Source organism: Alkalisalibacterium limincola (assembly GCF_008017755.1).
GTDB classification, from domain to species: domain Bacteria; phylum Pseudomonadota; class Gammaproteobacteria; order Xanthomonadales; family Xanthomonadaceae; genus Alkalisalibacterium; species Alkalisalibacterium limincola.
This window is the reverse complement of record NZ_VRTS01000006.1, coordinates 1-115343: the sequence shown is the minus strand read 5'-3', so window position 1 is coordinate 115343 and position 115343 is coordinate 1. Positions and strand designations below refer to the sequence as shown.

The 115343-nt window shown below is 69.4% G+C and carries 95 protein-coding genes, 1 tRNA gene and 11 pseudogenes; 49 read left to right on the top strand and 58 right to left on the bottom strand.

Going from position 1 to position 115343, the window contains the following annotated elements:
* Positions 1–86: 86 nt before the first annotated feature.
* From FU658_RS09710 to FU658_RS09650, 12 genes and pseudogenes are all read right to left on the bottom strand, one after another.
* Positions 87–1367, bottom strand: coding sequence for an alanine racemase (locus tag FU658_RS09710; protein WP_147891904.1), 1281 nt, complete (start codon positions 1365–1367; stop codon positions 87–89).
* Between the two features lie 94 nt (positions 1368–1461).
* Positions 1462–1695, bottom strand: coding sequence for a hypothetical protein (locus FU658_RS09705; protein WP_147891903.1), 234 nt, complete (start codon positions 1693–1695; stop codon positions 1462–1464).
* Positions 1696–1745: 50 nt separating this feature from the next.
* On the bottom strand, positions 1746–2204 hold the full coding sequence (locus FU658_RS09700) for a hypothetical protein (RefSeq protein ID WP_147891902.1): 459 nt from the start codon (positions 2202–2204) through the stop codon (positions 1746–1748).
* Positions 2129–3220 (bottom strand): hypothetical protein, encoded by a 1092-nt coding sequence (locus FU658_RS09695; RefSeq protein ID WP_147891901.1) that lies wholly within the window; start codon positions 3218–3220, stop codon positions 2129–2131. Before FU658_RS09695 ends, FU658_RS09700 begins: the two co-directional genes overlap by 76 nt.
* The gene (locus FU658_RS09690) at positions 3217–5520 is read right to left on the bottom strand and encodes a DUF4175 family protein (protein WP_147891900.1); all 2304 of its coding nucleotides are present in this window, start codon (positions 5518–5520) and stop codon (positions 3217–3219) included. The genes FU658_RS09695 and FU658_RS09690 overlap by 4 nt, the downstream gene beginning before the upstream one ends.
* A pseudogene (locus FU658_RS09685) lies at positions 5517–6697 on the bottom strand (BatA domain-containing protein). The gene FU658_RS09690 and the pseudogene FU658_RS09685 overlap by 4 nt, the downstream one beginning before the upstream one ends.
* Positions 6694–7596 (bottom strand): DUF58 domain-containing protein, encoded by a 903-nt coding sequence (locus tag FU658_RS09675; protein ID WP_147891897.1) that lies wholly within the window; start codon positions 7594–7596, stop codon positions 6694–6696. The pseudogene FU658_RS09685 and the gene FU658_RS09675 overlap by 4 nt, the downstream one beginning before the upstream one ends.
* A 16-nt stretch (positions 7597–7612) precedes the next feature.
* A complete protein-coding gene (locus FU658_RS09670) occupies positions 7613–8629 on the bottom strand; it encodes an AAA family ATPase (protein WP_147891896.1) in 1017 nt (338 codons plus the stop codon).
* A 16-nt stretch (positions 8630–8645) separates the two neighbouring features.
* The gene (locus FU658_RS09665) at positions 8646–9371 is read right to left on the bottom strand and encodes a DUF4159 domain-containing protein (protein ID WP_147891895.1); all 726 of its coding nucleotides are present in this window, start codon (positions 9369–9371) and stop codon (positions 8646–8648) included.
* 50 nt (positions 9372–9421) lie between these two features.
* Complete coding sequence (locus tag FU658_RS09660) at positions 9422–10765, bottom strand: TldD/PmbA family protein (RefSeq protein ID WP_147891894.1); 1344 nt, start codon at positions 10763–10765, stop codon at positions 9422–9424.
* A gap of 14 nt (positions 10766–10779) precedes the next feature.
* Complete coding sequence (locus tag FU658_RS09655) at positions 10780–12414, bottom strand: TldD/PmbA family protein (protein WP_147891893.1); 1635 nt, start codon at positions 12412–12414, stop codon at positions 10780–10782.
* Between the two features lie 176 nt (positions 12415–12590).
* Positions 12591–13061 (bottom strand): YehS family protein, encoded by a 471-nt coding sequence (locus FU658_RS09650; RefSeq protein WP_147891892.1) that lies wholly within the window; start codon positions 13059–13061, stop codon positions 12591–12593.
* Between the two features lie 84 nt (positions 13062–13145).
* On the opposite strand from FU658_RS09650, the gene FU658_RS09645 reads away from it, so the two are divergent.
* Complete coding sequence (locus FU658_RS09645; protein WP_147891891.1) at positions 13146–13709, top strand: NADPH-dependent FMN reductase; 564 nt, start codon at positions 13146–13148, stop codon at positions 13707–13709.
* 52 nt (positions 13710–13761) lie between these two features.
* Here FU658_RS09645 and FU658_RS09640 read toward each other — a convergent pair whose 3' ends face one another.
* The 8 genes and pseudogenes from FU658_RS09640 to FU658_RS09605 form a co-directional block, all read right to left on the bottom strand.
* Positions 13762–14127 (bottom strand): hypothetical protein, encoded by a 366-nt coding sequence (locus FU658_RS09640; RefSeq protein WP_147891890.1) that lies wholly within the window; start codon positions 14125–14127, stop codon positions 13762–13764.
* A 238-nt stretch (positions 14128–14365) separates the two neighbouring features.
* A complete protein-coding gene (locus FU658_RS09635; protein ID WP_425477604.1) occupies positions 14366–15277 on the bottom strand; it encodes a putative bifunctional diguanylate cyclase/phosphodiesterase in 912 nt (303 codons plus the stop codon).
* A gap of 107 nt (positions 15278–15384) precedes the next feature.
* A pseudogene (locus FU658_RS16065) lies at positions 15385–16731 on the bottom strand (diguanylate cyclase domain-containing protein); the annotation flags it as partial.
* A gap of 688 nt (positions 16732–17419) precedes the next feature.
* Positions 17420–20902: a transcription-repair coupling factor gene (mfd, locus tag FU658_RS09625; RefSeq protein ID WP_147891887.1), complete on the bottom strand. Its 3483-nt coding sequence runs from the start codon at positions 20900–20902 to the stop codon at positions 17420–17422.
* Positions 20903–21013: 111 nt separating this feature from the next.
* Positions 21014–21871 (bottom strand): alpha/beta hydrolase, encoded by an 858-nt coding sequence (locus tag FU658_RS09620; RefSeq protein WP_187266039.1) that lies wholly within the window; start codon positions 21869–21871, stop codon positions 21014–21016.
* Positions 21872–22052: 181 nt separating this feature from the next.
* Positions 22053–24802, bottom strand: a pseudogene (locus tag FU658_RS09615) (bifunctional acetate--CoA ligase family protein/GNAT family N-acetyltransferase).
* Complete coding sequence (locus FU658_RS09610) at positions 24799–25380, bottom strand: GNAT family N-acetyltransferase (RefSeq protein WP_255505524.1); 582 nt, start codon at positions 25378–25380, stop codon at positions 24799–24801. Before FU658_RS09610 ends, FU658_RS09615 begins: the two are co-directional and overlap by 4 nt.
* 66 nt (positions 25381–25446) lie before the next feature.
* On the bottom strand, positions 25447–26664 hold the full coding sequence (locus FU658_RS09605; protein ID WP_147891884.1) for a DUF418 domain-containing protein: 1218 nt from the start codon (positions 26662–26664) through the stop codon (positions 25447–25449).
* A gap of 148 nt (positions 26665–26812) precedes the next feature.
* Here FU658_RS09605 and FU658_RS15305 point away from each other — a divergent pair, with 148 nt between their 5' ends.
* From FU658_RS15305 to chrA, 3 genes are read left to right on the top strand one after another with little or no spacing between them, the layout of a single operon-like run.
* The gene (locus FU658_RS15305; protein ID WP_255505522.1) at positions 26813–27130 is read left to right on the top strand and encodes a copper chaperone PCu(A)C; all 318 of its coding nucleotides are present in this window, start codon (positions 26813–26815) and stop codon (positions 27128–27130) included.
* A complete protein-coding gene (locus FU658_RS09600; RefSeq protein WP_255505521.1) occupies positions 27109–27429 on the top strand; it encodes a copper chaperone PCu(A)C in 321 nt (106 codons plus the stop codon). Before FU658_RS15305 ends, FU658_RS09600 begins: the two co-directional genes overlap by 22 nt.
* 3 nt (positions 27430–27432) lie before the next feature.
* Positions 27433–28773: a chromate efflux transporter gene (chrA, locus tag FU658_RS09595; protein ID WP_147891882.1), complete on the top strand. Its 1341-nt coding sequence runs from the start codon at positions 27433–27435 to the stop codon at positions 28771–28773.
* 14 nt (positions 28774–28787) lie between these two features.
* On the opposite strand, the gene FU658_RS09590 is transcribed toward chrA, so the two are convergent.
* Positions 28788–29645: a 23S rRNA (adenine(2030)-N(6))-methyltransferase RlmJ gene (locus FU658_RS09590; RefSeq protein ID WP_147891881.1), complete on the bottom strand. Its 858-nt coding sequence runs from the start codon at positions 29643–29645 to the stop codon at positions 28788–28790.
* A 111-nt stretch (positions 29646–29756) separates the two neighbouring features.
* Here FU658_RS09590 and FU658_RS09585 point away from each other — a divergent pair, with 111 nt between their 5' ends.
* Positions 29757–31604 carry a DUF885 domain-containing protein gene (locus tag FU658_RS09585; RefSeq protein WP_222708403.1) on the top strand — a complete coding sequence of 616 codons (1848 nt, stop codon included), beginning with the start codon at positions 29757–29759 and terminating at the stop codon, positions 31602–31604.
* Between the two features lie 76 nt (positions 31605–31680).
* Here FU658_RS09585 and FU658_RS09580 read toward each other — a convergent pair whose 3' ends face one another.
* Both FU658_RS09580 and FU658_RS09575 read right to left on the bottom strand, forming a co-directional pair.
* Positions 31681–32211: a phosphatase PAP2 family protein gene (locus tag FU658_RS09580; RefSeq protein WP_147891879.1), complete on the bottom strand. Its 531-nt coding sequence runs from the start codon at positions 32209–32211 to the stop codon at positions 31681–31683.
* A complete protein-coding gene (locus tag FU658_RS09575) occupies positions 32208–33347 on the bottom strand; it encodes a glycosyltransferase family 4 protein (RefSeq protein WP_147891878.1) in 1140 nt (379 codons plus the stop codon). The genes FU658_RS09580 and FU658_RS09575 overlap by 4 nt, the downstream gene beginning before the upstream one ends.
* A gap of 147 nt (positions 33348–33494) precedes the next feature.
* Between FU658_RS09575 and sugE the strand changes: the two genes are divergently transcribed.
* The gene (gene sugE, locus FU658_RS09570; RefSeq protein WP_147891877.1) at positions 33495–33812 is read left to right on the top strand and encodes a quaternary ammonium compound efflux SMR transporter SugE; all 318 of its coding nucleotides are present in this window, start codon (positions 33495–33497) and stop codon (positions 33810–33812) included.
* On the opposite strand, the gene FU658_RS09565 is transcribed toward sugE, so the two are convergent.
* The 5 genes and pseudogenes from FU658_RS09565 to FU658_RS09545 form a co-directional block, all read right to left on the bottom strand.
* Positions 33809–35332 carry a Ppx/GppA phosphatase family protein gene (locus tag FU658_RS09565; protein ID WP_147891876.1) on the bottom strand — a complete coding sequence of 508 codons (1524 nt, stop codon included), beginning with the start codon at positions 35330–35332 and terminating at the stop codon, positions 33809–33811. The two genes, sugE and FU658_RS09565, sit on opposite strands and share 4 nt — an antisense overlap.
* Positions 35333–35341: 9 nt before the next feature.
* Positions 35342–37465 (bottom strand): polyphosphate kinase 1, encoded by a 2124-nt coding sequence (ppk1, locus tag FU658_RS09560; RefSeq protein ID WP_147891875.1) that lies wholly within the window; start codon positions 37463–37465, stop codon positions 35342–35344.
* An 85-nt stretch (positions 37466–37550) separates the two neighbouring features.
* Positions 37551–38876, bottom strand: coding sequence for a phosphate regulon sensor histidine kinase PhoR (gene phoR / locus FU658_RS09555; RefSeq protein ID WP_147891874.1), 1326 nt, complete (start codon positions 38874–38876; stop codon positions 37551–37553).
* Positions 38867–39558: pseudogene (phoB, locus tag FU658_RS09550) on the bottom strand (phosphate regulon transcriptional regulator PhoB). Before phoB ends, phoR begins: the two are co-directional and overlap by 10 nt.
* A gap of 74 nt (positions 39559–39632) precedes the next feature.
* Complete coding sequence (locus FU658_RS09545) at positions 39633–41138, bottom strand: M48 family metalloprotease (protein WP_147891873.1); 1506 nt, start codon at positions 41136–41138, stop codon at positions 39633–39635.
* Between the two features lie 261 nt (positions 41139–41399).
* On the opposite strand from FU658_RS09545, the gene grxC reads away from it, so the two are divergent.
* From grxC to FU658_RS09530, 3 genes are all read left to right on the top strand, one after another.
* Complete coding sequence (gene grxC / locus FU658_RS09540) at positions 41400–41690, top strand: glutaredoxin 3 (protein ID WP_147891872.1); 291 nt, start codon at positions 41400–41402, stop codon at positions 41688–41690.
* Positions 41687–42082 carry a carboxymuconolactone decarboxylase family protein gene (locus tag FU658_RS09535; RefSeq protein WP_147891871.1) on the top strand — a complete coding sequence of 132 codons (396 nt, stop codon included), beginning with the start codon at positions 41687–41689 and terminating at the stop codon, positions 42080–42082. The genes grxC and FU658_RS09535 overlap by 4 nt, the downstream gene beginning before the upstream one ends.
* Positions 42083–42233: 151 nt before the next feature.
* A complete protein-coding gene (locus FU658_RS09530) occupies positions 42234–43238 on the top strand; it encodes an isocitrate dehydrogenase (protein ID WP_147891870.1) in 1005 nt (334 codons plus the stop codon).
* Between the two features lie 55 nt (positions 43239–43293).
* Here FU658_RS09530 and thiD read toward each other — a convergent pair whose 3' ends face one another.
* The 4 genes from thiD to FU658_RS09510 form a co-directional block, all read right to left on the bottom strand.
* Complete coding sequence (gene thiD, locus FU658_RS09525) at positions 43294–44079, bottom strand: bifunctional hydroxymethylpyrimidine kinase/phosphomethylpyrimidine kinase (protein ID WP_147891869.1); 786 nt, start codon at positions 44077–44079, stop codon at positions 43294–43296.
* Between the two features lie 18 nt (positions 44080–44097).
* Entirely contained in the window at positions 44098–45489 is a 1392-nt protein-coding gene (locus FU658_RS09520; protein ID WP_147891868.1) for a PhoH family protein, read from the bottom strand.
* A 121-nt stretch (positions 45490–45610) separates the two neighbouring features.
* Positions 45611–46084, bottom strand: a complete 474-nt coding sequence (locus FU658_RS09515) for a peroxiredoxin (protein ID WP_147891867.1) — start codon at positions 46082–46084, stop codon at positions 45611–45613.
* A gap of 23 nt (positions 46085–46107) precedes the next feature.
* Positions 46108–46668 (bottom strand): glycine cleavage system transcriptional repressor, encoded by a 561-nt coding sequence (locus tag FU658_RS09510; protein ID WP_147891866.1) that lies wholly within the window; start codon positions 46666–46668, stop codon positions 46108–46110.
* A gap of 152 nt (positions 46669–46820) precedes the next feature.
* Between FU658_RS09510 and dapA the strand changes: the two genes are divergently transcribed.
* Entirely contained in the window at positions 46821–47732 is a 912-nt protein-coding gene (gene dapA / locus FU658_RS09505) for a 4-hydroxy-tetrahydrodipicolinate synthase (RefSeq protein ID WP_147891865.1), read from the top strand.
* Positions 47733–47758: 26 nt separating this feature from the next.
* The gene (locus FU658_RS09500) at positions 47759–48280 is read left to right on the top strand and encodes a hypothetical protein (RefSeq protein WP_147891864.1); all 522 of its coding nucleotides are present in this window, start codon (positions 47759–47761) and stop codon (positions 48278–48280) included.
* Positions 48281–48376: 96 nt separating this feature from the next.
* Here FU658_RS09500 and fdxA read toward each other — a convergent pair whose 3' ends face one another.
* Positions 48377–48700 carry a ferredoxin FdxA gene (gene fdxA, locus FU658_RS09495; RefSeq protein WP_147891863.1) on the bottom strand — a complete coding sequence of 108 codons (324 nt, stop codon included), beginning with the start codon at positions 48698–48700 and terminating at the stop codon, positions 48377–48379.
* A gap of 97 nt (positions 48701–48797) precedes the next feature.
* Positions 48798–48873 (bottom strand) — tRNA-Glu (locus FU658_RS09490).
* Between the two features lie 165 nt (positions 48874–49038).
* Between FU658_RS09490 and pcnB the strand changes: the two genes are divergently transcribed.
* From pcnB to pgi, 6 genes and pseudogenes are all read left to right on the top strand, one after another.
* Entirely contained in the window at positions 49039–50382 is a 1344-nt protein-coding gene (pcnB, locus tag FU658_RS09485) for a polynucleotide adenylyltransferase PcnB (protein ID WP_147891862.1), read from the top strand.
* Positions 50379–50882, top strand: coding sequence for a 2-amino-4-hydroxy-6-hydroxymethyldihydropteridine diphosphokinase (folK, locus tag FU658_RS09480; protein ID WP_147891861.1), 504 nt, complete (start codon positions 50379–50381; stop codon positions 50880–50882). Before pcnB ends, folK begins: the two co-directional genes overlap by 4 nt.
* A gap of 25 nt (positions 50883–50907) precedes the next feature.
* Positions 50908–51729: a 3-methyl-2-oxobutanoate hydroxymethyltransferase gene (gene panB / locus FU658_RS09475; protein ID WP_147891860.1), complete on the top strand. Its 822-nt coding sequence runs from the start codon at positions 50908–50910 to the stop codon at positions 51727–51729.
* 10 nt (positions 51730–51739) lie between these two features.
* Entirely contained in the window at positions 51740–52588 is an 849-nt protein-coding gene (gene panC, locus FU658_RS09470; protein ID WP_147891859.1) for a pantoate--beta-alanine ligase, read from the top strand.
* 140 nt (positions 52589–52728) lie between these two features.
* Positions 52729–53124, top strand: a complete 396-nt coding sequence (gene panD, locus FU658_RS09465; protein ID WP_147891858.1) for an aspartate 1-decarboxylase — start codon at positions 52729–52731, stop codon at positions 53122–53124.
* A 12-nt stretch (positions 53125–53136) separates the two neighbouring features.
* Positions 53137–54656 (top strand): annotated as a pseudogene (gene pgi, locus FU658_RS09460) (glucose-6-phosphate isomerase).
* Here pgi and queG read toward each other — a convergent pair.
* Positions 54657–55739, bottom strand: a complete 1083-nt coding sequence (gene queG / locus FU658_RS09455) for a tRNA epoxyqueuosine(34) reductase QueG (RefSeq protein WP_147891857.1) — start codon at positions 55737–55739, stop codon at positions 54657–54659.
* Between queG and FU658_RS09450 the strand changes: the two genes are divergently transcribed.
* The 7 genes and pseudogenes from FU658_RS09450 to FU658_RS09415 all read left to right on the top strand — a co-directional run bounded on the left by FU658_RS09450 (position 55738) and on the right by FU658_RS09415 (position 63769).
* On the top strand, positions 55738–57234 hold the full coding sequence (locus FU658_RS09450; RefSeq protein ID WP_147891856.1) for an NAD(P)H-hydrate dehydratase: 1497 nt from the start codon (positions 55738–55740) through the stop codon (positions 57232–57234). The genes queG and FU658_RS09450 overlap by 2 nt on opposite strands.
* Positions 57231–57707, top strand: a complete 477-nt coding sequence (gene tsaE / locus FU658_RS09445) for a tRNA (adenosine(37)-N6)-threonylcarbamoyltransferase complex ATPase subunit type 1 TsaE (RefSeq protein ID WP_147891855.1) — start codon at positions 57231–57233, stop codon at positions 57705–57707. Before FU658_RS09450 ends, tsaE begins: the two co-directional genes overlap by 4 nt.
* Before the next feature lie 99 nt (positions 57708–57806).
* Positions 57807–59194, top strand: a pseudogene (locus FU658_RS16060) (N-acetylmuramoyl-L-alanine amidase).
* 91 nt (positions 59195–59285) lie between these two features.
* Entirely contained in the window at positions 59286–61139 is a 1854-nt protein-coding gene (gene mutL / locus FU658_RS09435) for a DNA mismatch repair endonuclease MutL (protein ID WP_147891854.1), read from the top strand.
* Positions 61140–61158: 19 nt separating this feature from the next.
* Complete coding sequence (locus FU658_RS09430) at positions 61159–62127, top strand: DUF1684 domain-containing protein (RefSeq protein ID WP_187266037.1); 969 nt, start codon at positions 61159–61161, stop codon at positions 62125–62127.
* A pseudogene (locus tag FU658_RS16055) lies at positions 62069–63036 on the top strand (TraB/GumN family protein). The gene FU658_RS09430 and the pseudogene FU658_RS16055 overlap by 59 nt, the downstream one beginning before the upstream one ends.
* A gap of 70 nt (positions 63037–63106) precedes the next feature.
* Positions 63107–63769 (top strand): peroxiredoxin, encoded by a 663-nt coding sequence (locus tag FU658_RS09415; protein ID WP_147891850.1) that lies wholly within the window; start codon positions 63107–63109, stop codon positions 63767–63769.
* A 57-nt stretch (positions 63770–63826) separates the two neighbouring features.
* Here the strand turns inward: FU658_RS09415 and rsxB are convergent.
* The 6 genes and pseudogenes from rsxB to FU658_RS09385 all read right to left on the bottom strand — a co-directional run bounded on the left by rsxB (position 63827) and on the right by FU658_RS09385 (position 73123).
* A pseudogene (gene rsxB / locus FU658_RS09410) lies at positions 63827–64317 on the bottom strand (electron transport complex subunit RsxB).
* Positions 64318–64386: 69 nt separating this feature from the next.
* On the bottom strand, positions 64387–64971 hold the full coding sequence (gene rsxA / locus FU658_RS09405) for an electron transport complex subunit RsxA (protein WP_147891849.1): 585 nt from the start codon (positions 64969–64971) through the stop codon (positions 64387–64389).
* Between the two features lie 125 nt (positions 64972–65096).
* Positions 65097–67466, bottom strand: a complete 2370-nt coding sequence (gene pbpC / locus FU658_RS09400) for a penicillin-binding protein 1C (protein WP_255505519.1) — start codon at positions 67464–67466, stop codon at positions 65097–65099.
* 4 nt (positions 67467–67470) lie between these two features.
* Positions 67471–67899: an alpha-2-macroglobulin family protein gene (locus tag FU658_RS09395; RefSeq protein ID WP_255505538.1), complete on the bottom strand. Its 429-nt coding sequence runs from the start codon at positions 67897–67899 to the stop codon at positions 67471–67473.
* Positions 67827–70850 (bottom strand): alpha-2-macroglobulin family protein, encoded by a 3024-nt coding sequence (locus FU658_RS09390; protein WP_147891847.1) that lies wholly within the window; start codon positions 70848–70850, stop codon positions 67827–67829. Before FU658_RS09390 ends, FU658_RS09395 begins: the two co-directional genes overlap by 73 nt.
* Positions 70851–70852: 2 nt before the next feature.
* Positions 70853–73123, bottom strand: coding sequence for an MG2 domain-containing protein (locus tag FU658_RS09385; protein ID WP_187266035.1), 2271 nt, complete (start codon positions 73121–73123; stop codon positions 70853–70855).
* Between the two features lie 440 nt (positions 73124–73563).
* Here FU658_RS09385 and FU658_RS09380 point away from each other — a divergent pair, with 440 nt between their 5' ends.
* Entirely contained in the window at positions 73564–73749 is a 186-nt protein-coding gene (locus FU658_RS09380) for a CsbD family protein (protein ID WP_147891845.1), read from the top strand.
* 82 nt (positions 73750–73831) lie between these two features.
* On the opposite strand, the gene FU658_RS09375 is transcribed toward FU658_RS09380, so the two are convergent.
* Positions 73832–75037, bottom strand: coding sequence for a PQQ-dependent sugar dehydrogenase (locus tag FU658_RS09375; RefSeq protein ID WP_147891844.1), 1206 nt, complete (start codon positions 75035–75037; stop codon positions 73832–73834).
* 152 nt (positions 75038–75189) lie between these two features.
* Here FU658_RS09375 and FU658_RS09370 point away from each other — a divergent pair, with 152 nt between their 5' ends.
* Positions 75190–76971 (top strand): sensor domain-containing diguanylate cyclase, encoded by a 1782-nt coding sequence (locus tag FU658_RS09370; RefSeq protein WP_187266034.1) that lies wholly within the window; start codon positions 75190–75192, stop codon positions 76969–76971.
* A 2-nt stretch (positions 76972–76973) separates the two neighbouring features.
* On the opposite strand, the gene metG is transcribed toward FU658_RS09370, so the two are convergent.
* A complete protein-coding gene (gene metG, locus FU658_RS09365) occupies positions 76974–79028 on the bottom strand; it encodes a methionine--tRNA ligase (protein WP_147891842.1) in 2055 nt (684 codons plus the stop codon).
* Between the two features lie 131 nt (positions 79029–79159).
* On the opposite strand from metG, the gene apbC reads away from it, so the two are divergent.
* Complete coding sequence (gene apbC, locus FU658_RS09360; RefSeq protein WP_147891841.1) at positions 79160–80251, top strand: iron-sulfur cluster carrier protein ApbC; 1092 nt, start codon at positions 79160–79162, stop codon at positions 80249–80251.
* 13 nt (positions 80252–80264) lie between these two features.
* The gene (gene dcd / locus FU658_RS09355; RefSeq protein ID WP_147891840.1) at positions 80265–80834 is read left to right on the top strand and encodes a dCTP deaminase; all 570 of its coding nucleotides are present in this window, start codon (positions 80265–80267) and stop codon (positions 80832–80834) included.
* A gap of 28 nt (positions 80835–80862) precedes the next feature.
* Here the strand turns inward: dcd and FU658_RS09350 are convergent, their stop codons facing one another.
* The 5 genes from FU658_RS09350 to FU658_RS09330 all read right to left on the bottom strand — a co-directional run bounded on the left by FU658_RS09350 (position 80863) and on the right by FU658_RS09330 (position 84464).
* The gene (locus tag FU658_RS09350) at positions 80863–81609 is read right to left on the bottom strand and encodes a 5-oxoprolinase subunit PxpA (protein WP_222708402.1); all 747 of its coding nucleotides are present in this window, start codon (positions 81607–81609) and stop codon (positions 80863–80865) included.
* Between the two features lie 7 nt (positions 81610–81616).
* Complete coding sequence (locus tag FU658_RS09345) at positions 81617–82582, bottom strand: 5-oxoprolinase subunit C family protein (RefSeq protein ID WP_187266033.1); 966 nt, start codon at positions 82580–82582, stop codon at positions 81617–81619.
* Complete coding sequence (pxpB, locus tag FU658_RS09340; protein ID WP_147891838.1) at positions 82572–83279, bottom strand: 5-oxoprolinase subunit PxpB; 708 nt, start codon at positions 83277–83279, stop codon at positions 82572–82574. Before pxpB ends, FU658_RS09345 begins: the two co-directional genes overlap by 11 nt.
* A complete protein-coding gene (locus FU658_RS09335; RefSeq protein WP_147891837.1) occupies positions 83276–83692 on the bottom strand; it encodes an HIT domain-containing protein in 417 nt (138 codons plus the stop codon). Before FU658_RS09335 ends, pxpB begins: the two co-directional genes overlap by 4 nt.
* A gap of 106 nt (positions 83693–83798) precedes the next feature.
* Complete coding sequence (locus tag FU658_RS09330) at positions 83799–84464, bottom strand: dienelactone hydrolase family protein (protein WP_147891836.1); 666 nt, start codon at positions 84462–84464, stop codon at positions 83799–83801.
* Between the two features lie 169 nt (positions 84465–84633).
* Here FU658_RS09330 and FU658_RS09325 point away from each other — a divergent pair, with 169 nt between their 5' ends.
* The 4 genes and pseudogenes from FU658_RS09325 (at position 84634) to FU658_RS09305 (ending at position 90357) form a co-directional block, all read left to right on the top strand.
* Positions 84634–86001 carry a sensor domain-containing diguanylate cyclase gene (locus FU658_RS09325; RefSeq protein WP_187266032.1) on the top strand — a complete coding sequence of 456 codons (1368 nt, stop codon included), beginning with the start codon at positions 84634–84636 and terminating at the stop codon, positions 85999–86001.
* Positions 86002–86073: 72 nt separating this feature from the next.
* Positions 86074–87396: pseudogene (gene rimO, locus FU658_RS09320) on the top strand (30S ribosomal protein S12 methylthiotransferase RimO); the annotation flags it as partial.
* 253 nt (positions 87397–87649) lie between these two features.
* Positions 87650–88006, top strand: a complete 357-nt coding sequence (locus FU658_RS09310; protein WP_187266031.1) for a hypothetical protein — start codon at positions 87650–87652, stop codon at positions 88004–88006.
* 101 nt (positions 88007–88107) lie between these two features.
* Positions 88108–90357 (top strand): DUF5916 domain-containing protein, encoded by a 2250-nt coding sequence (locus FU658_RS09305; RefSeq protein WP_147891832.1) that lies wholly within the window; start codon positions 88108–88110, stop codon positions 90355–90357.
* A gap of 49 nt (positions 90358–90406) precedes the next feature.
* Here FU658_RS09305 and FU658_RS09300 read toward each other — a convergent pair whose 3' ends face one another.
* The gene (locus FU658_RS09300; RefSeq protein WP_147891831.1) at positions 90407–90973 is read right to left on the bottom strand and encodes a DUF4136 domain-containing protein; all 567 of its coding nucleotides are present in this window, start codon (positions 90971–90973) and stop codon (positions 90407–90409) included.
* A gap of 66 nt (positions 90974–91039) precedes the next feature.
* Complete coding sequence (greB, locus tag FU658_RS09295; protein WP_147891830.1) at positions 91040–91540, bottom strand: transcription elongation factor GreB; 501 nt, start codon at positions 91538–91540, stop codon at positions 91040–91042.
* Between the two features lie 139 nt (positions 91541–91679).
* Here greB and FU658_RS09290 point away from each other — a divergent pair, with 139 nt between their 5' ends.
* On the top strand, positions 91680–93155 hold the full coding sequence (locus FU658_RS09290; protein ID WP_147891829.1) for a rhomboid family intramembrane serine protease: 1476 nt from the start codon (positions 91680–91682) through the stop codon (positions 93153–93155).
* Here the strand turns inward: FU658_RS09290 and FU658_RS09285 are convergent.
* Positions 93068–94414 carry a hypothetical protein gene (locus FU658_RS09285; RefSeq protein ID WP_147891828.1) on the bottom strand — a complete coding sequence of 449 codons (1347 nt, stop codon included), beginning with the start codon at positions 94412–94414 and terminating at the stop codon, positions 93068–93070. The genes FU658_RS09290 and FU658_RS09285 overlap by 88 nt on opposite strands.
* 261 nt (positions 94415–94675) lie before the next feature.
* On the opposite strand from FU658_RS09285, the gene FU658_RS09280 reads away from it, so the two are divergent.
* Positions 94676–95167, top strand: coding sequence for a hypothetical protein (locus tag FU658_RS09280; protein ID WP_147891827.1), 492 nt, complete (start codon positions 94676–94678; stop codon positions 95165–95167).
* Positions 95168–95233: 66 nt separating this feature from the next.
* Here the strand turns inward: FU658_RS09280 and FU658_RS15285 are convergent, their stop codons facing one another.
* Together FU658_RS15285 and FU658_RS09275 are read right to left on the bottom strand one after the other, a co-directional pair.
* Entirely contained in the window at positions 95234–95725 is a 492-nt protein-coding gene (locus FU658_RS15285; protein ID WP_255505518.1) for an AbgT family transporter, read from the bottom strand.
* An 8-nt stretch (positions 95726–95733) separates the two neighbouring features.
* Positions 95734–96885, bottom strand: coding sequence for an AbgT family transporter (locus tag FU658_RS09275; protein ID WP_255505517.1), 1152 nt, complete (start codon positions 96883–96885; stop codon positions 95734–95736).
* A gap of 147 nt (positions 96886–97032) precedes the next feature.
* Here FU658_RS09275 and FU658_RS09270 point away from each other — a divergent pair, with 147 nt between their 5' ends.
* On the top strand, positions 97033–97584 hold the full coding sequence (locus FU658_RS09270) for a LemA family protein (RefSeq protein ID WP_147891826.1): 552 nt from the start codon (positions 97033–97035) through the stop codon (positions 97582–97584).
* Positions 97581–99302, top strand: coding sequence for a DUF2207 domain-containing protein (locus tag FU658_RS09265; protein ID WP_187266030.1), 1722 nt, complete (start codon positions 97581–97583; stop codon positions 99300–99302). Before FU658_RS09270 ends, FU658_RS09265 begins: the two co-directional genes overlap by 4 nt.
* A gap of 17 nt (positions 99303–99319) precedes the next feature.
* On the opposite strand, the pseudogene FU658_RS09255 reads toward FU658_RS09265, so the two are convergent.
* A pseudogene (locus FU658_RS09255) lies at positions 99320–100823 on the bottom strand (helicase HerA-like domain-containing protein).
* Between the two features lie 128 nt (positions 100824–100951).
* On the bottom strand, positions 100952–101464 hold the full coding sequence (locus FU658_RS09250) for a hypothetical protein (RefSeq protein ID WP_147891825.1): 513 nt from the start codon (positions 101462–101464) through the stop codon (positions 100952–100954).
* A 101-nt stretch (positions 101465–101565) separates the two neighbouring features.
* On the opposite strand from FU658_RS09250, the gene FU658_RS09245 reads away from it, so the two are divergent.
* Positions 101566–102390 carry a transglycosylase SLT domain-containing protein gene (locus tag FU658_RS09245; RefSeq protein WP_147891824.1) on the top strand — a complete coding sequence of 275 codons (825 nt, stop codon included), beginning with the start codon at positions 101566–101568 and terminating at the stop codon, positions 102388–102390.
* An 82-nt stretch (positions 102391–102472) separates the two neighbouring features.
* The gene (locus FU658_RS09240) at positions 102473–103057 is read left to right on the top strand and encodes a DUF2845 domain-containing protein (RefSeq protein WP_147891823.1); all 585 of its coding nucleotides are present in this window, start codon (positions 102473–102475) and stop codon (positions 103055–103057) included.
* Positions 103058–103064: 7 nt separating this feature from the next.
* Here FU658_RS09240 and asd read toward each other — a convergent pair whose 3' ends face one another.
* Genes asd through FU658_RS15280 form a run of 3 tightly spaced genes read right to left on the bottom strand, consistent with a single transcriptional unit; the run spans position 103065 to position 104556 of the window.
* Positions 103065–103910 (bottom strand): archaetidylserine decarboxylase, encoded by an 846-nt coding sequence (gene asd, locus FU658_RS09235; RefSeq protein ID WP_147891822.1) that lies wholly within the window; start codon positions 103908–103910, stop codon positions 103065–103067.
* Complete coding sequence (locus FU658_RS09230; RefSeq protein ID WP_255505516.1) at positions 103907–104344, bottom strand: SCO family protein; 438 nt, start codon at positions 104342–104344, stop codon at positions 103907–103909. Before FU658_RS09230 ends, asd begins: the two co-directional genes overlap by 4 nt.
* A gap of 17 nt (positions 104345–104361) precedes the next feature.
* Positions 104362–104556, bottom strand: a complete 195-nt coding sequence (locus FU658_RS15280) for a hypothetical protein (RefSeq protein WP_255505515.1) — start codon at positions 104554–104556, stop codon at positions 104362–104364.
* Positions 104557–104640: 84 nt separating this feature from the next.
* On the opposite strand from FU658_RS15280, the gene prmB reads away from it, so the two are divergent.
* The 11 genes and pseudogenes from prmB to FU658_RS09175 form a co-directional block, all read left to right on the top strand.
* A complete protein-coding gene (gene prmB, locus FU658_RS09225) occupies positions 104641–105558 on the top strand; it encodes a 50S ribosomal protein L3 N(5)-glutamine methyltransferase (RefSeq protein ID WP_147891821.1) in 918 nt (305 codons plus the stop codon).
* A gap of 18 nt (positions 105559–105576) precedes the next feature.
* Positions 105577–106671 (top strand): chorismate synthase, encoded by a 1095-nt coding sequence (aroC, locus tag FU658_RS09220; protein ID WP_147891820.1) that lies wholly within the window; start codon positions 105577–105579, stop codon positions 106669–106671.
* 58 nt (positions 106672–106729) lie between these two features.
* Positions 106730–107752, top strand: coding sequence for an aspartate-semialdehyde dehydrogenase (locus FU658_RS09215; RefSeq protein ID WP_147891819.1), 1023 nt, complete (start codon positions 106730–106732; stop codon positions 107750–107752).
* Positions 107753–107817: 65 nt separating this feature from the next.
* Positions 107818–109713 carry a type IV pilus assembly protein FimV gene (locus tag FU658_RS09210; RefSeq protein WP_147891818.1) on the top strand — a complete coding sequence of 632 codons (1896 nt, stop codon included), beginning with the start codon at positions 107818–107820 and terminating at the stop codon, positions 109711–109713.
* Positions 109698–109841 carry a FimV C-terminal domain-containing protein gene (locus FU658_RS15275; RefSeq protein WP_277612828.1) on the top strand — a complete coding sequence of 48 codons (144 nt, stop codon included), beginning with the start codon at positions 109698–109700 and terminating at the stop codon, positions 109839–109841. The genes FU658_RS09210 and FU658_RS15275 overlap by 16 nt, the downstream gene beginning before the upstream one ends.
* A 92-nt stretch (positions 109842–109933) precedes the next feature.
* Positions 109934–110716, top strand: coding sequence for a tRNA pseudouridine(38-40) synthase TruA (gene truA, locus FU658_RS09200; RefSeq protein WP_147891966.1), 783 nt, complete (start codon positions 109934–109936; stop codon positions 110714–110716).
* Positions 110713–111383 (top strand): annotated as a pseudogene (locus FU658_RS09195) (phosphoribosylanthranilate isomerase). Before truA ends, FU658_RS09195 begins: the two are co-directional and overlap by 4 nt.
* Entirely contained in the window at positions 111364–112596 is a 1233-nt protein-coding gene (trpB, locus tag FU658_RS09190) for a tryptophan synthase subunit beta (protein ID WP_147891965.1), read from the top strand. Before FU658_RS09195 ends, trpB begins: the two are co-directional and overlap by 20 nt.
* Positions 112593–113405 (top strand): tryptophan synthase subunit alpha, encoded by an 813-nt coding sequence (trpA, locus tag FU658_RS09185; RefSeq protein ID WP_147891816.1) that lies wholly within the window; start codon positions 112593–112595, stop codon positions 113403–113405. The genes trpB and trpA overlap by 4 nt, the downstream gene beginning before the upstream one ends.
* Positions 113406–113505: 100 nt before the next feature.
* Positions 113506–114393: an acetyl-CoA carboxylase, carboxyltransferase subunit beta gene (gene accD, locus FU658_RS09180; RefSeq protein ID WP_147891815.1), complete on the top strand. Its 888-nt coding sequence runs from the start codon at positions 113506–113508 to the stop codon at positions 114391–114393.
* 23 nt (positions 114394–114416) lie between these two features.
* The coding region (locus tag FU658_RS09175; RefSeq protein WP_147891814.1) for a phosphohexomutase domain-containing protein at positions 114417–115343 on the top strand (927 nt) is incomplete at its 3' end.

Sequence of the window (115343 nt, the reverse complement as noted above, 5' to 3'; positions counted from 1 at the left end):
CGTGTTGCTCGACAACGGCGATGCGGATGCGGCCGAGACGGTCTATCGCGAGGAACTGCGGCGCAACCCGGGCAATGGATGGTCGCTCAAGGGGCTGGTACTGAGCCTCCGGGCGCAGGGAAGGGAAGACGAGGCGCGCACGGCCGAGCGCGAGTTCCAGGCTGCCTGGCGGCATGCCGACGTGCAGCTGGCGGCCTCGCACTTCTAGGGCGGACCTCAACCGCGGCCGGTCCGATGGCATTGCGCTGCATGGCCATGCTCGGACCCGGCCAAACCAGGCGCGGCTTCATCTCCACGAGCTCGCCGGTGCCCAGGCGGTAGGCCCCCATCGCGTCGGCGGTGAGGCAGGAGTGCACCGGGAGGAACAGCAGGGGGTCGCCGGGCCGCACGGCCTCGATGAGTTCAGCCGGTGCCTGCACGATGCCATGCTCCTGCGACAACGCCACCAGTCGTACATCAGGCAGCAGCTCGCCCCAGCCACGGTCCTCGGCGGCGACCCCCAGGCCGAAGATGCGTTCGCCCTCGAATTCCATCGCGTCCCTGGAGAAGTGGACGGCGCCACCGTGCACGACCAGCTGGCCACGGGCCGGGTGCCGTGAGACGACCGGGCAGGCCATGGCCACGGCGATGTCCTCCAGGCTGCAGGCGCCGATCTGCCACTGGGTGAGGTCGTAGAAGATGAAGTTCCCCGGCCTGATTTCCGCCGCTCCAGGAAATTCCGACTGGGTCGAGCAGGTCGGGGTGTCTCCGATGGAGATCTCCAGCGTTCGTTCCCCGGTCTGCAGCGAGTCCCTCAGCCGCCGCAGCAGGGCCAGGCTGCTCTCGTGCACCTGCGCGACCTGTGTCCGGCCGCGGGCACCGTAGCTGTGGCCGGCGTGCGCCAGCAGGCCACGCAGGCGCAGGTCGCCACGACCCGACAGCGCATCGACCAGTGCCTGCAGCTCGTCCACCGCATCGGCGGGAAAGCCGGTGCGGGCGCTGCCGACATCGACCTTCACCCAGGCATCGACCGGGCGGGTGAAGCGGACCCCGTCCAGTGCGGCGCTGTCCGCCAGCGTGATGCCCACCACGCGGCACCGGGCCGCCAGCGCCTCCACGTCGGCGTGCATGCCGGGGTGGTACGGAAACGCAATGGTGATGTCCTGCCAGCCGTCGTCGGCGAAGTAGTGCGCCATCGCCGCCGAGGACACCGTGATCGCCCCGATCCCCTGCTCGCGGAACCAGCGACCCACCGCGTGGGACTGGTGGGTCTTGAAATGCGGCCGGAACCGAACGCCCGCGGCCGCGGCACGATCGCGCATGCGCTGCAGGTTCGCGCGCGCGCGGGATTCATCGAGTCTGAGTTCCGGACAGGCAATCGCAGTCACTGGCTACATTCTCCGGTCGAGGCCGCGTTGGCTGGCGTGAGGCGTCGCAGAGCACCCCACGACCGTGGTGGGCCGTATTGTGCAGCAACCGGTTTCAGTCGGGCCGACCGGAGGACGGGCGACGCCGTTCCAGGGCCCACAGGCCCGCCACGGTGGCCAGGAAGGCCAGGAACCACGGCCACGGCGAGCCGGGGGCAGGACTGCGTACCGTGGAAGTGGCGGGGTGCGGCCGGGAGGCCAGTTCGCGGGTTGCCGCGTGCATTGCGTGGACGTGCAGCGTCGACGACGGTGCGACGTGGAACGGAGACGATGCGTCGTCCAGCAGCACGTGCCAGCCACCTTCTTCCGGCCAGTACGCGGCACATCCACGGTCATCGGTCAGCAGCTCGACCCGCCTGCCGTCGGGCGACGCACGCGTGCCTCGTTGCCAAGGCCACAAAGCACGCGGCGTGCATGGGGGCCCGCGTCGATGCCGAGTCCGGGTGCCCGGTGCGTGTCCGCGCGCGCCAGCGTGGAGACCACCGTGCTCCACAGGCCGGCATGGGTGCCGGGTTCGCCCTGGCGCACCAGCGGATGGGTGTCCTGGAGCCACCACAGCGCCACCCGCCCGAGGCCTTCGCCGCGCCACAGCGCCAGTGGCTCGTCGGTGTCGCTGCGCAGCAGTGCAATGCCGTCCGCGGCCTCCACTGCGAGGGGGCGCCTGGCCAGCGGGGTCGCGCCGGCGTCGCGGTCGCCATCGATGTCTGAGTCGGCGCTCCGGATCAGGTCCAGGGCCTCGGGGGCGAGCCGCACGCCCGGGTCGTCCAGCTCGATGTTGCGCGCCTGGAAGCCCAGCATCCGCAGCGATTCCCGGTCCTCGTCGTCGAGCACATCGCCGACGCGCAGCAGCACGCCCAGGCCATTGCGGATGCCTCGCGGATGGCGAGGCGTTGTGGGCCGTCGAGTGCGCGCCAGGTGCGCTCGTCGAGCATCAGCAGGTCGAGCGCCGCCAGTTCATCGGCCTCGACGTAGGGGCGGTTTCCCAGGCTGGCCTCGCGACTGAGCTGGATGCGGCTTTCCAGCGCAACCCCGGCGTCGACCGCCCAGCGGCGCAGCGCGCGCAGCTCCGCACTCGGGGCCCCCGCCAGCAGCAGCACACGCGTGGCCCGGCCTTCACCGACGGACAGCGCCACGGTCGACTCGTCGATGCGCTCCCCACTGGCGTCGAGCACCCGCAACGCGAATTCGACCGTGCCCGAGGCCCGCGCCACCAGCGGCAGGGCGAACCGGCCCTGGTCATCCGCTGCGACGCCTGCGATCGGCCGGTCGGCGGGGTCGCGCAGTTCGAGCCGTGCCCCATCGACACCGGCAACGCGCCCGTGGACCACCACGCGCCGTCCGGCAACCACGTCCTGCGGCAGGTGCAGTTCGGCCAACCCGGAAGGCAGGGGGGTCGGGTCGAACGCGACGTCGATGCCGTTCGCCGCATCGTGGTCGCGCCACGGCAGGCCGGTGCCCTGCACGACGATCCGGGTGGTCCCGGGGTGGTGGCGCAATGCGGTCGCCAGGTCGGGCACGGTGTCGACACCGCGACCACGGTATTCCGGCAATGCGACGCTTTGGCCTGCGGGCCGGCCGCCGGCGGCGCCTTCGGCCAGCACGGTCAGCACCCCGGCTTCCCGCGACGTCGCCGGCGGGTACACGACCAGGAACAGCAACACCGCGGCCACGGCTTGCAGGCCGAGGATTCCGGCGCAGCGGCCAGGTGTGATCCGTCCGGCCCGTACCTGCAGCAGCAGCCGCAGGCTGGCTGCCAGCACCGCGGCCGCCAGCAGCAGGGCAACCACCGTCGGGATCGCGGCAAGCGAGGTCACCTGTCCTCCTCCCGGCCAAGGCTGCGCAGGTAATGCGCGCCGGATTCGCCGCCTGTCGGCCGCTGGACCACGCCCGCAGCGGGATGTGGGAGGTTCGGCCACAGCTGGGCGCGCACGCGTTGCCTGCAGGGTGCGCAGTCGGGATCGCGCTGCAGCGCGTCGATCGCCTCGGCCAGGCCCAGGGGGTCGGCGACCTCGTCCTGGTGTTCGACGACCCAGGCCAGGGCCGCATCGAGGCCGAAGGGATCGCTGCTCGTGGGTCGCGTGTCGTCGATGCTGCGGTCCAGACGCGCCCACAGCGTCGCCAGCACCGCCTCGCCCGCGTGTGCAGGCTGGATCGGATCCTCCCGGTCGGTGACGCCCTCGAGGTCGCCGCTGAGGCGTCGTGTTTCGTCGATCGGGGGCAACTCCAGGCCGACGCGGGCCAGATGGATGCGGTTTGCCTGGCGCACCTGCTGGATCAGCTCCAGGGCCTCGTGGGCATGGGGCAGGGCGGCCTCGGGCTCGCCCAGGCGCAACGCGCCCTCCGATGCCCACATGGCCCGCAACGCACCACGGAGCGTTTCGCGGGTTCCTGGATCCAGAAGCGTCGCCGCCTCGGGAATGTCGTGGAGGTGGCCGAACTGCGCGACGAGGGCGTCGGCGTCGGTGCCGAAACCGCCGGTTGCCGGGCGGCTGTCCTCGTGCTGGCTGGCATGGTCGGGGCCGTGATCGTGATCGTGATCGTCGTGCTCGTCATCGTCAGGGTCGTCCTGGTGGGCGGCATGGTCGGCGAACAGTGGATTGAATACCGGCCGCGCCCGCGGTTGGGATGCCGGGGCATCCGATGTCGATGACGGGGCGCCGCGGTCATGTTCGTGCCCATGATCGTGGTCGTGTCCGGCCTCGCCACCCTCGGCTTCCTCGCCCATGAACTGGCCATAGCGCAGGCGAAGCAGCTGCTGGTCCGCGCCGATGTCGTTGGAGCGCGCCACGAAAACCGGGCGATCGAGTGCCTCGCGCTCGGCAAGCAGCGCTTCGGCATCGATGATGATCTGCCGCTGGCTGCGGAAGAAGGCCGGCATCGTGCGCTGCATCAGGCCGTCGAAGCCGCTCGCGTCACCCATCGTCGGGGGCGGCCAGCGCAGCACGACGCTGGCGCTTCGCGCGTGCTGGGCTTCGGGCTGTCGGTTGTCCACCACCTCGAGCCGGGCCACCAGGTCGTCGCCCGGCCCTACGCCCATGGCGTCGAGGTCGATCGCCACGGCGTAGCGCCGTCGCGGCGGCTCGTTCGCCGCATGCATGTCGCGGCCCTCCAGCGGGCGGCGGACCTCGCTGAAGTCGACCAGCTCGCCACTGCCCTGTGCCAGCGTGAGCACCAGTTCGGCCGCTCCCAGCCCGTAATCGTCGCGCGCCTCGAACTCCAGTGGCCACTCGGCTTGCCCGGCTTCGGCGTACACGACGTTCTGTGCCGGCTCCAGCACGCTCACCCGCGGTGGGTGGTCGGGCAGCGCCTCGAGCCGGTGCAGTCGGGGTTCCACCTGGGCGCCTCCCGAGGTCACGACCCGGTAGAGGCGGGAGTCCTCCAGCCGCAGCTCGCCGTGCCAGTCGCGGCCGCGCCGCTGGAGCTCGAGCGAACCGCCATCGAGCCACTGCAGGGCGGCCGATTCGGGTTCGGGCTCGAAGCGCAGCGTCCAGGCCAGCCCCGAGCCGGTCGGGGCAGTGGCATCCAGACCGTGCTCCATCCGCTCGGGCAGGTCCGTGTAGTCGGGTGGCGCAACGCGGATTCGGCTTGCGATGACCCGTGTCCCGCTGGCATCCAGGCGAGCCGCCGCGTCCGGCCGCCCCGCTTCGACCACATCCGGTTCCAACGCAGTGGGCCAGGCCAGGACCGCAACCAGCACGGCAAGGGCGGCGACCGGAAGGAGGGTCGCCGCCAGTGGCCAGTGGGCACGCAGCTCGCCCGGCGCGATCGCGGCCACGCGCTGGTCGATACGTCCGCGCTGTATCCGCTGCAGGCGCGAGAGTCCCTGCTTGGGCTGAAGCAGCAGCGCGCTGCTGTCCTCGAGTTCGGGTCGTCGCGCGTCCAGCTGGCGCGCCACCCATCGTGGACCCATGCCACGAAGTCGCAGGAGCAGCCATGCGGCCGATGCGGCGAGCCCGGCGGACGCGATGGCCAATGCAGGCACGGGTCCGTGCCAGCGCCACGCGATGGCCGTGGCCACCACGACCAGCGGAAGCAGTTGGGCCAGGGTGATCCACGCGCAACGCCAGCGTGCGGCACGCGCCAGCCTGTCGAGCGGTCCGGAAACGGCGTTCATCGAGCCCACCGCGAGGCACGGCTGGCCAGTAGCCGCTCGACGAGGAAGACGGCGGCGATGGCAAGGGCGAGCCAGGGGAGCAGGGGGCTGCGGTCGGCACCGAAGCCCGCGCCGGAACCGGCCTGGGGCGAGTGCAGGGGTGCGTGGGCGGAGGCGGGCGCCGCAGCGGGCATCGCGCCGGGTTCCAGGACCTGCAGCAGTGCCTGCGGAAAGCCCGGGTCGAGCAGTTGCGGCAACGCTTCGGGTGTCAGCGGGCGGGTGAGTTCGACGATGCGACCTGCGCCGGATCGTCGCGCGAGGGCCAATACATCGCCATCGGGTGAACGCCACAGGGCGAGCGCCGCATCGCCTCCGGCCTCGCGCGCCGCGTCGGGCTCGATGATCAGCGTGCGCCCGCCTGCCACCCATGCCTGCACGGCTTCCGGCAGCGCGCCCGGGTGCAACCAGGCCAGCACGTCGTTCGACGCAGCGGGCAGTGCCTCTTCGCGCGCAATGTCGGCGATTGCGGTACCAGGCGCGTGGAGTTGCCACGCAGCGACGGTGGCGGCGAGATAGCGCACCGTTTCTTCCCGACCCGCTGGGTAACGCACCGCCAGGGAGGGCCCATGTGGCGGGGTGGCGGCACGCCCGGCCTCCTGGTCGGATGCCGGGTCGCTGACGATCCACTGGACTTCGCGTCCCAGCGCAAGCCGTGCGCCGTCCAGGCCGTGCAATCGTCCCGGCACCACCACCGTCAGCCTGGCCTGTGCCGGCAACATCGCGTCGAGTTCGCGCAGCAGGCTGGCCGTGGCCGTTTGCGCGGGCATCGCGTCGTCCACCGGGGGAAAGCCGGGTGCCAGCCAGCGCCAGCCCAGGTCGGGGTCGGCAAGCAGGCGGCGGGCCTCCGCAAGGTCCGCACCGGGGACGACGAGCACCCAGTCCCGCGCGGAAGGCCGCGACACCAGCACCGGCATCGCCAGTGCCAGCGCCAGCAGGGCAAGCAACAGCAGGCGCAGCGCCAGCAGCACGCGTTCGCGCAACACCAGTCGCCGTCGCGGGCGATGCGCGCCGCGATCCAGCGCAGCGCCGCAAAGTCCAGCGTGCGCTGCTGCGGGCGCCGCGCGAGGTGCAACAGCACGGGCACGGCGAGCGCCAACAGCGCGGCCAGCGCGGCGGGGTATAGCAGGGCGAGGCTCACGCGCCCCTCCGGTCCGGACGCGCGAACAGCCGCCGCAACGGCGCGTCCAGCGGCTCGTCCAGCACATGCGTGGCGTGGGCAATGCCGGCACCGGCCAAGCGGGCCGCCAGCGCGGCGCGGGCCTGGGTGAACGCCTCGATGAAGCGGTCACGGACCGCTCCGGCATCGGTCAGCAGCTCCGCACCGGTTTCGGGGTCGCGGAACCGATGGCCCCCCTTGAACGGGAAGTCGCGTTCTTCCGCCGTGAGGATCTGCACGCTCGACACTTCGCGCCCGGCCCTGGCGAGTCGCTGCAGCAGGACCACGCCGGCGTCGTCGAACAGATCGGACAGCATCAGGACCAGGTCGCCACGACCGGCGCGCTCCCACACCGGGCGCAACGCCGACTCGTCCGGCCAGCTTCCGCCGGCCTTGAGCTCGTGCAGTGCGAGGAGGCAGCGATCACGCTGCCGGGATCCCGTGCCGGCCGGCACCACATCCAGCCGTGCGTTCGACACCAGCGCCAGGCCGAACCGGTCGCCCTGCCGCAGCGCCAGTTCCATGCAGGCGGCCGCCAGTGCGCGCGCGGCACCCAGTCGGCTCCAGTCGGGCCGTCGCGCATCGCACTGGCCCATCGACGCGGTGGCGTCGACCAGCAGCCACAGCGTCAGCGGGCTGTCGCGTTCGGCCTCGCGCACGAAATAGCGGTCCGAGCGCGCGTAGAGCTTCCAGTCGACCCGGCGCAGGTCGTCGCCGGGCTCGTAGCTTCGGTACTGGGAAAACTCCAGGCCCTCGCCCCGTGCGCGGCTGTGGTGCTGGCCGATGCCGCGCGTCGGTGCCGGCCGGCGCGAACGCAGTTGCAGGCCCGGCAATGCCGCGCACAGTTCGGGCGTCAGGAAGCGGGCGTCGGCGTCGCTCATCGCACCGCAGCCCGGCTCAGGCGGGGAACGGCACGGCGTCCAGCAGTGCCCGGATCACGTCGTCGGGCCCCTTGGATTCGGCCTCGGCGGTGAACGAGAGCAGCAGCCGGTGTCGCAGCACCGGTCCCGCCAATGCGATGGCGTCCTCGCGGGTCGCGGCGAAGCGCCCGTGCAGCAGCGCGCGCGCGCGCGAGGCCAATACCAGCGCTTGACCGGCGCGCGGGCCCGCCCCCCAGCTCACCCAGCGGCGCACCGCGTCGGGGGCCTCCGGGCCTGGGCGGGTGGCGCGGACCAATCGCGTGATCCAGGTCATCAGGTCCTCGCCCACGTGCACTTCGCGCGTCAGCGCCTGCAGCGCGATCACCTCGGCACCGTCCATGACCCGCGGCACACTGGCGCGTCGCGACCCCGTGGTCTGCTCGATGATCGCGCGCTCCTCGGCCTCGTCCGGATAGGCCACCCGCACGTGCAGCAGGAAACGGTCGAGCTGCGCCTCGGGCAGCGGATACGTACCGGCCTGCTCGATCGGATTCTGGGTCGCCAGCACGAAGAACGGTTCCGGCAGCACGTGCGTGTCGCCGGCATAGCTCACGGTGTGCTCCTGCATCGCCTCCAGCAGCGCCGCCTGGGTCTTGGGCGGCGTGCGGTTGAGTTCGTCGGCCAGCAGCAGGTTGGTGAACACCGGGCCGCGCTGGAACTTGAACACGCGCTTGCCGGTGCCGTGGTCCTCCTCGAGGATCTCGGTGCCGATGATGTCCGAGGGCATCAGGTCGGGGGTGAACTGGATGCGCCGGAACTCGAGCGCCAGCGCTCGTCCCAGCGAGCGCACCAGCAGCGTCTTGCCCAGCCCGGGTACGCCCTCGAGCAGGCAGTGGCCACCGGCCAGCAGCCCGATGAGCAGCTGCTCGACCACCTCGTCCTGGCCCACCACTTCCTGGGCGATCGCGGCCTTGAGCTCGGCCAGCCGCGCGAGCTGGGCCTGGATGCGCGACTCGTCGGTGGTGGTTTCGGTGCTGGCGGCGGTGTCGGTCATGGCAATCCGGGGGAGGTCAGGCGTTGAGTGCGTACATCACGATGTTGACCGCGAAGCGGGTGTTGTCGACGGCCAGAAATCGCTTGTTGCGCCAGTCGTAATCCCACTCGCAGCCGTAGTCCTTGTTGCTGTAGAGCACGCCGAGGCGGCCGTCGACCTCGATCCCCTTGAGGTAGTCGTGCACCAGGTCGTCGCCCCAGCCATTGAGTTCCATGCTGGTGGTTGGCGGGCCATCGAACTCGAAGAAGCTCGAGTACAGCGCGTGGTCATTGGGCAGTTTGTGCAGCGCGTCCCCGCCGAAGATGTCGGCCATCTGCGCCTCGAACGATTTCGCGAACAGGCCGTCGATGTCATGGTTGCAGTCGTCGACGAACACGAAGCCGCCACGGCGCACGTAGCGTTCGAAATTGCGACGTTCGTCGGTGTTGAACTGGACCAGTTTGTGGCCAGCCAGGTAGCAGAACGGAGCCGAGAGCATCGCCGGGTCGGCCAGTGCGACCACATGCTCGCGCGGGTCCACGCGCAGCGTGGTGTGGTCGATCAGCGAGGTGATCAGGTTCGACGGCATGCGCTGGTCGACGTCCCAGTTGCCCGACTCGTACATCAGTCGGGTGAAGTGGAAGTCGTAGGCCGGATCGGCCGCACGCAGCCTGCCAAGCGCCGGGGCCAGCGCAAGGCCTGCAGCGCCCTGCAGCATCAGGCGCAATGCGCGGCGGCGGCCAGGGCGGGAAGGGAGGGTCATGGGCATCGGTCCGCCGTCCGCCGTGGTCGGCCACGGCGGACGGCAGCAGTTCACACGGCGTCGGACAGCGAGGTGAAGGTGAAGTCGCGCAGCTTCATCGGCGGCATCATCGTGATGCCGCCCCCGGCGCCACCACTGCCGGCGGACACACGCACCGGCCGCCCGAACTCCTCGACGTTGTTGAGCATGATCACCGGCGACTCGTTGAAGCGGAAGTTCTTCACCGGGTAACGGATTTCCCCATTCTCGATGTAGAAGGTGCCGTCGCGGGTCAGGCCGGTCAGCAGCATGGTCTGCGGATCGACCATGCGGATGTACCAGGTGCGGCTGACGAGGATGCCGCGCTGGGTCGAAGCCACCAGTTCGGCCGTCGACTTGTCGCCGCCGGTGACGATCAGGTTGCCCGGCATCGCCGTCGGCTCCACGCCCTGCTGCTGGGCCCAGTAGCGCGAGTAGCGCATCGTGCGCACCTTGCCGTCCTCGACGAACACCAGCCGGTCGCGAGGCAGGCCTTCGCCGTCCCAGGCCAGTACCGGGACGTCGGCGTGGGCCGGGTCGGAGTAGATGTTCACGCGCTCGTCGAAGAGCTGCTCACCGATGCGGTTGCCACCACCGGCCTTGCTCAGGAAGCTGCGGCCCTCGTCGGCCTGGCGGGCATCGAAGCCGAACATCATGAAGTTCACCAGGCCGGCGGCCGCCACCGGCTCCAGGATCACGGTGTACTTGCCCGGTTCCAGCGCACGCGCATCGACCGAGCCCTTGGCCTTGGTGATGCCTGTGCGGATGCTGCGCGCGGCGCTGAAGTCGGACACCCGGCCGACATTGCTGCCGACCCAGCCCGAACCCATGCCGTCCTCGGTGCGCACGGTGCAGGTGTAGTCGAAGGCGGTGGATCGGCCGTAGCCGAAGTTGCCCTTGCTGCTGGCGATCGCCTGGAAGCTTTCCTGGTTCTCCAGGAAGCCCGCCGCCACCAGGTCCTCGGCCTTGCACGGGCCGATCGAATCCGCGGCCACCTGCGCCCGGAATTCCGGCGTGATCGCGGCGATGCTCTCGTGGTGGGCCGGCGTGCTCGGGTAATCCTGCTTGCCCAGCGCCGGCATGAACTCCGGGTTCTCCGGCGCCAGGCGTGCCAGCTCCTCGGAGCGGCGCACCACGCGCTCGAGCGAGGCGTCGTCGAACTGGTTGATCGTCGTGGTGCCACTTCGGGTGCCGAACGAGGAGGTGACGCCCAGTTCCATGTCGGAGATGTGGCCGCTGGTGGAGATGTTGTTGAGCGCGAAGCGGATGTTGCCCGACTCCGAGCCCGACAGCACGGCGGTGATCTCGTCGGCCTCCGACAGGGCGATCACCTTGTCGAGGATGGACTTGGCCTGTTCTTCGGTCAGGATGGTCATGGTCAGTTCTCTCCTCAACCGATGCTGCGGGCGGTGTTGATGACGTTCTGCCCGTCGAAGCGGGCAGTGGCGGAACCGTGCGAGACGGCCGAGACCTGGCTGGGCTGGCCCTTGCCGTCGAAGAACGAACCATCCAGGCGGTAGTCGCGCTCATCGCAGATCGCCGAACAGGCGTTCCAGAAGTCCGGCGTGCGCATCTGGTAGGCGACGTCCTCCAGCATGCGGGTCACTTTGCCTTCCTTGATCTCGTAGAACAGCTGGCCACCGAACTGCGCGTTGTAGCGCTGCTGGTCGATCGAGAACGAGCCGTTGCCGACGATCCAGATGCCGTTCTCGACGCCGGCGATCATCTCGGCCGGGGTCAGGCGCTCCTTGCCGGGTTCCAGGGACACGTTGGGCATGCGCATGAACTGCACGCTCGACCAGGAGTCGGCATAGCTGCAGCCGTGCGACTCCTCCTCGCCGAGGATGTGGACCTCGTCGCGCGTGGCCATGAAGTTGACCAGCTTGCCGTCGCGGATCAGGTCCCAGCGCTTGGTCTTGATGCCCTCGTCGTCGTACTCGACCGCGGCCAGGCTCTTGGGCTGGGTCTTGTCGGCGAACAGGTTGACGATGTCGGCGCCGTACTGGAAGCGCTCGTTGCGCTTCTCGAGCGTGGCGAAGCTGGTGCCGGCGAAGTTCGCCTCGTAGCCCAGCACGCGATCGAGTTCCAGCGGGTGGCCCACCGACTCGTGGATCGTCAGCCAGGTGTGCGAGGGGTCGAGCACGAGGTCGTAGCGGCCGGGGTCGACCGACGGCGCCTTGAGCTTTTCCTGCGCGTGGCGCGCGGCGGCGACGGCATCGGCGCGCATGTCGTAGGAATCGGTGTAGCACACGACGCCCTCGGGCAGCTCGACGCGGCCGCCCGGCTCGCCGTCGAGGTATTCGAAGCCCATGCCCATCGGCGAGGACAGGCCGGCACGGGTGCGGAACTTGCCCGAGTCCTTGTCGATCGCGGTCACGGACAGCGGCGCCCAGATGCGGTGCACGTCCTGGTCGATGTAGCTGCCCTCGCTGGAGGCGAAGTACTTCTGTTCGTTGACCAGGAACAGCGTGGAGTTCACGAAGCTGGCGCCGGCACCCATCGCTGCGGCGTTGACCTCCAGCAGCATGTCCACCTTCTCCTTGACCGGGACTTCCATCGCGTTCTTGCGGATCGGCGTGCGCCAGTTGACCTCGCCGACACCACGGTTGGGTGCCATGCGCACGCGCGTGGTCTGCGCCTTGGAGTTCGCCTCGGCGATGGCCGCGGCCTGCCGTGCCGCGGCAGCGACCGCGTCGGTGTCCAGAGAACGCGTCGCCGCGAAGCCCCAGGTGCCATTGACCAGCGTGCGGATGCCGATGCCGGTGGATTCGGTGTTCACGACGTTCTGCACGTTGGCCTCGCGCGTCACGACGAACTGGCGCAGGTAGCGACCGATGCGAACGTCGCAATAGCTGGCACCGGCCTCGCGCGCCGCGGCGAGTGCAGCGTCGGCCAGGCGACGCTTGAGCGCCGGGTCGAGGACGTGCAGCAGTTCCTCGGCGGCGATGGCCCGGCCCCACAGGGTCGGGATCATCAGCCCACCCAGGCCGAGCCCGGTAAAGGTCAGGAAGTCGCGTCTGTCCACAAGAGTTCTCCACCGCACCAGGGGGCGCGGACTAGGTAGGCAGGGGATGGCACGCGCGGCGTCCCATCGGCGGATCACTCCCGATCCTCGCCCCCGGACCGGGGTGGGTCAACTGAGCTTATGGCAGGGGTGGGTGATTCGCGGGTCCAGCTCTTGGCCACGCGGCTGGGCGGGGCTCAGGGGCCGCGCACGCGCAGCGTCAGCCCCTTGAGGAAATTGCGCAGCATCTGGTCGCCGCAGGCGCGGTAGTTCTTGTGCGAGGGGTGGCGGAACAGCGCCGTGAGCTCCGGCTTGGACACCGGGAAGCCGGCTGCGTCGAAGACCTCGTGCATGTCCACGTCCTTGAGCTCGAACGCGACGCGCAGCTTCTTGAGCACGATGTTGTTGGTCACCCGCTTCTCCACCGCGCGCACGGGTACGTTCGGGTCGCGGCCCCGCAGGTGCACCACCAGCCCGTCGAGGAAGTGGGCGAGCACGGCATCGCTGCACTCGGCATATCCCGGCTCCCCGTCCTTTTTGAGGAAGGCCTGGACATCGTCCTTGTCGAGCGTGAAGGCGGGGTCGGCCAACTGGGCGATCTCGACCACCCGGGCATCGCTGAGGTCGAGCATGTAGCGGATGCTGCGCAGAACGTCGTTGTTGATCATTGGGGGTCCCGGGTCGAAGGGGGAACTATAACCCCGGAATCTGAGTACGCTTGGCCCATCCCTCGTGTCGAATGGAGGTGTCGAATGGGTGCTTTGCTTGCGATCTCGGGAAGCCTGCGCAAGGACTCGTTGAATACCGCACTGGCCCGCAATGCCCGTGAGCTGGTGGCTGCGGACATCGAGCTCAGGGTCGAGACCTTGCACGGGGTTCCGCTGTACGACGGGGACCTCGAACAGGCCCAGGGCATTCCCGAAGCGGTCGATCGGCTCAAGTCCGCCATGCGCGAGGCCAGCGGGGTCGTCCTGGTGACGCCGGAGTACAACAACGGCATCCCGGGCGTGTTCAAGAATGCGATCGACTGGTTGTCGCGACCGGCGTCCGGAATCGCCGAGGTGTTCGGCGATCGGCCCTTCGCGGTCATCGGTGCTTCCCCGGGCGGCTTCGGAACGACCATGGCGCAGGCGGCCTGGCTGCCGGTGCTGCGCACGTTGGGCGTCAGGCACTGGGCCGGCGGCCGGCTGATGGTCTCCCGCGCCGGCGGGATCTTCGACGAGGCGGGTCGGCTTTCCGACGAGCGCGTGCGCGAACAGCTCAAGGCGTTCATCGAGGGCTTCCACGGGTTCGCCACGCGTCGGTCCGAGTCATGACCGGTATCGGCCAGCGAGCTGTCGAGGGGCAGGACGAGGCGCCCGGGCGCCCTCAGTGACCGCCCGGTTCGCGGTCGCTCTGAGCGGGTCCGCGTGAGGGGGTGATCGGTGGTTTGCCGTCTCGCCGGGAACGCTGGAACTTCGGCCACCACCATGCGGCGGCGGCGATCGCGCCCAGCAGCACCACGATCCCCACCACCCAGCTGAGGCCCGACTCGCCCCTGCCCAGCACCGCATCGTCGCGCTCGGGGCCGGGGGCCTGCTCCGCCGGACGTGGCGTGGATTGCGCGGCGATGTCCACCGTGCCGACGTGGCCGATCCTCACGGGCTCGATCTTTGCCTGGGCGGGGAGGGCCGTCAGGCACGCTGCCAGTGCGAGGATGGCGAACATCGTCTTCCACGGGGCTGGGGTTCTCACTTCGTGCTCCTTCGGCTTCGTCGGGCGATCCAGTCCGGAGCTGCTACGCAAGATTGGTGCCATGCCGGGGAAGCTCGAATGGGCTTGGGAAAGTGTTGCTGCGCCTGGGTCGCCGGCTCCGGGACGCGGGCAGGCGCGCGAGACGATCGGGCGACATGCGCGATCGCAGTGGGCGGCCGTGCAGGTTGCAAGGGCGCTGCGGGGGCTTGCGCCACCGGCGAAGCGGGCTTCCGGGAACCTAGATCCAGTCCTTTGCCGGGGCAGGTCGGCCGAACAGGTACCCCTGTCCGAATACGCACCCCATGGACTGCAGCGCCCCGCATTGCGCAGGCGTTTCGATGCCCTCGGCCATGATTTCCACGTCGAGCGCCCGGCCCAGCGCCAGGATCGCCTCGATCAGGGCGGAGCTGCGCCGCGGTGCGGCGCCCTCGGCGAAGGGAATCACGAAGCTGCGATCGATCTTGATCATCCGAAGTGGAAAGCGATGCACGTGTCCCAGGGACGAATAGCCCGTGCCGAAGTCATCGAGTGCGGCCTCCACGCCGGCGTCGGCGAGTCGCTGCAGGATTCCGACCATGGCCTCGGGATCGCGAAGCAGGGATCCTTCGGTGACTTCGATGCGCAGCAGGCAGGGGTCGAACTCGAGCCTGGCGGCCAGGGCGAGCAGGCGCTGGTCGAAATCGCCCCGGTGGAACAGGCGCGGGGAGGCATTCAGGGTGATGTAGCGTGACCGCCCGGCCAGGGCCTTTCCGGCCTCGAGGGCACGTTCGAACATCCGCCAGTCGATGGCTTCGATCAGGCCGCTGTCCTCGGCCACGCCGAGGAACGCGCCCGGTGCCAGCATGCCCCGTTCCGGGTGGTTCCAGCGCAACAGCGCTTCATAGCCCTGGATCGCGCCATCGGAAAGGCGCACCAGGGGCTGGAACCAGGGCTCGAACTCATCGCGCCCCAGCGCATCGCGCATGCCCTGTTCGAGGTCCAGCACATCCATCGCGTTGCGGTGCATGACTTCATCGAACAGTTCGAAGCGGTTCCTTCCTGCTTCCTTGGCGCGGTACAGCGCGAGGTCCGCATCGTGCAGGACCTGGTCGGCGTTGGCGTAGCGCCCGTCGATGACCGAGATGCCGACGCTGGCTGAAAGCTGCAACACCCGGCCTCCGGCATCCACCGGTCGCTCGAGCAGGCCCAGCAGGCGCTGGCGACCTTGCTCGCGGTTTCCGGCATGTGGCCATCGCAGATGAGCATCGCGAATTCATCGCCCGACAGCCTGGCGACAAGGTCCGGCTCGCGTACGCACCTCGACATGCGGCGCGCCATTTCCCTGAGCACTTCATCGCCGGCGAGGTGGCCGAGGCTGTCATTGATCACCTTGAAGCGGTCGATGTCGACGTAGAGCAGTGCGAAGCCCTGTTCCGGGTCACGTCGTTTCAGCGAGATCGCCCGCTCGATGTGGTCGCGCAGGTAGCCCCGGTTGGGCAGGTCGGTCAACGGGTCGTGCATCACCTGGTGCTTCAGGCTGGCCTCGATGCGCTCACGCTCCAGGATCTGCTCGCGCAACTCCGCCGTGCGCTCGCGAACGCGCATCTCCAGTTCGCTGTTGGCCCGCTGCAACTGCTCGGCGGCCCTGCGCCGCTGCAGGCTGCTGGCGATCTGCTGCGCGACGAAGGTCAACAGCTCGATGTCGCGATCGCTGTAGCTGTCGGACGAGTCGTAGTCCTGGACCGCCACGACGCCGATGGCGCGACCGGCCTCGACCAGCGGTACACCCAGCCAGACCTGGGTCGGCACGCCCACCATGTCCGCCTCGATCTCGTGCTCGGCCTGCAACGTAATGGACCGGGCCTGGTCGACGCGCTGCGGCGCACCCGTACGCAGCACGAACTCGGTCAGGCCGCGACCACGACGCCGCGTGTCCCACTCATCCTCCCGGTCGTCGCTGGCATAGGGAAACGACACTTCCTCACCGTCATCGGAGAGCAAGGCAATGAAGAAATTCCGGGCATTGATCAGGGTGTCCACCGATTGGTGCACCAGCTCGTAGAAGCGCTGGTGCGACGCTTCCACGCCTGCGAGGGCCGCAATCCGGTACAGCACCCTCTGCAGGTGCTCGCCGCGCTCGCGTTCCTCGACCTCGGCGCGCAACTCGAGATTGGCGTCGGCCAACTGGGCAGTGCGCTCGCTTACCCGGCGCTCCAGCTCCTCTTGGCCCTGTTTGCGTTCCAGGGCCGTGAGCACGTGTTCGGCCACGAAGGACAGCAGGTTGCGTTCCGGGACGGTGTACTCGGCGCCGTCGAGATAGCTCTGCACCGCCAGGGCGCCGACGACCTCGCCATCGCGAAGCATCGGCACGCCGAGCCAGGCGGTGCAGTTGGCGCCCCGCAACGACAGTTCCCCTGACACCTGGCCCCGGATCTCATCCAGGCTGCCCATCAGCGGCGTGGCGTCGTGGATCAGGTACCAGGTCAGGCCGCGGTGGAGCGCGGACAGGGGCATCTCCGCGCCCGGCGGAAGCTTGTCCTGGTCGACGGTGTCGACGAAGTAGGGGAACTCCAGCATGTCCCGGGACCGGTCGTACAGGGTGATGTAGAAGTTCTCCGCATACATCAGGTCGGAAACGATCCGGTGCAGGCCGCGCAACATCTCGGGCATGTCGAGGTCGGAGCTGGCCATGTCGGCGATCGCATAGAGCGAACGCTGCAGCAGTTCGGACTGCTCCAGCTGACGGACCGTGCCCCGGAGCCGCTGCATGGACAGCATGTCGCCCATCTGCAGTCCGGCCAGTTCGAGTTCCTCGCCAATCCCGCAGTCCGGGATTCCCGGGCAATGCAGCACGGCGACCTCCGAGACCCCGTCGTCGTGCAGCACATGCCAGCCTGGACCGGGGGGCTCGCCACAGCGCACGCGTTCTACCTCCTCCGCCAGGGCACGGGTCGGGATCGATGCGTGCCGGGGCAGGTGGGCGATGCCATCAGGCCATTGATTCGACCAGGCGACCCAGGCGGCACCCTGTGTCGCGCAAAGTGCGTCCAGGACGTGCGAAGCGACCGTTTCCGGGGTCCGGGCCCGGATCAGCGCATCACCGCTGAGGCTGCGGTGTCCCGCACCGATGGCTTGCACGTCGCGCTTTGGATCGCTTCGAGGTGGCATCTCGTTCCAGAGGGGCTCGGGCGCCGTGGAAGTGCCATCGTGCTTCACGGTCGAAGCGAGGTCCAGAGGGCGGGTCCCCACCACGGGCCGTTACTGGGACGTGCGTCGCGCCGGGCTGCCATTGCCCCTTGGCCGAGGCCTCGAATCAGGCGGTCCTCAGTGCGGCGAGCAGTCCGCGGGCCGCGCCGAGCCGGCTCTTGCCATCGGGCAGCTCCAGCTTCAATCGCAGCTTCTGCGGGCCATCCATCTGGTAGTGGCGCGGCTGGCCCTGGATCAGCTTGATCACCGTCATCGGGTCGACCCTGGGGTCGGCCTCGAACACCAGGCGGCCGCCGCGCTCCCCCAGGTCCAGCTTGCGGATGCCCAATGCAGTGGCATCGAGCTTGAGCTCGGCGACCGCGAACAATTGCTTCGTCGCATCGGGCAACAGGCCGAAGCGGTCGATCATTTCGACCTGCAGTTCGCGCAGCTCCTCGTTGTCGCGCGCTGAGGCGATGCGCTTGTACAGCGTCAGGCGCGTGTGGACGTCGGGCAGGTAGTCGTGGGGAATCAGCGCCGGGCTGTGCAGCTCGACCTCCGCACCGTGGTGCGCGGTCAGGTCGGCGGCATCGATGCCTGGCAGCTTGCCCGACTTCAGCGAACGCACCGCGCGGTCCAGCAGCTCGGTGTACAGGCTGAAGCCGATTTCGGTGATCTGGCCGCTCTGCTCCTCGCCCAGCAGTTCGCCGGCGCCGCGGATTTCCAGGTCGTGCGTGGCCAGCGTGAAGCCGGCGCCGAGCTCCTCCAGGGAGGCCAGCGCGTCGAGGCGCTTGCCGGCATCGCCGGTCATCAGCTTGCGGTCCGGCACCACCAGGTAGGCATAGGCCCGATGGTGGCTGCGACCGACGCGCCCGCGCAGCTGGTGCAGCTGGGCCAGGCCGAAGCGGTCGGCCCGGTTGATGATGATCGTGTTCGCGTTGGGGATGTCGATGCCCGATTCGATGATCGTCGTGCACAGCAGGACATTGAAGCGCTGGCGCTGGAAGTCCAGCATCGCCTGCTCCAGCTCGCGCTCGGGCATCTGGCCATGCGCGATGCGGATGCGCGCCTCCGGCACCAGCGCCTCGAGGTCGCGCTGCATGCGCTCGATCGTGTCGACCTCGTTGTGCAGGAAGTAGATCTGCCCTCCGCGCGAGAGCTCGCGCTGGAATGCCTCCTGCAGCTGCGGCCCGTCCCAGGGGGTGATGAAGGTCTTGACCGCCAGCCGGTGTGCCGGCGGCGTGGCGATCAGGCTCAGGTCGCGCAGCCCGGCCATCGACATGTTCAGCGTGCGAGGGATCGGCGTGGCGGTCAGGGTCAGCAGGTGCACCTCGGCGCGCAGCGCCTTCAGGCGTTCCTTCTGGCGCACGCCGAAGCGCTGCTCCTCGTCGACGATGACCAGGCCCAGGTCGGGGAACTTCACGTCGGGCTGCAGCAGCCGATGCGTGCCGACGATGACGTCGATCTTGCCCTGGGCCAACTGCTCCAGCGCCGCCTTGATCTCCTTGGTCGACTTGAAGCGGCTGAGCACTTCGACCCGGATCGGCCAGTCGGCGAAGCGGTCGCGGAAGTTCTGGTAGTGCTGCTGCGCGAGCAGCGTGGTCGGCACCAGCACTGCGACCTGCTTGCCGGCCACGGCCGAGACGAAGGCCGCGCGTACCGCGACTTCGGTCTTGCCGAAGCCGACGTCGCCGCACACCACCCGGTCCATCGGCTGCGCGCGGCCAAGGTCGCGCACCACCGCATCGATCGCCTGCAGCTGGTCGGGCGTTTCCTCGAACGGGAACGCCGCCGCGAACGGCTCGTACATGGCCCGGTCCAGCGGCAGGGCCAGGCCCACGCGCGCCTGGCGGCGGGCCTGGATCTCCAGCAGCTCCGCGGCGACGTCGCGTACCTTCTCGGCGGCACGTCGCTTGGCCTTCTCCCAGGCCTCGCCACCCATCGAGTGCAGCGGCGCGTGTTCGGGCGAAGTGCCGGAATAGCGGCTGACCAGGTGCAGCTGCGCCACCGGCACGTACAGCTTGTCGCCCTTGGCGTACTCGATCTCGAGGAATTCCGAGGCCTGGCCACCGGCCTCCAGGGTCACCAGGCCGCGGTAGCGACCGACGCCGTGGTCCTCGTGGACGATCGGTGCGCCTTCGGAGATCTCGCTGAGGTCGCGGATGATCGAGTCCGGGTCGCGCCCTGCACGCCGGCGGCCACCACCGCGCCCGGCCCGCTCCGGATACAGCTGGCGCTCGGTCAGCAGGCAGAGCGCCGGATCGGTCAGGGCGAACCCGTTTTCCAGCGGCGCCACGGTGATCGCCCAGCGCCGCGTTTCGTCGCCCAGGAACGCATGCCAGTCATCGACCGTGTCGGGCTTGATGTCGTCCGCGCCCAGAAGTTCGATCAACGCTTCACGGCGCCCGGGGGAATCCGCCGCCAGCAGCACGCGACCGGGGTAGCTGCCCAGGAACGACTTGAGGGCGGCGGCGGGCGTGTCGCCCTTCTGCGTCAGCGGCACGGCGGGGGCGGGCTGGTCGCCCAGCGCTTTGGCCTGCGTGCGCTTGGGATGCTCCGGGCCGCACACTTCGATGCGCGGGACCGCGTTGAGCCGCTCGCGAAGGGCCTGCGGGCCGAGGAACAGCTCTTCCGGCGCCAGCACCGGCCGTTCGAGGTCATGGCGGCGCTGCTCGTAGCGTTCCCCGGTCTGCGCCCAGAACGCCTCGGCGGCTTCGAATGCACCCTCGTCGACGACGGCCAGGGCGTGCTCGCCGAGGTAGTCGAACAGCGTCGCCGTGTCCGGTTCGCCGGCCTCGTTGCTGAAGAACAGCGGCAGGTAGTACTCCACGCCGGCCGGCGTGGTGCCCTCGCGCAGGTCCTGGTAGATCGGGCAGCGCCGCGGGTCGATTTCGAAGCGGTCCAGCAGCAGGTCGCGCACGCGCCGGGTCGTGGCGTCGTCGAGCGGCACCTCGCGCGCAGGCAACAGGTCGACCGCCGGCACGGTGTCCTGCGAGCGCTGCGTGTCCGGGTCGAAGCTGCGGATCGACTCGACGTCGTTGTCGAACAACTCGATCCGGTAGGGCGTGCTCGTGCCCATCGGGAAGATGTCGAGCAGCGCGCCGCGCACGGCGAAGTCGCCAGGATCCATGACCTGCGCCACGTTGCGGTAACCGGCGGCTTCGAGCCGGCGCTTTTCCGCATCCATGTCCATCTGCTGCCCCTGGCGCACCACCAGCGCGTTCCCGGCGATGTAGCGGGTGGGCGGCAGGCGCTGCATCAGCGTCGACACAGGCACCACCAGTACGCCATTGCGGGTGGACGGCAGCCGGTAGAGCGCCGCGATGCGCTGCGAGACGATCTCCGCATGCGGACTGAACAGGTCGTAGGGCAGTGTTTCCCAGTCCGGGAAGTGCAGCACCGGCAGCTCCCCGGCGAACACCCGCAGATCGGCCTCCAGCGTGTGCGCCGAGTGGGTGTCGCGGGTGATCGCCAGCACCAGGCCATCGTGGGCGCGCGCGGCATTCACCAATGCCAGTGCCTGGGCACTGATCGAGGCGGGCTGGGGCCAGTAGGCACGCTGCTGGCTTGGGGCGGGCAGCGGCGGGGTCGGGAGCTTGGGGGTCTTCATGAAGCCGCGTAGTTTAGCGCGCCAGGCGCATCGCCACCGTTCCGGTCCCGGTCCCGGGCGCGATCCCGGTGGATTCCGCGCGACCGGTCCGGCCCCCCCCCCCTTGCGGGGTTAGTGCGGGGCCGAGGGGCGGGACGGCCCGTCGGGGTCGATGCCAGCGGTATGCCGCTGGATGAAGTCGACGATTCGTTCCAGGGCGAGGCGGCCGGCATCGGTGTCGAGGTTGAACTGATACTCATGCGGCAAGGGAGGCTGATGGTCGTCCGGAAAGAAAAGCGTCTCGACCTCGACATCGAACGACCGAAGGCGCCTCTCCATCGACCGCGAGTGCGGCAGGAGCGGGTCGGCATTGCCGGCGGTGATGAAGGTCGGTGGAAATCCCGTGCCGGCGTGCTCGGCCACCGACATGAGTCCGAACGCGGGGTCGGTACGGAAGTCGCGGCGACCCGAGTAGGCCCAGGTGACCGTGCGCATGAAGGCTGCACCGGCGTCGCTTGCGTCCGGGTCGACCAGTGAGAGATCCAGCGCGCCACAGGCCAGCACGGTTGCGCGGATGCGGGAGGCGTCGATGAGCGGCTCGATGCCGACCTGTCGGGCGTAGGCCGGGTCGGTTGCCAGCAACGCGATCTGCGCGGCCAGTTGCGCGCCAGCGGAATCGCCGGCCAGCACGACGCGGGAGGTGTCCAGGCCGAGCGTGGCGGCATTGTCTTGGAGCCAGCCCAGCGCGGTGTTCACCTGGGCCAGTGGCCTGGGATAGCGCGTCCCGGGCGCCAGGCTGTAGCCGACTGCGACGGTCGCGAATCCCTCGGCGGCCAGGATCTTCAAATACGGTGCAACGTCTGCCCGCCTGCCGGAGATGAAGGCGCCGCCGTGGATCCACACCACCACCGGCAGCGCTTGCTCGACCGGTGTGCCGGCGGGTCTGTACAGGTCCAGCAGTGCATCCGGGTCGTCGGGGTCGTAGGCCATGTCGTGCCTGGCGTCGATGCCTTCCGGGACGTGGGCCCACAGGCCGCCGCGGTTCGGGAGGCCTCGGCCTCGAACGCCGCCCGTATCAGCAGCGACTTCGGCCACGGCGACAGCGTCCAGGCCAGCAGCCCGATCGCGAGGAGCGCAGCGACCGTGGCGACGGCGGCGACGACGGCCCGCTTCATTCCCGAGCCTCGCGGTGGGCGGGCAATGCATCGAGATCGACGTCCGCCACGTCCAGCCCCACGTGCAGCAGCAGCGGGTCTTCCGCATCGGGCTGCACGCTGAAACCCAGTTCCCGGCACATCGCCAGCATCGACGGGTTTTCCCGCAGGACTTCACCGGTAATGCGCTCGAGGCCGGCGCGGGAGGCCTGCTTGAGCAGGCAGCGCATCAAGGCCCAGCCCAGGCCACGACCCTTGAGCGCGGAGCGCAGCAGGATCGCGTACTCGCCCTCGCGCCCCTCCGGATCGGCATGGATCTGGGCGATGCCGGAAACCGCATCGTGTCCATCGAGCGCGACCAGCACGATGTTGCGTGCGTAGTCGACCTGGGTGAGGCGGGCGATGAAGCCTCGGCTGACGCGGCGCAGCGGGCTGAAGAAGCGCTGCCGCAAATCCTCGGCGTCCACGGCGGCGAAGAACGCCTCCAGGCGCTGCTCGTCGTCGGGCCTGACCGGCCGGACCCGCATCCGCGTCCCGTCGCGCAAGGCCAGGTCGCCTTCCATCGACGTCGGATAGGGGCGGATCGAGAAGCGCGGGTTGGCCTCCCCGTGGGGCAGGCCGCTGCAATCCCCGCAGGCGGAGATCCGCGCCCTCGCGTCCACCGCGATGACGCCGTCGGCATCGGCCAACAGCGGGTTGAGGTCGAGTTCGCGGATCTCCGGCAGGTCGGCGGCCAGCTGCGAAAGCCGCACCAGCACCCTCGCCACGGCATCGATGTCGGCGGCGGGGACGTTGCGGAACGCCGCCAGCCGTCGGGCCACGCGGGTGCGGGAAACCAGTTCCCTGGCCAGCCCCAGGTGCAGCGGAGGCAGCTCGAGCGCCGAGTCCGGGTCCACCTCCACGGTGATGCCGCCCGCACCGAACACGATGACAGGCCCGAACACGTCGTCCTCGGCGATGCCGGCGATCAGCTCCCGCGCGTGCCGGCGCCGGACCATCGCCTGCACCAGGAAGCCGTCGATGCGCGCCTCGGGTGCCTTCGTGGCGATGCGTTCGAGCATCGCGCTGGCCTCCGCCAGCACGGCCCCGGGGCTGTCGAGGTCCAGCGCGACGCCACCCACGTCCGACTTGTGCGGGAGGTCCTGCGACTGGATCTTCAGTGCGACGGCGTCGTGGTCCTGCAGGATGTCCCGGGCAGCATCCGCCGCCGCACGGGGATCGGCGGCCATTGCCAGCGGCGGGGTCGGGATGCCCCAGGCTCCCAGCAGCGCGCTGAGTTCGACCGGTTCCAGCCACGCCCGGCCCTCGGCCAGCGCCGAGCGCACGGTGGCGCGGGCTGACGTGGTATCGGGGTGCGGTTCGTCGGGCATCGAGGGCGGGGCGAGCATCAGCTGCGCCTGGGCCTCGGTGTGGCGGACCAGATGGCTGAACCCGCGGACGCACCGGTCAGGGTGCGGTAGGCGGGGATGCCCGCGCTGTCGAAGTGCACGCGCGCCTGCGCTTCATGCGACAGCCAGCAGGCCAGGACCGGCTTCTCTGCGATGTCGCGGCGGCGCAGGCGCACATGCGACGCCACTGCCTCGGCCACCTCTACCGGTGCGGTCAGGGCGGTGGGCACGTGCAGCACCAGCACGCCGTCGCATTCGCGCGCGTCCAGCAGCACGTCGAGCGCGGCGACGTAGCGCTCGCCATCTGCGTCGCCGATGATGTCGATCGGATTGGCCCGCGACCAGGTCGCAGGAAGCACCGCATCCAGCCTCGCGCATGTCGCCTCGGACAGACTCGCTGGGACGCCCCCGAGGTCCACCAGCCGGTCGATCGCCAGGATGCCGACGCCACCGCCATTGGTGAGGATGGCCAGGCGCTGGCCCTTGAACGGCTTCAGGCGCGCCAGGGTGTTCGCCGCCGCGAACAGTTCCTCCAGGTCGGACACGCGCAGGATGCCGGCGCGCCGGAGCGCCGCGTCGAACACCGCATCGCTTCCCGCCAACGCTCCGGTATGCGAGGCGGCTGCCTTCGCGCCGGCTTCGTGGCGGCCGGCCTTGACCATGATCACCGGTTTGGCGCGGGCGGCAGCGCGCGCGGCGGACATGAAGCGCTTGGGATCGGTGATCGATTCGGCATAGACCAGGATGGCGCGCGTCCCGGGATCGGTCGCGTAGTGGTCGAGCAGTTCGCCGATTTCGACATCCGCCATGTCGCCCAGGGAGACGATGCCGGAGAAGCCGATGCCGCGCTGGTTGGCCCACTCCACCACCGTGGTGATGATCGCTCCGGACTGCGCCAGCAAGGCCAGGTCACCGGGCAGGGCGTTGCTTGCGGCAAAGCTGGCGTTGATGCCCTTGGGGGGAACCAGGATGCCGAGGCAGTTCGGCCCCACCAGCCGCAGGCCATGGCGCCGCGCCGCGTTGGCGGCCTGTTCGCGAAGCGAGCCTTCGCCCTGGCCAAGGCCGGCGGTGATCACCACCGCGGCGCCCACGCCCGCGCGCGCGGCCTGTTCGATCACGTCGGGAACCGCGTCGGGCGGAACCGTCACGATGACCAGGTCGGGTACCGTGGGGAGCGCTGCAAGGTCGGGGCTCGTGGCATGCCCGTCCAGCTCGCCATGGCGCGACGTGACGACGTGGACTTCCCCCTCGAACCCCCCTGAGCGCAGGTTGGCCGCGATGACGCGACCGAGGCTGCGCGGCTTCGGGCTGCCACCGAGCACGGCGATGCTGCGGGGATCGAAGAGCGCGTCGAGGCCACGACGATCACCGCGTGTCATGCCGTTCTTCCCGTGGCCGCGGGCTGTCGGACAGCGACTGGCTTGAGGGGCAGGCGGATGCGGGTGATGCCGTAGCCGTCCGGGTGCGGCTCGCGCACGAAGCCCAGGCGTCGGGCGACGCCGAGCATGTTGAGGTTGTCCTCGAACACGTCGCCGTAGATCGAATCCAGGCGCTTGAGGCGGCACCACTGGATGACCCGCTTGAGCAGCAGCGTGCCCAGGCCCTGGCCGGCGAGCGGCCTGGAGACGACGATGCCGAAATCGGCGTGGCGACCGTCCGCGTCGATTGCTGCGCGCGCCACGGCGCCGACAACAGCCTCGCCGGGCGGCAGCGGCTCGGCGGCGACGATCGCGAACTCGCGACGTGGGTCGATGTGGGTCAGGCGATGTGCGCTGGCCGCGGTGAGTTCCTTGACCGTGTGCAGGAAGCGCTGGCGGACCTCCTCGGGGCTGAGCAGGTTGAATCCGGCGCGCAGTGGCTCCGCGTCGCGTGGGTGGATCGGGCGCACATGCAGCACGCGCCCGTCGTCCAGGACGATCTGTTCATGCCACGGTTGATCGAGCTTGCTGCGCTTCACCACGCCTCCTCCAGCCCACCACGGCATCCTGCCACAGGCCTTTGGAGGCTTGGCTCCAAAAGCGGGTCAGCGCCGGAAGGGCTGCAGCCGGCCGTAGCTGAGCACACGCCACAGCCACTCCGCCGGTCCGAAACGGAACCGTTGCAGCCACCAGTGGCTCAGCACCACCTGGACGGCGAAGAACAGCACCACGCAAAGTGGCTGCACGGCCCGCGGAACCTGTCCCCACAGCCCCAGGCCATAGCCGTAGAACACTGCGGTCCAGAACAGCGACTGCAACAGGTAGTTGCTCAGCGCCATGCGTCCCACCGGGGCCAGCCAGGCCAGTGGCCGTGCTGCCAGCACGACCGTGCACAGGTATCCGATGGCCAGCAGCGCGGCACCGGTGACGAACAGGAGCTGTGCGAGGAACAGGTCCGGGGAGGGAATCGAGATGACCAACCCGTGCATCAACCACGCAGCGGCAATCGATACGGGGATGCCGCTGGCCAGGCCGAGCAGGCGCCATCGGCGAAGCCATGGGGCGTGCGCGTGCGGCGCCTGCAGGCGCCCGGAGAGCAGTAGCCATCGGCCCAGCAGGAAGTAGCCCAGCACCGGCGGCATCCAGAACAGCGCATGGGCGAACATGAAGCCGATGTCGCGGAAACGCTGGCCCACCACCTCGCCGAAGCTGCCCGAGGCGTAGATGTCGGCGGCGGACGCGATGTTGGCGGCATCGGATGCCTCCTGCCGGGCGATCTCGGCCGCGAAGCCGGCGGCGAACTCAGGGTCGCTCTGGGCCAGGCCGAGGAACAGCGTGCCCACGCCCATCAGCAGGGTGGGCAGGAAGATGAAGGGCAGCGCCCACTTCCACAGTCGTTGTACTGGCGTGTTGCGGAACGCCGAGACCATGACGAAGCCGACCACCGCGTACACCAGCAGGATGTCGCCCGACCAGACCAGCGCGACATGCAGCAGGCCGAATCCGGCGAGCACCAGCAGACGCCGAAGGTACACGCCCCAGAAGGGAGCCTCCGCCTGGCTGGCGCGAGCGGCCATCAGCGCGAAGCCGGCACCGAACAGCATCGAGAACAGGGCGTAGAACTTGCCTTCGGCGAGCGCCTTGACCCCGAGGTCGACGGCGAGGTCCGCTCCGGCGAGGCCGGGTTCGGCGCCCAGCACGATGGCCTGGATGGGCCGGGTGAACCATTGGAAGTTCACCAGCAGGATGCCAAGCAGGGCGAACCCGCGAAGTACGTCCAGATGGGCCAGGCGCTGCTGCAGGTTGGGTTGGAACGCAGTCATCGGGCTGCCCGGTTGGAGTGGCCAGGCCGCAGTATGGAACCTTGCCCGGCGCAACGTAGTGCCGAAGGTCAGGCCGCGGCCGCTCGGCTATGATCGCAAGCAGGACTGCACGGTCGCGTTTCGTCTTACGGGAATCTGGAGAGACATCATGAATCATCGTTTTCTGGTCGGGGGATTGATCCTGCCGGTATTGGTGCTGGCGTTGGCCGGGTGTGGCCGCGACGATGCCGCCGACGACGCGGTCGTCGATGCACCCACGCAGCCGGAGGCGGGCAGCGCGCAGGCACCCCCAGTGGATGCCCCGGCGGCCGAGGTGATCGTGCAGCAGGTCTGGACCCGGGCGGTACCGCCCAACGCGCCGGTCGCTGCGGGCTACCTCACGCTCATCAACGGCACGCAGTCGATGACCGCCTCCTCGAGGTCCGCAGCGAGGCCGCGGAGCGCGTGGAGATCCACGAAATGGTGAGTGCCGGCGATGGCACGATGCAGATGCGCGAGGTGGAAGGAGGCCTCCCGCTTCCCGGTGGAATTTCGGTGGATCTGCGGCCGGGTGGCCTGCACTTGATGTTCTTCGGCCCCGATACCGCGCGCTGGCAGGCCGGTGAAGGCATTCCGGTGACGCTGGTTTTCGAGGGCGTGGGTGAGCGCGAGGCGCGGATGGACGTCTATGCCCCCGGCGAGGCACCTGCGGATGGCGCCTTGCGCATGCGCGGCCCCGATGCCGCTGGAGACGACGAGGAACACCACGACCATCACGGGCACTGACGCGTGGGCCACGCCGTTCGTGGCGAGGGCGGTGGGGGCGACGCCGGGATCGGGCCTTCGGAACAACCGCCTGCGCCGCGGTTCCTTGACGCCCTTGCACTGTGGTGGAAGCTGGGCTGGTTGAGTTTCGGCGGTCCTGCGGGCCAGATCGCGCTGATGCATGCCGAGCTGGTCGAGCGCCGTGGCTGGGTGTCGGAATCGGCCTTCCTGCACGGTTTGAACTATTCCATGCTGCTGCCGGGGCCGGAGGCCACGCAGCTGGCCGCCTACCTGGGCTGGCGCCTGCACGGGGTCTGGGGAGGCGTGGTTGCCGGTGGCCTGTTCGTGCTGCCCGGGGCACTGGTCATCGCCGTGCTGGCCTGGGTCTACATGAGCTTCGGTGATGTGCCGGCCGTGGCCGGCGTGCTGCTCGGGCTACAGGCGGGCGTGCTGGCGATCATCGCCCAGGCCGTCATCCGCATCGGCAAGCGGGTCCTGCGCGGCCCCCTCGCAGTGGGCCTGGCGGTTGCGGCGCTGTTTGCGATCGGCGTGCTGTCGGTGCCTTTCCCCATGATCATCGCCAGCGCGGCGCTGGTGGGGTGGCTGGTGGGACGCTTTCGGCCCGCCTTGCTGCCGCAGCCCGCGGTGCACGGGGCGGCAGGGCCGGCCGGGGAAGTGTCCGGCCCGTCACGCAGCCTGCGCTGGTCGCTGGGGCTGGCCGTGATCATCCTGCTGGCGTGGTGGCTGCCTGTGGCTGCGGTGGGCATCGGCCTGGGCACCGACAGCACCGGCTTCGCCCAGGCGCTGTTTTTTTCCAAGGCCGCGGTGGTGACCTTCGGCGGAGCCTATGCGGTGTTGCCCTACGTCGCCCAGCAGGCGGTGGAGGTGCACCAGTGGCTGGCCCCGGGGCAGATGATGGTCGGCCTGGGGCTGGCTGAAACGACGCCGGGACCGCTGATCCTGGTGCTGGAGTTCGTCGGCTTCGTCGGCGGCTGGCAGCAGCCCGACCTGGCGTCCCCGCTGGTCTCGGCCCTGCTGGGCGCCGCCATCACCGTGTGGGTGACCTTCGTGCCCAGTTTCCTGTTCGTGCTGCCGGTGGCGCCGTGGATCGAGCGCCTGCGCGAGTGGCCGGCCGCGAACGCGGCACTGACGGCGATCACTGCCGCCGTGGTGGGGGTGATCGCCAATCTGGCGCTGTGGTTCGGCTGGAGCCTGCTGTCGGCCGCGGATGCCTGGACGGTGGCCTTCGTGGTGTTGCTGTCGAGCGTGATGTTCGCCGGCCTGGTCTGGCGCGGCTGGTCGGTGCTGTGGGTCGTTCCTGCCTGTGCCGCCGCCGGCCTGCTCTTCGGAGCCGTTGCCGGCTGACGGGGGGCGCCGGTTCAGGGCGCCTCGGGCTTGAGCCACTCCATCCGCCAGCTCGCGCCGGGCTCGCCCAGCGCGTCGCGCAGCGCCTGCAGGGCCGGGTCGATGCGCCGGTCCACCTGCCAGGGCGGGTTCACCAGCAGCATGCCACTGCCATTGAGCCGCAGCGGCGAGTCGTCCGCACGCACCAGCAGTTCCACGCACAGGACCGATTTTGCCTGCAGGCGCGCGGCGCGGCGGAAGAAGCCATGCAGCTCGCGGCGCCGCTTGATCGGATACCACAGGGCGTAGCTGCCCTGCGGCCAGCGCGAGAGCGCATCCTTGAGCGCATCCATCGCGGTGTCGAACTCGGCCAGCTGGGTTTCGTAGGGGGGGTCGATCAGCACCAGTCCCCGTCGCGGCATGGGCGGCAGCAGGGCGTGCATGGCCTCGTAGCCGTCGCGACGGTGCACGCCCACGCGCGGGTCGCTCCCCAGCAGGTCGCGAAGCGCATCGGCTTCCTCGGCCTGGATCTCGCAACACGCCAGGCGGTCGTCGGCGCGCAACTCCGAGGCGATCAGCCAGGGTGACCCCGGGTAGGTATCGGCGTCGCCCGCCTGCGCGGCCAGTTCATCGACCACCTGCAGGTAGCGCGCGATGGCCGGCACCTCCAGCACGCGGGCGGGGGCTTGCCGCAGCCGGGCGATGCCGCTGTCGGCTTCGCCGGTCTTGCGCGACTGCGTTCCCGACAGCGGGTAGCTGCCGCGGCCGGCATGGGTGTCGAGCACGGACAACGGCTTGGGCTTCGCCAGCAGCGCGTCGAGAACGGCCAGCAGCACCACGTGCTTGAGGACGTCTGCGTGGTTGCCGGCATGGAAGCCGTGGCGGTAGTTCATGACTTCAGGGACTGTGGTCGGTCGGTGGGACCCAGTATGGTGGATCACGCCGCGCGTGTGTGCGCGGCGATGGGGCGTGGGATCTCTTGGAGGGAATCGATGGCGGCTACGGTGAGTGGGGCGGGAAGCGCGCGGGCCCGGCGGGTGTGGGGGTGGACCTGGCGCGGGTTGCTGGTGCTGTTGCTCCTGCTGGTGCTGCTTGTCGCGCATACGGTGTGGTTCAAGCCGCTGCGCATCAACTGGTTCTACGAGCGCGTGTTCATCGAGTTCGCCCTCGACGATCCGGAACTGCTTTCCAGTCTCCGCATCCTCCCTTCGTGGCTGGACTTCCACTCCGACAAGCTGACCGACCGCTCGATAGCGCGCACCCGGGAAAGCCAGCAGCAGATCCGTGACGCGCTGGAGATGCTCCACCGCTACGACCGCGAGCAGCTCGACGAGGCGGGCAGGGAGTCCTACGACATCCTCGACTACTTCCTGGGCATCCAGGTCGAAGGCGAGCCGTTCGCGTTCCACAACCACCCGCTCAACCAGCTCTTCGGCATCCAGAACGGCCTGCCGACCTTCCTCGCCACCCAGCATCCGGTCGAGCGCACGCGCGATGCCGAGAACTACATTGCTCGCCTGAAGCAGTTTCCGGTGGTGTTCGCGCAGGTGCACCAGGGCCTGCGTTATCGCGAACAGCAGGGCATCGTTCCACCACGCTTCGTCATCGAGAAGGTGTTGGAGGAGATGCGCGGGTTCGTCGGGGCGGGCGTGGAAGAGAACATCCTCTACACCTCTTTGGTAGAGAAGCTCGACAGGCTTCCCCAGGACAGGATCGGCGAACGCGAGCGCGAGCGCATCCTGGAGCGTGTCAGGACGGCGATCGAGATCGATGTGTTCCCCGCCTACAACGGCCTGGTCTCCTACTACGACGCCTTGCTGCCGCGCGTGCGCGGGAACGATGGCGTCTGGGCGATGCCCGAGGGGGAGGCCTACTACGAATGGCTGGTGCGCATGCACACCACCACCGACATGACGCCCGACCAGGTGCACGAGTTGGGCCTGGTCGAAGTCGAGCGCATCGAGCGCGAGATGGATGTGATCCTGCGCGCCGAGGGATTGGCGTCGGGTACGGTCGGCACGCGCGTGGATCGCATTTCCCGCCGGCCCGACCAGCTCTACCCGGACACCGACGAGGGTCGCGAACAGATCATCGCCGACTTCCAGCGCCTCATCGACGAGATCGATGCCGGCATGGACGACTGGTTCGACGTGCGGCCGGCCGCGGCGATGCGGGTGGAACGCGTGCCCGCGTTCCGCGAGGCGACCGCCCCCGGGGCCTACTACAACGCGCCGGCCTTCGACGGGTCGCGCCCCGGTGTGTTCTACATCAACCTGCGCGATGTCGGCGAGATCCCGCGTTTCTCGATGGCTACGCTGGCCTACCACGAGGGCGTTCCCGGCCATCATTTCCAGGTGGCCCTGAAGCAGGAGCTGCGGGGCGTCCCGACCTTCCGCAAGTTGCTGCCGTTCACCGCCTACTCCGAGGGCTGGGCACTCTACGCCGAGCGTCTGGCCAAGGAGGCGGGCTTCATGGAGGATCCGCTGGACGACCTGGGTCGCCTGCAGGCGGAGATGTTCCGCGCGGTGCGGCTGGTCGTCGACACCGGCCTGCACCACCAGCAGTGGACGCGCGAGCGCGCCATCACCTACATGCGCCAGAAGACCGGGATGCCGCAGGGCGACGTGGTGGCCGAGATCGAACGCTACCTTGTCATGCCCGGCCAGGCCCTGGCCTACAAGGTCGGCATGGAGCACATCCTGATGCTGCGGGGCCGGGCCCAGGCGGCGCTGGGCGATGACTTCGACATCCGCGAGTTCCACAACGTCGTCCTGCTCGGCGGAGCAATGCCGATGACGCTGTTGGAGCAGCGGGTGGATCGTTGGATTGCGTCACGGGCGGATTCGCCGTAACCGGCGTGCGTGTGTCGACCGGCGCACGCGAAAGCCTGCACAGGTACGTGTGGACTGTTCTCGAAGTACGCGACGGTCAGGCGACCGGCAGTATCCACAACGAGGCGCTGCCCAGTGCCAGCGCAATGAGCGTGGCGGCGACCACGTCGCTGGGATAGTGCAGTCCCAGGACCACCCGGGAACACGCCACGCTGAGCGTGAACGGCACCAGCAGGAGCGCCAGCAGCGGGTAGTGGGCGATCGCGACCGTGCTGAAGGCGACCGCGTGGAGCGTGTGGCCGGAGGGGAAACTGAACTCGTCGAGTGCCGGCACCAGCGCCAGGATGCGCCGATCGCTTGCGTAGGGCCGGGGGCGCCGGGTCCAGCGCTTGAGCACGGTGTACAGCGTCAGCGCCGCCAGGCCGGTCGCGGCCATGTGGGTCGAGGCCACCAGGCCGGCATAACCGTCGATCACCACGATGGCCGCCATCAGCAGGTACCAGATCATGCCGTCGCCAAGCCGGCTGACCCGGGTGAAGTAGCCGCGGACCGGCGATGTCCGGCACCAGCGATTGGCGGCCAGGCACAGGTTCGCTTCGTGGCGCAGCAGGCGGGTGGACGGGCTCATGCGGCATTCTCCCTGCGGTCGGTCCGGGCGAGCCCGGCGAGGATGTCCTCGAACTGGCGCGACACCGAGGCCGGACAGAGCCCCTCCACGCTGTGCCGGCCGACCCGTGCCAGTTGTGCGCGGGTCGCGTCGTCGCTGGCGAGTGCCACGGTGGCCCGCGTGAAGGCCGCGGCGGCATCGACCTCGATCGCCCGGCCGTTGATGCGATCGCGGATGTGTTCGCGGGCTGCCCCGTAGTCGTAGGCCACCGTGGCCACTCCCGAGGCCATCGCCTCCAGGGTGACGTTGCCGAAGGTTTCCGAGGTGCTGGGGAAGGGGAACAGGTCGGCACTGGCGAAATGCCGGGCGAGGTCGTCCCCACGACGAAGGCCTGCGAAGATGAAGTCCGGGTTCTCGCGTTGCAATGCGCCCCTCGATGGACCATCGCCCACCCAGATGTAGCGGGCGTCCGGACGCTGGGCCTGGAGCGCACGGAACGTGGACACCGCGAGCGAAAGGTTCTTTTCCGGCGCGATGCGGCCCACGTGCACCACGGCCAGGTCGTCTTCGGCCAGGCCCCATTCCTTGCGCAGCCCGAGGTCGCGGCGGGACGGATGGAAAAGCGTGGTGTCGACCGCGCGGCTGAGCTTGACCACGTTGAGGAAGCCGCGCGAGGCCAGGAACCCGGCGAGCTGGTCGGTGGGCACCAGCGTGGCGGCACCCTGGTTGTGGAAGCGCCGCAACCAGGAGAACACGGCCGGGGTGAGGAAGCCCATGCCGTAACGGGCGGCGTAGTCGTCGAAGCGGGTGTGGAAGCCGGTGGCCGCGGGTATCGCGAGCCGGCGCGCGGCGCGCAGCGCGGACCATCCCAGCGGCCCCTCGGTGGCGATGTAGATCGCATCGGGTCGCTCCCGCGCCCAGCGGGCCCTCAGCGCCGCGGTGCAGGGAAGCCCGAAGCGCAGGCCGGGGTAGCGCGGTACGGGTGCACTGCGTACCAGCACGGTGTCGGGGTCCTGCGCCGGATCGTCACTGCGTCGCGGCCTTGCCAGCTCGACGGCGTGGCCCAGGTCGCGCAGGCCCTGCTCCAGCGATGCCACCGTCAGGGCGACGCCGTTGATCTCGGGCGGATAGGTCTCGGAAACGATGGCGAAGCGCATGGGCGGGCTCCAGGTTGAGCCCATGCTGAACCGGACAGTTGAAGCCGCCATGACGCCTGGATTACGGTTGGGTGACTGGTGCCCGGGACGACCCGGGTGCCGCATGTCTTTGCTCGGGGACGACCCCACCTGGAAAGGAGAGGGGTCATGTCCTGGATCGTGTTGTTGCTTGCCGGCGCCTTCGAAGTGGTCTGGGCCGTCGGGCTCAAGGTGTCCGAGGGGTTCACCCGTCCCATCGCGTCGCTCACGACGGTACTGGCGATGGCCGTCAGCGTCGTGCTGCTGGCGATGGCGATGCGTAGCCTGCCACTGGGCACGGCCTACGCCGTGTGGACCGGTATCGGTGCGATCGGAGCGTTCACCGTCGGCGTGGTCTGGTTCGCAGAGCCGCTGACGCCGGCCCGGGTGCTCAGCGCCGGCCTGATCGTGGCCGGCATCGTGGGGCTGAAGCTGTCCAGCGCCTAGGCGCGGTTGCCGCCGATGTGGAGCTTCAGGCCGAACGGCGAGAGCAGCTCGCGCTCGGTCTCCAGGTCGGTGCGCGTCAGCGGATGCTGGTCCAGCCAGTTCGAGGACAGCCTCAGCGAGGCCTGGTGCAGGCCGACTTCGAGGCCCAGCGCGGGCAGCGGTGCGCGGTCGTGGCTGCGGTGCAGCAGCACCGCCAGCCGCAGCAGCGGAATGAGCTTCATCGCCACCATGGCCTGGCGCTCGGGCAGCGCCCGGATCGACTCCATCGGGATGGCCCGCCGCTGGCAGCGCACCAGGGTGGCCAGAAGCTGCTGCTCGTTGCGCGTGAAGCCGGCGATGTCGGAGTGCTGCACCAGATAGGCGCCATGCTGGTGGTGCTGGCTGTGCGCGATCGCCAGGCCGACTTCGTGCACGCGCGCAGCCCAGGCCAGCATGTGGCGGTCCTCGACATCGAGGTCCCAGGGCTCGGCGGCCTGCTCGAACAGGGTCAACGCCGCGGCCTCGACCCGCACCGCCTGGGTTTCATCGACACCGTAGCGGCGCATCATCGCGTTGACCGATCCCTCGCGCGGGTCGTGCGCGGTGGCGCGGCCGACCATGTCGAAGAGGATGCCTTCGCGCATCGCGGTCTTGGATATCTCCATCGCCTCGATGCCCAGTTCGTTGAACGCCGCCTCCAGCACCAGCAAGCCGCCAGCGATGACCGCGCGCCGTTCCGGGGGCAGGGCGGGAAGGTCGATCGCATCGATGTGGTCGGCCCTGAGCAGGCGGTCGCGGATCATCGACACCGCCCGCGCGGTGATGAGCCCCTGCCCCTCCTCGTCGAGTCGGGCGGCGATCTTCCCGATCGTCTTGATCGTCCCGGAAGAGCCGATCGCCCCGTTCCAGCCCAGGTGGCGGTAGGTCGTGGCGAACTGCTGGAACTCCGCGGAGATCTCGGTCAGCGCGTCGTTCCACTTCTTCGGCGACAGCCGGCCGTTCCCGAAGAAGCGGCGGGTCGTGCCGACGCAGCCCATCTGCAGGCTTTCGCGTTCCAGCGTGTCCAGGTTCTCGCCGATGATGAACTCGGTCGAGCCACCGCCGATGTCCATGACCAGGCGGCGATGTCCGCCATTGGGCTGGCCCTGCAGCACGCCCAGGTAGATCAGGCGCGCCTCCTCGCGACCGCTGACCACCTCGATCGGGTGGCCCAGCGCAGTCTCGGCCGGCAACAGGAACGCCTGCGGGCGGCGCAGGGAGCGCACGGAATTGGTGGCGATGGCCCGTACCCGGTGGTGGGGCAGGTCGCGAACCCGCTGGCCGAAGCGCGATAGCGCATCGAGCGCACGCTGCATCACGTCGGGGCGCAATCCCCCGCGCCCGTCGAGACCCTCGGCCATGCGCACCATGTCGCGCAGCTTGTCGATCCGGCGCGCTTCACCCAGCGTGTAGCGCGCCACCACCATGTGGAAACTGTTGGAACCCAGGTCGACGGCGGCCAGAAGTTCGTCGTCCTTGAGCGCGGTGGTCGAGTCAGGCATTCGTCGGGCTCAGTTGCACAGCTTGGCCAGCAGGGCCTGCTGGGCCGAATGGGGCATGGCGCCGTCCTCGGGCTCCAGCCGCGCGTAGCTGCCATCCGGCTGCAGCGCCCAGGCGTGGGTGTTGTCGGCGAGGTAGTTTGCCAGCTCCTCCTCGTAGACGCGTGCGAACAGCTCCGGGTCGAGGATCGGGAAGCAGGTCTCGACCCGGCGAAGCAGGTTGCGTTCCAGCCAGTCGGCACTGGAACAGAACAGCTCCGGCTTGCCCTCGTTGCCGAAGAAGTACACGCGCGAATGCTCGAGGAAGCGGCCGATGATCGAGCGCACGCGGATGTTCTCCGACACACCAGGCACGCCGGGGCGCAGGCCACAGGCACCGCGTACGATCAGGTCGATCTGCACGCCGGCGCGCGAGGCGTCGTACAGCGCGTGGATCACCTCGGCCTCGTTGATCGCATTGAGCTTGGCGATGATCCGCCCCGGCTTGCCCGAACGCGCCAGCGCCGCCTCGCGCGCGATGCGCTTGAGCAGGCCCGCGTGAAGCGTGAACGGGGATTGCAGCAGGCAGTTGAGCTTGATGAGCGGGGCGAGGCCGGAGAGCTGCTGGAACAGCTGGTGCACGTCGGCGGTCACCGTCGGGCGCGCCGTCATCAGTCCGATGTCGGTGTACACCTTCGCCGTGCCGGGGTGGTAGTTGCCGGTGCCCAGGTGGGCGTAGCGGCGCAGGCCCCCCGGCTCGCGGCGCACGATAAGCATCATCTTGGCGTGGGTCTTGTAGCCCACCACGCCGTACACGACCTGCACGCCGGCTTCCTGCAGCTGGTCGGCCAGGCGGATGTTGGCTTCCTCGTCGAAGCGCGCGCGCAGCTCCACCACCACCGTGACGTCCTTGCCGTTGCGCGCGGCCTGGATCAGCTTCTCGACCATCGGCGAGTCGGCGCCGGTGCGGTAGAGCGTCTGCTTGATCGCCAGCACGTTGGTGTCGGTGGCCGCCTGCTGCAGGAGCTCGAGCACCGATGAGAACGAGTCGAACGGGTGGTGCAGGAGGACGTCGCCCTCGCGGATCGTGTCGAAGGGGCTTTCCGCATCGAAATGGTTCTGGCGTGGCTTGAACGGCGGGAATTTCAGCTCCGGCCGGTCGACCAGGTCGTAGACCTGCGTGACGCGGTTGAGGTTGACCGGGCCGTTGATGCGGTAGAGCGCGGTCTCGGGCAACTCGAAGTTCTTCAGCAGTTCGGCGGTGATCGCCTTGGGGCAGTTCTCCGCGATCTCCAGGCGCACCGCGTGGCGGAATCCGCGACCGGCCAGTTCATCCTTCAGCGCATGGGCGAGGTTCTCGACCTCCTCCTCGTCGACGAACAGCTCGGAGTTGCGGGTGACACGGAACTGGTAGGCACCCTTGACCTGCATGCCGGGGAACAGCTCGTCGACGAACGAGGACAGGACGCCCGAGAGCAGCACGAAGTCGTGCTCGCCGCCCGACACCGAGGCTGGCACCTGGATGATGCGGGGCAGCGAGCGCGGCGCACGCACGATCGCGAGGTGGCCGGCCCGACCGAACGCATCCTTGCCCTTGAGCACCACGACGATGTTGAGCGACTTGTTGAGGATGCGCGGGAACGGGTGTGCGGGATCCAGGCCCAGCGGCGAGAGCACCGGCAGGATCTCGTCGCGGAAGTATTTCTGCAGCCAGCGCTTCTGGCGCGCATTCCACGCCGCGGGGCCCAGGATGCGGATTCCCGAGTCGGCCAGCGAGGGGCGCAGCACGTCGTTCCAGTAGCGGTACTGCTGCTCGACCAGGTCGGCGGCGCGCTGGTGGATCGCCTTCATTGCCAGGGTCGGCGGCAGTCCGTCCGGGGACAGGGGGCCGCCGAACTGCAGCTGGTGGCGCACCGCCGCGACCCGGATCTCGAAGAACTCGTCGAGGTTCGTGCAGGAAATGCACAGGTAGCGCAGGCGCTCCAGGATCGGAACCCGCTCGTCCATCGCCTGGGCCAGCACGCGGAAGTTGAACTCGAGCTGGGACAGCTCGCGGTTGAGGTACAGCGCGGGCTGGTCGAGGTCGAGCGCTTCCCCGGGTCCCGGTGCCTCCGGTGCCTGCGGGGGAAAGCTTGTCGGGGGCTGGGCTTTGGTCATGGTCTGTCGCGCAGGGAATATCGGGGTGTGGGGGAATGAAGGACCAGCTTAGCCCACCGGCACGCGGCCCGGGCCGCGGGCGGCCTCAGGCCAGGGCATCGTCGTGCTCGCTGCGCTCCAGCGCGCGCTCGGGGCCGAAGACGACGCGGAAGGTGCTGCCGAATCCCACCTCGCTCTCGATCTCCAGCCGTGCCTGGTGCAGCGCGAGCACGTGCTTCACGATCGACAGTCCCAGCCCGGTGCCGCCGGAATCCCGGCTGCGACTGGTGGACACGCGGTAGAAGCGCTCGGTGATGCGGCCAAGGTGCTGCGGGGGGATGCCGTTGCCGGTATCGGATACCTCCAGCGACAGGCCACCGTCGGGCGTGTCGCGCAGGGAGATGCCGATGCGGCCGCCATTGGGGGTGTAGCGCACCGCATTGGTCACCAGGTTCGAGAACGCGCTGTGCAGCTCCTTCGTCGAGCCGCACAGGTCCAGCGAGGTCTCGTCGCTGATGCTCACGGTATGGCGGCCCTGGCTCAGGGCATCCGCTTCGCGACGCAGCGTCGCCAGCATCGACGCCATGCTGACCGATTCCTCCGGCAGGCGTTCCTGGGCCTCCAGCCGCGACAGGGTCAGCAGGTCCTCCACGATCTGGGTCATGCGCTGGGACTGGTGGCGCATCTCCGTGAGCATCGGTGCCCAGTCGGGCTTTTCCTCCGGTTCCAGAAGGTCCAGGTAGCCGTGCACCACGGTCAGGGGCGTGCGCAGTTCATGCGAAACGTTCGCCACGAAGTCGCGCCGCACCTGCTCCAGGTGCATCAGCTTGGTGACGTCGCGTACCACCAGCAACCACTGGTCGTCGAAGTAGGGGATGAGCCGGTAGCTCAGTCGCATCGTGTCGTCGACGGGCGCGGGCATGTCCATGAGCGGCTCGTCGGTGCGGCCGGCACGCAGCCAGTCCACCACCTTGGGCGTTCGCACCACGTGGGTGAACGCCGCGCCCATGTCGCGCGGGTAGTTCATTCCCACCAGGCGCTGCGCGGCCTCGTTGAACCAGCGCACCCGGAGGTGGGCGCGGTCCATCACGATGACCGCGTCGGGCAGGGACGCAGCGGCCTCGCGGTAGGCACGCAACATCGACAGCAGCCGGCGCTTGCGCATGCGGGTCTCGCGCTGGCGCTGGTAGAGCAATGCCTCGAGTTCGGACCAGGCACCCCAGCCTTCCGGCGGAGTGAAGCGACGCTGGTAGCGCAGCCGTTCCACGATGTGCGCCAGGCGCACCAGGCTCCAGGCGGCCACTGCGGTGGATGCGATGGCCACGCCCATCCACAGTTCCCCCGCGACCGCCGCCGGCACCACCACGAGGGTGTAGACGAGCAGGAGCCGGTAGAAGGTATGCCGCCAGTGGCGCGCCGCGATCAGTCGCATGACTGCGAGAACCGGTAGCCCGCCCCCCGCACGGTCTGCACCATGCCATCGAGCTGGTACGGCTCCAGGCTCTTGCGCAGGCGCCGGATGTGCACGTCGACGGTGCGCTCCTCCACGTACACGTTGCCGCCCCAGACGTGGTCGAGCAGCTGCGAGCGCGAATACACGCGCTCGGGGTGGGTCATGAAGAAGTGCAGCAGGCGGTATTCGGTCGGCCGATGTGGATCGGGGTGTCGCCGGCGTGGACGCGATGCGCCGCGCCGTCGATGCGCAGGCCGCCGATGCTGACGCTGCCGTCCTCCTCGTCGCCGCGCGAACGCCGCATGACGGCGCGGATGCGCGCCAGCAGTTCGCGGGCGGAAAACGGCTTCACGACATAGTCGTCGACCCCGGCATCGAGGCCGCTGACGCGGTCGTTCTCCTCGCCCCGGGCGGTCAGCATGATGATCGGGATCTCGCGGGTGAGCTCGTCCTTGCGCCAGCGCCGTGCCAGCTCCAGGCCGCTCATGCCCGGCAGCATCCAGTCCAGCAGGATGAGGTCGGGGACCCGCTCGGCGATCGCCGACTGGGCCTCGCGCATGTCGCCGGCATGCACCGGCTCGAACTCACCCTTGCGCAATGCGAAGGCGACCATCTCACGGATCGCGGGCTCGTCGTCGACAATCAGGATGCGCTTGTGCACGCTCGTTTCCCATGGCTGGTTGGTCTGCGTGCCAGTAGATAACAGTTTTATGTCTGTTTCGTGACCATGCCGTCCTAGCCGCGCGGGTCCGAGCGCCTGCGCCCGTCCGGGCCGATGCCCTGGCGCTGCATCTCCAGGACGATCGGCGTCACCTCGGTGATGCGCGCATCGATGCGCGCGCGCTGGACGTAGTCGAGGTCATTGCGCTGCTGCAAGCCCCGCAACTGGTTCAGTGCATCCTCGGCGCGACCGTTGAGGAAGGCCACTTCCGCGTGCGCCTCGGCGGCGCGGATGTCGTCGCCGGCCAGTTCGCTGGCCCGGGCGAGGATGCGCTGGTAGCTGAAGTCGGCCGCCGAGCTGCGCGCGATCGGGCGCAGCAGGGTCTGTGCGCGCACGCCGGCCTCGCGGGTTCCCGTCTCGTTGAGCGCCTGGGCATAGGACAGGGCGACCGCGAGGTTGTTCGGCATCGACCGGTGCAGCGACTCGTAGGTCTCCACCGCCGTGGCATGGTCGCCCGCCTGGTGCTGGGCCTCGGCCAGCGCCAGGGTCAGCCAGTGGTCGGTGGGATGCCGCTCGATCAGGGACTGCAGCTCCGTCACCGCCGCTTGCGCCTGGCCATGGCGGATTCGCGCAAGGGCATAGCCATAGCGCTGCGCATCGCTGAGGCCGTCCGGAGACCGCTCGCCTATGCGCCGGTACTCGTCCACTGCTTGAGGGGGGGAGGGGGCGGTGAGCACCCTGAGCCGTTCACGGGCGAGGTCGAAGCGATGCGACTGGCGGGGGCCGCCCAGCACGTCGCGGTCCAGCGCCAGGCCGGCCGGGAGCAGCGGATGGCTATGGCCGGCGCGGCGCGAGGAAAAGTCCCGCGGCGGATCCTGGCGCATGCGCTGGGCCCGGTCCCGCGCTTCGCTGATCCGGTTGGTGGTGACCGGGTGGGTCCGGAGGAACTCCGGCACCCCGCCTTCCCCCCCGCCTGCCCGGGAGATCCGTCCCATGCGGCCGAAGAAGCCGGCCATCGCGTCGGGATCGTAGCCCGCGCGTGCCAGCGTCTGGATCCCGAGTCGATCGGCCTCCTGCTCGGCAGCGCGCGTATGGTTGATCTGGCGCTGCATCATCAGGCTCATGCCACTGGCGATCGCTGCCTGTGCCCCGTCGGCGCTGCCTGCGGACTGCGCCGCGATGGCGCCGGCCAGCATGCCCAGCAGGATCGGGATCTGGTCCTTCTGGGCCGCCTCCACCGAACGCACGATGTGGCGCTGGGTGACGTGGGCGATTTCGTGCGCCAGGACCGCAGCCACCTCGTCCTCGCTTTCAGCGGTCAGCACCAGGCCTGCGTTCATGCCGATGTAGCCGCCCAGGGTGGCGAAGGCATTGACCTGGCGCGAGCGGATCATGAAGAACGTGTAGTCGCTGCCGGAGTTCTCGGTCACCGAGGCCAGTTCGAAACCCAGTGAATTCAGCCAGCCATCCAGCAGCGGGTCATCGAGCACCCACCCGTAGCGGCGCAGTTCGCGCAGGTACATGGCCCCGTACTGGGCTTCCTGGGCCGGGGTGATCAGCGTGCCGGCGGAAGAGCCCATGTCGGGCAGCCGGACGCCTGCTGGGCCCGGGCATCGGGTCCGGCCAGAAGGGCGCCTCCGCAGACGAGTCCGGCGGCAAGCAGTGACAGCAGGGGCATGCGCAAGCGGGTGTTCTCCATCGTGGGCGAGGCTAGCATGGGGCCGGGGGGCGCCCGTGTAGTGAACGGGCAGTGACCACGGGTGGGTTGTGCGTTCCGGGGGGTGTCAGTCAGGGACCTGAAGGCCCGCACTGGAAAAGTGCCGGGCCGGCTACCATATGGGTTGGACCGCCGTTGTTGCCGGAGAGTTTCCTTGAGCCTCGTGACGATCTATTCCACCGCCATCTGCCCCTACTGCGTGGCAGCGAAGAACTATCTCACCCACAAGGGGGTGGGATACCAGGAAGTCCGCATCGACCTCGACCCGGCAGAGCGAAAGAAGATGCTCGAAATGTCCAAGCGCACCAGCGTGCCGCAGATTTTCGTCGGCGACACCCACGTGGGTGGCTACGACGACCTGGTCCGGCTCGACCGCGAGGGCGGGCTCCAGCCGCTGCTGGAGAACGCAGGATGAGCGCCGCCGACAGCGAGGCCGACCGCGTCGCGGAATTCACCGCGTTCCGCAAGCGCATGAACGAGCGGATCCTCGCGGAGGACAACCAGGTCGTGCGCAGGTTCTTCGCGCTCGACACGCAGACCTACCGCGAGGGCGCGCTGGACCACAAGACCAAGGAGCTGCTGGGTCTCGTCGCGTCCATGGTGCTGCGCTGCGACGACTGCATCAGCTACCACGTGGCCCAGTGTCGGCAGGCCGGCGCCAGCCGTCAGGAGCTGTTCGAGACCTTCAGCGTCGCGCTGGTCGTCGGCGGGTCGATCGTGATCCCGCACCTGCGTCGCGCCGTGGATTTCCTCGACCGCATCGAGCAGGGCGAGGGCGCGCCCGAAGCCCCTTCCCACGAGCACTGACGCGCGCGCCCCGACAGGGTGGCGGGCGGGCTGGAAGCAGGGCGCCAGCGGGCTGTTGGCTGCAGGAAGGGGGCATTTCAGGCATAATTGAACGGATTTGTGGCGGTCATTGCCGCCACCCTTTCCCCGCCTGAAACACGGAAATCCCTTTATGAAGCAGAAGATCGCGGTCATCAGCGGCGACGGCATCGGCCCGGAGATCATGGAGGCCACGCTGCACGTCCTGGACGCGCTCGGCGCGAACCTCGAGTACGAGTACGTCGACGCCGGCATGGTGGCGTTGGACAAGCACGCCGAGCTGCTGCCGGCGGCCACGCTGGAAGCGATCAAGCGCAATGCGATCGCGCTCAAGAGCCCGCTGACCACGCCGGTCGGAGGTGGTTTCAGCTCGATCAACGTGCAGCTTCGCAAGCATTTCGACCTCTACGCCAACGTGCGTCCGGCCATCACGTTCCCGAACACCCGCTCGCGCTACGAGAACATCGACCTGATCACGGTGCGCGAGAACACCGAGGGCGCCTACATCGGCGAGGGTCAGACCCTTTCCGAGGATGGCGAAGTGGCCACGTTGCAGCAGGTGGTGACGCGCAAGGGGTCCGAGCGCATCGTGCGCTACGCCTTCGAGATGGCGCGCCGGATCGGTCGCAAGAAGGTGACCGTCGTGCACAAGGCGAACATCCTCAAGACCACGTCGGGCCTGTTCCTGAAGGTGGCCCGCGAGCTGGCCGCCGAGTACCCGGACATCGAGTGCAACGAGATGATCGTGGACAACACCTGCATGCAGCTGGTGATGCGTCCCGAGCAGTTCGACGTGATCGTCACCACCAACCTGTTCGGGGACATCGTCTCCGACCTGTGCGCCGGTCTCGTCGGCGGCCTGGGCCTGGCGCCGGGCGCGAACATCGGCCACGACTGCGCCATCTTCGAGGCCGTCCACGGTTCGGCGCCGGACATCGCCGGCCAGGGCGTCGCCAATCCCGTGGCGCTGATGCTGGCGGCCGCGCAGATGCTCGACCACATGGAGAAGCTCGACGAGTCCAGGCGCCTGCGCGCCGCCATCGTGGCGACGATGGAAGCGAAGGACAACCTGACCCCCGACCTGGGCGGCAGCGGCAACACGATGGGCTTTGCCAAGGCGATCGCCAGCCGCGTCTGAGCGCGACAGCCCGGGAGTGTCGCGGAAGGGGCGCCCATGGCGCCCCTTCCTTCGTTCAATCCCCGGAGCGCAGGCGCCAGAAGTGGTCGAGTACGGCGACCGTGCCGCGACCGGGGCGATAGGCGTGCCTCAGTGCCCCGTGCACGTAGTCCGCCGCCTCGCCGCAGGCGTCGGCAAGCGACAGCCCCAGGGCCAGGTTCGCCGCGATCGCCGATGCCAGGGTGCATCCGGTGCCGTGGCCTTCCACGGCCAGGCGCTCGTGCTCGAACTCGTGCAGCGCGTCGCCATCCTGCAGCCGGTCGATCATCGGGCCTTCCCCGATGTGCCCGCCCTTGAGCAGCACCGCAGGACAGCCGAAGCCGAGCAGTTCGACCACGGCGGCCTCGGCGGATTCCGCGTCGATGGCCTTGCCCAGCAGCAGTTCGGCCTCCGGGATGTTGGGCGTGACCAGCGTCGCGATCCGCAGCAGGCGCTCGCGCAGCGCGTCCAGCGCATCGGCCTCCAGCAGGCGGGCGCCGGAAGTGGCGACCATCACCGGGTCGACGACGAGGTGCTTCGGCCGGTGCCGCTCGAGCGCATCGGCCACCGCCTCGATCACCGCGGCATTGGCCAGCATGCCCAGTTTCACCGCGCGCACGTCGAAGTCCTCGAAGCAGGCGTCGATCTGGGCACCCAGGAACTCCAGCGGAGGCACGTGCACGGCAGTGACGCCGCGCGTGTTCTGGGCCGTCAGCGCCGCGATCACGCTGAGCCCGTGCAGGCCGTGCGCGGCGAACGTCTTCAGGTCGGCCTGGATGCCCGCACCACCGCCGGAGTCCGATCCGGCATGGTGAGTACCGATGCCGCGCGCACCATGGCCCTACAGCGCCTCGGAGGCGAAGTCGGCCAGGCGCGAGCGCTCGCCACGCTTGAGCGAGATGTGGGCGCTGTGCTTCCACTTGGCGAATCGGTCGACCGCGAATGTCAGGCCCGACGTCGTTTCGGTCAGGTAGGGCGTGTCGATCTGCTCGACGTTGCCCAGGCAGACGATCTTGGTGCCGGGGCCGGCACGGGTGATCAGCGTCTTCATCTGCTTGGGCGTGAGGTTCTGGGCCTCGTCGATGATCAGCCACCGGCTCAGGAACGTGCGCCCGCGCATGAAGTTCATCGCACGGATCTTGATCCGGCTGGCCAGCAGGTCGTTGGTGGCCTGGCGGCCCCAGGTGCCGCCTTCCTGGTTGTGGGTGAGCACTTCCAGGTTGTCGGTCAGCGCGCCCATCCACGGCGTCATCTTTTCCTCTTCGGTGCCGGGCAGGAAGCCGATGTCCTCGCCTACGCTGACCGTGGCACGGGTCATGATGATCTCGCGGTAACGCTGCTGGTCCAGGGTCTGCGCCAGACCGGCCGCCAGGGCGAGCAGGGTCTTGCCGGTGCCGGCGGTGCCCAGCAGCGTGACGAAGTCGATCTCCGGGTCCATCAGCGCATTGAGCGCGAAGTTCTGCTCGCGGTTGCGCGCCAGGATGCCCCACACCGCGTGCTGGTTGCTGCGGTAGTCGTCGACGATCTGCAGCACGGCCTTGTCGCCGGTGTGCTCGACCACGCGCAGCTCGACCGACTCGTCCCCGGGCAGGTAGACGAACTCGTTCGGATGCCATTGCTCGTTCTCGCCCGTGGCGATCTCGTAATAGGTCCGGCCCTTGTCGGTCCAGCTCTTGAGGCTGTCCTTGTGGCTTTCCCAGAAGTCCTCGTCGAGCTCGTTGTAGCCGGAGTAGAGCAGGCTGAAATCGTCCAGCGCCCGGTCGTTCTCGTAGTCCTCGGCATCCACGCCGCAGATCGCGGCCTTGATGCGCAGGTTGATGTCCTTGGACACCAGCACCACCGGCACATCCGGGTTGGCCTCGCACAGCGCCAGGATCGAGGCCAGGATCTGGTTGTCGGGCAGCACCGTCCCGAACTTGCGGTCCACGGCCACCGGCTGGGTCTGGAACAGCAGCTTGCCGCTGCCGGCACCGAGCTTGATCGCATCGGGCCGGTCCAGGCTCAGGCCGGTCCCGATCTTGTCGGTGCCGTCGGTCACGATCAGCTCGTTGATGAAACGGCTGACCTGGCGGGCGTTTCGTGACACTTCGGACTGGCCCTTCTTGGCCGCGTCGAGTTCCTCCAGGACCATCATCGGGATGAAGACGTCGTGTTCCTCGAACCGGTAGATCGCGGTCGGGTCGTGCATCAGCACGTTGGTGTCGAGCACGTAGATGCGCTTGCTTCGGGTCATCGGACCTTCCTGGCGTTGGCGGTGTGAACGATACGAGTGTGTTGCAGGCAGGTGACACGGGCACGACGAAGGCACCGGAGGCCGTGGCCGGCCCGGTGGCGGTGTCGCGGGGTGGATGGACTCACTGGGCCTTCTTGTGCTGCTTGAGCGCGTCGAGGACGGCCTCGGCATGGCCGGGAACCTTCACCGGCTGCCAGGTCTCGCGGATGTTGCCGTCGGGGTCGATCAGGAACGTGGAGCGGACGATGCCCATGTACTTGCGCCCGTACAGGGTCTTTTCCTGGATGACGCCGAACGCGTTGCACACCGCCTCGTCGGTGTCGGAGACGAGGTCGAACTTCAGTCCCTGCTTCTCGGTGAAGTTCTGGTGCGAGCGCTGCGAATCGCGCGAAGCGCCCAGGATGTTCGCGCCGGCGCGCTTGAACTGCGGGAGCATCTCGCTGAAGGCCACGGATTCCTTGGTGCAGCCTGGCGTGGAGTCCTTCGGGTAGAAGTACAGCACCAGCCACTTTCCGGCGTAGTCGGCGAAGCTGCGGGTCTCGCCGGTTCCGAGGGTGAACTCCAGGTCGGGGACGCGCTTGGGGCTTTGGGCCACGTTCGATGCCTCCTGTCGGCGGTTCAGAACTTCATCGGGTCCATGATGGCGTCGAGGTTGAGGTGGTCGCAGAACTCGAGGAAATCGTCACGCAGGCCCGCGATGTGCATCTCGGCGGGTATGCCGATCGTCACCTGGGCGGAAAACATGTCCGCGCCGGTCTGCATCGCGCGGTAGCGCGAGGAGTGCAGGCTTTCGACGCTGATGCCCTGGCGATCGAAGAAATCCGCCAGCTGGTAGAGGATGCCCGGCTTGTCGGCCGCGATCACTTCCACGATGTAGGGCAGCAGGTTGCCCTGCGACGGCTTGGGGCCGGTGCGGTAATACACCAGCTTGAACCCGTCCTCGCGCTCGGCGCGGGCCAGCATCGACTCGAGCTTGGCGACCGCATCCCATGAGCCGGTGGCCAGTGCGGTGACCGAGACGTCGCAGCCCACGGTGGACAGGCGTGCGTCGGAGAGGTTGCATCCGCTGTCGTTGATGCGCCGGGTGACCGCCAGCAGCGGATTGTCCGGATGCTTGGCGTAGGCGCTGATCAGCAGGTGGTTTTCGTTGGGGCTCGGACGGGGAGGCTGTTCGCTCAAAGCGTGTCTTCTTGCTCAAATCGGGGGCGCGGCGGACCGCGCACGGTCGGGGCCAGCATACTTGCCACCGCTTCGGGCCCGCAAGTAACATCCCGTCGCAACGGCGGTGGCGCACGACGCCCGCCTTCCCACGCCTCGAAGGGCCATTCCTCTTGCATCTGCACGGCAGCATCACTGCACTCGCCACCCCGTTCGACGCCAACGGGGCCATCGACCTCCCCGCGTACGAGACGCTCATCGCCGCGCAGCTGCAGGCGGGCAGCGCCGGCATCGTCGTTGCCGGATCGACCGGGGAGGCCACGGCGCTTTCCGAGGATGAGTACGACGCGCTGCTCTCCGCGGCGGTCAAGCAAGCCTCCGGCCGCATGCGGGTGCTGGCCGGCACGGGGCAGTCCAATACCAGCAAGACGGTTGCGCTGACCCGCCGCGCCGCCGCCCTGGGGGCCGATGCCGCGCTGGTGGTCACGCCACCCTACGTGCGTCCCACCCAGGCCGGCCTCCTGGCGCACTACCGTGCGGTGGCAGACGAAGGCGGCCTTCCGGTGGTGCTTTACAACGTGCCGCCGCGCTCGGGCGTGGACCTGCTGCCGGAGACAGTGGCCGAGCTGGCCTCTCATCCGGGCATCGTCGCCTTCAAGGAAGCCGTGTCCGACATCCAGCGCATCCGGGCGCTTGTCGAGATCCGTCCGCAGGGCTTCAGCCTGCTCAGCGGCGACGATCCGAGCTTCGTCCAGGCGATGGGCGAGGGCTTCGACGGCGTGATCTCGGTGGCATCCAATGTCGTCCCGGCGGCCTTCGCGCGCATCTGCGCGCAGATGGCTGCCGGTGAGCGCGATTCAGCTGCGGCTCTGGATGCGGAGCTTGCCGGGCTGTACCGTTTCCTCGGTATCGAACCGAACCCGACTCCGGTCAAGGCGCTGCTGCAGCGTCTCGGCCTTGGACAGGGCCTCAGGCTGCCGCTGCTGACCCTGTCGACGGCCCATGGCGAACTGGCCGACGCGACGGCGTCGCAGGTCAGGGCGCTGGAGTCCAGTATCCTCGCAGCATCCCGGTCGCAGGCCTGAGCCTGCGACCTCCCAAGGAGAAATCAATGACCCGTTCCAGCCATATCGTCCGCCGCCTGCTCGTTGCCGGCCTGGCCACCAGCGTCGTCGTGACATCAGGCTGCGGTTGGTTCCGTGCCAGCACCGGCTACGAAGGCAGCCGCGAGACCCGTCCGCTGGAAGTCCCGCCCGACCTCACCACGCCCGCCGTGGATCCGTCGATGCAGATGCCGACAGTCGCCGACGTCCAGGCACGGCGCGCACCGGCTGGCGCGCAGCAGGCGCAGGCGGGTGCCGCGGTGTCGAGCTTCGAAGTGGCCGACTCCGCAGGCGAGGCCTGGCGCCGTGTCGGTCTTGCACTGGATCGGATCGATGGCGTCACCATCACCAACCGCGCGCAGTTGCTGGGCAGCTACGAGGTGCAGTACCGGGGCGAGAGCTTCCTGGTGCGCGTGCAGCAGGGGCAGGGCGACACCTCGACGGTCACCGCCGTGAACGCGGCCGGCCAGGCAGTGGGCACCGGTGCGGCCACCGAGTTGCTCGGACTGCTGCGCCAGCGCCTGGGCTGAGTTCGACGCGCCGGCCGACGGCGCGACACGGAATGGAAAAGGCGGCCAATCGGCCGCCTTTTTCGTTTCACCGGTCGGAGGGGTCGCCGGCAGTCCTCAACGCTTGAGCTCAGGGAGCTTGTTCGGCTTTCCATCCCACTCGGCGGCATCCTCGGGCGGATCCTTGCGCGTCGCCAGCACCGGCCATTCCTTCGACAACTCGGCGTTGAGCTCGATGAAGTGCTCCTGTCCGGCGGGAACGTCGTCCTCCGGAAAGATCGCATTGGCGGGACATTCGGGTTCGCACAGGGTGCAGTCGATGCACTCCACCGGGTCGATCACCAGGAAGTTCGGCCCTTCGTGGAAGCAGTCCACCGGGCACACCTCGACGCAGTCGGTGTACTTGCAGCGGATGCAGTTCTCGACGACGACGAAGGGCATGGCGGCTCCGGAAGCAAGGTGCGGGCCGACATTCTAGCGGCACCCCGGGGGCGGGAAAAGAAAAAGCCCGGCCTTGCGGGCCGGGCTCTCTGGAATTTGGCGCTCCCTACGAGGTTCGAACTCGTGTTTTCGCCTTGAGAGGGCGACGTCCTAGGCCACTAGACGAAGGGAGCAGGTTTGGTGCGGAACAACTAAAGCGCGTAGTATAGGGGGCTGTCCGGCCGTTTGGCAACGGTTTTTGGACCCAGAAGATTCCACGCGACCGGTCAGGTCCCGGCAAGCCCGGGAGACGCGTCGCACGACCAGCGAAAGGAACCGCTGCGGCCGGTGCCGCACCCATGAGCGAATCAACCCAGCCCCAATTCGAGCTGCGCGTCATCCCCCGTGAGCAGCACTGCATCTCGCGCAAGGACATCAGCGCCAATGCACTGCGCGTGCTTTACAAGCTCAACGAGGCCGGCTTCAGCGCCTACCTCGTCGGCGGTGCCGTGCGCGACCTCCTGGTCGGCGGCCACCCGAAGGACTTCGACGTCGCCACCAATGCCACGCCCGAGCAGGTCAAGTCGCTGTTCCGCAACTGCCGACTGATCGGCCGCCGCTTCCGCCTGGCGCATGTCATGTACGGGCGCGACATCATCGAGGTGGCGACCTTCCGTGCCAACGACGACGACGGCACCGGTGGCCGCGAACTCGAGGACGGGCGGCTGGTGCGCGACAACGTCTACGGCACCATCGAAGACGATGCGATCCGCCGCGACTTCACCGCGAACGCGCTTTACTACACCGTCGAGGACTTTTCCGTCCGCGACTACACCGGTGGTTTCGACGATGTCAGCCAACGGGTGATGCGCCTGATCGGCGAGCCGGAACTGCGCTATCGCGAGGATCCGGTGCGCATGCTGCGCGCGGTGCGCCTGGCGGCCAAGCTCGGCTTCGAGGTCGACCCGGCTGCCGCGGCGCCGATGCCCAAGCTGGCCGCGCTGCTGTCCACGGCGGCACCCGCGCGTCTGTTCGACGAGAGCCTGAAGCTGTTCCTCTCCGGCCATGCGCACAAAGGGTTCCTTGGCCTCGAGCAGCATGGCCTGTTCAAGGTGCTGTTCCCGGAAAGCGCGGCGGCACTGGCGAGCAACTCCAATGGCGCGTTGCGCGCGATGGTGTTGCGGGGCCTGGCCAATACCGACCAGCGCGTGCACGAGGACAAGCCGGTCACGCCCGCCTTCCTGTTCGCGGTGTTGCTGTGGCCGGCGTTCTGTCGCGAACTCGCGCGGCTGCAATCGCAGGGTGTCGACCTGGTACAGGCGCAGCAGCGTGCCGCGGATCGCGTCAGCGTCCATCAGGCGCACCTGATCGCGCTGCCGCGCCGCTTCTCGATCCCGATGCAGGAAATCTGGCTGATGCAGCCACGCTTCGCGCTGCGCCAGCGCAAGCGGGTGTTCCGCACGCTCGCCCATCCGCGTTTCCGCGCCGCGTTCGACTTCCTCGAACTGCGCCAGGAAGCCGCCCCCGAACTCTCCGATGATGTCGATTTCTGGCGCGAGGCACAGGGCCTGCCTCAGGAAGCGCTGGCCGAACGCTTGTCATCGGCACCCGACGGCAAGGCCAGCGCGGGCGCGCCGAAGCGGCGCCGGCGCCGTCGCCGTCGCGACGCCAGCGGAAGCGGTTCCGGCGACCGGCAGGAATGAACCCGGCGTCCGTGTCGGCCTGGGTCGGCCTGGGCGGCAACCTCGACGATGTCGCCGCGACGTTCCAGCGTGCCCTGGGGCTGCTCGACGCGCTGCCCGGCACCCGCCTGCTGCGCTGCTCGCGCAACTACCGCACACCCGCCTGGGGCCCGGTTCCACAGCCGGCCTACCTCAACGCGGTGTGCGAGTTGGACACGCGATTGCCGGCCGACCGCCTGATGCGTGCGCTGCTGGATACCGAACTGGCCTGCGGGCGCGACCGCGATGCGCCTGGCGCACTGCGCTGGGGGCCGCGCACGCTCGACCTGGACCTGCTGCTCTACGGCGATGCATGCGTAGACAGGCCCGGCCTGAGCGTTCCGCATCCGAGGCTCCACGAGCGTGCCTTCGTGCTGGCCCCGTTGGCGGAGCTGGCGCCCGGGTTGACCATTCCGGGTCGGGGTCGCGTGTCGGATTTGCTGGCCGGGCTGGATGCCGAAGGCGTGCAGGCCTTACCTTAGGTCTCCCGAACCCACGGACCCTGCCATGTACGCCGGAGAATCCGAAACGCCGCAGCGCGACCCGGTCACCGTTCCCGGGCTGCGCCGCATGAAGTCCAAGAGGCAGGCGATCGTGGCCCTGACCGCCTACGACGCCGGCTTTGCCGCCGCGCTCGATGCCGCAGGCGTGGACCTCGTGCTGGTGGGGGATTCACTGGGCATGGTCGTCCAGGGCCACGGCAGCACCCTGCCGGTCAGCGTGGACGACATCAGCTACCACACCGCTTGCGTGGCGCGTGGCCTGCGCTCGGCGCTGCTGGTGAGCGACCTCCCGTTCCAGGCCGATGCGAGTCCGCAGCTGGCGCTCGCTGCATCCACGCGTTTCCTCCAGGCCGGCGCGGCGATGGTCAAGCTCGAAGGCGCGGGTTTCAAGCTCGACACCATCCACCACCTGAGCGAGCGCGAGATCCCGGTCTGCGCCCACCTGGGCCTGACCCCGCAATCGGTGCTGCGGCTGGGCGGCTACCGGGTGCAGGGCAAGGAGGAGGCGGCAGCGGAGAAGTTGCTCGAGGATGCCCGGGCCGTTCAGGAGGCGGGTGCTTCGTTGCTGGTGCTCGAATGCGTGCCGGCCACGCTGGCGGCCCGTATCACCGGCGCACTCGACATCCCGACCATCGGCATCGGGGCGGGCATCGACTGCGACGGACAGATCCTGGTGCTGCATGACCTGCTTGGCCTGGGCCAGGGCAGGCGGCCGCGCTTCGTCAAGGATTTCCTCGCCGAGGGCGGGTCGGTGCACGGCGCCGTGGAGGCCTACGCCACCGCGGTGCGCGAGCGGCGCTTCCCGGGCCCGGAACACATCTACTGAGAAAGGCCCGATGCAACAGGTGAAGAAACTCGAGCAGCTCGAGGCGCTGGTGTCCGGGTGGCGTCGCGAGGGGCAGGTGATCGGCTTCGTGCCGACGATGGGCAACCTGCACGCAGGCCACCATTCCCTGGTCGAGCGCGCGCGCCGGGAGGCCGACCGGGTGGTCGCCAGCATCTTCGTCAACCCGACCCAGTTCGGGCCCAACGAGGACTTCGCTCGCTACCCACGCACCCCGCAGGCCGATGCGGAGGGGCTGGAGCGCGTCGGCTGCGACGCGCTGTTCATGCCGTCGGTCCAGACCATGTATCCCTACGGCCCGGAGGGCTGCGTGCGTGTGCGCGTCCCGGGCATCACCGACCTGCTCGATGGCGCCCATCGACCCGGTCACTTCGATGGAGTGGCCACGGTGGTGGCGCGGCTCTTCAACATGGTCCGGCCCGACGTGGCGGTGTTCGGTGCCAAGGACTACCAGCAACTCCAGGTCATCCACTACCTGGTGCGCGACCTGGCCTTCCCGATCCGCATCGTGGCGGGGGAGACCCGGCGCGAACCCGACGGACTGGCGATGAGCTCGCGCAACCAGTACCTGTCGGCCCCGGAGCGCGAGCGCGCCGCGACGTTGCACCAGGTCCTGCAGTGGGTCCGCTCCCGGGCGCCCGGGGGAGGGTCGCCGGAGGTGCTGGAGCGCGAGGCGGCGCAGAGGCTGGCCGCGGCCGGCTTCGAGGTCGACTACGTTTCGATCCGCCGCCTGGACCTGGGCCAGCCCGCCGACGCGGCGGAGTCCAGCCTGATCGTGCTGGCTGCGGCCCGGCTCGGCAACACCCGGCTGATCGACAACCTGGCGCTGGATGCGGGCTGAACCGGCGGCAAACGCCGGGCGACTGATGTTGCACTGCGCAAGCCGCGTTCCTAAACTGCACTATTGAGCCCACCCCGATTCGGCCGACGCCCCACTGGAGCGTCCGGCATCCACGCGGCCCGAGGCCGCCGGAGCCCTGCATGCAACTCAATGTCCTCAAGGCCAAGATCCATCGCGCCAGCGTGACCCACGCCGAGCTGCACTATGAAGGCTCGTGCGCCATCGACGGTCGCCTGCTCGACATCTCCGGCATCCGCGAGTACGAGCAGGTGCACATCTACAACATCAACAACGGCGAGCGCTTCGTGACCTACGCCATCCGCGGCGAAGAGGGTTCCGGGGTGATTTCGGTCAACGGTGCCGCCGCGCACCTGGCCAGTCCGGGCGACCTGATCATCATCTGCGCCTACGGCACGCTCGACGAGGCCGAAATGGCGAAGTTCAAGCCGACGCTGGTCTATGTCGACCGCGAGAACCGCATGACCCACACCAACGACTCGATCCCGCCCCAGATGGGCTCGGCCGAAGCGGCCTGACCGGGCCGGGCCGTGCAAGGGAAGGCGCGCATCCAGTCACTCATTCCCCACGCCGCCCGTGTCGTCGACCGGCCGCTGCGTGAACTGATCGCCGCCGATCCCGATCGTGCACAGGCGATGAGCCTCCAGGCATCGGGGCTGCATGTGAGCTTCGCGCGACAGCGCCTGGACCGCGAGGCCATGGCCGCGCTGCTCGACATCGCCGGTGAGCTCGACCTGCCCGGCGCCATACGGCGGCTGTTCGCGGGTGAACGCGTCAACACGACGGAAGGACGATCCGCCCTGCACACCGCGCTTCGCGGCGATCCCGAAGCCAGTGCGGCATCACGCGAGGCCCACGCGACGGCGACGGCCTCGCGTCGGAACATGGCCGGGCTGGTGGATCGCATCCGGGCCAGTGGTCTCACCGACGTCATCAGCATCGGCATCGGCGGCTCCGACCTCGGGCCCAGGCTGGTGGTCGACGCACTGGGGGGCGATGGCGGGCTTGCGGTGCATTTCCTGTCCAACGTCGATGGCCATGCCGTCTCGCGCCTGCTCTCGCGCCTGGATCCCACGCTCACTGCCGCGATCGTCGTGTCCAAGAGCTTCACCACGCAGGAAACCCTGACCAACGCACGCATCGTTCGCGACTGGATGGGCGAGGGCGCGGGCGAGCGCCTCTACGCGGTGAGCGCGAACACACGGCGCGCGGCGGAATTCGGCGTGGCCCCCGGGCACGTCCTTCCCATGTGGGACTGGGTCGGGGGCCGCTATTCCCTGTGGTCGGCGGTGGGGCTGGCGATCGCCCTGCGCTTGGGCAACGCCGCTTTCGACGAGTTGCTGGCCGGCGCTGCGCAAATGGATGCCCACGTCCACGGCAGCGACGTCGTCGACAACCTCGCGGTCCGGCATGCCCTGGTCGCGGTCTGGAACCGCAACGCGCTGGGCCTGGACACCCAGGCGGTGATCCCCTACGACGAGCGCCTGCGCCTGTTGCCGGATTTCCTGCAACAGCTGGTCATGGAAAGCCTGGGCAAGTCGGTCACCGTCTCCGGCGCGCCCTCGGAACTGGCGACCGGGCCGGTGGTCTGGGGCGGCGCGGGCAGCGACGTGCAGCACAGCTTCTTCCAGTCGCTGCACCAGGGCACCGACGTGGTGCCGGTTGATTTCATCGGCGTGGTGAACCCGGACCATGCCCATCCCGGAAGCCACGACATCGTCCTGGCCAACCTGCTGGCCCAGGCCCAGGCGCTGGCCGACGGCGAGGCCTGCGAGGATCCGCACCGCAACTATCCGGGTGGCCGCCGTCCACGGTCATCCTGCTCGAGCGCCTCGACGCTCGCTCGCTCGGTGCCCTGCTGGCGTTGTACGAGCACAGCGTCTACCTGCAGGCGGTCCTGCTCGACATCAACGCTTTCGACCAATGGGGCGTGGAACTGGGCAAGCGCCTCGCCGCCGGCCTGCTGCCGCACCTGGCCGACGAGGCGGGTGCGGTCGATGATCCGGTCACGGCGGGCCTGCTGGCGCAGGTGCGGCGCTTGCGCGACTGATCAGGCGGCGTGGCGCGCCAGCGCCCACGCCACGTGCTCGCGAACGACGGGGTCGGGGTGGTCGCTGCGCGAGCGCAGCGCCGCCAGCACGTCCTCGCTGCCCGGCGCGTTGCCCAACCCCACCGCGATGTTGCGCAGCCAGCCGGTGTAGCCGGTGCGGCGGATCGCCGAGCCCTGCGTGCGCTCCAGGAAATCCGCTTCGCTCCACGCGAACAGCTCCACCAGCGATGCCTGGTCGAGCCCGTGGCGTGGGCTGAAGTCGTCGCTGCCGTGGTGCCGGGCGAACTTGTTCCAGGGGCAGATCAGCTGGCAGTCGTCGCAACCGAATATCCGGTTGCCGATCGCCTCCCGGAACTCCTCCGGGATCGATCCGCGCAGCTCGATGGTGAGGTAGCTGATGCAGCGGCGTGCGTCGATGCGGTTCGGGGCCACGATCGCGCGGGTCGGGCAAACATCGATGCAGCGCGAGCAGGTGCCGCAATGCGCACTGGCCGGCGGATCGATGGGCAGTGGCAGGTCGGTGTAGAGCTCCCCGAGGAAGAACCAGCTGCCGGCCCCGCGGTTGATCACGCAGGCGTTCTTGCCGATCCATCCCAGCCCGGCATTGCGTGCCAACGCACGCTCGAGCACCGGTGCGGAATCCACGAAGGCGCGGTAGCCGAACGGACCGACCTCGCCGGCCACGCGTTCGGCCAGCTTCTGCAGCCGGTTGCGCATCAGCTTGTGGTAGTCGCGGCCCAGGGCGTAGCGGGCCACGTAGGCGCGCGAACCGTCGGCCAGCGTGTCCCACGCGGCGTCATCGTCGCCGTCGCCGTAGTCCATGCGCACCGACACCACGCGCAGCGTGCCCGGCTGCAGCTCCGCGGGCCGGGCGCGCTTGGTGCCGTGGCGGGCCATGTATTCCATCTCGCCATGCTGTTCCCGGGCCAGCCAGTCCATCAGGTGCCGTTCGTCCTCGGCCAGCTCGATGCCGGCCACGCCCATGTCCTGGAAGCCCAGTTCCGCGCTCCACTGCCGGATCTTGAGCTTGAGCGCAACGTAGTCGAAGGTATCGGCCATCGGGCGAGTATAGAATCCGCGCATGTCCGATGCCTTCGACCTCTACCGCGCCGAGCAGTCACGCGCCATCGACCGGCACGCGACGCAAGCGCTCGAGATCCCCGCCTACACGTTGATGAAGCGTGCCGGCGAGGCTGCCTGGGCCGTGCTGCGGCGGCGCTGGCCGGGCGCCAGGCGGATCGGCGTGGCCTGCGGGCCAGGCAACAACGGTGGCGACGGCTACGTGCTGGCGCGTCTGGCGCGTTCGGCCGGTTTCCCGGTGCACCTGGTCGCCAGCGGCCCGGCCCGTGCGCCCACGGCCATGAAGGCCGCGGCGGACTGGTCGGCGATCGATGGCCTGGTCGCCGGGCCGGACGCCGCGGTGCCGGGCGACATCGACGTGTGGGTCGACGCGCTGCTGGGCACCGGCCTGGACCGACCGCCCGAGGGCGCGGTGGCCCAGCTGATCGGCATGCTCAACGGCAGCGGCAAACCGGTGCTTGCCCTTGATGTCCCCTCCGGCGTCGATGCCGACCGGGGCAGTGCGCCAGGGGATGCGGTACGCGCCACGGCCACGGTGAGCTTCATCGCCGGCAAGCAGGGCTTGGAGACCGGGGCGGGGAGGTGGCTGTCGGGCGAGCGCTCGCACGCGCCCCTTGGCCTTCCGCAGGCCGTGTTCTCCGGGCAGTCGCCCGCCGCGGTGCGTTACCGGCAGGCGGCGCTGGCGCGATGGTTGCAGCCGCGTCGGCGCGAGGCGCACAAGGGTGATCACGGCCGTGTCCTGTGCATCGGCGGCGACCATGGTTTCGGCGGCGCCATCCGGCTGTGTGCCGAGGCGGCGCTGCGGTGCGGCAGCGGCCTGGTCCTGGTGGCGACGCGGCCCGCCCACGTCACCGCGCTGCTGGCCGCGCGTCCCGAGGTCATGGCGCGAAGCGTGGATGGCCAGGACGAGTTCGATGCCCTGCTCGAGGCTGCCGACGTGCTGGCGCTGGGCCCGGGTTTGGGGCGCGGGGACTGGGCACGCGGGTTGTGGCACTCGGCGCTGGCATCGGGCCGGCCGTGCGTGGTCGATGCGGATGGCCTGAACCTGCTGGCGGAGACGGGCCATGCGCTGCCGTCGAAGTGCGTGCTGACACCGCATCCCGGCGAGGCCGCGCGACTGCTCGAGTGTGGCGTCGCCGACATCGAAGTCGACCGCTTCACCGCGGCGCAGACACTGGCGGCCCGGTTCGATGCGGTGGTGGTGCTCAAGGGGCCCGGCAGCATCGTGGCCACCGAGGGACAGGCCGCTGCGGTCATCGATGCCGGAAACCCGGGAATGGCTGTCGGCGGGATGGGAGATGTCCTGGCCGGCGTGATCGCCGGCCTGCTTGCGCAGGGACTCCAGCCCTGGGATGCCGCTGTCTGCGGAACGCTCCTGCACGCCTGCGCCGGCGACCGGGCGGCGAGCGAGGGCGAGCGCGGGCTGCTCGCGCTCGACCTGATGCCGCATATTCGCCGGCTGGCCAATCCGCAACTCCGGGAGGACGGCGGGACGTGAACGATGCAAGTTGCAGCTTCCGGCTGCCCGATGCCGAAGCCACCGAGCGCCTCGGCACCTGCCTGGCCCGGTCCCGGCCGGTGCCCGCGATCGTGTTCCTGCGCGGCGACCTGGGCGCGGGCAAGACGACGCTGGCACGCGCCATGCTGCGCGGACTTGGCGTGCAGGGCCCGGTGCGCAGCCCCACCTATACGCTGGTCGAGCGCTACCCCCTGGCGCGGGGCGAAGCGGTGCACATGGACCTCTACCGGCTGGCCGATCCCGGCGAGCTGGACTTCCTGGGGCTCGACGACCTCCACGCCGAGGCCGACCTGTGGCTGGTGGAGTGGCCCGAGCGGGGCGAGGGTGCCCTGCCGGCCTGCGACCTGATGCTCGAGCTCGGCGTCGACGGCGAGGCGCGCCGGGCCCGGTTGCTGCCGTGCAGTGCGGCGGGGGCGGAATGGGTCGACGTGGTAAAGCGCGAGTTCAGCTAGCGCTGCTTTCTCATATTTCTTTTAGGAAGGTAGGGCAGGTAGCGGATTAAAAAGGGAAAAGTCTTGATTTTCCCGCCCGTCTGCGGTTTCATCGGCCCCATGGCCCGCCTGATCTCCCGAATCGCGTGTGTGTTGCTGCTGCTGCCGATGCTCGGTGGCATCGGTGTGGCGCAGGCGGGTGGCGAGCTGCGGGCGGTCAGCCTGCTGGAGTCGCAATCCCACACGCGCGTCGAATTCACCCTTTCGCGGCAACCCGACTACCGGGTCTTCGTGCTCGAGAATCCGTCCCGTCTGGTCCTGGATTTCAGCGGTGCCGAACTCGCCGCGGGCTTCTCGCCCGGTCCGGTCACCGGCGTGGTCGGCAATGTGCGCACCGGCCGGCCCGAGCCCAACCAGCTGCGCGTGGTGCTCGACCTGGCCGACAACGTCAGCCCGCGTTCCTACCTGATCCCACCGGGGCAGGGCCAGGGCCACCGGCTGGTGGTCGAACTCCACCCGGCCGGCTCCAGCGACACCGCCTCGGCCGCGGTGCGCACGATCGAGGACGTGATGCCCGACGGGCAGCGCGACGTGGTCATCGCGATCGACGCCGGGCATGGGGGTCGGGACCCCGGCGCGCGCGGTGCCAGTGGCAGCTGGGAGAAGAACATCACGCTGGCGATCTCGCAGGAGCTCGCCCGGCAGATCGATGCCGAGCCGGGCATGCGTGCGGTCCTCATCCGCACCGGCGATTACTTCATCCCGCTGCAGGAGCGCTACCGCAAGGCACGCGAGGCCCAGGCGGACCTGTTCGTCTCGATCCACGCCGACGCGTTCAACCGGCCCACGGCCGCGGGCTCGAGCGTCTACGTGCTCTCGCAGCGTGGTGCCTCCTCGGAGGCCGCGCGCTGGCTGGCCAGCAGCGAGAACGCGGCGACCTGGTCGGCGGGGTCAAGCTCGACGACAAGGACAACACCCTTGCCGCGGTGCTCCTGGACCTGTCGCAGAGCGCCACGATGCGTGCCTCCGAAGACGCCGCCAACCAGGTGCTCGAGGCCCTCAAGCGCGTCGGCAAGACCCACAAGCCGCAGGTGGAGCGCGCGAATTTCGTCGTGCTGCGCTCGCCCGACGTGCCCTCGATGCTGGTCGAGACCGCATTCATCTCCAACCCGGAGGAGGAGCGCAAGCTCAACGACCCGGGCCACCAGCGCGCGCTGTCCTCGGCCGTGGTCGACGGAATCCGTGTCTTCTTCACCCAGCAACCGCCGCCGGGAACCCTGCTGGCGGCACGCCAGGGCATGCCCGGTCCGCGCGAATACGTGGTCGGTCGCGGCGACACCCTGTCCTCGATCGCGATGCGCCACAACGTCAGCCTGACCCAGCTGCGCCAGGCCAACAGCCTCAGCGGCGACGTCGTGCGCGTGGGCGACCGCCTGCGCATCCCGGCACCGGTGGCACCCGGCGGCGGCACGCCCTCGACCGTGGCGGCGCGCAGCGCACCGAACTGAGCGAGTTCCCGGTCCGACGCGGCCCGGGCCCCGGATTCGGCTGCCAAGCGACTGCTATCATCGCCTGTCATCCCGATGATGGCTGCCGTTCGTGCCGATCCAGCAACTTCCCGACACCCTGGTCAACCAGATCGCCGCCGGCGAGGTGGTGGAGCGTCCGGCCTCGGTGGTCAAGGAGCTGGTGGAGAACGCACTTGATGCCGGCGCCACCCGCGTGGACATCGACCTGGAGGAGGGCGGTGCCCGGCTGATCCGCATCCGCGACGACGGCGGTGGCATCCCCAGGGACCAGCTGCCGCTGGCCGTGGCGCGACACGCGACCAGCAAGATCACCAGCCTCGAGGACCTCGAGGAGGTCGGCACGCTGGGCTTCCGCGGCGAGGCGCTGCCGTCGATCGCTTCGGTGAGCCGCTTCGCGCTGACTTCGCGCCCGGATGGCGCCGAGCACGCCCATCGCCTGGAAGTCGACGGAGGGCGCGCCGGGGAGCTGTCCCCGCATCCGCATCCCCCGGGAACCACGGTGGAGGTACGCGACCTGTTCTACAACGTGCCTGCCCGCCGGCGCTTCCTGCGTGCCGAGCGCACCGAACTGGGCCACATCGAGGAGTGGCTGCGATCGCTGGCCTTGGCGCGCCCCCGGGTGGAGCTTCGGATCAGCCACAACGGACGCCAGTCCCGCCATTACCGTCCGGTCGGCGGCGACGGCGAACACCTGGCCCGGGTGGCCGAGGCGCTGGGCCCGGATTTCACCTCCCAGTGCCTGGCCATCGACCACAGCGGGGCGGGGCTGCGCCTGCACGGTTGGGTCGGCCTGCCCACCGCCGCGCGCTCCTCGGCCAACCAGCAGTACTTCTATGTCAACGGCCGCGCCGTGCGCGACCGCATCGTCGCCCACGCGGTGCGCCAGGCCTATGCCGACGTGCTGTTCCACGGGCGCCACCCGGCCTTCGTCCTGTTCCTGGAGATCGACCCGCGCCGCGTCGACGTCAACGTGCATCCGGCCAAGCACGAGGTGCGCTTTCGCGATGGTCGGCTGGTGCACGACTTCCTCTACCGGACCTTGCACGAGGCCCTGGCCGACACCCGTGCCGGGCTGGCCGGCGGGCAGCCGGCGGCGGGTTCGATCATGTCGGGGGCAGGGCCCGGCGGAACGGGTGGCGAAGGCGGTGCGATGTCGCCGTCGGGTGCGATCGGCATGGCCCAGGGTCATCGGGATGGCGGCCACTGGGGCGCGAGGGTGCCCGGGCAGTCTGGCCTGGGTCTGGCCGTCTCCGACACGGTCTCGGCCTACCGCGAGTTGTACGCCGGCGGTGCAGGCGCCCGGCAGGCCGAGCCGATGCCGGCCCAGACCGATGACCAGCCACCACCGCTGGGCTATGCGCTGGCCCAGCTGCACGGCGTCTTCGTGCTGGCGCAGAACGCGCACGGGCTGATCCTGGTCGACATGCATGCGGCCCATGAACGCATCACCTACGAGCGCCTCAAGCGCGCCCAGGATGGCGACGGCATCCGTCCGACGCCGCTGCTGGTGCCGTTGTCGCTGGCGCTCAGCGAGCGCGAGGCCGACACGGCCGAGGCCCATGCCGAGGTGCTGTCGCGCCTGGGCTTCGAGCTCCGGCGTACCGGGCCCCAGTCCGTGGCGGTGCATGCCGTTCCGGCCTTGCTCGAAGGCAGCGATGCGCGCCAGCTCGTGCTCGATGTCCTGGCCGACATCGCCGAGCACGGGGATTCGCGGCGCGTGCACGAGGCGCGCAACGAGCTGCTCTCGACGATGGCCTGCCACGGCTCGGTGCGCGCCAACCGTCGCCTGGGCGTACCGGAAATGAATGCGCTGCTGCGCGACATGGAGGCGACCGAGCGCTCGGGGCAGTGCAACCATGGCCGTCCCACCTGGGTCCAACTGGGCATGGACGAACTCGATCGCCTGTTCCTGCGTGGGCGCTGAGCGAGGTTTGGGAGACGCAATGAGAATACCGATGCCGGGAACGGCGATGATGAAGCTCGCCATCGCCATGCTGCTGGGTGGGGTACTGGTCGCCTGCGGCGCGGACCGTGACGAACGGGCGCGCGAACTCGTGCGCGTCGACGCCTTCCACCAGGAGAACAGCGCATGGCAGGCCGATCGCCTGGAGCGCCTGATGCGGCCCGATGGCTGGCTCGCGCTGGTGTCGCGCGATTGGCTGGTCCCGGGCCGTCATGCCTTCGGTGGCGGTGAGGCCGTGCGCTACCGCTTCGATCCCGCCGAAGCCGCGGTGGGCGAGCTGGAGCTCGTGGGCACCCGGGTGGTCCTGCACCCCCTGCCGGGCCACGCGCTGCGTTTCCAGGGGGCCGGGGTGGTCGCGCCGATGGACCTGACGCCGCCGGATGCGGGGGCTTCCCCGCGGATCGGCTTCGACGAGGGGCGCGGCCGCTTCGAGGTGATCCGGCGGGGCGAGCGTTTCGCATTGAGGGTCATGCACGACGAGTCCCCGACCCGCACCGGCTTCGTCGGGCTGGAGTACTTCCCGGCCGAGCCGGGCTGGCGCATCGAGGCCGACTTCCATGCCCACGCGCCGGGCCGCACGATCCCGATCATCAACGTGCTGGGCGACGAGGAGGCGACCGTCAATCCGGGGCGCATCGAGTTCGAGCGGGACGGCGAGCGCCATTCGCTCGAGGCCCTCGAGGGGCCCGATGGCACCTTTTTCGTCGTCTACGCCGACCGCACCAACGGCCGCGACACGTACGCCGGCGGTCGGTTCCTGTACACGGCGCCGCCCGAGGACGGACGCGTGGTGATCGATTTCAACCGCGGCTACAACCCGCCGTGTGCATTCAGTGCCTACACCACCTGCCCGTTGCCACCGCCCGAGAACCGGCTCGACCTGGTCATCGATGCGGGCGAGCGCGCCTACGCCGGCCCCAGTCCGGCGGCCGCCTACCAGCTGCAATGAAGCAATGACCAAACTTTCCAGGGAGATTCCGATGCTCAAGCGCGCCTTCGTGGCCTTCATGCTGTTGCTGTTCACCGCCCCGGTGCTGGCCGAACCGCCCACGCCACTGATGTGGCGCGCCACCGGCAGCGAAGGCACGGTGTACCTGGTGGGGTCGTTCCACCTGCTCCGCCCCAGCGACTACCCGCTGGCGAAATCGCTCGAGCAGGCCTACCAGGGGGCCGACCGGGTGATCTTCGAGATCAGCCCCGCAGACATGCAGTCCCCGGACCTGGCGCGCAAGTTCACGGCTGCGGCATGCTGCCGGAAGGGCAAAAGCTCAGCGAGATGGTGCAGCCCGAGACGCGCGAGAAGCTGGTGAAGTTCCTGGGCAGCGAGGCGGCCCTACCCGCCGTCGACCCCTACAAGCCCTGGTTCTTCGGGCTCAGCATCGCGTTGACGACGATGCAGGCGGCGGGCTTCGACGCCACCCGGGGACTGGACCAGCACTTCATGGCCCGGGTTGCCCAGGATGGCAAGCCGACCGGAGGCCTGGAAACCGTCGACGACCAGCTTGCCGCGCTCGATGGCGGGCCGTGGGAGGAGCAGGAGATCTCCCTGCGCGAAAGCCTCAAGCCGCCCGCGGAACTGCGCGAGGACGTCGAGCGCCTGCATGTCGCCTGGCGCAGTGGCGACGCGAAGGCGCTGGAGCAGGTCGTGATCGACGAGATGATGGCCAAGACGCCGGTCACCGCGCGACTGACCAACCTGGAGCGCAACGAGCGCTGGGTGCCGCAGATCCAGGCCCTGCTGGACCAGCCGGGCACCACCCTGGTCGTGGTGGGCGCGCTGCACCTGGTCGGAGAGGACGGACTGCCGGCGCTGATGGAGGCCCGGGGCGTGCGCTTCGAGCGGGTCGGGCACCGCTGAGGGCAGGCTTTACGCCGAGGAAACGGATCCCGTGCTACACGGAGCTTCCCTCTGCCCCAAGGATGCTCCCATGAGCCTCAAGATCGGCGACAAGGCCCCGGACTTCACCGCCCGGACCACCCACGGCGAGATCCGCTTCCACGACTGGCTGGGCGACAGCTGGGCCGTGCTGTTTTCCCACCCGAAGGACTTCACCCCGGTGTGCACCACCGAGCTTGGCGCGGCGGCGAGACTCAAGCCCGAGTTCGACAGGCGGGGGGTGAAGATCATCGGGCTGAGCGTCGACCCGGTCGAGGACCACGAGCGCTGGTCGAAGGACATCGAGGATGTTTCCGGGCACCCGGTGAGCTATCCGATGATCGGTGACAGCGATCTCGCGATCGCCAAGCTCTACGGCATGTTGCCGGCCGATGCCGGCGACAGCAGCCAGGGGCGTACCCCGGCGGACAATGCCACCGTTCGCAGCGTCTACATCATTGGCCCGGACAAGCTGATCAAGCTGATCCTGCAGTACCCGATGACCACCGGGCGCAACTTCTCCGAGATCCTGCGCGTGATCGATTCGATGCAGCTCACGGCCCGGCACAAGGTGGCCACGCCGTCGGACTGGCAGCAGGGCGAGGATGTGATCATCACGCCCGCGGTGAGCGACGAGGATGCGAAGCAGAAGTTTCCGCAGGGCTGGAAGTCGCCCAAGCCCTACCTGCGCATCGTCCAGCAGCCCAAGGATTGACGGCGCCCGGGCCCGGGAGCCGGTCGGTGGCGCCCGGGCGATCGACGGGCCTTCCGCTCAGCGGGCCACCAGTGTGGAGGCGATCCGTCTCGCTGGGAGCGGCTGGACGTAGCGGCGCGGATCGCCGGGCGGGTCCACCAGTTCGATGCAGTCCACCGGGCACGGCGGCAGGCACAGCTCGCAGCCGGTGCACAGTTCGTCGATGACCGTATGCATGAGCTTCGGCGCACCGATGATCGCGTCGACCGGGCAGGCCTGGATGCATTTGGTGCAGCCGATGCAGTCGGCCTCGATGATCAGCGCCAGCTTCTTCGGAGCCTCGACCCCGTTCTCGGGGTTGAGCGGTTTCGGCTCCCGGCCCAGCAGCGTGGCGAGCGCCCGGACCCCGGCCTCTCCGCCTGGCGGGCACTGGTTGATGTCGGCCTGTTCGGCCGCGATCGCCTCGGCATAGGGGCGGCAGCCGGGTAGCCGCACTGCCCGCACTGGGTTTGCGGCAGCAGCTGGTCGATCTGCTCCACGATCGGGTCGCTCTCGACCCGGAAGCGCAGTGCCGCCCAGCCCAGCACCGCACCGAAGCTGGCCGCGAGGAGCACGAGGGCGATGATCGCGCCCATCGACTAGGCCGCCGGGGCCATGCCGGCGAAGCCGAGGAAGGCCAGCGCCATGATGCCGGCGGTCACCAGCGCGATCGGCGCGCCGCGGAAGCTCAGGGGCACGTCGGCCGCTTCCAGGCGCTCGCGCATCGCCGCGAACATCACCAGCACCAGGCCGAAGCCGAGCGCGGCACCGAAGCCGTAGACCACCGACTCGAACAGGGAGTTGCGCGCCTGGATGTTGAGCAGGGCCACGCCCAGCACCGCGCAGTTGGTCGTGATCAGCGGCAGGAAGATGCCCAGCACCCGATACAGGCGGGGGCTCTGGCGGTGCATCAGGGTTTCGGTGAACTGGACGACCGAGGCGATGACCAGGATGAAGCTGAGCGTGCGCAGGTATTCCAGGCCCAGCGGCACCAGCAGCCAGTGGTGCACGACCCAGGCGATCGCCGCGGACAAGGTCAGCACGAAGCCGGTGGCCATCGCCATGCCGTAGGCCGCGTCGAGCTTGCGCGATACGCCCATGAACGGGCACAGCCCGAGGAACTTCACCAGCACGAAGTTGTTGACCAGCACGGTGCCGATGAGGATCAGGAACAGGTCGGTCATGGCCGGAGTTTACCCGACGGTGGCGCTGGAACCGCCTGTATTGCCGCCTGGATGCCCGCCGATGGCATCCTCCGCCGGATCCGGATCGTGACCTGCCGCCGCAGGGGTTCGGGCTGTGGTGGGTCCTAGCGGGAGACGTTGATCTCGCGACTCTCGGCGCGGCCGAGGTCGTCCACCACGCTCACCGTGGTGGTTCCGGTCCGCTGGGGACGCCATGCCAGGGACTCGCCGATCGCGCTCTCACCGACGAACGCGCCGTCGGCGAACCAGAAGAGCCTGGTGGCATCGGCGGAGGCCGTCGCCGACAGCGCGAGGCCGGGGTTCGCGGGATCGTCCAGCCGCAGCGCGTAGGTGGTCCCGCGCCAGGGCGACGTGATCTCCGGGGCGGCCCCCTGCCAGGCCCGGGCACCATCGCAAGCCGCTCCGGGCGGAGGCCTGCGGCGGGGCATGCCAGCCTGGGCGAACAGGCGCGACAGGTCGGACGGCCAGAACTCGTGCACGTCCTGGCGCATCGTGGCGGGGTCGAACCGACCGCAGACCACCGCACCGGTGGCCATGTCGATGTTGACCGGACGATGGATGGTGCTCACGCGGATCGGCGAGACGCCGGCGACAAACCAGGTTTCGCCGCGCGAGGGGCAGTGCGCGTTGGGCAGGTCGCCGCTGGCAAGGCACACCTCGACCCGGGCCAGCCGTGCCGGCATGCGCTTCACCGGGTCGCCCAGCGGGACCTGAGAGGCATGCAGCGCATCAACCAGGTCGAAGAACAACGGTGCCGCCGACTCGACGCCGACCAGGGCGGGATTGCCGCGGCCGTCGAAGTTGCCCATCCACACCACCAGCGCATAGGGACCGACGACGCCGGCAGTCCATGCGTCGCGGAAGGCCCATGAGGTTCCGGTCTTCCATGCGATCGGCACGCGGGCCTGGTCGGATGCACTCGCGCCGCCGGGGCGAGGGTGGGCGCGCAGCATGTCGCGGGTTATCCATGCGGCCTCCGGGCTGAGCAGGGCGGTGCCGGGCGAGCTGGGGTCGGCCTCGCGCCAGCGCAGCGGACGCACCCGGCCCTGGTTGTTGAACAGCGCGTACATCCGCGCCAGTTCCTCCATCGTCACCTCACCGCCGCCGAGCACCAGGGCAAGGCCGTAGTGCTGCTCGCTGGCAAGCCCGCGCACACCGGACTCGCGAAGGAAGTCGTAGAGGCCGGGTTGGTCAAGCTGCGCGGAAACGCGCACCGCGGGTATGTTGCGGCTGCGATTGAGGGCGTCCGTGGCGCTCACGGGGCCGGCGAAGCCACCGTCGTGGTTCTCCGGCGTGTAGGGCCCGAACGCCGTCGGGACATCGCGCAGGACGGTGGCGGGATGCAGCACCCCCTGGTCGATCGCCAGTGCATAGATGAAGGGCTTGAGTGTCGAGCCGGGCGAGCGCTTGGCATCGGTGCCGTTGACCTGGCCGGACAGCGCCTCGTCGTGGAAGTTCGCCGAACCGACCAGCGCGCGCACGCCCATGTCGCGGGTGTCGACGATCAGCACGGCGGCGTTGTCGATGCCCCGATGCGCCTTGCCGCGCAGGTACTGGGTCACCCGCGTTTCCACCAGCCGCTGCAGGCGCAGGTCCAGCGTGGTGGTGATCTCGGCGGCGCGCTCCCTGCCCAGGGCCTGCTCGGCCAGCACGCGGTCGGCGAAGTGCGGCGCATGGAACGGGAGCGCGCGCGGTCCGCGCAGGCGCATCGGCAGTCGCATCAGGGCATGCTCGGATTCGCTGGCACCATGGCGTGCCTGCCAGCGTTCGAACGCACGGCCACGTGCCGCGGCCAGTCCGGCGCCCAGGTAGGCCTCGCCGTCCTCGCTGCGGTGGAGCCGGCCGCGCCGCGAGGGTGCTTGCGGCAGCACGGCCAGGGTCAGGGCCTCGGGCAGGGTCAGTTCGCCTGGCGGCTTGTCGAAGTAGATCCGGCTGGCTGCGGCGACGCCCTCGATGTTGCCGCCGTAGGGTGCCAGGTTGAGATAGGCCTCAAGGATGTCGTCCTTCGAACAGCGGGCCTCGAGGTGCAGCGCGTGCAGGATCTGCACCAGCTTGCCGCGCACGCTGCGGGTCTCCAGTCGCCCACGCAGGCGCGCCAGCTGCATGGTGATGGTGGACCCACCGACGATGGCGCGGCGGCTGACATGACTGCTCCATGCGCCCCGCACCAGGCTGACCGGATTCACCCCCGGGTGGTGGCGGAACCAGGCGTCCTCGTAGATCAGCACCGCCTCGACCAGGGTGGGCGAGATCTCCTCGAGCGGCACCCATTGCCGATAGCGCTCGTCCGCAGCCAGCGAGAGCCGCAGCAGGCGACCCTCGCGATCCAGCACGGCGGTCGAGCCCATGACACCGTCGGACAGCGGCGGGTGCGGCACCAGGCGCAGCCCCAGGAGGGCTGAGGCCGACAGCAGCAGGGCACCGAGCCAGAGCACGGCGAACCAGCGGGCGAACCGGCGCGCGCGCGGGTTCACCACCTCACTCCCCGTCCACCGGGGCCACGATCATCCGCTCGCCGGGGCTGCCGCGTGCCAGCACGTCCTGGCGATACATCGATTCCGCATGCACCGGCGGGATCTCGAATTCGCCGATGCTGCCGGCCCGGATGCGATAGCGGAACTCCTGCATCTGCGGCTGGATCGTGCCGTACAGCACGACACGGTCCTCGCGCATCTCGGCGTGCTCCGGCACGAAGCTCGAACCCGGGCGCGCCAGTGTCGGTGCCGCCGGAACGTCCGCGCTTGCGGGTTGTTCCCGGTCGGGGTCGTCCTGCGCGGGGGGAGTGCTGGCGGGCGTGTCGAGCACCAGCTCGAACCCGCCGGGCAGCAGGTCGCTCACGGCGACGTGCTGCCAGGCCCGTTCGCCACGGGCGCGCAGCCGCAGCCGGACGGTGAGCTCGCCACCCACGGCCACGCTGGTGGTCGGCTGGCCCTCGGCGTCGAGGTAGTCGCGTTGCACCTCCAGGCCACGGTCCTGCACCGCATCGGGCGCGCCGATGTCGAAGCCGGATTCATTGAGCACGTACCAGGCCGGCGTGGCATCGGCGGCTCGACCCACAAGCGCCGCGCAGTGGGCTCGAGCCCGGCACGCACCAGGCGGCCGGTGGCCTCGCCGATGGCGAGCCGTCCGCCGTCGGCGGACTCCACTGCCAGCCCTGGCACGCTGCCCTCACCCGGATCCATCGCCTCCAGGGCAAGGATCGCCAGCGCGGCGCTGAGCGTGTTGAAGCGCGTCTCGCGGATCGGGTCGAGCAGCGATTCCACGGTGCTTGCGGGCAGGCCTCGCACCTGCTGCGGAAAGTGCCTGTGAAGCAGGTAGAGGCGCCAGGCCTGGGCGATCAGCGGATCGTTGAAGTCGGCGAAGTGGTGCTCCGTGTCCTCGGGTGCGATGGCCAGTTCCCGCATCCGGTTCGCCAGCGGGGCGGCGGCGCGGTCCTGGCGCAGCAGCTGGAAGCTCGCCGCGACCAGGCCGCCCGCGGTGTCGTCGCGCCAGCCCTTGGGGTGGTCGCGCTCGAGCTGGGTCTGCAGCGTGGCCAGCAGGTCACCGACCTGCTGTCCCTGCCGGGCCAGCAGGTACACCGCCATCGCCCGGGAGCGCTGCTCATGCAGCGCGGTCAGGCCATGGTCGGCGGCATGCCGGCGCAGGTAGCGGTTGCTGGCGTCGAGCATGTCCGCCGGGACCCGTTGCCCGCGATCGCGTGCCTCCACCAGGGCGAGCGTCGTCCAGGCCGAAACGAAGGGCTCGGCCTCGATCGTCGCGCGCCAGTAGCCGAAGCCACCCTCGCTGTTCTGGCGCGTCCGAAGCAGGTCGAGGGTGCTCGCCAACGCGTCCGCATTCCGATTCCCGCCGACCAGCTCCGGATGCTTCGCCTGCACGAGGTGCGGGATCAGCCGACTGACCAGCTGCTCGGTGCAGGCGTGCGCGAACCCGTCGAGCCAGTGCGCGTAGCCGTCGATCGCCACCAGCGGGGAAGGCGAGGCGGAGAGACGTCGGGTGGAGAAGGCTTCGTGCATCCGGCGCAGGTCGTCGATCGGCGTATCGCGGATTGCGCGCCCGATCCGCGTCCGGTTCTCGGCAACCAGGGCGGGGCGAACCGAGACTTCGATGTTGCGCCGGGCCCGGTGGGCGCCTGAGCGCGCCTCGATGCGGATCGGGACCGCGCCGGGGTGGGGGCCGACCCGAAGCTGCAGCGCGACGAGGCCCTCCTCGCCGGGACGCAGGCTCAGCGGCTGGTTCGCATCATCGATGCGCTCCATCCCCTCGGGCAGGGTCACCTCCAGATGCACGTCGACCGCTGTGTCCTCGTCGATCTCGAGCGTGTTGGCGACACCCACGGGCAGTTCGAACACGTCGCCCGGGGCGACGTGCGTGGGCACGGTCGGCGTCAGCACGAAGTCGCCGCGGACGGTCTGTGTCGTCTCGGCAATGCCCATCCGCTGGGGACTCACCGCGACCGCCACCACGCGCACGCGGCCGTTGAAGTGCTCGGGCAGGGTGAGCTGGAAGTGGGACTCGCCGTCGCTGTCCACCAGGCCCGACCACCACACCGCCGGTGCCTCGCCGCGTCGGCGGAACGGGTTGAGATGGCGTGCCCCGGCGCCCTCGCTGTCGCCGCCGGGTGCCGCCAGCGCCTGGAAGTGGCGGAACTCCGGCAACACCAGGTCGAGGATCTGGGCGGTGGCGACCTGGTGCATGCGCTTGCGCAGGAAGTGGTCCAGCGGGTCGGGCACGCGGTAGCCGGCCACCTGCAGGATGCCTTCGTCGACCACGAACAGGGCCACCCGGGCCGGGGATCCGCTGCGCACGGTGATGGCCTGGGCTTCGCCCGGCCGCACCCGCGGTTCGAGTTCGATGGCCAGGGGCAGGGTGCGCGCATCGCGGTCGATCTCGAACGGCGCCACGCCCCAGCTCAGCGGGCTGGTGAAGATTTCGGGCGAATCCGGATCGCGCAGGTACTGCACGCTGACGTAGGCATTGCCCTCGATGCCCTCGGGCACGCGGATGCGCTGGACCGAGGCGGTGGTGTCGGCCTCGAACCAGGTGTGGGCATGGACGCGGTCGCGCTCGATCGTGATGACGCCACGGCCTGGATACGGCGCGCGCAGACTGAGTTCGATCTCCTCGCCCGGCGCATAGCTGCGCCGGTCCAGCGTGATGGCCAGTTCCGCGTTGCGCTCCAGGTTGCGGCTCAGGTTGGCATTGCCGGCGACGGTCCAGTCGATCGTGTTGAGCACCGTGTCGTGGGCATCGCGGATCTCCAGCGTCCAGTCACCGGGCGTGGCGGTATCCAGCACCAGGTTTCGCGGTTCGCCCCCGAGCGCCAGCGGCTGCTCGCCACGCTCGTCGCGGCGTGGGCGCGAGACGTACCGGTACAGCCCATCGTTGCCGCGGGTCAGCACCGAGACGAAGCGGCGCTCCACCAGCACGGCGCGCAGGCCGTCCACGGCGCGTGCCTCGCCATCGGGACCGATGCCCACGACGATCACCGCGCGCTGCTCGCCGCGTGCGATCCAGCGCAGCGGGTCGGGCGTGCGCACGCCGATGAGGTAGTCCGCCTCGCTGACCAGCGCCTCGGCCTGGGCGGCGACCCCACGCCCGCTTCCGGGTTCGAATGCCCTCACCAGCAGGTCGAGACGGTACGTGGCGCGCTCGTAGCGCTCCAGGCCCAAGGGCAGCGACACGCGTCCATCGGCGTCGGTGCGTGCGGCTTCGAGGTCCTCGCCGACGCCTTCGCTGGCGCGTTGCGGGTCGTGGAAGCGGAAGCCCGGCCAGCCCGCGAAACTGGGCAGGATCGGGCGCAGGTTCAGGCGCCCCTCCACGCGACGGTCCTGGGCCGGGGTGCCGAAGAGGTTTTCCACGCTCACCTCGGCGGCCAGGCCGTCGGGATGCACCCAGCGCGCGGATTGTGGCTGGACAGGCGGGCGCGCACCCGCATCGTATCGGGACGGAACTCGCGCACCTGCACCGTGGTGGTGCCGATCGCGCGCCGCCGGTCGCTGCGCTCGAGCAGGTACAGCGTGGTCTGCCAGGGACCACTGGGCGCGGACCGGGGCGGGGTGAAGCTGGCTTCCTCGAAGCCCTCCGGTCCGAAGGCGATGGACTGTCGCCGCGCGACGCTGCCACGCGGATCGGTGACCACCAGTTCCATCGGCAGGCCCTGTGGTGACTGGTCCCAGTCCTGGGCGCGCAGGATCAGCCCGAGGTTCACCGTTTCGCCGGGGCGATACAGTCCGCGGTCGGAGAACAGCACCGCACGCAGTGCGCCCGCCTCGAGCTCGTTGGGCTCGCCGCCGACATCGAAGCGCGAGGTGTCGAGCACGCGCTGGCGCCCGCCCAGCGGCAGGAAGCTGAGGTCCTGGCCCTTGCTGACCGCGAGCATGACCGGGAGGCGCTCACGGGTGTGGCCTTCCAGCGAGGGCAGCGAGGCATGGCCATCCGCACCGGTGATGGTGGAGAACAGCGTCTCGCCGTTGCGGGCGATGACGGCCACGCGCGCGCCGCTGACCGGGCCTTCGCCGGAGAGCGACTGCACGAACACCTCGCGGCTCGTGTCGAGGTTGAGCTTCGCGATGACGCCAAGGTCGGTGAGCACCACGAGGCGCCGGTCGAGCTCGTTGCCGGCGTTGCGTGCCAGGGTCTGCTCGGGGGTCAGTTGACGGTCGTGCGCGCTGAGCTCGCGCAGGCTGAGCAGGAACACGCCACGGCGCCGGGCATCAAAGAATTCGCCGAGGTCGACGCCGGTGTAGTCCGAGCGTGCGGGGTCCTCGTTGGGCAGCGTGACGCGTTTCTCGAAGCGCTCGACCAGCGCGTCCTCGCCGAGCTGCCACAGGTGGGGCTCCGACAAGCTGCCGCGATGGCCCGAGGCGAGGTGATGCAACTGGCCGGGCAGGATCCGGCCGATTTCCAGGCGCAGCGCGTCGGTGTTGCGCGAGACGATGGACACGCGGCGCTCGCCGCGCAAGGACAGCAGCGAACCCTCGCCGACGAAACGCAGCAGCTTCGGGTAGGGCGGCACGGTGAGAACGCGCTGGGCCGGCTTGCCCATGCGGAAGCCGCCGAAGCTTTCCAGGCCGGCGGCCACATGGACGTACACGCGGCGCCCCGGCGGCGCCTGGTAGCGGAAGTCGTGCTGGCGGGTCCACTCGCGCTCGGGCGGCAGCGCCTGGAGATCCAGTCGTTCCGACTCCGCCAGCAAGGCCTCGTCGATATCGTTGGGCGACCACGGGTAGGGCACCGGCCATGGGCGTCGGGGCGGCTGTTCATCCGGTCGCAGCGTGCGCCGTTCGGGCAGCAGCCATGCACGTGCGCCATTCCCGACGTCCGTGTCGCGCAGGTCGTGGTTGAAACCGAAGCTCAGCACCTGTTCGGGCTCGTGGCGCTCGTTGTCGGCCAGGACCGCGTCCAGACCGGACAGCTCCACGCTGTAGAGCGCCGGCAGCGCGAGGGTGGTCTCGAGCTCCGGGGCGCGCGAGCGGCCGGGCAGGGAGGCGGTGCTTCCCGCCGCGAGCGACAACCTGAGCAGGCCGCCATTCTCCGGCAGCGTCAGCGGATCGGACTGCACCCACGCCTTGAGCCTGCGCTCGTCGTAGCGGGTCGCGAACGTGGGCGAACCCAGCCGTCGACCGGTGCTGTCCTCGAGCGCGAGCGAGAGCCTGCGCTCCAGTTGCGCGGCATCGACTGGATGGGTGAAGGACAGTGTGTAGACGCCGCGCTTGAGCGACGCGTCTTCGGGGTCCTGGTAGAACTCCGCCTGCTCGGCCCGGACCGAGAACGCCGGGGTGGAAAACCCGTGCCTGGACTGGGCCAGGCTGATGCCCGGTGCGACGGCGTGGCGTGCATCGATCTGCAGACGGAAGTCCTGCCCGACCGGCCAGTCCTCCGCCGGGTTGAACACCAGTTCCTTGTCGCTGCGCCAGACCCAGGTGCCGGGGTGGGCGGGACTCAGTTCCAGGCCCTTGGGTTCGCGGCTGCGCTCGCCGGCTTCGCCGATGGCTTCCAGGGGCGCTACCGCGCCATCGAAGCGAAGCCGCAGCGATCGGATCGCAGGCGGCGTGCGCTCATAGTCGGTAAGTCCCGGTGCGCGCAGCGTGGCGGAGATCGCGTCGGGTGCGATGACCGGTGGACGCAGCATCCAGCCGATGCCCGATGCCAGCAGAACAAGGACGAGGCCCGGCAAGCCCAGCCAGAGGAGCGGGCGGCTCCGGACGCGGCTGGCAAGTCGGTGGCCCCAAGCCGGTGGCTGCCAGCTCACCTCGCCGAACATGGTGCGGTGGAATCTGGACCATGACGCCCTGGCCTTGCTGCTCCCGCCTTCCTTCGACTCGCCCATCGCGCTTCCCCTCGCTTGCCGGTTGCCCGGCCGTTGCGGCGCGGACTCGATCGGTCATGGCGGGGGAAGTATGGCGCCGGCATCTGCCGGTTCGGCGGGAAAATGTGGCGGTTTGCGGGCGGGTCCTCCGCCGGTCCGATGACCAGGCTCCCGAACGCGTGCCGCGGGCAGTTCACTTGCCACTAAGCCGGTCCGGACTATGAGTGGGGTGCTGCGATCGTGCAGGACAGGAGGACAGGTTCATGGACAAGAATCGCGTGGAAGGCACCAAGCACCAGGTCAAGGGCTCGCTGAAGGAAGTGTCCGGCAAGCTCACCGGGAATCGCACCAAGGTGCTCGAGGGCAAGACGCAGAAGACTGTCGGGAAGGCCCAGAAGGCCGTGGGCAAGGCCACCGACAAGGTGCGCGATTCCCGCAGCAAGCCCTGATCCGCAACGGCGCAAGGCTCCAGATCGAGGCTGGAGCCTTGCTTGTCATGCGTGAAACCCGGCCGTCAGGGCCCTGCCGGATTCAACCGGCGGGTTCCAGGCGATACAGGCCGCCATCCTCTTCATCGGTGAGCAGGTAGAGGTAGCCGTCGGGGCCCTGGCGGACATCGCGGATGCGGCCGATGGTGTCGCTCAGCAGCACTTCCTCATGGGTCACGTCCTGTCCGTCGATGACCAGCCGGTGCAGCTGCTTCTTTGCCAGCGAACCGGCGAACAACTGGCCCTGCCACGCCGGGAACGCATCGCCGGTATAGAACGCAAGGCCGGAAGGCGCCATCGACTCGTCCCAGACATACACCGCAGGCGTCACGCCCGGTGCTTCGCGTCCGATGCCCACCTGCTCGTCTGTGGAGTATTCGGTGCCATGGGCCACCTGGGGCCAGCCGTAGTTGGCGCCCTCCTCGATGCGGTGCAACACGTCGCCGCCTTTCGGCCCATGCTCCGTGGTCCAGATCTCACCGGTGTCGGGGTGGATCGCGAGCCCCTGGTTGTTGCGGTGTCCGAACGACCAGATCTCCGGGCGCAGGTTGCCGGGGGACTTTCCGACGAAGGGGTTGGAGTCGGGGGCGCCACCATCCTCGCGCAGGCGGATGATCGACCCGGCGGGGTCGGTCAGGTCCTGGGCGGTCCAGCGCAGGCCCCGGTCGCCGATCGAGAAGACGACATGGCCGTCGCCGGGGAACACGATGCGCGAGCCGTAGTGGCGGCCCGGGTTGTGTCGTGGCATCTGCGCGTAGAGCGTCTCCACGTCGGTCAAACCGTCACCGTCGTCGTTGATCCGCGCGCGGGCAAGCGCGGTTGCCGTGCCGATGTCCTCGCCACTGGTGACCGCGTCATTGTCTCCGGGGCTGGAGTAGGTGAAATAGACCCACCCGTTGCGCGCGTGGTCCGGGTGCACGACCACGTCGAGCAAGCCGCCCTGGTTGCCACCGGCGATGCCCACGTCGGGAACACCCGACAGCGACTGGATGTCGTCGCCATCGACGATGTGCATCCGCCCGGGGCGTTCGGTGACGAGCATGCGCCCATCGGGCAGCCAGGCCACGGCCCAGGGATGCTCCAGGCCCGAAACGACACGCGTGAGGCGCAGGGCGCCGGCTTCCGACGCGATGTCCGAGGCGACCGTTTCACTGGAGACGGACGGGGATGCGACCGCAGCACCGGCAACCAGGAGGGCCGTCACTGCAGCGGTCGTGGCGGTGAGGGCCGGCAGGGAATTCGTGCGCATGAGACAACTCCTTGTCTGGAAATACTTCTCCAGTATCCCGCACCCCGCGTCAACGCCAGGGCAAGGTGCGCACGAGCCACCGTCGGGCTGCACTAGAATGGGGCATCGGGACGGGGGAGAGGTGGCATCGAGGCATGCACACGAGGCGGCTGATGCGCTGGAGGGACCGGTTGTCGATCGCGACGCTGCTGGCGCTGCTCATGCTCCTCGTGGCTCCGGTGGCATCGGCACGGGTCGATGTGGTCGTGCTGCCCGAGCGTGGCATCACGACGGACCTCAAGCAGCGCGCCGGCGTCCTCCCGGTCACGCCCGCGCTGGATCCGGATCCTTCTCGACTGATGGGGTTGGGCGGCTTCTCCGTCTTCGATCCCGCGCTGGACGCGTCGGCGGGGCGAATGCTCCTCAGCCTCCAGGTGCAGGCGGACGAGGTGGACGGCAGCCATGTGCTGCGTGTGCCGAGGCGCTTCTTCCAGCAGTTCGATATCTTCATCCTCACACCCGACGGCGAGCTGCGCACCGCCAGCCTGTCGCTGGGGGATGTCCGGGGCGCGCAGCGTGTCGGGCGGGAGTTCGCTGTGCCGTTCCCTGCCCGGGTGGGCGAGCCCACACGGATCGTGATGCTGGTGGAGACTGCCCAGGGCAGCCTGCGGCCGGTGCAGCTTTCCATACAGGATGCCGAGGGGTTCGCGCGGCGCGCCTCGGGCACCACGCTGGTCCTGGGGCTGGTGTTCGGCATCCTGTTGGGCCTGGTCTTCCACAACCTGATGCTGTACCTGAGCCTGCGACGACGGGGGCACCTGCTCTACGTGGTGGCGATGCTGTCGCTGCTGCTGGTCCTGGGCATCGATTCGGGTTTGCTGCAGGACCACGTCCTGCCCGAGGCCCTGCTCCCCCACGAGCCACGGATCTACGTCCTGCTGGTGGCTTCGCTGCTGGTGACCGCCAGCCTGTTCTTCCAGGTCTTCGTCGACTCCCCCCGCCACCTGCCTCGCCTGGATCCATGGATCGGGCGGCTGCGCTGGCCCCTGGCGGTCCTCGGCCTGGTCCAGCTGGTGCTGCCCGCCACCTACTTCGTGGCGGCGGCCGTGGGCGTGCAGGCCCTGAGCAGCCTGATGCTGCTGTTGTTGCTCTGGGCCGCAGCGCTGGCCAGCCACAGGGGCATCTTCGAAGGAAAGGTCTTCCTGCTGGCCTGGAGCCTGCTGGTGGCCAGCAACCTGGCGCGAACGCTCCTGACCCTCGACCTCATCGAGGGCTCGTGGCTGATCGAGCACCTGTTCTACATCGGCGCCGTGCTCGAGGCGGCCATCCTGGCGATGGGCCTGTCCTTCCGGGTGCGCGAGCTGCGACACGGCCACGACGAGGCGCTGCGGAAGCATTCCGCGGCCAGGCAGTTGGCCAACATCGACCCGCTCACGGGGGCATACAACCGCCGCTTCCTCGAGCATCACCTGGATGCCCTGGTGGCGGGAAAGCCGGGCGCAGGCAGCTCCCCCGGCATGGTCATGATCGACCTCGACGACTTCAAGCACATCAACGACACGCACGGGCACGTGGCGGGCGACGAGGTGCTGCGCGAACTCGTGCGGCGCTGCCAGCAGGTGCTCCGGGAGGACGATGTCCTGTGTCGCCTGGGAGGTGATGAGTTCGTGGTGGTGTTGCGCGACTCCCGGGAGGCGGACGCAGTCGAAGTCGCGCGACGCCTGCACGAGAAGATCACCCGGGCACCCTTTGTCGTCGACGGGTGCGTGGTGGAGGTGAGTGCCAGCGTGGGCGTGGTGCCCCGACTTGAAGGCGCGAAATCCGGCGGCGACCCGGTCGAGGTGCTGCGCTGGGCGGACGCCGCGCTGTACCGGGCCAAGGGCCTGGGGCGCAATTGCATCGCGGTCTACGGTGGGGATGACATGCCCGGAGCCAGCCCGCCCACTGTCCGGTAGCGTCAGCGCACCGGATCGCCGGGTTTGGCGCCAGTGTCGACGTCGAGCAGGAACAGGTCGCCACCGCCGCTGCCTGCCGAGAGGATCATCCCCTCCGACACCCCGAAGCGCATCTTGCGCGGGGCGAGGTTGGCCACGAACACGACCTGTCGGCCCACCAGCTTTCCGGGTTCGGCGTAGGCGGCGCGGATGCCGGAGAAGATCTGGCGCGTGCCCAGTGCACCGGCGTCGAGTTCGAAGCGCAGCAGCTTGTCGGAACCCTCGACGAACTCGCATGCCGTGACCGTGGCGATGCGCATGTCGAGCCTCGCGAAGTCGTCGATCGTGATGAATGCCGTCTCGCTTCCGGCTTCCGGCTTCGGCGCAGGCGTGGGTGCCGGGGCCTTCGCCTCGACGGCCGGCGCGGCGGTCGGCTTCAGGGATTCGGTGCTGGCATCGGTCATGGCTTCGATCTTCTTCGGGTCGATCCGCGTCATCAGCGGTTCGAACGGGTTGATGGTGTGGGCGAGCAGGGGGGCGGCGACATCGTCGAAACGCGCGACCACCGATCCAAGGAAGCCTTCGGCGCGGGCCACGGTGTCCGGCAGCACCGGCTTGAGGCCGGCGGCCAGCACGCGGAACAGGTTCAGGCCCTGCGTGCACACCGCCTGCAACTGTGCGTCGGCCCCCTCCTGCTTGGCGATGACCCAGGGCTTGTGCTCGTCGATGTAGCGGTTCGCCTCGTCGGCCAGCGCCATGAGCTGGCGGATGGCGCGGCTGTACTCGCCTGCGCCGAAGCTGGTGCGGGCCTCTCCCAGGCCGGCCACGAAGCGCGCGTACAGCGCCGGCTCGGGAAGTGTGTCGGCCAGCCGGCCGTCGAAGCGCTTGCTGATGAAGCCGGCGCAGCGGCTGGCCAGGTTCACGAACTTGCCGACGAGGTCGGAGTTCACCCGCGCACTGAAATCCTCGAGGTTGAGGTCGAGGTCATCCACGCCGCCACCGGTCTTGGCGGCGAAGTAGTAGCGCAGCGGCTCGGCGGGCAGGTGTTCGAGCCAGGTGCGGGCCTGGATGAAGGTGCCGCGCGACTTCGACATCTTCGCGCCGTTCACCGTCAGGTAGCCGTTCACATGCAGCCGGCTCGGCGTGCGCATGCCCGCGCCGTGCAGCATCGCCGGCCAGAACAGGCCGTGGAAGTTGATGATGTCCTTGCCCAGGAAGTGGTGCATTTCCGCCTGGCTGCCGGCGCCGAGGAACGCGTCGAAGTCGATGCCCCGGAGCGCGCACCAGGCCTTGAAGCTGGCAAGGTAGCCCACCGGTGCATCCAGCCAGACATAGAAGAACTTGCCCGGCGCGTCGGGGATGGGGAAGCCGAAGTACGGCGCGTCGCGGCTGATGTCCCAGTCGCGCAAACCGCCCTCCAGCCATTCGCCCAGCTTCGCCTTGACCGCCGGATGGGCCACGTCGCCGGCCAGCCAGTCGCGCAGGAAGGCGTCGAATTGCGGCAGCTGGAAGAAGTAGTGCTCGGAGTCGCGCAGCACCGGCACCGCGCCGGACACCACCGAACGCGGATTCTTCAGGTCGGTGGGGGAGTAGGCGGCACCGCAGGCCTCGCAGTTGTCGCCGTACTGCTCGGCCGCCCCGCACTTCGGACACTCACCGATGACGTAGCGGTCGGGTAGGAACATGCCGCGCTCGGGGTCGAACAGTTGCTGGATCGAACGCACGGCGATCGCGCCGCGCTCGCGCAAGGCCAGGTAGATGCGCGTGGCCAGTTCGCGGTTCTCGTCCGAATGCGTGGAGTGGTAGTGATCGAAGTTCACGCCGAAGTCGGCGAAGTCGCGCTCGTGCCCCGCCTGGATGCCGGCGATGAAATCCTCCGGCGCCATGCCGGCCTTCTCCGCGGCCAGCATGATCGGCGTGCCATGGGCGTCGTCGGCGCAGACGAAGTGCACTTCCCCGCCCTCCATGCGGCGCGCGCGAACCCACACGTCGGCCTGGATGTAGCCGACCAGGTGGCCGATGTGCAGCGGGCCGTTGGCGTAGGGAAGGGCGGTGGTGACGAGGGCGGGAGCCGACATGGGGTCCGATCGGGTGCGAGGGCCGGGCATTATCCCCCAAACAGTGCGTGGTTCCGAGGGTGCGGGGCCGGCCCGGGCGGTGGGGATCGGCTAGAATCACGGGCCTCCCCACGCTGCCGGCAGGATTCTCCATGACGCAACTCGACCAGGACGCGCTGCGCGCAGCGATCGGCGCGATCGCCGATCCGCACACCGGCGCCGACCTCGCGGCCGGCCAGGCGATCCGGGCCCTGGGCGTGGATGCGGGCCGGGTGTCGGTCGAGATCCAGCTGGGCTATCCCGCTGCCGGTTGGCGTGACGCACTCGCCGCCGAGGTCGAGCGCGTCGCGCAGGCGCAGCCGGGGGTGGAGTCCGCCGTCGTGCAGGTCGGCTGGAAGGTGGTCGCGCACAGGGTGCAGAAGGACCTCACGCCGCTCCCGCAGGTCAGGAACATCATCGCGGTGGCCTCGGGCAAGGGTGGCGTGGGCAAGTCCACCACCTCGGTGAACCTGGCCCTGGCCCTGCAGGCCGAGGGCGCGCGCGTCGGGGTGCTCGATGCCGACATCTACGGCCCCTCGATCCCGAAGATGCTCGGCCTGGTCGGCCGTCCCGACAGCCCCGACGGCAAGAAGATCATGCCCAAGCTCGGCCACGGCCTGCAGGCGATGTCGATCGGCCTGCTGGTCGGCGAGGACACGCCGATGATCTGGCGTGGCCCGATGGTCACCCAGGCGATGCAGCAGCTGCTGACCGAGTGCGCCTGGGACAACCTCGACTACCTGGTCATCGACCTGCCGCCGGGCACCGGCGACATCCAGCTCACGCTGTCGCAGCGCGTGCCGGTGTCCGCCGCGGTCATCGTCACCACGCCCCAGGACATTGCGCTGCTGGATGCGAAGAAGGCCCTGCAGATGTTCCGCAAGGTCGAGGTGCCGGTGCTGGGCATCGTCGAGAACATGGCCGTGCACGTGTGCAGCCAATGCGGCCACGAGGAGCACGTGTTCGGCGAAGGCGGCGGCGGGCGCATGTCGAAGGAGTACGACGTGCCGCTGCTGGGCGCGCTGCCGCTCGACATCCGCATCCGCGAACAGGCCGACTCCGGCACGCCGACCGTGGCCCACGATCCGGACTCCCGCCTGGCGTCGAGCTACCGGGAGATCGCCCGCAACGCCGCCGCGCGCCTGTCGGTGCAGGCGCGCAACAAGTCGATCGGCTTCCCCAACATCGTCATCCAGAACACCTGAGCCAGGACAGCGCATGAGCATCAAGAGCGACAAGTGGATCCGCCGCATGGCCGAACAGCACCGCATGATCGAGCCGTTCGAGCCCGGCCAGGTCAAGCACGATGCGCAGCACAAACGCATCGTCAGCTTCGGCACGTCCAGCTACGGCTACGACGTGCGCTGTGCCGACGAGTTCAAGGTGTTCACCAACATCAACTCCACCGTCGTCGACCCGAAGGACTTCGACCCGAAGAGCTTCGTCGACTTCAAGGGCGACGTGTGCATCATCCCGCCCAATTCCTTCGCGCTGGCACGCACGGTGGAATACTTCCGCATACCGCGCTCCACCCTGGTGGTCTGCCTGGGCAAGAGCACCTACGCGCGCTGCGGGATCATCGTCAATGTCACGCCGCTCGAGCCCGAGTGGGAAGGGCACGTGACGCTGGAGTTCTCCAACACCACCCCCTTGCCGGCGAAGATCTACGCCCACGAGGGCGTCGCGCAGATGCTGTTCTTCGAGTCCGACGAGGTCTGCGACACCAGCTACGCCGATCGCGGCGGCAAGTATCAGGGCCAGACCGGGGTGACGGTCCCGCGCATCTGATGCCGCCCCGCCGGAGGCGGCATAGGGATCAGTCCGGCGCGCGCACTGCGTAGCCGGCGGCCTCGATGGCCTCGCGCAGTCCACGTGCGAACGCTGCGGCATCGGGTCGATCGCCGTGCAGGCACAGCGTCTGCGGATGGATCGGTACCATCTTGCCGTCGACGCTGGTGACACTTCCCTCTGCAAGCATCTGCAAGGTCTGCGCTACCGCGGTGTCGAGCGTATCGATGACGGCTCCGGGCTCGCCGCGTGGCACGAGGCGCCCGTCACTGCGGTAGCCGCGCTCGGCAAACACCTCCTCCACCACGGCCAGGCCCGCCCTGCGCCCGGCGGCGGCCAGCTCGGAACCGGCCAGGGCGTAGAGCTTCAGCCCCGGGTCGATCCGCGCGACCTCCCCGGCGATGGCATCGGCCACGCCTGCGTCCTCGGCGGCCTGGTTGTAGAGCGCGCCGTGGGGCTTGACGTGGGCCAGTCGCATGCCGACCTGCGCGGCCACGGCCGCCAATGCCTGCACCTGGCTTCGCAGCAGCGACTGCAGCTCGGCCGCTGGCCGGTCCATCCGCTGGCGGCCGAAGCCGGGTCGATCCTCCCAGGAGGGGTGCGCGCCGATCGCCACGCCATGCGCCGCGCAGCACGCCACTGCCGCAGCCATCGATGCGGCATCGCCGGCGTGGCCGCCACAAGCGATCGAGGCGGAGCTGAGCAGCGGGACGATCGCTGCATCGTCGCCGCAGCCTTCGCCGATGTCGGCATTGAAGTCGATGTGCATGGCCATGACGGCATCATCGCGCCAGCCTGGCCTGGATGGCCAGTTCGATGCGCGCCAGCCGGGCCTGTTGCGCCCGCTGCAATGCCACGGCTTCCTCGGCGTCGATGTCGTGGAAGCAAAGTGTCTCCCCCGGCCTCAGCTGGGCCAGCCTGGGCAGGTCGGCCTGCGCTACGTGGCCGATGCGCGGGTAGCCGCCGACGGTCTGTGCGTCGGCCAACAGGATGATCGGCTGGCCGTCGGGCGGACACTGGATGGTGCCGGGCATCACCGGCTCGGACGGACGCCTGCAGGGGGCGGACAGCGCGATGGCCGGGCCCGTGAGTCGCAGCCCCTGGCGGTCGCTGCCGGCATCGACCTGCCAGGCATGCCGGCTCAGCACGTCGCGCGGTGCGCAGGCATCGGCCCCGGGCAACAGGCCCGCCACCGTGGAAGCGTGGAAGTCGATGTCGGGCGAGGGGTTGATCGACCAGGCCGCGATGGATGGGGCGTGGCGTGCCGGCACGCTGCGCGATGGCGCACCGGTTTCCAGCGCGTCGCCCTTCCGAAGCGCACGTCCGGCCAGGCCGCCCAGCCCACCGCGCAGGTCGGTCGCGGCGCTGCCCAGCACGCGGGGCACGACCACGCCGCCGGCGATCGCGAGGTAGGCCCGGGCCCCGCGCCTGCAACGTCCCAGGGACAGCGTGCTCCCGGCCGGAAGTTCCACCGGGCGCCAACCGGGTAGCGCTTCGTCGTTGGCGGTCGCCTCGATGTCCGCGCCGCATAGCGCGATCCGCGCGGCGGCCGGGAAATGCAGTGCAGGACCGGACAGCGTGATCTCCAGCAGCGCCGCGTCCTCCCGGTTTCCCACCAGCAGGTTGGCCACGCGCGCGGAGTACGCATCGGCCACGCCGCCGCGTCCTACGCCCAGCCACGCATGGCCGGGGCGGCCGAGGTCCTGGACCGTCGTGAGCAACCCGCCGCGTCCCACTTCAATCCGCATCGATACCTCCCGGCGACCGGGCAAGTTCGGCGAAGCGTCCGGCATCGACGGGCGCGAAGCGCACCCGGTCCCCGGGCTGCAGCAGCGCGGGTTGCTCGCGTCGCGCATCGAACAGCTGCAAGGGTGTCCGCCCAAGCAGTCGCCAGCCACCGGCGCCGGCCCGCGGATAGACGCCGGTCTGGTGGCCGCCGATGCCCACGCTTCCGGCGGGCACGCTCGTGCGCGGGCTGTCCAGTCGAGGCATCGCGAGCGCGGGATCGAGGCCGAGCAGGTAGGGGAAGCCGGGCGCGAAGCCCAGCATGGCGACGAGGTAGTCGCCATTGGCATGGCGCTGGATGATCCCTTCGACCGACAGGCCCAGGGCCTCTGCCATGGCGGGCAGGTCGGGCCCGGCGTCGCCGCCGTAGAGCACCGGGACCTCGACGGGTTCGGCGATGGCCTCGTCCGGCGGCTGCGGGGACTCGACGCAGGCGACCAGCCAGTCGCGTGCCTGCGTGCGGGCCTCCACGGCGTCGATCCTCAGCACCACGGCCAGGCTGGCGTAGGCGGGGATCAGGTCTTCCAGCCACGCCGGAGCCTGCTCCCGGATGTGCCGGGCCAGCGCGTGGACGCGGCGGTTGCACCCGGCATCGATGCCTTCGCCCAGACGCAGCAACCAGGCGCGCTCACCCAGCGCCTCCACCTCGACCCTGCTCACCCCGCTGCCAGTGCCGCCTGGAGTCGCCGCGCGGTTTCGGCCAGTTGCTCCGGCGAATAGGGACGTCGGGCAACCCGTCCCCAGACCGGCGCAGGCCAGGCCGGGTCGCTGCGGTCCCGGGCGATCAGGTGGACGTGCAGCTGCTCGACCATGTTGCCCAGCGCCGCCACGTTGAGCTTGTAGGGAGCGTGCACCTGCTTGAGGACCCGTGCGGCGTGATCGATCTCGTGCATCAGCCGCAGGCGCGCCTCGCCGGGGAGGTCGATGAGCTCGCGCGCTCCAGCGACGCGCGGCACGAGCACCAGCCACGGGTAGTTGGCGTCATCCATCAATCGCAGGTCGGACAGTTCGAAGCTGGCCAGGGGATGGGTGTCTTCGGCCAGTTGCGGGTCGAGGTGCCAGTTGGCGTCCATCGGTGGCCTCCGGTGTTGGGGCCGCGCAGGGGGCGCGGCGAACTGCCTGGACAGCTTAACGCCGAACACGCCCCGGCTCCCAGCGCGCGGGGAGGCGTCAACCGGTCTAGCGCGGCCGCAATGTCCGCTCCAGGAAGGCCAGCGTGCGCTCCATCGCCAGCCGGGCTGCGGCCTCGTCATGGTCGGCGCGGGCGTCGCAATTGAAGCCATGGCCGGCATCCCAGACCTGGATGCTGGCCTCGGGGTGCATGTCGCGGTGGGCCTGCACGTCTTCGGGGGGGATGATCGGGTCGTGTTCGCCGAAGTGGAACAGCATCGGGGCACTCAGGCGCTCGTGCAGGAAAGGTACCGTCCGACCGCCGTAGTAGCTCACCGCCGGCAGGTTGAGGCGGGTATTGCACAGGTAGGCCAGGGTGCCGCCCCAACAGAAGCCGACCACGCCCACCGGAAGCTCGTGGCGGAACCAGTCCACCAGCGCGTGGATGTCGCCCAGGGCCCGGTCGAAGCCGACCTCGGCGGCCAGTTCGCGTCCCCGCGCCACTCCGGCCTCGTCATAGTCCAGTTCCACGCCCCGGTCGACGTGGTCGAAAAGCGCGGGGGCGACCGCGGTGTAGCCGTGCGCGGCGAAGCGGTCGACCACACGTCGGATGTGGCTGTTGACGCCGAATATCTCCTGGATGACGACGAGGGCCGCCCTGGGCTCGTTGGGCGGGTCCGCGCGCCAGCCCGTGATCGGGCCGCGAGGAGTGGGAATGCTGACTGGGTGTCCCATCGGAAGCCTCGGCATCGCTGTGATGGTGCGATCTTACGCACTGTTTGGACCAGAATCGCCGGTGATCCTGCGCAAACTCCGTGGCGAGCCGTATATTGGCGGCACAGGCAATACTCGGATCCATGGGGGTCGTTTGAGCGCTCGAAGGTCTGCGGCCTCCCTGGCCGTGGTGCACGGTGTCCTCCTGCTGCTTTGGCTGGCAGCGTTCCTCGTGTCCTCGCTCCTGGAGTACGCCCCCCACGCCAGCCTGTGGTTTCCTCCGGCGGCCGTCACGTTCTCGGCCCTCCTGGTCCTGGGGGCGCGTGCGCTTCCGGTGCTATGGACCGCCTGCCTGCTGGCGACGCTGATCACTGACCGCATCTACGGACAGGGTCTCTCGCTCCCCGCACTCGCCATGTCCGGCGTGGTGTTCGCGCTCACCCATACCTTTGCCTACGGTGCGATCGCCCTGCCGCTTCGGCGCCTGGCCTGGGAGGCCTCGCCGATGACCACGCTGCGCAAGGTCACGCTGGTGCTGGTTGGCGGTGCGGTGGCCGCGGGGCTCTCGTCGCTGCTTGGTGGGTGGGGACTGGCGCTGACGGGAATGGTGCCGCGCGACGATGTGCCCGGGCTTCTGGCGCCGTGGTGGATCGGTGACTATGCCGGCCTCATCACGCTTGGGCCGCTCGTCTCGGTGGGGCTGGTGCACCTGTGCGGCCAGCACGGCATGGGCGTGCCTTCGGGGGTGAAGTATTTTTCCAAGAGCCATCGCACCCGTGCCCTCGGATCGCGTTCGGTGATGAAGCTGGCCGCGCTGGTGCTGGTCAGCGCCGGCATCCTCCTTGGCGCGGCGCAGTTCCGCGAGCAGGAAGCCATCCTGTTCCTGCTGTTCATTTCGATCATCCTGCAACTGTGGATCGTCCATACCGAATCGGAACTGTGCGCGCTGACCGGCATCGCGTTGTTCAGTGCGCTCATCGTGGTTGCCACGAACCTGCTGCAGCTCGGTGGCGAGGCGTTGATGTTGCAGTTCGTGCTGATCAGCCTGGCGGCGAACAGCTACCTGGGCCTGGCGGTCCCGTCGCTTTACAACGACAACGACCGTCTGCGCCACCTGCTGACCCACGATGTGCTGACGCACGCCCTGTCGCGGGCGTTCTTCGAGGACCGGGTGCGCCACGGCATCGATATCGCCCGGCAGCGAGAGCAGCCGGCCGTGCTGATCATGATCGACCTCAACGGCCTGAAGCAGATCAACGACCGGCGGGGACACGCCGCCGGGGACGCTGCGCTCACGCTGCTGGCCAAGACCTGCCAACGGCACCTGCAGGCGGGCGAAGTGCTGGGTCGGCTCAGCGGGGACGAGTTCGCGATCTTCCTTCCCGAGACCTCCTCGCCCCGGGCCGAGGCGCTGATTGCCACGATCAAGGCCGATCTGGCGGCAAACCCCGATCCGGTGGGGGCCAGTTTCGGCCTGGCCGAGCTGGCCGCCCGCGAGGAAAGCTACGAGCAACTGCTGCACCGGGCCGACCAGGCCATGTACCACTACAAGCGCTGAGGTCATGGGGCGTTGGGGTGGGAGGCGCCCCAAGGCGATACAATGGCCCGTTAACCTCCTGCGTCGTCGCCAATGCCTCCAGCCATCATCCCCACCGTCGCCCCCAAGGTCGGATTCGTCAGCCTCGGCTGCCCGAAGGCCCTGGTCGATTCCGAGCGCATCCTCACCCAGTTGCGGGTCGAGGGTTATGAGCTGGTGCCCAGCTACGACGATGCCGACGTGGTGGTGGTCAACACCTGCGGCTTCATCGAGTCGGCCGTGGAGGAGAGCCTGGACGCGATCGGCGAAGCGATCGCCGAGAACGGCAAGGTGATCGTGACCGGTTGCCTGGGCAAGCGCCCCGACGAGATCCGGGAGGCGCACCCGGGCGTCCTGGCCATCACCGGCCCGCAGGACTACGACAGCGTCATGCGCGCGGTGCACGCCGCGGTGCCCCCCAGGCACGACCCGTTGCTGGACCTGATCCCGGACACCGGGATCAAGCTCACGCCGCGGCATTACGCGTACCTGAAGATCTCCGAGGGCTGCAACCATCGCTGCAGCTTCTGCATCATCCCGAGCATGCGCGGCGACCTGGTCAGCCGGCCGGTCGACCAGGTGCTGCGCGAGGCCGAGAAGCTGGTGCGTGGCGGAGTGCGCGAACTGCTGGTCATCTCCCAGGACACCTCGGCCTACGGCGTCGACCTCAAGTACGCGCCGGGCACCTGGCAGGGTCGCGAGTACGCCACGCGCATGAAGGCGCTTTGCGAGGGGCTGGCGGAGCTGGGTGTGTGGACGCGCCTGCATTACGTCTACCCGTACCCGCACGTGGACGACATCATCCCGCTGATGGCGCAGGGAAAGCTGCTGCCGTACCTGGACATCCCGTTCCAGCACGCGGTGCCGCGCATCCTCAAGCTGATGAAGCGCCCGGGGGCGGTCGAGAAGACGCTCGAGCGCATCCAGAACTGGCGTGCGATGTGCCCTGAACTGACGATCCGCTCCACCTTCATCGTCGGCTTTCCCGGCGAGACCGAAGCCGAGTTCGAGCAATTGCTGGACTTCCTCGACGAAGCGCAGCTCGACCGCGTCGGTGCGTTCGCCTATTCGCCGGTGGAGGGAGCCGCGGCGAACGCCCTGCCGGATCCCGTGCCCGAAGAGGTCAAGCAGGAGCGGCTGGCGCGATTCATGGCCCGCCAGGCCCAGATCAGCGAGGCGCGGTTGGCCGCCAAGGTGGGCAGCCGACAGCGGGTGCTGGTGGACCTGATCGACGGCGAGCTGGCCATCGCACGCTCGATGGCCGATGCCCCGGAAATCGATGGCCTGGTCCAGGTCCAGGACGGCGCCGCGGCCGGGCTGCGGGTGGGCGAGTTCGCCGAGGTGACGATCATGGGCAGCGACGAACACGACCTCTACGCGCTGGTCGACCCGGACCGGGACGATTGATCGCGGTGCCTGGGCCGCATGCCGTGGCTCGGGACACGTTCCTTGCCCCGCTGCTGGTTTAGACTCGGGCCATACCACCAAGAACCAAACCCGCCACTGGAGGGCTCAGCATGAGCACCGATTCCGAGCGCAAGCTCCCGATTGTCCCGATCATCATCATCGTTGCAGCCATCGTGTTGTTCGCCATCGGCTGGTGGCGCGGCGGGGCGCGCCCAAGGCGCAGGTGGAGCAGCTCACGACCGAGCTCTCGGAATCGCGTGATTCGGCCACCGCGGCACAGCGCGAGCGCGACCAGGCGCGGGCCGGCATGACCTTGCGCGAGGCCCAGGTGGCCGTGCTTCAGGCGAACATGGAGCTCGACCGTCGCAATTTCGGCATCGCCAACGAGCACATCGAGCGCGCCGGCCAGCGATTGGGCTCCATCGACGCAGCCACCCTCTCGCTGGATGAGGCACGCCTGCAGGCGCTGCGCGAGGACCTGGCCCAGACCAACCTGAACCTGGCGACCGACCTGGCCGAGCAGCGTGCCCACCTCAACCGCCTGGCCGCCGAGATCAACGACATCGCTGCTTCCCGCTGATAGCTGACAACCGGGCGCCGCGTGCCACGCGCGGCGCCCCGGCAGGCTTTCCCACGCCGCTGTGGCCGCTCCCGAGGGAGCGCCCCCCGAACTGCCGATCAATGCACCTGAAATTCTTTCTCGCCGGCCTGCCCCTGGGCGTACTGGCCGCGCCCGCCATGGCCATCACCATCGATGGTCGCCTGGACGAACCGCAATGGCGTGATGCCCAGCGCATCGATGCGTTCGCGGTCGTGCAACCTATGAGCGATTCGCCGCCCGACCTGGGCACCGAGCTGCTGGTGCACAGCGACGAGCGCGGCATGTACTTCGGCTTTCGCGTGCAGCAGCCGCGCACCCTCACGCGGACCCGCCACCGCACCGCACGCGATGCGCAGGCGCGCGCCGATCGGGTCAACCTGATCGTCGATTTCGATGGCCGCGGCGCCACCGCCTACGAGTTCACGGTGTCGATCAGCGGTGGCATCCAGGACGCGATCATCAACAACCAGCGCAATTTCTCCTATGACTGGGATGGCTTGTGGTTCCATGCCGTGCACGAGGAGGAAGACTACTGGAGCGTCGAGATCCACCTGCCCTGGACGGTCGCGCCGATGGGCACCATCGTCGACGGCCAGCGTGAGATCGGCATCTACGCCTCGCGCGTGGTGGAGGGGCAGGGACGGCGTTTCAGCTACCCGGGCTACGATTTCGATCGCCCCACCTTCGTGGCCGACATGGCACGCATCCGGGTCGACGCGTGGGACACGTCCTCGCTGGATCTGCTGCCCTATGTCTCGGCCGGGCGCGATCGCCTTCGCCGGGACAGCGACCTGCGCGTGGGCATGGACGTCTTCTGGCGCCCGAATGCGCGCAACCAGCTCAGCGCGACGCTGCGGCCCGACTTCGGGCAGGTGGAAAGCGACGACCTCGTGGTGGACTTCGGTGCCATCGAGACCTTTTTCTCCGAGAAGCGGCCGTTCTTCACCGAGAACCAGTCGCTGTTCGACCTGACCACCACCAACGGTGGCCGGCTGGTCAATACGCGGCGCATCGGCGCCGCGCCGGACGTGGGACCGGAAGGCAGCACCGACATCGACGCAGCGGTGAAGTACACCGGCAGCGGCCAGGCAGCCGACTGGGGCGTGATCTACGCCACCGAAGACGACAGCGAGCTGGCGCGCGGCAGGGACTTCGGCGTGCTGCGTGGGCGGCACCGGGGCGAGCAGTTGCAGGTGGGTTACCTGGGCACCTGGGCGTCGCGGCCGACGCTGGGTCGAAGCGCCCGAGTGCACGCGGTGGACTGGAGCTGGCTCCCGGCCGCGGGCAGCTCGCTGCGTGGCCAGGTCATCGGCAGCCAGGTGCGGCAGTCGCCGGTTGCCGGCAACGGCTTCACGGCGGTCGATGACGACGGTTTCGGGGGCTGGGCACGCCTGGACCACGCGCCCAGCTCGCGATGGACGCAGCGGCTGGAGGTGTCGTACTTCGACCGCGACTACAACATCAACGACCTGGGCTTCATGCGCCGCAACGACTACCGCGACGTGCTCTCGGCCACGACGCTGTACCAGCGCGACTACCCCGCCGAAAGCGCCATCCAGAACAGCAGCTGGTACTTCGAGACCCACTACCGCGAAAACCTCGACGGCGAGCGCATCAACGCCAGCCAGATGGCCGAGCGGGTCGTGCGACTGCGCAGTACCGGGCAGCTTGCGGGCTACGTGGTCTACCGGGCGCCGTTCGTGGATGACCTCATCACCCGCGGCAACGGCCGAGTAGGCCTCGGGACCCGCCACGAGGCCCGCGTGTCGTACGAGACGCCCCGCTATGGACGCGTGAGGGTGTTCAGCTACCTGCGTTGGCTGCAGGAGGGCGAGGATGGCTCGGCCATCGAATCGGCGGTCGAGCCCACCTGGTTCGCCTCCGACAACCTTTCCACCAGCGTGCGCCTGACCTGGCGCGACAGCAGCGACTGGCTGATCTGGCGGGAAGGCAATCGCCTGGCCAGCTACCGGCGCGACCAGGGATCACTGTTCTGGAACCTCAATTGGTTCCCCGCAGACCGTCACGAGGTGCGTTGGCGGGCGCAGTACATCGGCCTGCGCGCGCGGGCGCGACAAAGCTACGAAGTGGTGGGGGGAGACCTGCTCCCCACCGCGCTGGTGGATGAAGACTTCTCGCTCGGCAACCTGGCGCTGCAGCTGCGCTACCGCTACGAGTTCGCGCCGATGAGCGAGTTCTTCTTCGTCTACAGCCGGGGAGGCAGCGCCGAGATCGACGATACCGAGTCGGGCTTCGGCGGACTGTTCTCGCAGACCCGCGTCGGCGTGATCGCCGACCAGCTGCTGTTGAAGCTGCGCTACCGCTTCTGAGCTGGCGCAGCCACCAGTGTCGGGTGGCGGCCCCCGGGCCGGGCAGCGATCATCGACCGGGACGGTAGGGGAAGCGCTCGAAGATCCCGCTCACCGCCGCGTCGATGAGCTCGTCGCGCTGCACGTGCGGGTCACGGCCCAGGCGCGTGACCGCCATGCCCTCCCATACCAGGCGTCGCTGTGCCGCATCGACCAGGTCGATGTTGAGCGTGCCCTCGTGGTACTCGCGGATCGCGTCGTGGTGCCAGCCGGTCCATGGGCCGTAGTAGCCCCAGCGGTAGGGATAGTAGCCACCCCATCCCAGCATCGCCCCCGGATTGGATTCCACCCGGGTGGTGGTGGACACGTTGAAGTTCACCAACAGGTCGGGGTTGTCGGCGCTGTAGCGGTAGCCACGCGCCTCCATGGCATTGCGGGTGGCCTGCTGCAGGCGGCCAGTGAGCAGCGAGGTGTACTCGCCGCGGTCGGTGCCGGGGCGCTCGACGAAGCCGAAGCTGGAATAGCCGGCGAAGTCCGCCTGCGGGTCGGCGTTGGAATACACGCGCGGGCCGGTGGCGCAGGCGCTGAGCAGCAGGGCCATGGCCCCGAGGGCGAGGAGGGTGCGCAACGCTTTCATGGCCGACTCCCTGGGCAGGTATGCGCCTACCGTACGCCAGAACGGATCAACGCAGTTTGAACGGATTCAGCCGTAGCTGACCGAAACCACGACGTAGCGCGATTCCCGCTCGGGCAATTGCACGAGGAAGCTGTCGCCGATGCGCCGGCCCAGTGCGGCCCTGGCAAGGGGTGCATCGATGCTGATCGCGCCGGCGCGCGCGTCGGTCTCATCCGGGCCGACGATGCGGTAGCAGGTGGCCTCGCCGGTGTCCTCGTCCTCGATCCGGAACACCGCGCCGAAGAAGATCGCTCCCGTGTCCGCCGGCAGTCCCTCGGCCACCTTGAGTGCCTCCAGGCGCTTGCTGAGGTAGCGCACCCGGCGATCGATGCCGCCGAGTTGCTTCTTCCGGTAGGTGTACTCGGCATTCTCCGAGCGGTCGCCTTCCGCGGCGGCGGCGGCCAGCGCCCGAACCACTTCCGGACGCTGTACGCGCCACAGGTCGTCGAGCTCGGCGCGCAGGGCCTCGAAACCCTGGCGGGTGATGATCGGCGTGGAGCGGGGTGGGGCGGGGCGCCAGCGGGACATGCGATCGGGTGATGGGTGCGGGGCGTCCATTCTAACGGCCCCGCACACGGCACCGCCCCGCGGCATGGAGCTTGCGGTAACCTAGCCCGCGCGCGCCGTGGGGACGACGCGCCAGACCGCTCGATGCGTGGGGAGACGCATGCTGATACTGCCTTTGCACCGTGTTCCGGGACGCCGTTCGATTGCCTGGTGCACGTTCACCCTGATGCTGGTGAACCTGTTCGTGTTCATCGTGCTGCAGGCCGGGGATGCCCGCGTCCGCGCCGACGCGCTGGAGCAGTACGTCGACAGTGGATTGGGCGGAATCGAGGCGCCGCTCTACGGCCGGTACCTGGAAGCCAGCGGGCAGCACGCCACCGCGACCGAGCTGGGCGCGGTCATGCAGCTGGGCGAGCCCGAACGCAGTGCGATGCTCTCGCAGCGCATCGATCTCGACCCGGCCTTCCACGACTGGGCCAGGCGCGAGGGCTTTGCCAGCGACGCGGATCGGTCCCGATGGCAGCAGGCCCGGGCCGGATACGACGCGCTCAAGGGACGCAGCTTGACCGACCGCTTCATGTTGCGCGGCAACGAAGTCGATGTGCTGCGCATGTTCACCGCCGCCTTCCTTCATGCCGACTTCGGCCACCTGCTGGGCAATCTGATATTCCTGTTCCTGGTCGGGCACCTGGTCGAGGCGGCGCTGGGGGCGTGGCGCTACCTGCTGCTCTACGTGGTTGCCGCGCTGGGGGCGAGTGCCGCGGCGCTGGCATGGCGCTGGGGGGAGCCTTCCGCGGGCCTCGGCGCCTCCGGTGCGATCGCCGGCCTGATGGGTGCGTACTGCGTGCTGTGGGGAAGACGCAAGGTGCGCTTCTTCTATTGGTTCTTCATCTATTTCGACTACGTGCGCGCGCCGGCGATCTGGCTGCTGCCGGCCTGGCTGGGCTGGGAGGTGCTGCAGATGCTGTTGTTCCGCGATGCGGGCGTCGGTTTCGAGGCGCACGCAGGTGGCCTGGTGACCGGTGCACTGGTGGCCCTGGCGTTCAAGCACATGGGTGAGGGACTCGAGGAGTCCCGGCTGGCGCTGGCCGAGGACATCGACGCAACGCGGCCCGAGCCTCAGCTCGAAGCGGCGTTGCAGGCGCTGGGACGCATGGAGCTCGACATCGCCGAGCAGCGGCTTCGCCCGGTGCTGGCCTCGCACCCGCACTGGTTGCCGGCGCGCGTGGCGCACTATCGCGTGGCACGCTACGCAGGCCACAGGGAGCACGCGCAGGCGCGGGCCGCCCATGTGCTGTCGATCCCAAGCGCCCGCGCGGATGAGCTCGCCCAACAGGCCGAACTGGCACGCGACGCCATCGGCTTCGGGCTCCAGGTCCCGCCTCGGGGCGCTGGCCGGGGCTGGCCAGCAGCCTGGTCGAGGCAGGCGAGCGCACCGCGGCGCGCGGCCTGCTCGAAGCCGTGGACGTCGCCGCGGGGCGACGAGGCGGTCGTGGCGATGGCCTGGCTGCGCCTGGCGCTGGCCGAGGAGCGTTCCGGCGAGGGGGACTACCGCGCGGCGCTGGCACTCATCGTGCAGCGCTTTCCCGGCAGTGAGCCGGCCGGGAAGGCGCGCTTCCTGCTCGAGCAGGGCTGATCCGGCTCAGGCGGGGACCGCCGCCAGCAGCGCATCGAGCTTGCGCTGCTGGTCGGGGTCGTCGCAGCGTTCGCGCGCACCCGCCAGGGCCTCGCGCGCCTGCGCGTCGCCCCCGCCACGCTGCAGCAGCAGGTCGGCCTCCATAAGCGCCCACTCGGGCCGGCCACGGTCCTTGGGGAATGCCTGGCGCATCGAGGCAAGCAGGTCGATCGCCAGTTTCGCCTGGCCCAGCGAGCGGGCCGCTCGGCGAGCTCCAGCCCCTGTTCCGGAAGCAAGGGCGCGAAGCGTGGATCCAGGTCCAGGCATTCGCGTGCCAGGGCCAGCGCCCTGCGGTGTTCGCCCTCGAGCATGAGCACGTTGAGGAACACGGCACCGTGTTGCTGCAGGCGATCCGGTGCCACCTGCTGGCGAAGCAGCCGGCGGTAGCGCTCGTGCACTTCCAGCGGGACCGCGCGCCGCTGGATCTCCTCTCCCAGCAGCGCAGCGGCCTGCTCGACGTGCCCGTCGCGGATGAGTGCCTCGGAGTCCGCCAGCAGCACCTCGTCGCGTGACTCCGGGCGGTGCGCGGCATGCTCGTGGGCTTCGGGCTCGAAGCCGAAGCGCTCGTGGTACTGGTAGAGCAGGTAGCCCATCAGGTGGAAGGTGCCGAACAGGCCCCAGAAGAAGATCGCCGAGAACACGATGTCGCTGAGCAGCGGCGGCAGGAAGTGGCCGGCGAGTCCTGTGGCGTTCGCGGCACTGAGCTGGAACACGAACAGCAGTGCGACAAGCAGGAAGTAGGCTCCGCCCAGGCGTCCGATGATCGCCAGCCAGGTCCCCGGGTTGAGCGCATTGACCAGGCTCTCGTCCATCGCCAGCGCCATCGTGGCCGCCGGTATGGCCAGCGTGAAGACGACGGCAGCGACGATGGCCGCCACGGGGCCGGCGAGGATCGCGATCGCGACGACAGCCAGGATCAACAGTATGTAGAGCGCCAGGAACTTGATGATCACCGCGTCCGGCGCTTCCATCACGCCCCCGGGAGGGTCCAGTCGGCCATGCGCTGTCTCGCGCAGGATCGTGAAGGCGTACTTGTAGGCGGTCGCCAGCAACACCAGGCCGATGATCCAGCCGAAGACCGGAATCAGTCCAAGCACCTGGCCCAGGCTGAGCACGAGCAGCACGACCAGCGCGTCGCCGCGCAGTGGATAGGTGATGAAGCTGCCCAGCCGTTCCCAGAACGGCTGGATCGGCGCGGCTGCGCGAAGATTCGCGGACATGTCCCTGTCTCCCCCTGTCGATGGTGTGTGCGCCGGAGCTGGCATGGCGCCGCATCCCCCCGGATACGCGCACTCGGCACGGGTCCCCCGGCGACGCCGGGCGACGCGCGGAGATTACCCGCAAGCGCCCGGCGCTGTCATCAAGCAGGCTGGCGGGTCGTGTCCAGCCGATCGACGCGGGCCCCGACTCTGCTATAACGACCGCGCCGGGCGTTCCGGCCGCCACGGGGGGTCGTGGCGTCGCCAGAAGGGGAGTTGGGGATGATCAATGTGATTCGCGCGACGCTGGTGCTGTCGCTGATGCTGCTCGTGGTGCCCGGGTGTGCCCGTGATTCGACCACTTCGGCGCTGCAGCAGTCGGACATCGAGGCGATGGCCGACCGCTTCCAGGCGGCGGCCCAGGCGATGGACGCCGATGCCATGGCACCGTTCCTCGCCGCCGACGTGATCTTCGACTTCACCATCGCGACCCGGGAGGGCAGCCAGAGGATGCGGATGGACCGTTCGGAGTACCTGCAGTCAATTCGCGAGGCCCGCCAGGCGACCACCAGCTACGAGTATCGCCCCGGTCCGCGTGAGATCAGCATCGATGCCGACGGCCGCACGGCGCAGGTCAAGCAGTCCTCGTCGGAGGTCATGGTGGTGATGGGGCAGCGCGTGAGCGGCCGGTCCGACGGGGTCTACCGGATCCGTGCATCAGCCGACGGCCCGGTCATCTACGCGGCCAGCGGGACGACCCGCCTGCAGTTCTGAGGACCGTCGGCGGCAGCCGGGCACCGTGCAGGAACTGTCCGCAGGTGCCCGCGCCGCCCGGGTGGCTCAGGGGATCGCCATCTCCGGTGCGACCGGGATGTACTCCAGCGGTGCCCCCGGCCCGATCGGCAGCCCCAGGAACATCCAGGCGGAGAACAGCACCGTCCAGCCCAGCATGAACACCACCGAGTAGGGCAGCATCACCGCGATGACCGTACCGATGCCGGCCTTGGGTTCGTAGCGCTGCAGGAAGGCGATGATCAAGGCGAAGTAGCTCATCATCGGCGAGATGATGTTGGTGACGCTGTCGCCGATGCGGTAGGCGATCTGGGTGAGCTCCGGGGAGTAGCCCAGGATCATGAACATCGGCACGAAGATCGGTGCCATCAGCGCCCACTTCGCCGAGGCCGAACCCATGAACAGGTTGGCCACCGCGGTGAGCGCGATGAACCCGGCCATGATGAAGATCTTGGCCAGCGCCCAGCGCCACGCGGCGGGTTCCTCGGCACCACCCAGCACCAGGCTGCGTGCCGCGTCCAGCGCTCCTGCGCCTTCCACGGCGAAGATCAGTCCCAGCTGGTCCAGTTGAAGTAGGCGACGAACTGCGCGGCGAAGAAGGTCAGCACCAGGTAGATGCCCAGCGTGGACATGCTCTGGCCCATGCCCCGGATGACGTCCTCGTCGCTCTTGATCGTGCGCGCGGCGATGCCGTAGGTGATGCCGACCACCACGCCGTAGAGGAAGATGATCGCCACCACGCTGTTGAGGAAGGGCGAGCGCAGCAGATCGTTGGTCTCCTGGTCGCGCATGAAGCCCGAGCCGGGGAACAGGCCGATGGGCAGCGCGGCCCAGACGAGCAGCAGCGTGATCAGGATGGTTGCCGCCAGGGCCCACTTCAGGCCGCGCTTCTCCTCGGGCTTGAGTCGCTGGGCCTCCGGGTCGGCCGCATGTTGCGCTTCGGCTTCCTGGTCATCGGGCACTTCAGTGGGCTTGTCCGGGAAGCGCGGCGCCACGATCTTCTCGGTGACGAACCAGCCCAGCAAGGTGACCACCGGGGTCGAGGCGATCATGAAGTACCAGTTGGCGACCGCGGAGACGGTGTACCCCGGGTCGACGATGCGCGCGGCCTCCTGCGAGAGGCCGGCCAGCAGCGGGTCGATCGTGCCGATCAGGATGTTGGCCGAGTAGCCGCCGGAAACACCGGCGAACGCGGCGGCCATGCCCAGGATCGGGTGCCGGCCGGCGGCCAGGAAGATCAGGCCCGCCAGGGGCACCAGCAGCACGTACCCGATCTCGCTGGCCATGTTCGACATCACGCCGGCGAACACCATGACCGGGGTGAGCAGGTAACGCGGCGAGGACAGCACCAGCAGGCGCAGCGACGCGCCGATCATGCCCGAGTGCTCGGCCACGCCGATGCCCAGCAGCGCCACCAGCACCGTGCCCAGCGGCGCGAAGCTGGTGAAGTTCGTCACCATGTTGGTGCTGATGCGGTGCAAGCCCTCCAGCGTCATCAGGTTGACCACGCCGATGCTCTCCCCGGTGCTGGGGTGCGGTGCGCTCAGGTCGAAGTACGCCGCCACGCCCGACATCAACACCACCAGCACGGCCAGCAGCGCGAACAGCGTGGCGGGATGGGGCAGGGCATTGCCGCCCTTCTCGACGACATTCAGGAAACGGTCGATCCAGGTGGTCTTGGCGGCAGCGGTGTGGGTCATCGGCAGGGTCTTCGTCGCGGGGCCCCGGGAACGCGGGGCAAGCGCCGCAATATAACCGAGGTGGCGGCCGGAACCGAGGGTGGCTGGCCGGACCGGGCCCACGCATACTGCCCGGGTCGGCTGCAGCGCCGCGGACGGGGGAAGGGCATGGCATGGCTTGCGACCTTTGCGTTGGGCGTGGTGGTGGGTTGGGCCATCTGGACCTACAACCGGCTGGTTCGACTGCGCAACCAGGTCCGCGCCGGCTGGAGCGACATCGACGTCCAGCTGACCCGGCGCCACGACCTGGTGGGCAACCTGGTGGAGGCGGTGCGCGGCTACGCCAGCCATGAATCGGCGCTGTTGCACAGCGTGACCGCGCTGCGCAGCGAGGCGATGCGCACCGAAAGCCCGGCGCGGCTGGCCACGCTGGAATCCCGGCTCGAGCAGGCGGTGGGCAGCCTGTTCGCGCTGCGCGAGGCGTATCCCGAGCTCAAGGCCAGCGGCAACTTCCTGCAACTGCAACGCGACCTGGTCGATGTCGAGGACCAGCTGCAGTACGCGCGGCGCTTCTACAATGGCGCGGTCCGCCAGTTCAACGATGGCATACAGCGCGTGCCCGACGTGGTGGTGGCGCGCGGATCCGGCTTCCGCGAGGCCGAGTTCTACCAGGCAGCCGAAGGCGAGCGCACCGTGCCGCGTGTCGGGGAGGCCGCATGAAGGCGTGGTGGGTCGCGTTGCTGGGCCTGGCCTTGGCGCTGGGTGCGACGCCGGCGCCGGCCCAGGAGAGGATCCTGGCCTACCACAGCCTGCTGGAGGTGCAGTCCGACGGCAGCCTCGAGGTCACCGAGACGATCCGCGTGCGCGCCGAAGGCCGCGACATCCGTCGCGGCATCTACCGCGACTTCCCGACCCGCTACCGCGACCGCGCGGGCAACCGGGTGAGGGTGGCTTTCGAGCCGCTGGAGGTGCTGCGCGATGGCCAGCCCGAGCCCTGGTTCACCGAGCGCCGCAGCAACGGCGTGCGCCTGAACACCGGCGATGACCGCTTCCTGGCGGTCCCGGGCGAGTTCGAATACACGCTGCGCTATCGCACCACGCGCCAGTTGGGCTTCTTCGACGACCACGACGAACTGTATTGGAACGTGACCGGGTCGGGTTGGGACTTCGCGATCGCCAAGGCCAGTGCCGAGGTGCGGCTGCCTGGGGACGTGCCCGCCGGACGCATCACGGCCGAAGCCTACACCGGCGCCGAGGGCGCCACCGGCCAGGCCTACGTCGCTTCGACCCTGGATGGAAGGGCGCGATTCGAGACCACGGTGCCCCTCGGACGCAACGAGGGCCTGACGATCGTCGTGGGCTTTCCCAAGGGGTTGGTCGAGGAGCCCTCGCGGCTGCAGCGCCTGGGCTGGCTGCTCCACGACAACCGCGGCGTGCTGGTGGCCGGCTTCGGTTTCGTGCTGCTGTTGGCCTTCTATCTGTCGCAATGGCGGCGCCACGGGCGCGACCCGCAGGGCGGGCCGCTCTTTCCCCACTACGATCCGCCGCAAGCACTGGGGCCGGCCGCCCAGCGCTATCTGCGGCGCATGAAGTACGACGACCGCTGCTTCACCGCCGACGTCGTCGACCTGGCGGTGCATGGACACGTGCAGATCCGCGAAGACGCGAAGGAGTGGTCCCTGCACCGGGTGGCCGGAAAGGGGGCGGGCGGCGTGCCGTCCTCGCAGGCGGCGCTGCTGGAGAAGCTCTTCAAGGCCGGGGACACCGTGGTCCTCAGGAACACCAACGCGGCCACGATCGGCGCTGCGCGCTCGGCGCAGATGCAGGCGCTCGCGAAGTCCTGCGTTCCGCGCTATTTCGTGCGCAACCTCGGAACGGTCGGCCTCGGCGTGCTGGGATGGCTGCTGGCGACCGCCCTGGCGCTGGTCGTGGCGGGCGGGGACGGATTGCCGCTGACGCTCGGCGTGACCGCGCTGGGGCTGGTGGCGCACTTCGTATTCGCGGCGCTCATGCATGCGCGCACCGGCGAAGGCCGGCGGCTGCTCGACGAGATCGAGGGACTGCGGCTGTACATGGGCGTCGCAGAGAAGGGTGAGCTGGGAAGCGTGCAGGCGCCACGGGGCGAAGCGCCGCCGCTGGACGCCGGCCGCTACGAGCGGCTCCTGCCGTATGCGATCGCCCTCGACGTGGAGCAGGCCTGGACGAAGAAGTTCACGCTGGCCGTCGGTGCGGCGGCGGCAGCGGCGGTTGCCTCCTCCATCGCCTGGTACCACGGCCGTGGCGGGGTTTCCGACCTCGGGCGGATGAGCCGCTCGCTTGGTTCCTCGCTCAACTCCAGCATCAGTTCCTCCGCGCGCCCGCCGGGCAGCAGTTCCGGCGGGGGTGGCGGCGGATCGTCCGGCGGTGGCGGAGGAGGCGGCGGGGGCGGGGGGCGCTGAGGTCGGGTAGCGCAGGCTCAGCGCTTGCGCGAGGCCCCGCCGGCGAGTCCGCCCAGTGCGCCGCGCAGGATCTGCCGGCCAATCTGGTTGCCCATCGTGCGCATCGTCGACTTCGTCACCGCTTCGATGCGCCCTGGCGCGTCCCGTGCCGAACAGCATGTCCTTGAGCCAACTCCCGCCGTTGTTGCCGCTGCCGCCGGCCTTGTTTCCTGCCGGGCGGGACTGCGTGGGCGCGTCCGCCAGCGCCTCGCTGGCACGCTGGGCCAGGATCTCGTACGCCGACTCGCGGTTGACCGGGGTGTCGTAGCGCGCGCCCACCGGGCTGCGACTGCGCACCAGCGCGCGCTCCTCGTCGGTGATCACGCCCATGCGGCAGCGTGGCGGGGCCATCAGCGTGCGCTCGACCGGCATCGGCACGCCCTTGTCCTGCAACGTGGACACCAGGGCCTCTCCCACGCCCAGCCGGGTGATCGCGTCTGCCACCTTGAAGTCGGGGTTGGGTACGAACGTCTCCGCGGCCGCACGCACCGCCTTCTGGTCACGCGGGGTGAAGGCACGCAACGCATGCTGGACGCGGTTGCCCAACTGGGCCAGCACGTCGTTGGGGACGTCGTCGGGCAATTGCGAGCAGAAGTACACGCCCACGCCCTTGGAGCGGATCAGCCGCACCACCTGCTCCACCCGCTGGCGCAGACCCGGCGGGCAGTCGTTGAAGAGCAGGTGGGCCTCGTCGAAGAAGAACACCAGCTTGGGCCGGTCGAGGTCGCCGACTTCGGGGAGCGTCTCGAACAGTTCCGAGAGCAGCCACAGGAGGAAGGTGGAGTACAGGCGCGGTTGCAGGATCAACTTTTCCGCACTGAGCAGGTTGATGACCCCGCGACCGGACATGTCCTGGCGCATCAGGTCGGCGAGCTCCAGTGCCGGTTCGCCGAAAAAGTGCCTGCCCCCGACCGACTCCAGGCGCAGCAGCGCCCGCTGGATCGCACCGATCGACGGCGTGCTGATCAGGCCGTACTGCGTCGAGATGCGCTGCCGGTGCTCCTGTGCGAAGCCCAGCAGCGCGCGCAGGTCGTCGAGGTCGAGCAGCAGCAGGCCTTCCTCGTCGGCCAGCCGGAACACGATGTCGATGACGCCGGCCTGGACCTCGTTGAGCTCCAGGACGCGCGAGAGCAGGGTAGGCCCCATCTGCGACACCGTGGTCCGCACCGGATGCCCTTTCTCGCCGTGCAGGTCCCAGAACACGACCGGGTTGCCTTCGTGGCTGTAGCCCGCCAGGCCCAGCGTATCGACCCGCTCCTGCAGGCGCTCGCTGGGCCTGCCGGGCATGGCCAGTCCGGCGATGTCGCCCTTCACGTCGGCCATGAAGACCGGAACCCCCATGCGCGAGAAGCCTTCGGCCATCAGCATGAGCGTGACCGACTTGCCGGTGCCGGTGGCGCCGGCGACAAGGCCGTGGCGGTTGCCATACCGGGCCAGCAGGTGGACGGATCGGGTGCCCTTGCCCAGGAACAGCTCGCTCACGCGGGAAACCTCCGGCCGATGGTGAGGCCTGATTCTAGGCCGATCGGCGCCGATAGCGTGACGTCCCATGCATTCCCGGTGATCCACGCGATCGCCATGGTTGTTGCCAACGTGCGCGGGTCGTTAGGCTAGCGCGTTGCCCCGCCTGCTGGTGCCTGCCGATGCGTCGATTGCTGTTGTTCCTCGTTTTCCTGCCGATGGCCTGTGCCCAGACCGGCCCCAGCCGGCCGGGCGACGGCGCCGGGGCAGCCTTCGATGCCGAGCTGCAGGCCGCGGCCACGCTGTATCGCGCCGGACTGGAACAATCGGCGCGGGGCGAGGCCAGCCTGGGGCACGAATCGATCGAGCGTGCCAGCGCACGCCTGCGTGAACTGGCCAGCGCCTGCGTGGCGCGCAGTGATTGCGATGGCGACCGGGTCGTGGCCGTCTACGACAGCCTCCTCGCCCGGCGTGCCGAAGCCACCGAGGTCGAGGCCGAAGACGCGGCCAGGGCGTTGCCGGTGGCGCGCGGCGCCGACGACGATCAACAAGCTCAACGGGCGGCAATTGCGCGACGTGATCGAGCTCAACGACCCGGTCAAGGCCGCGTTGACCGAATGGCTGACCTGGATGCGGCCGCAGTTGCTGACCAGCTGGGACAACTACCAGTTCATGCGCCACCTGATGTGGCCGGAGTACGAGCGTGCCGGGCTGCCCGAGGCGATCCTCTTCGGCATCCTGGCCAAGGAGTCCGGGGGGCCGCGTGCACGCGATCTCGCGCGCCGGCGCCACCGGGCCGCTGCAGTTCATGTACCAGACCGGCCTGCGCTTCGGGCTGGGCCGCGTGGACGGATTCGACACCCGCTACGACCCCCAGCTCTCCGCGCGCGCCAACGTGGCCTACCTGCAGGAACGGCTGGCCGAGCTCGACGGCGACCTGGAGCTGGCCCTGGCTGCCTACAACGGTGGCGAGGGCCGGGTCGGCCGCCTGTATCGGGCGCATCCCGGCAAGCGCTTCTGGGACCCGGAAATCTACTCGCAGCTGCCCTCGGAAACGCAGGAGTACGTGCCGATGGTGCTGGCGGCGGCGTGGCTGTTCCTGCATGCCGACGAGTACGGGCTGGAGCTGGGCCCGGTCGACACGCGCCCGGGCTCGGTGCTGCTGGTGCGCGACGCGACGCTCAATGAACTGGCCATCTGCATCGGCAGTGCGGGAGCGCGCGAGGGCTGGTTCCGGGTGCTGCGCAACCTCAATGCGCGATACCAGACAGGCGACGTGATCCCGGCCGGCAGCGAATTCGCGGTGCCGCGCCAGCTCGAGCCGGTCTATTACTCGCAATGCGTCGACGAGGGCCGGGCGACGCTGGCACGCACGCTGGTATCGGCGCGCGCGCCGGCTGCGGCGCAAACCGCCGCGGCCAGCGCGGCCCGGACCCACACTGTGGGCCGGGGCGACACACTGGCGTCGATCGCGCGGCGATACAACTGTGGCGGCACCACGGCGCTGGCCCGGGCCAACGGCATCAGCGGACCGGGCTTCGTGATCCGGCCGGGGCAGCGCATCCAGCTGGTGGGGTGCAGCGGCTGAGCCCGGCCGGGGTCGCGACGGAAACCGTTAAGCTGCGACGTTCGAAGATGACGATGTCGCCACCACACCCGGGGAGTCCGCCATGACCTGTCGCCCGCTGTCCCTTTCCGTCGTGGTGTTGATCGGGTTGGCACTGTGGCCGGTGGCCGAGGCCGAGGCGATGCGGTGCGGAGGGCGCGTCGTTTCCAGCGGTGACTACGACTTCCAGGTGCGCGAGCGCTGCGGTGAGCCGCACTGGGTCGAGACGCGGCGCGAGCTCCTCACGCAGGGCGCCTACGGGCCGCTGGAGCGGCGCCAGGAGCGCGTCATCGAGGCGTGGTACTACGACCGCGGCGCCAACGCGCTTGTGCAGCGTCTGGTCTTCGTCGACGGTCGACTCTCGCGCACCGAGTCCGCCGGCTACGGCCCCGGGGCGCGCACCGGGAACTGTGGCGATGTCGATTTCAGCCGCGGCGCCACGACGGGCGAGATCGCCCTGCGCTGTGGCCAGCCCGATTCACGGGCGCTTCGCTACCGCGACGAGATCCGTCGCGACTCTCGCGGCAATGAGCTGCTGCGGCCCCGCGAGGTGGAGGAGTGGGTCTACGCCGGCAGCGGCGGCCGCCTGGGGCGGCTGCTGCTGTTCGAGGACGGGCGCCTGCAGCGGGTCAGCACGCTGCCACGCTGAACGATGTTCAGCGCAGGACGCGGCCCAGCCGTTGTCCCATCCTCACGGGCTGCTGCGGCTGCAAATCGTCCTCGAGCACGACGGCGTCGCGCGGGAACAGCACGATGACGGTCGATCCGTAATTGAAGCGCGCCATTTCCTCGTGCCGCCCCAGCTCGATGCCCTGGTTGCGCCAGTCGCGCTCGCGCACGCGGCTGGCGTAGGGCGGGATCTCCTCGCCGCCCCAGACGGTTTCCACGCCCGACACCAGGATCGCCCCGACCATCACCTGGCACATCGGACCGAAGCCGGTGTCGAAATGGCAGACCAGGCGCTCGTTGCGCGCGCAAAGGCGCGGAATGGCCTGCATCGCCCACGGGGCCACGCTGAACAGCCGTCCGGGAATGTGGAGCGTGTGGGTCAGGCGCCCGGCCCAGGGCATGTGCACGCGGTGGTAGTCGCGCGGGGACAGGTAGATGTTGGCGAACCAGCCGTCCTCGTAGGCGCGGGCCGCCGCTTCGTCGCCCAGCAGCTCGGCGATCGTGAACTCCTGGCCCTTGGCCTGCACCATGCGACCTTCGCGGATGCGTCCGACCTGGTGCACGCGACCGTCGGCGGGCATCAGCAGGCTGGCCGGATCCGGGTCGGCCGGTCGCGCGCCCTCGCGCAGCGCCCGGGTGAAGAACGCATTGAAGTGCACGTAGCCGTGGGGGTCGGGGTTTGCCGCCTCGGCCAGGTTGACGTCGAACTTGCGGATGACCAGGTCGGTCAGCCAGTTCTTGAACCAGCGCACGCGGATCCGGGCGACGCCATGGGCGATGCGAGAGAGGAAACGGTGTGGCAGCAGGTACTGCGCAACGAGCTTCGGGCTCATCGGGTGGCCTCGACCAGCGCCACCATGTCGTCCGCCAGGCGCTGCGGCGGGAAGCTGGGACCGGGCTCGTTGGCGGGGCGCGGGCGGATGAAGCCGATGAAGTTGCCGTCCGGGTCGAGGACGGAGAGCTGGGCGGAGTGGTCGATGGTGTAGTCCTCCCCGTCCAGCGACACCTTGGCGAACACCAGCAGCAGGCTGCGCCCGAAACGCTCCAGCACCGGCACCTCGGCGGTGGCGCCGATCGCGGAATCACTGAAGAAGCCGGCGTACTCCTGGGCCAGTTCCGGCGAGTCGCGCTCCGGATCCGCCGAGACGAACACGATGTTGGGCCGCTGCGACTCCGGCAGCGCCTGCGCCCAGAGCCTTTCCGCCTGGCCCAGCTCCGCCAGCGTGGTCGGGCAGATGTCGGGGCAGTGGGTGAAGCCGAGGAACACGATCGAGAAGCGGCCGGTCAGGCGGCCTTGTCCAGCGTCGCGCCATCGGCCCGCTGCAGCGTGAAGTCCGGCACCTCGCGCGCTTCGGGCAGCAGCGTCACCAGGTCCATCTCCGGCAGGCGGGTTCGGTCGCCCAGGCCCTGGGACAGCCACAGGCCAAGGCCGGCGGCCACGGCGGCGACGAGGATGTATACGGTGGTGCGGTTGAACATGGGGGTGCCAGCGGTGCGGGACAGCCCGCGATTATAGCCGCCGCACCGCTATACTCGCTCCCTGCAACGATTCCCGGGCTTCCCATGACCGCCGAACTGGCCTCCATCATCGATTTCATCCGCTACGGCGCCAGCCGCTTCGCCGAGGCCGGGCTGACCTTCGGGCACAGCTACGACAACGCCCTCGACGAGGCCACCCAGCTGGTCCTGCACGCGCTGCACATGCCGCATGACCTCAAGCCCGTCTACGGCCACGCGAAGTTGACCGCCGAGGAGAAGACGAAGGTCCTGGCCTTGCTGCAGCGGCGCATCGACGAGCGGGTCCCGGCGGCCTACCTGGTCGGAGAGGCGTGGTTCGCCGGCCTCAGCTTCAAGTCCGACCCCCGTGCGCTGGTGCCGCGCTCGCCGATCGCCGAACTGATCGAGTCCGGTTTCGAGGACTGGCTCGAGGGCCGCGAGGTCTACCGCGCCCTGGACCTGTGCACCGGCTCGGGCTGCATCGCCATCGCGATGGCGGCCCATCGGCCGGACTGGGAAGTGGTGGGCACCGACATCAGCGAGGACGCGCTGGCGCTGGCGGTCGAGAACAAGCAGCGCCTGTCCTGCGGCAACGTCGAGTTCCGTCGCTCCGACCTGTTCGGTGGGCTGCACGGCGAGGTGTTCGACCTCATCGTCACCAATCCGCCCTATGTCACCCACGACGAGACCGACGCGCTGCCGCCGGAGTATGCGCACGAGCCCGAGCTGGGCCTGCGCGCCGGTGACGACGGGCTGGACCTGGCGCTGAAGATCATGCGCGACGCGCCGGAGTACATGAGCGAGGAGGCGTTGCTGATCTGCGAGGTCGGCGAGGCCGAGCGCGCGCTGGTCGAGTTGCTGCCGGAGATCCCGTTCCACTGGATCGAGTTCCGCGTCGGCCAGATGGGCGTGTTCGCGATCGACCGCAACGACCTGCTGGCGCACCACGAGCACATCAGCGAACTCGCCGACGCGCGCGGCTGAGCGGGGAGGGCGACGACCTTGAACAGCTTCGGACACCTGTTGCGCGTCACGACCTTCGGCGAGAGCCACGGGCCGGCGATCGGCTGCGTCGTCGACGGCTGCCCACCCGGACTGGAGCTTGCGCCGGAGGAGTTCGTCGCCGACCTCCAGCGCCGGGCCACCGGCACCTCGCGCCATGTCTCGCAACGCCGCGAGGCCGACGAGGTCGAGATCCTGAGCGGCATGTACCAGGGCAGGACCACCGGCACGCCCATCGCGCTGCTGGTACGCAACACCGACGCCCGCAGCAAGGACTACGACGCGATCGGCGAACAGTTCAGGCCGGCGCACGCCGACTACACCTATTGGCAGAAGTACGGAATCCGCGACCCGCGCGGCGGTGGCCGCAGTTCGGCGCGGGAAACCACGATGCGCGTGGCTGCCGGCGTGATCGCGAAGAAGTGGCTGGCGCAGCACTTCGGCATCCTTGTCCGCGGGCACCTCTCGCAGCTGGGCGAGGTGCTGCCCGAGGGCTTCGACTGGGAGGCCGTGGAGGCCAACGCCTTCTTCTGGCCCTGGTCGGCGCAGGTGCCGGCCCTGGAGGCCTACATGGATGCGCTGCGCAAGTCGGGCGACTCGGTCGGCGCGCGCGTGCGCGTGGTGGCCCGCGGCGTGCCGCCGGGCTGGGGCGAGCCGGTGTACGGCAAGCTCGACGGCGACCTGGCCGCGGCGCTGATGAGCATCAACGCGGTCAAGGGCGTCGAGATCGGCGACGGCTTCGATGCGGTGGCGCAGAAGGGCAGTGTCCACCGCGACGAAATGACCCCCGGGGGCTTCCTGAGCAACCACGCCGGCGGCGTGCTTGGCGGCATCAGCAGCGGCCAGGACGTGATCGCCTCGATCGCGCTCAAGCCCACCTCGAGCCTGCGCATCCCGGGCCGGGGTGTCGACGTGCGCGGCGAGGCCGTCGAGGTCGTCACGACCGGGCGACACGATCCCTGCGTGGGCATCCGTGCCACGCCGATCGCCGAGGCGATGGTGGCGCTGGTGCTGATGGACCACGCGCTGCGCCACCGCGCCCAGTGCGGCGATGTCGGTGAGGTCCATCCGAAGATTCCCGGGCACGCCTCCTGAGCGTTGCCCCCGTTTCCCCCGTCCCGACCCGGGACAGCGTCCAACCGGAACACACACCATGAGCGACAAGCGATTCAATGTAGCCATCGTCGGCGCGACCGGCGCGGTCGGCGAAACGATGCTGGCCATCCTCGCCGAACGGCAGTTCCCGATCGGCCAGCTGCACGTGCTGGCCAGCGAGCGCTCGGCGGGCGACACGCTCGAATTCGGCGCCAGGAAGCTTACCGTCCGGGACGTCGCCACCTTCGACCCGACAGGCGTGGATATCGCGCTGTTCTCCGCCGGTGGCGGGGTGTCGAAGGAATATGCGCCGAAGTTCGCGGCGGCGGGCGCCGTGGTGATCGACAACTCCTCGGCCTTCCGCTACGAGGACGACGTGCCGCTGGTGGTGGCCGAGGTCAATCCCGAGGCGATGCGCGACCGCCCTCGCGGCATCATCGCCAATCCGAATTGCTCGACGATGCAGATGATGGTGGCGCTGGGCCCGATCCACCGCCGCTACGGCATCACCCGCATCAACGTGGCCACCTACCAGTCGGTGTCCGGCGCCGGGCGCTCGGGCATGGAGGAGCTGGGGCGGCAGACGGCGGCGATGCTGAGTTTCCAGGAGCTCGAACCGAAGAAGTTCGCCGCCCAGATCGCCTTCAACCTGATCCCCCAGATCGACGAATTCCTCGACAACGGCTACACGAAGGAGGAAATGAAGCTGGTGTGGGAAACCCGGAAGATCCTCGGTGACGACACCATCCAGGTGAACCCCACCGCGGTGCGCGTGCCGGTGTTCTATGGCCACTCCGAGGCCGTGCACCTGGAGACACGGGAAAAGGTGACCGCCCTGCAGGCCCGGGAGCTTCTGGCCGCCTCGCCGGGCGTGGAGGTGGTCGACGACCCTGCCAGCGGCCTGTGGCCCACGCCGGTGACGCACGCCGCCGGGACCGATCCGGTCTACGTGGGCCGCATCCGCGAGGACATCTCCCATCCGAACGGCCTGGACCTGTGGATCGTCGCCGACAACATCCGCAAGGGCGCGGCGCTCAACGCCGTGCAGCTGGCGGAATGCTTGGTTGCCGAGCACGCGTGAACGTATAGTCCGACGAGTACTAGCGGTTGGCGCGCCTTCGCGCCGGCCGATCCGGGGAGGGGAATGTGAGAAAGAAGATCCTGTCGCTGCCGCTGTTGCTATCGCTCGGCCTGGCCAGTGGTCACGCCGCTGCCGTGGGCCTTGGCCAGATCGAGGTGCAGTCGCGCCTGAACCAGCCACTGGTGGCGGAAATCCGCCTGTTGCAGGTTTCGCCCGCCGAGCTCGAGCGCATGCATGTTCGACTGGCCTCGCCGGAAGCCTTCTCGCGCGTGGGCCTGGATCGCCCCTCGGCGATGACGGCGAACCTGCAGTTCTCCCTGGACACCAATGCACGTGGCGAGCCGGTCATCCGCGTCACGACGCCCAGCCGGGTCAACGATCCGTTCCTGAGCTTCCTGCTGGAGATCGAGTGGGGTGCGGGGCGGTTGGTGCGCGAATACAACGTGCTGCTCGACCCGCCCTACATGGCGCCCGCCACCCGCGCCCAGGTGGCGCCGGCGACGACCACGCCCGCAGCACCCGTCCAGCCGGCTCCCGCGATAGCGTCGCCGCGCGCCGAGCCCGCGGCGCAGGCTCCGCCGAGTGCTTCGGAGGCGCCGGCACCGCTTCCGCCAGCGCCAGCCCCGGTGCCCGCGCCGGTGCCGCCCCCGCCTGCGACACCGCAGCCCCCTGCCGCCCCGGTCGCTGCACCGGCGGCGGCAGCCACGGCGGCTACCGCGGCCGGCGGCACCTTCACCGTGGCCACGGGCCAGACCCTGTCGTCGATCGCCAACCGCGAGCGCGATGCCGACGTCAGCGTGAACCAGATGATGATCGCGCTGCTGCGGGCGAATCCCGACGCATTCATCGATGGCAACATCAACCTGTTGCGCGCCGGCGCGGTGATGCGCCTGCCCTCCCGGGACGAAGTGGTGGCCCTGCGTGCCGCCGAAGCCAACGCGATGGTCAGCGAGCAGGTTGCGGCGTGGAACGCACGCCGCGCGCCGGTTCCCCAGCCCGCCGAGACGCCGCGCCAGCAGCCCACCAGGACCCCGGTCGCCTCCGGGTCCGAGGCACGTCTGGCGATCGTCCCGCCGAGCGGCGAGGCGGGTCCGTCGGGCGCCCAGTCCGGGGCGGCGGCCGGTGGCGAGGGCACGCAGTTGCGCGTGGAGCTGACCCAGGCCGAAGAAGAAATCGCGGCCCGCGATGCCGAGATCGAGGAAATGCGCTCGCGCATGGATGAGCTCGAGGCGCTGGCCGAACGGCAGGCGCGGATGATCGAGCTGCGCAGCCAGGAGATGGAGGACATGCAGCGCCAGCTGCGCGAGGCGCGCGAGGGTCGCGTCGAGGTGGATCCGGCGGCCGGCGACCCGGTCGCGACGGCGACGCCCTGGTATCGGCACCCGCTGAGCCTGGGCGGCCTGGCGCTGCTCGTGGTGGGTGGCCTGGTCTGGCTGTTCACCCGTCGCCGGCGCGAGCCCGGCGTGGCGGCTGGCCGCGCGGGCTCCCTCGCCGCCAGCATTGAAGCCGCGCGCAGCTCTTCGACGGCGCCCGTTCCGGTTGGCGACGACACCGTCGAGGAGCCGGAGGAAGTCCTCGATGACGAAGGGGCGGTGCAGGTTGATGCCGACCATGAACCACTGGCCCCGACGGGGTCCGGGTCGGAGGGCATGGACGATTGGGGCGAACCCGAGTCCGGGGACCGGCCCGGCGTGCACGATTCCAGGCCAGTCCCCGACCCGGCCGAGGAGGGTGCCGAGCCGGTCCGGGCGACACCTGCCGACCTCCCGCACGACGCGGATGGCGCGGAAAGCGAGGGCGATGGGTCCCCCACCGATGGGGAGCCGGTCGAGGACCTGGAGCTGGATGACTGGGGTATCGATCCCGGGGAAGCGCAGGCCTCAAGCGCAACGGCGGGCGAGCCGGTGCATCGGCCTTCGATGACGACGGGACCGAAGCCGACGCCGTGGGCACGAAGCTAGAACTGGCCCGGGCGTATATCGACATCGGCGATGTCGACGGGGCCCGCGGGATGCTCGAGGAGGTATGCCAGGAGGGGACCGAGGCCCAGCAGGCGCAGGCCCGGGAGTTGCTCGACGGGCTGCGCTGAGCGCGGCTTATCATCGTGGTCGCGGGGGCCGGTTCGCGCCGGCCCCCGCGCGTTTGGACGGGAAGCCGTTTGTGAACACACAGCGCTGGGCCATGGGCCTTGAATACGACGGCGGCGACTTCCTTGGCTGGCAGCGGCTGGGGCACGGTGCCAGCGTCCAGGCCAGCCTGGAGGAGGCCCTGTCGAGCGTGGCGGCGTCGCCCGTGCAGGTGCAGTGCGCCGGCCGCACCGACTCGGGCGTACATGCGCGGTGCCAGGTGGTGCACTTCGATGCCACGGTCGAGCGCAGCGCGCGCAGCTGGGTCCTGGGGACCAACAGCCGCACCCCGAAGGCGATCGCCGTGCACTGGGCACAGCCGATGCCGGACCGCTTTCACGCCCGCTACGCAGCCAGGGCGCGACGCTACGTCTACCGACTGCTGAACAGACCGATACGGCCTGCCTTGAACCGCCAATACCTCTCCTGGGAGCCCAGGCCCCTGAACGCCTCGGCGATGCATCGCGCTGCCCAGGCCTTGCTGGGGGAGCACGACTTCAGCGCGTTCCGCGCCCAGGCATGCCAGGCCACCCACGCACGCCGCAACCTGCACATGATCGAGGTGCGTCGCGAACCCGACGAGGTCGTGGCGATCGACGTCCAGGCCAACGCCTTCCTGCACCACATGATCCGGAACATCGTCGGCAGCCTGATCCTGGTCGGTCGCGGCGAGCGCCCCGAGGACTGGATCGGCGGGTTGTTGGACGGGCGTCGCCGCGAGCTGGCCGGACCGACCGCTCCGGCCGCCGGGCTGACGTTCATCGGCCCGATGTACCCTGCCAGCTGGGGGTTGCCCGCCGAGGCGACCCTGCCGCCCGCCTGGGAGACCGGTGAATGAATTCGAACTGCCCCTACCTGCGCACGCGGGTCAAGTTCTGTGGCCTCACCCGCGCCGGCGACATCCGCCTGGCCGGTGAGCTGGGTGCCGATGCGATCGGCCTGGTGTTCGCCGAGGGCAGTCCGCGCCAGCTCGGCATCGACGAGGCGGCCTCGCTGCGCGGAGCGGTCGGCCCGTTCCTCAGCGTCGTGGCGCTGTTCATGGACAACGATCCCGATGATGTCGAGCGGGTCATCCAGCGCGTTCGCCCCCACGTGCTGCAGTTCCACGGCAGCGAAAGCGACAGCGAATGCCGTCGCTGGGGCCTGCCGTTCTTCAAGTCCGTGGCGATGGGCGAGGGGAGCGCCAGCGGGCGCAGCCATGCGCTCGAAGTGCTCAACCGTTACCCTTCCGCCACCGGATTCCTGTTCGACGGCCATGGCGAGGGCGAGCCGGGGGGGCAGGGCAAGCGCTTCGACTGGTCGCGCCTGCCGGCCGACCTCGGGCGCCCATGGATGCTGGCCGGGGGTCTGTCTCCCGATACCGTGTGCGACGCGGTCGTGCGCACCCGCTGCTGGGGCGTGGACGTGTCCAGCGGCATCGAGTCCGCGCCCGGCGTCAAGGACGGCGAGCGATGAAACGTTTCCTGGAAGAGGTCCGAAGTGCCGATTGCACCATCGACAAGTGAGCCCGCCGCGGCGGTCGACTACAGCGCTTTTCCCGACGCCCAGGGCCACTTCGGTCGGTACGGGGGCGTCTTCGTCTCCGAAACCCTGATCCAGCCCCTGGCCGAGCTCGATGCAGCCTACCGGCGCTACCGCGACGATCCGGAGTTCCTGGCCGAACTGCAACGCGACTACCGCCACTACGTCGGGCGTCCCAGCCCGATCTACGAAGCCGAGCGCCTCAGCCGCCACGTCGGCGGCGCGCGGATCCTCCTCAAGCGCGAGGACCTCAACCACACCGGCGCGCACAAGGTGAACAACACCATCGGCCAGGCCATGCTGGCCAAGCGCATGGGCAAGACCCGGATCATCGCCGAGACCGGCGCCGGCCAGCACGGCGTGGCCAGTGCCACCGTCGCCGCCCGGCTGGGGCTGGAATGCGTGGTGTACATGGGTGCGGTGGACGTCGAGCGCCAGGCCCCCAACGTGTTCCGCATGAAGCTGCTGGGTGCGCAGGTGCGCGCGGTCGAATCGGGCTCCAAGACGCTCAAGGACGCGCTCAACGAAGCCATGCGCGACTGGGTCACCAATGTCGAGGATACCTTCTACATCATCGGCACCGTCGCTGGTCCGCACCCGTACCCGATGCTGGTGCGCGATTTCAATGCCGTCGTCGGCCGCGAGGCGCGCGTGCAGATGCTGGAGGAGTACGGCCGGCTGCCGGACGCGCTGGTGGCCTGCGTCGGCGGTGGATCGAACGCGATCGGTCTGTTCCATCCCTTCCTGGGCGACGAGGGCGTGCGCATGTATGGCGCCGAGGCCGCCGGCGATGGCGTCGAGACCGGCCGCCATGCCGCTTCGCTGGTGGCTGGCCGCCCGGGCGTCCTGCATGGCAACCGCACCTATGTCATCTGCGACGACGATGGCCAGATCACCGAGACCCACTCGGTCTCCGCGGGCCTGGACTACCCCGGCGTCGGCCCCGAACATGCCTGGCTCAAGGACCTCGGCCGCGCGCAGTATGTGGGCATCACCGACGAGGAGGCGATGGAGGCCTTCCACCTGCTGGCCCGCACCGAAGGCATCCTGGCCGCACTGGAGTCCAGCCACGCGATCGCCCAGGCGATGAAGCTGGCTCGGGAGCTGCCGCGTGATGCGCTGGTGCTGGCCAACCTGTCCGGTCGCGGCGACAAGGACATCTTCACCATCGCCAAGCGCGAGGGCATCGAGCTTTGAACCGGATCGACACGCGCTTCGCGGCGCTGCGCGGGGCGGGCCGGAAGGCGCTGATCCCCTTCATCACCTGTGGCGACCCGTCGCTCGAGGCCACCGTGCCGGTCATGCACGCACTGGTGGAGGGCGGTGCCGACGTCATCGAGCTGGGCATGCCGTTCTCCGACCCGATGGCCGACGGCCCGGTGATCCAGCGCAGTTCCGAGCGGGCCCTGTCGCGAGGTGCCGGCACGCGCCACGTCATGGCCTGCGTGCGCGAGTTCCGGTCCACCGACGCGCATACGCCGATCGTGCTGATGGGCTACCTCAATCCGATCGAGATGCGTGGCCCGGAGGTCTTCGCGCACGAGGCTGCCGATGCCGGGGTCGACGGCCTGCTGCTGGTCGACCTGCCACCGGAAGAGGCTGCCGGGCACCGCGAGGTGTTCAACCGCGCGGGGCTGGCGCTGATCCCGCTGGCCGCCCCGACAACGTCCGATGCCCGCCGCGACCGGATGGCCGCCGAGGCGCAGGGCTACGTCTACTACGTGAGCTTCGCCGGAGTGACCGGTGGCGCCCAACTCGACACCAAGGCCGTGCGTGCGCCCGTGCACGCCCTGCGCGAGCGCGCACGGGTGCCGGTGGTGGTGGGCTTCGGCGTACGCGATGCGGCTTCGGCGGCGGCGCTGGCGCCGATGGCCGACGGTGTCGTCGTCGGCAGCGCGCTGGTCGACGTCCTGTCGCGGGCCGGAACCGCGGGCGAAGCCGCGGATGCCGCCCGGGAATTCATGCAGCCCCTGAGGCAGGCCCTGGACGAAGCGCCGCGGGACTGAGGCTGCCCTGCGGCGGCGTGGGCTGCGGCAATCCGGGGAGGCCCCGTGTCTTCACCTCGGCTACACTGTAGGGTCACGACAACACGATCGAGTGCCTGGAATGAGCTGGCTGCAGAAACTTATGCCTTCCCGGATCCGCACCCAGGGTGGAAACAAGAGGACGGTCCCCGAGGGCTTGTGGGACAAGTGCGAGCGTTGCTCGGCGGTGCTCTACCGTCCCGAGCTCGAGCGCAACCTCGAGGTCTGCCCGAAGTGCAACCATCATCGGCCCATCCGTGCGCGCCAGCGCCTGGAAGCCCTGCTTGATCCGGGCAGTGGCGTGGAGATCGGTGCCGAGCTGGGGCCGGCCGACGTCCTGAAGTTCCGCGATACCAAGAAGTACGCCGAACGCATCAAGGCCACGCAGAAGTCCGTGGGCGAGCGCGATGCGCTCATCGCGATGAAGGGTTCGCTCAAGGGCAGCGGGCTGGTCGCCGCCGCATTCGAGTTTCGCTTCATGGGTGGCTCGATGGGCTCGGTGGTCGGGGAGCGCTTCGCGCTGGCCGCCGAAGAGGCGCTGGCCGAGCGCGTACCCTTCGTGTGTTTTGCCGCCAGCGGCGGCGCCCGCATGCAGGAAGGCCTGTTCTCGCTGATGCAGATGGCCAAGACCTCGGCCGCCCTGGGGCGCCTGCGCGCTGCCGGCGTGCCGTTCATCTCGGTGCTCACGCACCCGACCACCGGTGGCGTGTCGGCAAGCTTCGCGATGCTGGGCGACCTCAACATCGCCGAGCCCCACGCGCTGATCGGCTTCGCCGGGCCCCGCGTCATCGAGCAGACCGTGCGCGAGACGCTGCCCGAGGGGTTCCAGCGTTCGGAGTTCCTGGTCGAGCACGGTGCGATCGACCTCATCGTCGACCGGCGCGAGATGCGTGATCGCCTCGCGCAGTTGCTGGCCATCATGACGCGCCAGCCCGCCCCGCAGGACCAGCCGGTTGCGGCACACGCCTGAGGGCGCCAAGGGAGTTCCAGACAATGGGTGATCGCAGGTACTTCGGGACCGACGGTATTCGCGGTCGCGTGGGCGAAGGCCCCATCGCGGCCGATTTCGTGCTGCGCCTGGGCAACGCGCTGGGCCGCGTCCTGGCAGCAGGCTCCGGGAAGCCGCCACTGGTGGTGATCGGCAAGGACACCCGCGTTTCGGGCTACATGTTCGAGGCGGCGCTGGAGGCCGGGCTGGTGGCCGCCGGGGCGCACGTGCGCCTGCTTGGCCCGATGCCCACCCCGGGCGTGGCCCACCTCACGCGCTCCCTGCGCGCGTCGGCCGGCATCGTCATTTCGGCCTCGCACAACCCGCACTACGACAACGGCATCAAGTTCTTCTCGGCCAATGGCGAGAAGCTCGACGACGCCACCGAGGCGGCCATCGAGGCTGCACTCGACGACGCATTCACCACGGTGGAGTCCGAGCACATCGGCAAGGTGGAGCGTGTCCGCGACGCGGTGACGCGCTACGTGGAGTTCTGCAAGTCGACCGTGCCGGTGGAGCTCTCGCTCTCTGGCCTGCGCATCGGCATGGACTGCGCGCACGGTGCCACGTACCAGACCGGGCCGAAGCTTTTCACCGAGCTGGGGGCCAAGGTGAGCGCCATCGGTGATGAGCCCGATGGGCTCAACATCAACCTGGGCGTGGGCTCCACCCATATCGAGGCCCTGTGCGAGCACGTGCGCGCCAGCGGGCAGGACCTGGGCATCGCCTTCGACGGGGATGGCGACCGCGTGCAGTTCGTCGATGGCCAGGGGCACGCGCTCGATGGCGACGACATCCTCTTCGTGCTGGCGATGGACTGGCATCGCGAAGGCCGCCTGAAGGGGCCGGTGGTCGGGACGCTGATGACCAATTACGGGCTGGAGAAGGCGTTCGCGACGGCGGGTATCGGATTCGTCCGCTCGCGCGTGGGT

What these genes read in the sequence shown, in the direction of transcription:
- pcnB (WP_147891862.1), top strand. Translation starts at nt 49,039, where the DNA reads ATGAGCGAATCAACCCAGCCCCAATTCGAGCTGCGCGTCATCCCCCGT.
- FU658_RS09335 (WP_147891837.1), bottom strand. Translation starts at nt 83,692, where the DNA reads ATGGACGCCAACTGGCACCTCGACCCGCAACTGGCCGAAGACACCCAT.
- FU658_RS09565 (WP_147891876.1), bottom strand. Translation starts at nt 35,332, where the DNA reads ATGCCTGACTCGACCACCGCGCTCAAGGACGACGAACTTCTGGCCGCC.
- FU658_RS15280 (WP_255505515.1), bottom strand. Translation starts at nt 104,556, where the DNA reads ATGTTCAACCGCACCACCGTATACATCCTCGTCGCCGCCGTGGCCGCC.
- folK (WP_147891861.1), top strand. Translation starts at nt 50,379, where the DNA reads ATGAACCCGGCGTCCGTGTCGGCCTGGGTCGGCCTGGGCGGCAACCTC.
- truA (WP_147891966.1), top strand. Translation starts at nt 109,934, where the DNA reads ATGGGCCTTGAATACGACGGCGGCGACTTCCTTGGCTGGCAGCGGCTG.
- FU658_RS09300 (WP_147891831.1), bottom strand. Translation starts at nt 90,973, where the DNA reads ATGAAAGCGTTGCGCACCCTCCTCGCCCTCGGGGCCATGGCCCTGCTG.
- FU658_RS09530 (WP_147891870.1), top strand. Translation starts at nt 42,234, where the DNA reads ATGAAGCAGAAGATCGCGGTCATCAGCGGCGACGGCATCGGCCCGGAG.
- mfd (WP_147891887.1), bottom strand. Translation starts at nt 20,902, where the DNA reads ATGAAGACCCCCAAGCTCCCGACCCCGCCGCTGCCCGCCCCAAGCCAG.
- FU658_RS09545 (WP_147891873.1), bottom strand. Translation starts at nt 41,138, where the DNA reads ATGGGCTCTTCCGCCGGCACGCTGATCACCCCGGCCCAGGAAGCCCAG.
- asd (WP_147891822.1), bottom strand. Translation starts at nt 103,910, where the DNA reads ATGAGCCCGAAGCTCGTTGCGCAGTACCTGCTGCCACACCGTTTCCTC.
- FU658_RS09690 (WP_147891900.1), bottom strand. Translation starts at nt 5,520, where the DNA reads ATGAACGCCGTTTCCGGACCGCTCGACAGGCTGGCGCGTGCCGCACGC.
- FU658_RS09215 (WP_147891819.1), top strand. Translation starts at nt 106,730, where the DNA reads ATGAGCGACAAGCGATTCAATGTAGCCATCGTCGGCGCGACCGGCGCG.
- FU658_RS09675 (WP_147891897.1), bottom strand. Translation starts at nt 7,596, where the DNA reads ATGAGCGACGCCGACGCCCGCTTCCTGACGCCCGAACTGTGCGCGGCA.
- FU658_RS15305 (WP_255505522.1), top strand. Translation starts at nt 26,813, where the DNA reads ATGAATCATCGTTTTCTGGTCGGGGGATTGATCCTGCCGGTATTGGTG.
- FU658_RS09350 (WP_222708402.1), bottom strand. Translation starts at nt 81,609, where the DNA reads ATGGCCATGCACATCGACTTCAATGCCGACATCGGCGAAGGCTGCGGC.
- fdxA (WP_147891863.1), bottom strand. Translation starts at nt 48,700, where the DNA reads ATGCCCTTCGTCGTCGTCGAGAACTGCATCCGCTGCAAGTACACCGAC.
- FU658_RS09450 (WP_147891856.1), top strand. Translation starts at nt 55,738, where the DNA reads ATGTCCGATGCCTTCGACCTCTACCGCGCCGAGCAGTCACGCGCCATC.
- FU658_RS09305 (WP_147891832.1), top strand. Translation starts at nt 88,108, where the DNA reads ATGCACCTGAAATTCTTTCTCGCCGGCCTGCCCCTGGGCGTACTGGCC.
- FU658_RS09385 (WP_187266035.1), bottom strand. Translation starts at nt 73,123, where the DNA reads ATGCTGCGTCCACCGGTCATCGCACCCGACGCGATCTCCGCCACGCTG.
- FU658_RS09285 (WP_147891828.1), bottom strand. Translation starts at nt 94,414, where the DNA reads ATGTCCGCGAATCTTCGCGCAGCCGCGCCGATCCAGCCGTTCTGGGAA.
- dcd (WP_147891840.1), top strand. Translation starts at nt 80,265, where the DNA reads ATGAGCATCAAGAGCGACAAGTGGATCCGCCGCATGGCCGAACAGCAC.
- FU658_RS09415 (WP_147891850.1), top strand. Translation starts at nt 63,107, where the DNA reads ATGAGCCTCAAGATCGGCGACAAGGCCCCGGACTTCACCGCCCGGACC.
- greB (WP_147891830.1), bottom strand. Translation starts at nt 91,540, where the DNA reads ATGTCCCGCTGGCGCCCCGCCCCACCCCGCTCCACGCCGATCATCACC.
- FU658_RS09535 (WP_147891871.1), top strand. Translation starts at nt 41,687, where the DNA reads ATGAGCGCCGCCGACAGCGAGGCCGACCGCGTCGCGGAATTCACCGCG.
- rsxA (WP_147891849.1), bottom strand. Translation starts at nt 64,971, where the DNA reads ATGACCGACCTGTTCCTGATCCTCATCGGCACCGTGCTGGTCAACAAC.
- FU658_RS09650 (WP_147891892.1), bottom strand. Translation starts at nt 13,061, where the DNA reads ATGATCAACAACGACGTTCTGCGCAGCATCCGCTACATGCTCGACCTC.
- FU658_RS09290 (WP_147891829.1), top strand. Translation starts at nt 91,680, where the DNA reads ATGCTGATACTGCCTTTGCACCGTGTTCCGGGACGCCGTTCGATTGCC.
- phoR (WP_147891874.1), bottom strand. Translation starts at nt 38,876, where the DNA reads ATGCGACTGATCGCGGCGCGCCACTGGCGGCATACCTTCTACCGGCTC.
- FU658_RS09330 (WP_147891836.1), bottom strand. Translation starts at nt 84,464, where the DNA reads ATGGGACACCCAGTCAGCATTCCCACTCCTCGCGGCCCGATCACGGGC.
- FU658_RS09520 (WP_147891868.1), bottom strand. Translation starts at nt 45,489, where the DNA reads ATGACCCGAAGCAAGCGCATCTACGTGCTCGACACCAACGTGCTGATG.
- FU658_RS09265 (WP_187266030.1), top strand. Translation starts at nt 97,581, where the DNA reads ATGAAGGCGTGGTGGGTCGCGTTGCTGGGCCTGGCCTTGGCGCTGGGT.
- prmB (WP_147891821.1), top strand. Translation starts at nt 104,641, where the DNA reads ATGACCGCCGAACTGGCCTCCATCATCGATTTCATCCGCTACGGCGCC.
- ppk1 (WP_147891875.1), bottom strand. Translation starts at nt 37,465, where the DNA reads ATGACCAAAGCCCAGCCCCCGACAAGCTTTCCCCCGCAGGCACCGGAG.
- queG (WP_147891857.1), bottom strand. Translation starts at nt 55,739, where the DNA reads ATGCGCGGATTCTATACTCGCCCGATGGCCGATACCTTCGACTACGTT.
- FU658_RS09590 (WP_147891881.1), bottom strand. Translation starts at nt 29,645, where the DNA reads ATGAACTACCGCCACGGCTTCCATGCCGGCAACCACGCAGACGTCCTC.
- FU658_RS09645 (WP_147891891.1), top strand. Translation starts at nt 13,146, where the DNA reads ATGGGTGCTTTGCTTGCGATCTCGGGAAGCCTGCGCAAGGACTCGTTG.
- FU658_RS09380 (WP_147891845.1), top strand. Translation starts at nt 73,564, where the DNA reads ATGGACAAGAATCGCGTGGAAGGCACCAAGCACCAGGTCAAGGGCTCG.
- FU658_RS09375 (WP_147891844.1), bottom strand. Translation starts at nt 75,037, where the DNA reads ATGCGCACGAATTCCCTGCCGGCCCTCACCGCCACGACCGCTGCAGTG.
- apbC (WP_147891841.1), top strand. Translation starts at nt 79,160, where the DNA reads ATGACGCAACTCGACCAGGACGCGCTGCGCGCAGCGATCGGCGCGATC.
- FU658_RS09370 (WP_187266034.1), top strand. Translation starts at nt 75,190, where the DNA reads ATGCGCTGGAGGGACCGGTTGTCGATCGCGACGCTGCTGGCGCTGCTC.
- panB (WP_147891860.1), top strand. Translation starts at nt 50,908, where the DNA reads ATGTACGCCGGAGAATCCGAAACGCCGCAGCGCGACCCGGTCACCGTT.
- FU658_RS09275 (WP_255505517.1), bottom strand. Translation starts at nt 96,885, where the DNA reads ATGACCCACACCGCTGCCGCCAAGACCACCTGGATCGACCGTTTCCTG.
- accD (WP_147891815.1), top strand. Translation starts at nt 113,506, where the DNA reads ATGAGCTGGCTGCAGAAACTTATGCCTTCCCGGATCCGCACCCAGGGT.
- FU658_RS09665 (WP_147891895.1), bottom strand. Translation starts at nt 9,371, where the DNA reads ATGACCCTCCCTTCCCGCCCTGGCCGCCGCCGCGCATTGCGCCTGATG.
- FU658_RS09670 (WP_147891896.1), bottom strand. Translation starts at nt 8,629, where the DNA reads ATGACCGACACCGCCGCCAGCACCGAAACCACCACCGACGAGTCGCGC.
- FU658_RS09575 (WP_147891878.1), bottom strand. Translation starts at nt 33,347, where the DNA reads ATGCGCTTCGCCATCGTTTCCGAGACCTATCCGCCCGAGATCAACGGC.
- FU658_RS09660 (WP_147891894.1), bottom strand. Translation starts at nt 10,765, where the DNA reads ATGACCATCCTGACCGAAGAACAGGCCAAGTCCATCCTCGACAAGGTG.
- panD (WP_147891858.1), top strand. Translation starts at nt 52,729, where the DNA reads ATGCAACTCAATGTCCTCAAGGCCAAGATCCATCGCGCCAGCGTGACC.
- FU658_RS09580 (WP_147891879.1), bottom strand. Translation starts at nt 32,211, where the DNA reads ATGAGCCCGTCCACCCGCCTGCTGCGCCACGAAGCGAACCTGTGCCTG.
- FU658_RS09280 (WP_147891827.1), top strand. Translation starts at nt 94,676, where the DNA reads ATGATCAATGTGATTCGCGCGACGCTGGTGCTGTCGCTGATGCTGCTC.
- FU658_RS09345 (WP_187266033.1), bottom strand. Translation starts at nt 82,582, where the DNA reads ATGCGGATTGAAGTGGGACGCGGCGGGTTGCTCACGACGGTCCAGGAC.
- FU658_RS09270 (WP_147891826.1), top strand. Translation starts at nt 97,033, where the DNA reads ATGGCATGGCTTGCGACCTTTGCGTTGGGCGTGGTGGTGGGTTGGGCC.
- panC (WP_147891859.1), top strand. Translation starts at nt 51,740, where the DNA reads ATGCAACAGGTGAAGAAACTCGAGCAGCTCGAGGCGCTGGTGTCCGGG.
- FU658_RS09240 (WP_147891823.1), top strand. Translation starts at nt 102,473, where the DNA reads ATGACCTGTCGCCCGCTGTCCCTTTCCGTCGTGGTGTTGATCGGGTTG.
- FU658_RS09430 (WP_187266037.1), top strand. Translation starts at nt 61,159, where the DNA reads ATGAGAATACCGATGCCGGGAACGGCGATGATGAAGCTCGCCATCGCC.
- FU658_RS09605 (WP_147891884.1), bottom strand. Translation starts at nt 26,664, where the DNA reads ATGACTGCGTTCCAACCCAACCTGCAGCAGCGCCTGGCCCATCTGGAC.
- metG (WP_147891842.1), bottom strand. Translation starts at nt 79,028, where the DNA reads ATGTCGGCTCCCGCCCTCGTCACCACCGCCCTTCCCTACGCCAACGGC.
- FU658_RS09620 (WP_187266039.1), bottom strand. Translation starts at nt 21,871, where the DNA reads ATGGCCTACGACCCCGACGACCCGGATGCACTGCTGGACCTGTACAGA.
- sugE (WP_147891877.1), top strand. Translation starts at nt 33,495, where the DNA reads ATGTCCTGGATCGTGTTGTTGCTTGCCGGCGCCTTCGAAGTGGTCTGG.
- FU658_RS09500 (WP_147891864.1), top strand. Translation starts at nt 47,759, where the DNA reads ATGACCCGTTCCAGCCATATCGTCCGCCGCCTGCTCGTTGCCGGCCTG.
- FU658_RS09700 (WP_147891902.1), bottom strand. Translation starts at nt 2,204, where the DNA reads ATGCTGGGCTTCCAGGCGCGCAACATCGAGCTGGACGACCCGGGCGTG.